This is a genomic window from Vibrio sp. Vb0937 (assembly GCF_033338855.1).
Genome location: NZ_JAWOTK010000002.1, coordinates 576,716 through 692,058, shown reverse-complemented (window position 1 = coordinate 692,058; position 115,343 = coordinate 576,716). Strand labels below are relative to the sequence as shown.

The window sequence follows — 115,343 nt, the reverse complement described above, 5'->3', positions numbered from 1 at the left end:
TCGAGTGGCTCGGTTGGTTGAACCTGTTGTAGTTCGCTTATACCGCCAACACTATTTACTGCCTCGATGACAGAGTAGCCGCCAAGTAGCGCAATGGCAGGAACGGCAATTGCTGACAACACCATCAGTGCAGAGATGCCAAAGTAAACGGTCGCGGTCATGAGCAAACCGGAGACGAGGATCAAAGTATTGGTATCGATGCCCGTTGCTTTGTGCACCGGAATCGCAAACATCGCGACACCAACTCCAAACCACCCAACTTGAGTACCGCCAAGAAGAGCAGAAGGAAGCCAAGAGCCTTTAGAACCAAAAGAGAAACGAGCAAGAAGGTGAGTAGAGAGACCAGTAGAAGCGCCGATGTAACCGAGGAAAGAAGTGTAAATACCGAGGATTAGGTTACCGATGAGAACAGCGAGGAAAAAATCATTAAAGGAGAGCCCAGTACCGAGAGAACCCCCAGTCCACATACTTGCGGAGAAAAAAGTGAGTCCTAACATCACCATTGTAAGTGACGCCACGCCTTTTCTGGCCGTGTTAGGAACTGGTCCAAGACTGTAGTTATTGTCTCCAGCCATTATTACCTCCGCACATTGAAATATTAAATTATAGCACCTGATTTTCAGGCAAACGGCGCGTATTATCGTGATGTAAATTTAATAGTCAATGATAAAATTGCAATTTAAACGTTTGCTTTGTTTTTGATGTGTATTTTTTCTTTTAATAACAATGGTTTGATTTTTAAATTCTAAAGGTGGAAATTTTGATTTTACGTATTTTCTATGATTTATAGACAGGTTTTCTATGTGAAATGAATGTTTTGAATTGCTATTTGTTTTTATGGATTAAATTTATCTATAACTCTGGATTGTTCAGTCGATTTCTATGAAAAGAAAACGATTTCATGATGAGGTTTTTGGTTTGGACGTTATTTGTTCTTTTCTTGGGTGTGTTTTCTTGGTTTTATTTTATGTAGGTGATTTATTTTTGTTGAAGCTGGCATTTCTAATGGTTTAGTGGGCGAATATTTGAATTTTATAAACAGTAAACAATCTGTTGTGGGTAAGAAAAGTACAACCGAGCTCGGTCAGAGGATAAGAGGGCAATAGCCACATAAAAAAATAGCCAACCGCAAAGAGTGCGATTGGCTTATATACATGTGAACAAAATCAAGTTCACTAACAACGTCAGTTGGCTAGGTGACCCTCGGCTTAAGAAGGGTCGATTTATATAATGCAGTTACTGTGCCAACTTTAATATGCCCTAAAATACGTAGTTTCTGTGACATGCGTTGCTTAAAGTTTGAGTGTGTTTGCAATTTGCAACTGCGTTATGCAATTTGACTCTATTATGCTAATGATTGATTAATAAACAATGAACCTTTTAAAGCATGACTAAACTCGCCGTTCCTAAAAAGGCGAAAAAACCAACTACATCTGTCACTGTTGTTAGAATCACCGAGCCAGCCAAAGCGGGGTCCAATTTAAACTTATCCAGAATGATGGGAATCAGCACACCAAATAAAGCTGCGGTAATAATATTGACGATAATGGCCAGCGCGATGGTCCCACCTAGAACCGGAGATTGAAACCACAATCCGGCGAGCCCGCCGATGATTAACGCCCAAGCAATGCCGTTCAGAGAGCCAATACCCAACTCATTTTTCAATAGCTTGAAACGGTTACCTGGGGTGATCTGATTAAGCGCCATCGCACGAATCATTAGAGTGAGCGTTTGGCTGCCAGCAATGCCCCCCATGGATGCAACAATTGGCATGAGCACCGCCAAAGCCACCACCTGCGCAATTACATCTTCAAATAGTCCGATAGTGACAGACGCCAAAATCGCAGTAAGCAAATTGATGCCTAACCAAACACCGCGCTTTTGCGAGCTTTTTAATACTGGCGCAAACAAGTCATCGCCTTCATCCATACCTGTACCGGCCATCAAACGTGCTTCGTAGATTTCACGCTGTGTACTCAATGCAAACTGCCAATCGACTTCACCGATCAGTGTTTGGTCTGCATCAGTTACAGGGAGAGCGGGCAGTGTGCTGTGTTCTAATGCCTCTACCGCTTCAGGAAGCATCATTTTACTGTCTAGAACCGTCACAGCCTCAATAACGAGTGTTTTTAAGCGAGTATCGGGGTCACCACGTAAGATATCGAAGTAGTTGACCGTTCCACGATACTGTTTATTACGATTAATCAGATACACCTGTTGAGGCGTGTCGTAGCTATAGCGCTCCATTAACTGCTTAGCTGTCCCAATCGTAATGTTGAAGGGCAGGGTGATGATCTTACGTTCAGCCCAGTGGCCGAGTTCTTCATCAGCATACTCGTTTGCTTGATCGTAAAGTTCCAACTCATCTTTTTCTATCAACGAGAGCGCTTCGTTGATGATCGACTCTGGCAACGAATCGGCCCATTCGATGAGCGACAAGTTGTCGAGTTTAGCGAGAGTGAGCTTTAGCTCGACTTCAGATAACGCATTGATGATAGAGAAACGTACGTCCGCACGCATTTCCGTTAACACGTCGATATGTAGCTCTAGTGGTAAAGCTCGCCATAAGCGAACACGATCGTCGATTGGAAATGCTTCTAGAATCAGGGCAACCGCGCCGGGCTCGAGGCCCGCTTCAATAGATTCATTGAGCGTTGCGACTTGATCCGCTTCTTCGGCTTGGCCAATTTGCTGGATTAGAGTGGAGAGATCTTGAAACTTGCTCACCGAGTACCCCGATAGTTAATTCGTTTTATGGAAGTATGGCATGTTATTGAGATGCACAACTATGCATCTTAACCTTGCTCAAGGTACTTGAAAGTAACAGAAAAACAATAGGCTATTTGCTGTTGATGGTGAGATATGGCTGTACCAATTGGCGAATGTTCACTTTTGCGCCAATACGGGCTGCCAGCAAGTACATTCCGCCTATTTTTCTGTGCAAAAATAGGGCATCTGCTGGTGGAGTATGCCAGTATTCTTGTTCCATGCTTAAAATAGTGCCAGCTTCGCGAAGCTTTTGTGCTAAGCCACTGGCTTTAAAGTCATAAGGCTCATCAACTAACATCGGTTCACATGCCATTTTCACTAGATCGAGAATCGCTTGGCGCTGGTCTGGAAGGATGGTTTGGCTGAAGAAGCCTATTTGTTCAAGCGCATCATTTAAGCCTTGTTCGTCATTATTCACGACAGACGCAAAAGCTTGGCGATAGCCGGTACTGAACCGTTCGCTGTATTCGCGGGTCGCCCCGAAATCTAGCAAGCCGATTTGACGAGTGTTTTCGATATATAAGTAGTTGGCGAAGTTTGGGTCGGTTTGTACCATCTTAAATTCGAACAGCTCTCGAAACAGTAATTCGAGTAGGCTGTGCATGACAAAATCCCGTGTACTCTGATCATAATGTTCGATTTGCTCAATCGGGCTACCATCAATGAATTCCATCGCGAGAACGGAGTCTGAGCAACTTTCAGTATGAATCTTCGGTACGACAAAATGAGGGTGCTCCTTCAAAGCGTCATGATAACGAATGGCAAATTGTGCCTCTCGTGCGTAATCGGCCTCGTCATGTAGCTGCTTTTTCGCTTCTTCGAGCAATCCTTTGTAGTCGACAGACTCGGGAATCAACCCAACGACCTTGAGCAGTGTACCGACATTATCGACGTCGCTATCGATACTTTTCCGTATGCCCGGATATTGCACTTTGACGGCTAGGTTATCGCCCGCATCGCTGTAAGCTTGGTGCACTTGTCCTATTGATGCACTGGCGATTGGTTTGAAGTTAAATGACAGAAACTCAGCTTTCCAATTCGTTCCTAGCGAACTTTCCATTACTGCGTTGAGTTGTTTTGCAGGCATTGGGTCTGCGTTGGAACGAAGACGGGAAAGAATATCGGCAAGTTCAGGTTCTAAAACATCACCAGCATCCATTGACAGCATTTGACCAAGCTTCATTGCAGCGCCACGTAGGTGAGCAAGTTGGTCAGTTAAACGCGCGATGTTCTGTGGCGTCAGCAAGAGGTCTTTCGCTTTTGGTTTGTTGCCTTTGGCTATCTGCTTCGTGCCTTCTGTAATCACATTGCCTGCGACACGGGTAGCAAGTGAAGCGAACTTGCTGAATCTTGAGATGCGATGGGTAGGTAGGCTTCTTTCCTTTGCCGACATGAATCTTCTCCGCTATTTACTAACTAATTGTTATACGGGAAAAGGATATGTTTGGATACAAATGAAAAGAAAACCGCCAGCGTAACTGGCGGTTTGCGAGTTTAGATAGAGTAGAAGAAGTGCAGTTGAGACTTCATTCGGATGATGATCCCGCGAATCACATCTAAGAAGGCCATGAAGCCTATCGGTTTTTCACCGCTGACCCATGCCAGGCCAACAGAGCCAACTGGGATATCGTAGCCTTCTGGCTCATCAATCTTAAGACGAACAAAGTGGTGTTTGTTCTGTAAGTTCTTTCCAGTGGTGACACGTACGGAATCATCGAAACCCAGTAGATTACCTTGTGACTCACCTGTTGCTTCAACAATGCCTTCGACGGTCGCTGAGAAGATCTTACCTGGGTAAACGGACGAAGAGAATTCCGCTGGCTGACCCGGTTTGATGTTACGAATCGCCTGGTGGTTGACTCGCATCAGCACGTACTTCTCGTTAGTGTACATGTTGATACGCGGCATCATCGATACACGCTGACCTTCACGCAGGATAAAGTTGGTGACAAAGCCATCTGTTGGGGCATGAACTTTTGTGCTATTCAAATCCCATTGCGCTTTTGCAATTTGCTCTTCAGCTTGGCGCAGTTCGGCTTGTTTAGTTTCAACTGCAAGTTCCGCTTTATGAATCGCCAGTTTTGCACGGGAAATATCGACTTGTTTCTTCTTGATTTGAGACTCAAGAGTTAACACGTTGTGACGTGCCATATCAACCGCACTCGATTGTTTGTCGATATCGCTTTCCGTGATGGTGTTGTGCACCACTCGGTTTTGCTCAACATAACGATCTAGCATTTTTTTCTGCAATTTGTAGTCAACTTTCGCCGCTTCCAACTGGCTCTTGGATGTTTCTAGATCTTGCACTAGCGCCTCGTGGTTAGCTTCTTCAATCTCGATGTCGCCTTTTGCCGTAGCTAATGCAACGCGAGCAGAATCAGCGGATACGTTCGCTTGATTTAATGCGATTTTGTATTGCGTTGGGTCAAGTTCATAAATGAGCTGACCTTCTTTAACTTTCTGATTCGGCTCAATGTAAATGTGGTCAACTTTACCTTTTACATTGGTTGAATCTGGACGCAATTGGATGTGTGGTGACTGCACGACAGAACCGCCGGATAAATCCATCGGGGTGAAGTTAATCAAACCTACCCAGACGAACATTAGCCAACCCAAGCCGCCAAGATAAGCGAACGATTTGGTTGCTTTGTTCCAAGGCATGCCAACCAAACGCAGCAGATAGATGAAGAGAGCCCATACCGCTAAACCTTCTAACATTATGCTTCCTCTTTTGGCTGTGTTTCTGTTTGCGGTTTACTTTTCCATGTATCACGCAGATTGATGATGGCTTTTTCCATATCAACAAATGCAAAGATCACGGCTAGCACCCAAACCCAGTGCCAGACAAACCCTATCCAGGTCAGCGCAGTGATGAGCCCTATCTGATGATGGTCTTTGCTGTGTGCTTTATTGATAGGCAATTCATGGATTTTCCAAAAGCCGTAACACGCGCCCGCGACACTCGCAATTAAAACGACAGCAGCGACAACATGTAACGCCGTATCTGCGCCTGTACCGACAAACGGGACACTCAGTAAACTCATTAAACACTCCTCTATCAAACTGTTGGCGTATTGTGATCTGAATTTGATTTGCGGCTTTCTTTGTGACAGATTCAATCACTACAGGATTAAATTTGATGTGATTGGTTATGAAAACGGTTCGGTTTATTCGCGCGATGGGCATTCTAAACATGCATAACCTCGCGTTATCTAAATACAATTTGGACTCGGATGAGTTAGGGATCCCAGCATCGGTGTTTCGTAACCCAATGACACTGATCCCGCTAAAAGCCGTTGCGGAATGGTACCGTTGTGTTGAACAAGCCAGTGGTGACCCGGATGTGGTGTTGAGTCTCAGCCGAGGTATTGAACTGCAAAAGCTAGGGCCAGTGGGACGCTGGTTATTCTCCGGCAATGATTTAGCCAGTACCATTCGGCGAGTGAATTATGGTGTGAGCAACCTACAATCAGGGGCGTTTTTTGCTGGCGAACAGTCGGGTAAAATCATCAAATGGACTTACCACAACCCGTTTATAGAAACGTCAGTAAAGGTGCACGATAGTATCCGCTGTGCGGTATTTATGATTAAGGTGTTACGCGAATTTCTTGGCAAAGATTACCAGCCTTTACGTGTCAAGGTTTCAGGCTCGAGAAAAAATACTGAGCGATACCGGGAATATTTCGGCTGCGAGGTGGAATGGAGTCAGCCAAAAACAGAGATATGGATCCCGGGAGATGACCGACTAGCTTCTCGCCAAGTGAGCCATCGAGAAGACAGCCGTCTAGCGATGAGTTTTTCCGATTTGGATGATTTGCTTAATATGCCCGACCCAGAAGATGAGTTGAAAGTGATTTATGAAGTGGTGAATTACAGCAGCCATTATGGATTGCCAACGTTAGAGCGCGTGTCTTCTCTGCTTGATTTATCTGAACAGCAGTTTCAACGTCGTTTGCATAAATTAGGGCTCAATTTTTCGACGGTTTCTGGCTATGTATTGAGTAATATTGCAGCTGGTTTGTTGAGTAAGCGCGTGAGTATTGATGACATTGCCACGCGCCTTGGTTACACCAATGTGGCGAGCTTCAATCGTATGTTTAAGAAACATCGTGGATTAACGCCCAAGCAGTATACGGGAAGATTAGAGAAGTAGTGCTCCACTTATCTCTATGAGTACAAGCAATAAAAGCCCTCAAAAAAGTAGAGGGCTTTGTTTTTTTGTGTCGTTTTATGTGGTGGCTATTTCTTAGGACGCCAACTTAGTGCACTTGCAACAGCGCCGATGGCAATTACATCCTTTTTTTGTTCGCTAAGTTCAGGGAGCATCTGTACCGCAATGGTACCGTTCGTCTGCACTGCGGCAATTTCTTGTGTGCCCTCCTTAAAGCTATAACCCAATGGAATGTCTACCGCCATCATGGCGTCAGGACTAGTATGTACAGTTTCTACATTAAAGTGGGTGCTACCAATACGCACTACGCCTGTCTCTTTTTTCTCAAAGCTGATGTCGATGAGAGCCGATTTTGGCTCCATCGCAAACTCACCGACTTTTTTACCATCTTGAGTAATGTCACAGGTGTAAGGATCATTCCCACCAAAATCGACGCCCATGTAGTTAACCGACATACCGCCTCCGGTGCAGTTCAAAAGCCAAGTTTCCCCGCTGTCGATACGAGTCACTTCTGCGCCCATTGAACCTTCTTTGAAAGAGATACGGTTAAACCAACTTGAGTTAGAAGCACTGCGTGAATACTTGCCTTTGTACTTACCAGCAAAATCAAAATGGCCATCTGCACCGAATCCCCAAAAATCACCGTCGGTTTTGATCAGCATTTCTGGTTGTGCTTTTACGGCATCAGTACGATCCATGACGGCTAGGCCACCACAACCAACAAGGAGCAAGGGAGCGAATAGAATAAGTTTCTTCATGTTTTTCATTGTTTATAGCTTGGTTACATCTAGGGTTTGGTCGGTGAATTGGATGTTCTGAATGTCGTACAACTCGTCAGTGCCTGTACTCGGGCACTCAACAGAAACGCTCTTTGCTTTGATAACAGTACATTCCGCCAGTTTGTGTGGCACGATATAGGTGTTGATACCGCCTTCACCATAAATGCTGTTGTCTTTGCTGTTGCCTTCAAAAGTATTGTTTTGATCATTACCGATCACATTCATCGCGTCGTCGCCAATGATCTTCACTTTTGTTAGCCATTGAGATTTGTAGGTGTACGCTTCTATCAAACCATCTTTGTTGGGAGCCATACGGAAGGTAGGTACTGTGCCTGGACTTGTCTTTTCTGTGTAGAGCTTGACGCCCGCAGAGTCGATATTCGCGGTATATTGCAAGTATCCGTGGAATAAGCCACTAATCCAATCAACGGCTTGTGGATCTTGGGTTTGCATTTCTTCACGCGTTAACGCTTGGTAGCCATCTAAACCATGTCCGTTTGCTTTTGCTACACCCATGTAAGCTTCAAAAGCGGCAGCAAAATATTCGTGAGAATATGAAGGGCCCGTTTGTTTCACACTTTCAGGATCGAAGTCGTCCGATTTCCAATCGTCCCAGTCATACTGAGTAGGGCGCCACACCGTCGGTTTGCCCGATTGAATATCGTTATAGATGCTTAACGCATGAGCTTGAATGTCATTTTGCAGTGCCGCAGTCGCCGTGTTAGGTGCAATACCTTGCGCTTGGACCAAGTGTAAAATTTCTTCAAAAGCGGCGTCTCGTTCGGCTTTTTTACCAAGATTGGCGCAGTAATCGGCAAAATTACTCATGTAATGGCAATCGCCTTCAACTGTCAGTTCTCGATACATTAAAGATTGGCTATTCCTTAGCCAGTTTGGTGTTTCTTTACTAGTTACTAATGTTGACGCGATAGATGTGACAAGTGTATCCATATCATCTTCGTTAAGTACCATCATGCTTACAACAAACTTTTCTAGAGAACTCGTATCAAAAGAGTGTGCTAAGCCCGAGTTTGTAACTGCATCGTTCAATTTGTCTTGGCGAATCAGTTCGTTGATAAAGATTTTGGTTAACATCTCATCATTCTGTTCGTCGTTTTCGGTCAGCATTAGTGTGGCATCACGCTTGGCTAATGTCTTAGCGATACGAGACTTGTCAGCACCGTACTTAGAGTCTGGTTGGTTTGTGAGAAGGTGTTGGATGATTTTGGCTGCACGAAAGATTTTTTCATTATTCGCACCGTCATCAACAGCCACAATGTGAAATGTATCGTTGTTGTTTGCTTCGGAAAGGGAGATTTTCACATAGTGGGTGAAGCCAGCATCAGCAGCCACTTTTAACTTGGCTGGAAACTCTGTAGAAACGACAGTTGGGATTGTAACAGTGCTCAATGTTGGCATTGGTGGTGTTGGAGGTGTCGTTGTCGATGGTTTCGAATTAGATTCACTGCCGCCACAAGCAGTTAGACTTATCGCGCAAAATATGGCTAAAGGTGTTAATTTGGAATATCTCATTTCATGTTACTCGTAGACTTTATTAGAGCAGGAAACTTAGAAGCAACATAAAGTCCTGTCTATATAAGCAAACTAAGTCATATATGTTGATATTGTTTTTTGGTAAGACCTATTATTCGATATATTTAAAAATATAGTGGATTTTTATTCCGAATTTTATTTTCTATGTGAAGCTATATTCTGATAATGAATAAAACCTCAGGTTATTGCATGGTTTTAGGGGTGTAGAATGATTAGGATTATCGTATATGTATGGTTTGTAAGCGTATGTAAGCCTGCGTTTTATTAAAATTATCATTTAAGTAGGTTGCGCAGTATAGGACGAGCGATATACTCCCTCCATCATATTGGTGGAGTAAATGATTCATGGTGGGTAATACAATCTTACTGGTAGAAGACGACTCAGAGATTGCTCGATTAACCAAAATGTACCTCGAAGCCGAAGGATATACGGTAACTGTCATCGGTAACGGTCAAAATGCATTAGAAACGATTAAGGGGCTCAAGCCGGACCTAGTGCTGTTAGATTTGATGTTACCAGGAAAAAATGGCGCAGAAATATGCCAAGAGGCGCGTAAGTTTTATCATGGTATTATCATTGTTTTGACTGCGACCGATGATGAAATGAGCGAGGTGAGCTTATTTAAGTTCGGTGCTGATGATTACCTTACCAAACCGATAAAAGGCAATATCCTTCTCGCCCGTATTGAAGCAGCGTTGCGTCGCTATTGTCGTCAAGTTGATATCGTTGAAGAAGAAAAGCTGAGCCGATATGGCATTAGTCTTTGTCTTCGTCGCTCCCAAGCATTTTATTTGCAAAAAGATATTGGTTTAACGAGCTCTGAGTTTGAAATTCTAGAGCTCCTGATGCTGAATGTCGATAAACCAGTATCTCGTGAATCATGTTGCCGTCTTGCCAGAGGCATTGAATACTGCATTACTGATCGTTCGATTGATATGCGTATATCCTCACTAAGGAAGAAATTCTCTAAGGCTCATATCCATACTGCTACCATTAAGACCATACGTCACCACGGCTATATGCTGACAGGTAAATGACGCATGTTTTCCCTGTTTACTCGTCTATATGTGGGGTTAGTTACTGGCCTTGCGCTGACTGTTGCTTTGTTTCTCTTTATGGGGGAAGAGTACATGCGCAAAACAGAAGTCGGTGTTTTTTTGAGTGACGGTGCTTATTTTGTCGATCAATACATTGAGCAACGAGGCACTCCGGATTCTCTCTACAAGAAGTTAACCGAAAACGGCAAGCAAGATTTCTTTATCTTTGATTTAACATTGGTTGAAAACTGGGACGGATCACCGCCTTGTCGAGATTGTAATCTGCTGTACCGTATGCAAGGGATACCTGTTTATCTTATTGATGGCAGTACCTATGCTGCGGTATTCCCTTTGCCTAACACTTCGAAGAGTTTAGTTTTCAAAGAAAAAACGGATTTCTTTAGCCCACACGTTGATTGGAATGAAGATTCTGAGATTGTATTTATACTTACTCTACTTTTGGTTGTTGTATGCAGTTTAGGCATTATGGTTTACATACCTGTACGACGTCTTGACCGCCAAATTCGGCAACTAACGGCTGCGCAACAACAATTTGGTTCTGGTGAGTTGAATACGCGAGTCGAGCTAAAGCAATTTTCGCAACCCGTGAAAGAGCTCGCCCAAGGCTTCAACTGCATGTCTGAAGAGATTGAGAGACGAGTGCGCCAAACACACATCTTTACTCAAGCTATTCCTCATGAAGTGCGCACTCCGCTGAGTCGTATTCAGCTAGCGACGGATTTAGCTCGACGCACGAGTGGTGAAATGCAGGCAGAGTTACATGACGATATTGAACGATACGTTGATGTCGTGACGGATTTAACGTCCGACATTGTCATGCTGTCTCGCTTGAGTGTGAAAAACCACTCATGGATCGATTCTGTTGAAACCATGGAACTGCCACTTTGGTGTAAAAGCCGCATGAATTACCTAGGCTTAGAGTCCGCCATGTTGAGAGCAGAAAATAAACTCGCGAACCAATTGATTCACTTTCAGCCTACTTTGGGTAACCTTGTCCTCGATAATTTACTGCAAAACGCCAAGCGTTATGGTGAGTCCTGCGTTGAGGTGACGATTCGAACGGTAGCGGATTGCTGGAGCATCGATATTGAGGACGATGGTCCGGGCATCCCTGAGGCGATGCGAGAAGAAGTATTTATGCCATTTTCGCGCTTAGACAAAAGCCGCAACGCCGACATGAAAGGCTTTGGTTTAGGGCTTGCCATCGCTACCAGTGCAGCGCGGCAACTGGGGTGGGAGCTTTCTGTCGGCGAGAGTTACTTAGGCGGCGCACGTTTTACGGTGCTTATTCCTGCCAACGGTTAGAGTAGGCACTGCGGTAGTCTGGCTCTGCGATACCTTCATACAAATCGTCACAAGCTTGCAGTGGACCTACGACGGTTCGGTAGGGTAGGACACCTGCCCAAACAGGGATGTCCATGTCTTCCGCATCGTCGTTGACGCCAAAATTGCTGATTTTCACTGATGCCTCCGTGAGCGGGATACGCAGTAGCATGGTGGCTTTGAGTTCTTTTTCATTACTCAAACGGACTTGTTCTGTTCTCCCCGGAGCTATCTGTTCAATAAAGTGATTCAGCAACCTGTCTTTCTCTTGGTTATCTTCCACCACCTCAAACTGGCCAAAGACCACAGCACTGCGATAATGCGCACTGTGGTGAAACGCACTTCGAGCCAATACCCAACCATCAAACAAAGTAAAGGTTAAGCACGTTTGCACTCCTTGTTTGAGTGAGCGTAACAGTCGACTGTTGTTGGCACCATGGATATACACGTAATCATCGACGCGCCATGCCAGCATAGGGATGACCACAGGGCCTGACTCGTTGGTTATCGCAATATGAGCGATTAGGCTTTCATCTATGATGGCGTGCAGTTTGCTAACATCAGAGACGGCTTTATGTGCGCCTTTTTTAATTTCCGTTCTATTGGTGTTGGATAGCATTTTCTCTCCTTGCTTGCTCACGATTACGAGCGATTTATTCTCATTCTTTGATTGCAATGTAGCGTTTAACTGGTAGCTTAAAGAGAGCCAGTTTTAACTAATGGATGGATCCAGTTTGTCTTTGATTGATATCGGTGACCTACATTTAAAAGACAGTGAAGGAACGCGCCAGCAAGCGTTGTTTTTTGCTATTCGCAAGAAAATTGTTCAAGGACTGTGGATGAAGAATGGGAAGCTGCCTTCTACGCGGAAGCTTTCACAAGAGCTTAATCTAAGTAGGAATACCGTGATTTCTGCCTACGAACAGTTAGTGGCGGAAGGGTACTTGAACAGCCAAAAAGGTTCTGGTTTTTATGTTGCCGTAGAACTGCCAGAGCAGTACTTGCCTGAACCTAGTTCAGTTCAGAGAGACTCATCACCGAAAGCTCACTTTGATATCAACCGCGCATTTGCACCGGGTGTACCGGATTTGGACGCATTTCCGATGGCGCAATGGCAAAAGTTACTCACTCGCCATATGTCTCGTACTTGCTTGTTGGGGAACCAAGATATTCAGGGCAGTTGGACATTACGCTGTGCTTTAGCTGACTACCTTGCATCTAGCCGTTCAGTGAATTGTTCTCCAGAGCGCATCATTATTACCTCTGGGGCGCAGCAAGCGTTGTCGATTGCGACGATGGTAGTGCTCAAACAAGGTGATAAGGTTCTGATGGAGCAACCAGGTTACGCGCAAATGCGGAAGTTGATTCAGTTCCAAAACTATCAATTTGAGCCTTTGTTCGTAACAGAGAAATTAGGTTTTGATGTGGAAGCGGTGACCTCAAGCGATGCCGATGCGCTGTATATTACACCAAGTAATCAATATCCGATGGGTACCACACTCAATACCGAGCAAAGAGGAAAGATCATCAACTGGGCGGTCGAACAATCAAGTTGGATCATCGAGGATGATTATGACAGCGAATTTCAGTTTGCTCATCGTCCCTATACCAGCTTACAGGGGCTAGCAGCTCAAATGGGTCGAGATGATCGTGTGTTGTATGTGGGTTCCTTCAGTAAAGTGATGTTTAACGGATTGCGGCTTGGCTACCTTGTAGTTCCTGAACGTTTAGTAGAGCAATGCTTAGTGGTTAAGGATGCGTTAAGTGGTGATTCGCCGACGCATACACAAGAAGCATTGGCAGACTTTATTACTGAAGGTGGGTTATTACGTCATATTCGAAAAATGCGTCGACTGTACAAAACTAAGCATGAACAGATGCATGTATCCATTCAACAGCATTTTGGCGACCGTGTTTGCGTCGTTAGCCAAGCGGCGGGGCTTCATGTTACGTTGAAATGGCAAGACGGTATGGATGAGCAGCGTTTTATAAAACTAGCAGAGCATGAAGGGATCATCTTGCGACCTTTGAGCTATTATGAACACCCAGATTTTCAAGCACGTCACTGGCATGGTGCCGTGCTTGGTTACGGCAATATCGCGTTAGAGAACATAGACGCTGGTATCCAACGTTTAGCTCACATATTTCGAAATGGGAAGCGATGACTATTCAACTACACGTGTTTGTCGCTTATGTCGCCACTGTTTCCAAGGCAGTAAAAGTAGAGTAAAAATGCCAAGTGCATAAAACATTGACCAGCCTAAACATATAAAAACACCGGTACAAAGCAGTAGGGACAGTCCCGCAAGTGTTTTACCAAATCCTCGAAGCAATTTAAAAGCGGCTAACATCGCCAACATGTAAACCAGAACGAATACACTGTTTGCGAGTTTTAGGAAAAACTCCAGATCGAGCTGTGATAGGGTTCCTATCACACAAGATATCAATAATATACCGCCAACTAATATGGTGGCTGAGAAAGGGACACCACGACGCGAAATCTTGGCTAGTGGACTAGAAGGACGATGTTCACGAGCTTGAGCCCAGACCATTCGCGCTAGGCTCTGTGTGTATAAGTTAACGCTCGCGAAACAAGCGGAGAAACCTATCAAGCTGATTATCCATTTGGCTCCATCGCCTAGTAGTTGGGCACTAAGCCAGGGGATGGATGCGTTATCAAATTGAGCGTTACCATACGCGCCAAATTTTAAAATAACGACAGAGCATGCCCAATAGGTAGCCCCTGCTACAAAACAACCGACCACAATGGCAATAGGGAAATCTCTTTGAGGGTTTTTGAACTCTTCCCCCATGTGGGCAAAAGCCTCTATGCCAACAAAACACCAGAACATCACGCCTAACGCTGCGGTAATAGGCCAAATTGACTCTTGTGTGATGGCGGGCATCACAAGATCGGCACTGTTAACGTCGCCTTTCCATAAAAATGCGCCAACAAGTGCGAAGACACTTAAAGCAATAAGAGTTTGTAAATGACCTGATGATTTTGTGCCCATCAAGTTGACGAACACAAGAAGTACTACCGTGAGAACTTGTGCAAACAGATTGTTGCTAATAGGCTCTGGCAATATTTGTTGTAGGAAGCCTGCGGCGAGTGCAATCGCGGCCGGAACCCCTACCGGAATGACACTAACAAATAGCCAAGCGACACTACTTTCCAGTTTGGCGTTAAAGGCTTTGCGTACAAAAAAGGCTGTTCCGCCCGCGTTGGGGTATCGTTTACCCAGTTGAGCAAAAGTCAGCGCAATAGGACAAATCGCGATGAACAATAAAATCCAAGCCCATAGTGAAAAATGGCCAGCTATACCTGCTGCGATAGCCGGGATCATAAACAGCCCAGTTCCCATTAATGTGGTGGATAACTGTGCGATACCTGATGTGAGTGAAATGTCTTTTTTGAGCTCTTCCATGCGAATTGATTCATCCAATGTTATGAGGCTTATTACGAAAAAGCTTGTGGCTTCTGGTTATTTCGTTTTATGTGTTTAAGCGATGCTATTTATGTGCTGAGTACTTAAGTTGGGAATTTGATTTCAATGTGTTATCTATTTTCTGTTGAAATGGATAACAGCACTCATCTCATGCCCGCCAAATAGCATATCCAAAATGTTAATAACAAAATGATTTACTAAACCGTCAATATGACGGTTGTTTTAAATAATTCCAACAAAATGTTGGTTTCTTATGCAGTTAGAATCGGTATAGAATGAGAAAAATAAGGAAAGCTTGGTAACGGTATGGACAAGTTTGATCATAAGATTGTGGATCTACTCAGGCACAACGCTCGGCTGTCGGTGACTGAAATTGCGGATAAAGTAAACCTTTCTCGTTCTGCGGTAACGGCCCGTATTCGTAAGCTAGAGCATGACAAAGTGATTCTAGGGTATCACGCTGAAATTGCGCCTTCGGGTGGGGATTCGATTTGCGCCTATTTTGCCTTAAAGTTCGATAAATCAACCTCTACGTATTATTGCGAATCATACGCGGACGAGTTATACAAAATTGATGGCGTAAAATGGTGTCATGCGATCAGCGGTGAGACGGACATGATGGTTTTTGTCGAAGTGCCTACGATGGCTCGCTTGAACGAAATCAGAGATCAAATTCAACGATATCCAGAGCTTCGAAACCTGATGACTCATACCGTCTTAGCTGAATTCTTTAACACGACTGGGAACCTGTTTGTGAAGTGACCATGAATGGATGCCATGTTGAAAACCCTTCTGAGCGAATATGTTAAACAACATTAATTTGAATCTACTTAGATCCTTGCATGTACTTTTAGAGGAGTGTCATGTCAGCCGGACCGCAGACCGTTTGCACATTACGCAGTCAGCTGTCAGTCGACAGCTTGCACAATTGCGCGATCTGTGTGGTGACCCACTGCTTATTCGTCAAGGTAATCAACTGATACCAACGCCACGAGCAATAGCGTTAAAATCAAAGCTTGATGCATTACTGGCTGAGTTTGACCATTTACTCGATGACCAACCTTTTGAGCCGCGGCAGTGGCAAGGTGAGCTTGTTATTGCTTCTAGTGACTACGTGGCGCAATACGTATTGCCCGATATTGCCTCTCACTTGGGTGAACAAGCGCCACAGTTAGATATGGCGTACCGACTGTGGCAACCCAACTTTCTTGATAAACTTCATGAGACGGGCATCCATATCGCGTCTTCTATGTATCCAGAAAAACCACAGAGTGTGTCGAGCGTTAAAATTGGTGAGGATTCATCAGTTTGTTTGATGAAATCTTCTCATCCGTTAGCAAAGCAGGACCAGATCAGTATTGAAGACTTGATTTCATATTCACACATCAAAGTGACTGGCGGCGGAGACAAAGATTCCTACACTGATTTAGCATTGAAAGAGCTAGGGCACACCCGCCACGTTACCTTTAAGGTTCCATTCTTCTCTGCTGCGATCAATCGCTTAGTTGCAAGTGAGCACCTGATGGTGGCTCCTGAACATATTGCCGTTAACCTCGCTAAGCATTGGGACTTAACCCATAAAGCATTACCACTCGAAACACCTATTCATCAATATTGGTTAATGTGGCACCCCAAATACGACACGGATCCTGCGCATAAATGGGTGCGAGAAGAGATTCGCTCAGTAATGCAAATCTCTGAATATTCCATTCGCTAATACGTACACCGTTTAGCTATGACTTGAAGTCATGATTAGTATGAATAACTTTGATTTCTAATTATACCTCTTCCGTTGATAGAGTGAGCTTCAAAGAGGGGAGATTCTTATGACACTAACAGTTTGGTTATCACTTTTTACCGTGTGTTTATTAGGGGCTATGTCACCAGGTCCCAGCTTAGCTATTGTCGCTAAGCACTCGTTGGCTGGTGGACGTATCAATGGATTAGCTACGGCTTGGGCTCATGCGTTTGGCATTGGTATATATGCGTTTATTACTTTGATTGGGCTCGCTGTTGTTTTGCAGCAAAGCCCGATGTTGTTCAAGACGATTAGCCTTGTGGGTGCGGCATATCTTGCGTATTTAGGGTTTAATGCTTTGCGTTCAAAAGGTGGTGTGGCTGCGAAGTTGGAGTCAGGTGAGGAAACAACGGTAATCCAGTCTGCGCGAGAAGGCTTTTTTATCTCGATTTTAAGTCCCAAAATTGCTTTGTTTTTTATCGCATTATTCAGTCAGTTTGTCGCGCTCGGTAATGATTTGAGTAATCAGATGATCATTGTTGCCACGCCGTTTGTTGTAGATGGGCTTTGGTACACCTTTATTACCCTAGTGCTATCGAGCTCTAAAGTCGTTGACAGAATTCGCTCTAAGGCAGTGTTGATTGATCGTTTGTCAGGAGTAGTACTCATGCTGCTGGCTCTTAGAGTGGTCGTAACGGTATAGACAAGCTCGCAAGACAGACATACTAAAAGCAGCCCGTGTGGCTGCTTTTTTGTCTACTCTCAGTAACCCTTACACAATTTACGTAATTCTGACGCTAAACGTTGCTAAAATTAATATTATCAATAGTGTTACTTTGGTTCATATTCTCATTTGCTGTGAAAGCTACTTTCCAACGCATTGTTATAATGAGAACGATAGCCACTTAACGTTAATACTAACAGTGTCGCATATTAAGTCGAGAGTGCTTTATTGGATAAAAACGGACTTTCCTCTTACTTACCCTATGAAAGGGGTAGAGACTCCATGACCGTTTAGAAGGTGAGAGCAATATGCAAAGAATAGTAGATTTAGCTCCAGTAGTAATTTTGACCAGTGTTTGCAGCGTTGCTTGGATATTCTTTTCAACAAAGAGCATTTGGGTGTTTTTTGAACTGTTTGTATTTACGATGCTTGGCTTTGGCCTTTTGTACGGGTTACTACAAAAGGCTGATCCTAAACACTTTGACTTTGTTTTAAACCACATCGATGAAATTAAGAAGGAAGGCAAAGATGCTTGCCTAAGCGGCGCTCCGAAAGAATCCAACCCATACTCTGGTGTCGATGGTGATTTATGGGAGGCTGGTTACACAGCCTCCTACAACAAAAAGATAAAGCAATAAACCGCTAGGTGCTTATTCAATATTGTGCTTTTCAAAAAAGCACCCTGCCATTTTAAGGACAGGGTGAAAGCAAGAAGTTTCTCAGGAGCGGTTGGGGGAGAGAAACTCATCTAAATCTTATTTACTTACCGGCGAACCTCTTCAAATTCACCTTCAATCGCATCTGCTTTACCTGTATTAAACTCATACTCTTCGTGCATTTCTCTCTGCATTTTCTTGACGCGCTTTTCAATACGTTTACCGGTAATTAATGCTGCGATGGTCAACGGAATCGCAATGATTAAGCTAAATACTAACGTAAAAAAGCCGGTAATCAGTGCTAGTGCAGTTACAATAATCCGATTCATAATCATGACCTCTCTGTAATTTATGTGCTCAGATTAATGCTGTGAACATGAACAAAACATGAATGCTGACGTTCACTTTGTCCGGAGAGTGTCAAATGAATGAAACGAAAAAACGCCTGAGGGTGATCAGGCGTATAAACGGGGAAAAATATTAGTAATGCGCATGGCGCTTATTATTTAGAACAAATATGAGATATTGTCCGCTACGCTATGTGGTTAACGTTGTGGAGCAAAGTTCACCTATCGAGGGAATGTTTGGTAACGAACACCCATCATTTGTTCCATACAGTGCACAACTTGGCAGCTGTAACCGAATTCGTTGTCGTACCAGATGTAAAGTACACAACGCTTGTCTTGTGCGATAGTCGCTTGACCATCTACGACGCCTGCATGACGAGAACCAACTAAGTCAGTTGATACAATTTCTGTTGAATCGGTGTAGTCAATCTGTGCCGAAAGCTCAGAGTTCAACGCCATTTCACGCAAGTAATCGTTCAGTGAATCACGGTCTACGTCTTCACCTAAGTTTAGATTAGCGACTGCCATAGATACGTTTGGTGTCGGTACGCGAATCGCGTTGCCTGTTAGCTTGCCTGCAAGCTCTGGCAATGCTTTAGCAACTGCTTTTGCCGCGCCTGTTGAAGTCAGAACCATGTTTAGTGAAGCACTACGTCCGCGACGGTCACCAGAGTGGAAGTTGTCGATCAAATTTTGGTCGTTTGTGTATGAGTGCACGGTTTCAATATGGCCAGAAAGAACACCATATTTATCGTTCAGAGCCTTAAGGACTGGCGTGATTGCATTTGTTGTACAGCTTGCCGCAGAGATGATGGTGTCATCTTCTTGAATTACTGACTCATTTACACCGAATACAACGTTTTTGATGTCACCTTTACCTGGTGCTGTTAGCAGTACTTTCTCTGCGCCTTGACACGCTAAGTGCTGGCTCAGACCCTCAGAATCACGCCAAACACCTGTGTTATCAACAACTAGCGCGTTATTGATACCGAAAGCTGAGTAATCCACTTCGCTTGGGTTATTTGCGTAGATGATTTGGATGTAGTTGCCGTTAACGATCAGTGCTTTACGCTCTTCATCGATAACAATACTACCGTTGAACTGACCGTGAACTGAGTCACGACGCAGCAAGCTAGCACGCTTCTCCAAATCGCCTTTTTTACCGCCACGAACCACAATCGCACGTAGTCTTAGTGGGTAACCTGGACCACTTTTCTCAATGAGAAGGCGAGTAAGTAGTCGACCAATGCGACCGAACCCGTAAAGAACCACATCACGCGCTTTCAATGAAGAATCTGCGTCGCGAGCACCATCAAGTGCAGTGATAAGGAAATCGTTTAGAGAGCTTGTATCGTCATGTTCATTCCAGTACATAGTTGCCAATTGGCCAACATCGACACGGCATGAAGAAATGCTCATTTCACAAAGCGCTTGAATAATAGGCATCGTGTGCTCAAGCGAAAGTGGGTTACCGGTATAACGTCTTGCAACGCGATGAGTTTTGAGAATGTCTATAGTAGTAGCATTAATAAGCGTTTTACCAAACAGAACCACTTCGATTCCTTTTTGACGATATAGCTTACCAATTAGAGGGGAAATAGATTCAGCAATCGTTTGGCTAGTTTGCCAGTCTTGGAGATATTTCTCTGGACTCATTGTTGTATTAGACCTTTCACGTTTTGGGGGCTAACCATACTCTCTGCTGTTGCCTCTTCGGCAGCGTGCAAGAGTGTGGTGGGTTATGTAATCGGGTTGTAATAGTTATGTGTGCGGATTCTAAGGTCGGAGTCCTTATTCTGCTAGGAAAATTAAATCCAGTGTAAAACACTACTTAAGGGAACGTTAGTGGTGGATTAATGTGACTAAAGCAGTGGTTTTCACGTATTGACATTTAGAAAGTAACTTACTTTTTTTGCGATGATAACGTTTGCTTTCAAATTATTTTTGTTGACAAAAATGAATATTTTGCATTTTTGTGTGATTTAACTCGACAAGGCAACTCAATAGGTAAACATACAATAGATGATTTCCTGAAAAGTGATGCGACTCTTAGTTGTGAGTGAAACTTTATTGTTTGCATCCAACTTTAAGATCAAAAAATATGACTTAAATCACAATTTTTACTGCATTAGCCGATGATAAAACACTCACAATAACCATAGTCTAGGTAGGTGAATGTTGTTTGAAAGTAACAATGTCGTATATGCCTTTCAATGCAAGAAACTAGTCTAATATTAAATAAACGGATGAAATCAACCATTAGGCTGATGGATGTTGAGATTATCAATAAAAACACGCTTAGCACTCCTCGCACTATTACCCGCTGTGGTAATAGTGGTATTTGCAGTTCAGCAGTTTTCTGATAATGCGTTGCGCGTGAGCCGTCTCAATCAAACGGTTAGCAATATTCAAGGTTTCCAATTGATATCCAAGGCCTCCCACTTTATTTACTCCATAGAGAAAGTACGCCGACAGCCTGATCTTCAAGTCTCTGCAGCCATTAATATTGAAGAACAAGGTGAAGTTATTTCTTCTTTGCATCAAAAGTTTGTGAGTAACCCTAATACTGCTGAGTATGCTGATGAACTGAAAGAAGCCATGCTGGGGGTATTGTCAGGTAGATTGAGTGAGATGGACGACCTGGGTGATTGGGCATTTCAACAGCTCCAAAATATGTCGCGCTCTTTGTTGCAAAATCATCAATGGTATGGCAGTGACGACGGCATTCGCATGCAAAATTTTATTGCCTACCTTGCTCAGCTCTCTTTTTGGACACAGAAAGAAGCTTGGCTGACGAACCGTTTAGTCCAAGACCCTGAGAGTCGGCTAAGTCAAAGTATGTTTTATCAGGCGATTGACCGACAGCAGCAAAATTTGGATGCGTTTTTAAACTTAGGTGGGTCATACGAGCAAGTGGATAAATTGCTTGGCTTGTTTACTTCGCCGAGATATCAGAGAAACTTGGCGTCTCGCGGACAATTAATGTCAGGAGACATGTCTCAAAGTGACTACGCCGCGTATTTAAAAGAACTCGATTTTCGTGTGCAGCGCTTACAAGTGCTCATTGATGGGTTCACCAAACAAACTGAGCAGTCGCTTCTCACGCAGGTTCATGAACAAAAGGCCAATATAGCGATGATCAGTTTTGGCGTTGCCTTAGTGGTTATCCTGCTTTGTTGGCTCGGATTTAGTACTTGGTTCCGAGTTAACAGCAAACTCGATGCGATCATTCACACTTTAAACGCGTTGATCAACTCCGAAGAGAAGCAAACAAAAGTCAAAGTTGATGGAAGTGATGAACTGACCATTTTTGCTCAGCAAGTGAATCGAGTGGTTGAAGAAATGCAGAGACAAACTGAAGAAATACTGCATGCAAAAGAGTCAGCAGTATCGGCTAATCGTGCAAAATCTGTGTTTCTTGCCAACATGTCACATGAAATACGCACGCCCCTTAACGGGATCATGGGCATGACAGAAATACTCTCTCAAAGTGAGTTGTCTTCGCATCAACAAGAAGTTGTTGATGACATTGACTCCTCATCTCAAACACTGCTCACTTTACTTAACGATATATTGGATCTCTCTAAAATCGAGTCTGGACGATTGGAGCTGTCACTAGTAGAAGCGGATATCCGAGAAGTCGTGTATCAGTCGATGATTTTATTCCAATCCAAAGCAACATCTAAACAGCTAAAGTTAGGTATTAATTTAGCTGAAAATATCCCCATTCGCGTGATGGTCGATGATCATCGTGTCAAACAGGTAGTTACGAATCTGGTATCGAATGCGGTTAAGTTTACCGAAAGTGGGCATGTATGCGTTGATGTTAGTTATGAGGAGTTACTTGAGAAAGAACGTGGAGTGCTGACGTTTAAAGTAGAAGATACCGGAATAGGCATTGATCAAGATAAGTTAACCACGATTTTTGAACCCTTTACTCAGGAAGATGAAGGAGTGTCGAGGCAATTTGGCGGCACAGGGTTGGGTTTGGCAATTTGTTGTCAGCTTGTGTCGATGATGGGGGGCAAGCTCGTAGCAACATCTACAAAAGGAGTGGGCACATGCTTTGAATTCTCGATTGAGGTTGAAGCAATTCCGGTGTTTGGCTGGCGTTCGGAGGTGATTAATAAAGGGCTTTTGATCTGCTCAAATTACGACTACGCCGACCAAGTATTAAAAGAGTGTCGCTTAGCGAAAATCAATCTCTTTGGTGTTAATAATGTGAATGAAGTGCAAGCGATAAATGATGACTTTGATGTCATATTTCTGTGCCACAGTAACGATGCTAATACCGATGAAATCTTGGATAATCTATCATTTAATTACGATCTTCGCCGTGTGATTATTTGCCAGCATCATTTATCCACTCCCTACGAAAATGCAGAAAAAGTACATGCCGTACTCACATTACCTTTCCTTGGCAATCGATTTAAGCATGTCATTGATGATTTAGCTAAGGTTGAAAAGACTATATCAAGTGACAATGTCACCAATAATGTTGTCAGCTCTGAATATCGAGCGTCGCGCTCTCATCGGAGGATCTTAATTGCGGAGGATAATTTGATGAACCAGAAAATAGCGAGTTTTTTTCTGGATAAAGCAGGTTATGACTATTTGATAACAAGCAACGGTCAAGAAGCGTTAGAAGCCATCACAAAGGGAGAAGAATTCGATGCAATTTTAATGGACTGCATGATGCCCGTGATGGATGGACTGACCGCGACGAAAGAAATTCGTCGTTGGGAAAAGAAAGCAGGACGCGAAAAAACGATGATTATCGCACTCACTGCGAGTGTTTTGGAAGAAGACATCCACAACTGTTTTGCGGCAGGCATGGATGCTTATTTACCTAAGCCGTATAAATCGAACCAGTTATTTGAGCTCTTTAGTGAATTAAAACTCGCCTAGCTAACATTTCAACTTAGACAAGGTGTCAAAACGATAAAGCCCCACTTCAGGGGCTTAGTTCTGATTATTCATTGTTGTGCGCTGGCTTGAGCGCCTGCGAGTTTGCGTATGGTTTGGCGATAGGTTAGGTATGCGGAAACACCAGCTAACAGGTTGCCGATACAAGCGCCTAAGAGTAAACCTCGGATTCCATCCATTTGAGCGCCAACCCACAAGCACGGTAGGAAAAAGACAAACAAGCGCAGCGCTGAAATAGTGAGCGCGGTGTAAGATTTGCCTAATGCATTACAAAGAGAAACCATTAGCATACAAACCCCTAATGAACCCAAACTGATCGGCACTATCAGTAAATGCATTTCCAAGACTTGCTCCACTTGCACATCACTTGTCATCAATAGTGCGAGTGGGTTTGCGACGGCAAATGTAATGGCAGCAATCAAAAGTTGGAAACCTAGAATGAATTTTACGGCAATACTGACGAGCCTTTGGATATCTTCATAGTTCTTTGCTCCAAGTAAGCGTCCAACCATTGGAGGCATAGACATTGTCAGCGCCAAGACCGAAACGATAGCAAAGAACTCATAGCGTGAACCAAGCGCCCAAGCGGCGACTGCTGCGGTTCCAAAGCTTGCCAATAATTTTGTTGCTAGCATGGAAGACAACGGTGGCAGCAGTTGGCTAATCATCGCAGGGCCCATAATGTTACCGATAGATGCAACACTTTTGGCTACGTTAAGATCTTGCCATTGTGTCGTTGCCCAGTGATTCTTCTTCACGCGAGGAGCTACGACTAAAATACCAAATCCAAAAGCGACGATGGTTGCTATTGCCGCTCCGTTAATACCCAAGTCAAACGTGAAAATAAATAGCGGATCGAGTACAAGGTTCACGCCGCTGGTTATCATCATCATTGTGCCAGGTAACATTGTATTGCCATTAGCTCGGCAGATACTGTAGTAAAAATACAAAACCGCACCAGTCCATGAGCTTAATAACCACCAAGGCCAGTAACTGTCGATTATCGGCATAACAGATTCTGGAGCGCTTAATAGAGCTAAAATGGGGTAGCGCAAAAGCCAAATTAGCCCGCCAAAAATAGCGACACCAATTGAGCCGATCATCAATACCAATCCGCCAAGTTGTTTGGCATACCGACTTTCATTCGCCCCAAGAGCTTTAGAAATGACCGCTGTCGTTGCGATCCCTAGACCGACTTGAATGCCGATAATGACCATTTGCAAAGGCAGAGTGAAACCTTGAGCGGCTAACGGTAAAACGCCGAGCTGACCGATAAACGCGCTATCCACAAGCTGAAAGCTCATTAAAGACAGAACGCCAAAAAGCATTGGCCAGGTCATCGTAAATAATTGTTTTGCAAGCGTTGGTTGTGTACTTGTCGAAGTTGAAGACATAGAAAGCTGAATGCGTTAGGAATAAGAGTTAGATTGATTGTACACGGCGGTTAGTTTAGAGACAAAAATAAACCCCGAGGAAGATATTCTTGCTCGGGGTTCGAAAATCTAGCTCACGCGTTTATTTTTTGCCGCTAGTTTGCTTGTCTTCTTCAGTCAGCTCACGAATGCGACGGCTGATGTCACGACGTGCTTTAGAGATCTCAGCGCTTTTAATGATGTGGTCATCAACACGATCTTCATAGTCTGCTTTCATATTTTTGATGATTGCGACGATTTCATCGTGAGTCATTTCTGGTTTGATGTAGTCTAGAAGGTTTTCTAGAAGATCAACACGTTTACGGTTATCACGAACTTTCTTCTCGTTATCAAGAAGCTCACGTTTTAGTTTGTTTTTACGACGAGCTTGGTTAACGATTTCAAATACGCTACTCATAGTTCTCTTTCCTAATTTTATGAATATCTTCCTCGATTAAAGCACAACATCCAGTGGCATAACAGTCTTTAGATCAATAGCAATGCAGAGTTGAACATTTCTCAACCAATTGCGTTGTGTCCATATAATCGTGCTGCTTTCTTCGAGTTTTGGCCAACATTGTAGAATCCATCGATTCATTGTCATAACGTGGCCTTCACTATATTATCAACACCATTGAATGCAAAATGATGAACTTGATATGGACTCTGGTAACACTGCGGAGCAAGTAAATAGTCAAGATAATGAGCAAGTCACTCGCTCTGTGGCTGAAAAGTTAAAAACGGCGTATATCAACGCTCGCGAGCAACTCGAAATCATCGAAGTTGAGCTTAATCGTTCAAAAATAATGATGGTCGACCAAGATGGCAATTTGACGAGAGTGCCGATTCTCTCGGAGCATTGATACCTGACCCTATTCGTAAGGGGTGTCAGGTCTTACGCTATGCTTTAGCCTGACACCAACACCTGAACCGCTAACGCTTCTTGCACTGCTGTGTGAATTTATGGCGTATGATTTCGAAGCGATTTAGGTACAAAGTCAAATGCAAAAATAATAAGGAAATGCATTATGAAAGTTGAGCTAACGGCAATTGAAGCACGAGTTATTGGTTGCTTGATCGAAAAAGAAGTCACTACCCCAGATCTTTACCCCCTCAGCCTAAACGCATTAACCAACGCGTGTAATCAAAAAAGCAACCGTGATCCCGTGATGTCACTCTCTGAGTCAGACGTTCTCGATGCCGTTGATGCTCTTATTGAGCGCAGGCTCGTCAGTGACGAAAGTGCGTTCAACAGCCGCGTCAGCAAGTATCAACACCGTTTCTGTAATACGGAATTTGGTGATTTAAAGCTGACAGAGCAGGAGAAGGGCATTGTATGCTGTATGCTTTTGCGCGGTGCTCAAACACCTGGGGAAATTCGTACTCGTACTAATCGTCTCGCGACATTTCATGATGTAAAAGAAGTGGAAACGGTCCTTGAGCATTTAGCAAGCGAAGAGAAAGGACCATTAGTGGTCAAATTACCACGTGAGGCTGGTAAGCGGGAGTCGCGTTATATGCATTTGTTCTGTGGTGATGTTGATGCGTCCGAACTTGCAGCGCCTGTGTCTGCTGCAAGCTCGAGCTCCGATCGAGTAAGTCAGCTAGAGCTCGAAGTCGCTCAGCTGAAAGAAGAGCTGGATGAATTAAAAGCTAAGGTTGAGTCACTGCTTTCATGATGGAAAATACAACGCAGCGTTGGAGTGTCTACCTGATACGAAATAACCGCAACGCGTTGTATTGTGGTGTTACCAATGATGTTGAACGAAGATTCAATCAGCACCAAACCGGAAAAGGAGCGAAAGCTTTGAAGGGAAAAGGCCCTTTGGTATTGGAATGGTCATCGGATTTTGACTCAAAGACGCTTGCCATGCGAGCAGAGTACTATATTAAGCAACTAACTAAAGCGAAAAAAGAGCTGCTCGTTATGTCAAAAGCAAATATTGTCGTCGACGAACATCAACAAATGATGTTAGAGATAGTGGCACTCTGATAAGCCCTTGCTAAGCCCTTGCTACGCAAAGATACACGGAAACCGCCTATGTCACATTGGCGGTTTCTTTTTGTTTTTGGAGTACCATGTAGGAATAAACTGACGCATAATGGGCTGGTGTTCTGTTTACAGGTCCTGAGTATGAAAAGCGCGAAATGTCTCTACGTCATCGAGACAAAGGAAGCGACTCAATGTACTTTATTTGCATCCACTCAGACCAAGAACCAATTTACTATTGAAACAGGCACTAAGAGGAAGGTAGATTACAAGAGTATAGGATGACTCGGCTAGGTAATGAATAGAGCTGAATTAGGCTCATAAAAAAGCTAAAAGAGCAGTAGATGAAAAAAGCGTTAGTATTCTCCCTGATTTCAATGGCCGCTTTTGCGCCGAATGTGCAGGCCACCCAAGTTCTTAATGGGTATTGGGCATATCAAGAGTTTTTAGACCAGTTTCCACAACAGAAGCAGCTAACTAGTGCGTTGGCTGAAGTGGTAAGAGAAACCCCTGTACCCGTAGCAAAAGACAAGAAGCGTCCACTGAAAATTTCTGTTGTTTATCCAGGGCAGCAGATCTCTGATTATTGGATTCGAAACATCGATGCGTTTGAAAAACGCCTAGATAAGCTTGATATCGACTATCAACTAAATCAGGTGTTTACTCGTCCTAATGCAGATATAAAGCAGCAAAGTTTGTCTTTAATGGAGGCGCTGAAAAGCAACTCCGATTACTTGATCTTTACTCTAGATACCACAAGACATCGTAAGTTTGTTGAGCATGTCTTAGATTCAAAGAAAACCAAGTTAATTTTACAAAATATCACCACACCTGTTAGGGATTGGGAACATCATCAGCCGTTTCTTTATGTTGGTTTCGACCACGCAGAAGGAAGTCGTGAATTGGCCGTTGAGTTTGGCAAGCGTTTCCCTAAACATAGCCACTATAGTGTTCTCTACTTCTCAGAGGGCTACATTAGTGACATCAGAGGCAACACTTTTATCAACCAAGTGAACCGCGATAATCAATTTAAACTACAATCTGCTTACTACACCAAAGCAACAAAGCAATCTGGGTATGAAGCTGCAAAAGCCAGTTTGGAGAAGTATCCGGACGTTGATTTCATTTACGCGTGTTCTACCGATGTAGCATTAGGTGCTGTTGACGCTCTTAAAGAGTTAGGTCGTGACGATGTCATGATCAATGGTTGGGGCGGCGGTTCAGCAGAGTTAGAGGCGCTTTCTAAAGGGGAGTTAGACGTTACCGTTATGCGTATGAACGATGATACAGGTATTGCAATGGCTGAGGCCATTAAGTGGGATTTAGAAGGAAAGCCAGTTCCCACCGTTTACTCTGGTGATTTTGAAGTCGTTACCAAATCGGACTCTCCAGAAAGAATTGAAGCATTAAGAAAACGTGCATTTAGATACTCAGATAATTGATGACAACTACATCAAAAACAAGAAAGCGTCGCTCACTGTCGACGCTTATTACCAAAATAATTATTCTCGTACTAGCTCCGATCATTCTAGGCATCTTTGTTCAGAGTTATTACTTCTCGAAGCAGATTATTTGGCAGGAAGTCGACCGAACCAAGCAGCAGACCTCTGCCCTGATCCTGAACATTTTTGATAGCCATTTTGCAGCGATTCAGATTCATCACAACAGCAATTCGAAAAGTGATGTTGTATTGGATTTTTATACAGAACGTGATGAAGAGGCACTCAATTACTTTTTCATGAGTATTGACCAGAGTGATCCTTCCCATACACCAGAGTTTCGTTTCCTAACCGATCATCAAGGTATTATTTGGGACGATGGCAACGCGCATTTCTATGGCATCAACAATCTGATACTTAGCCGACTTGCCAGTCAGGTGACCTTTAGCAACAACTGGTATTATCTACCCTCACAGACCCCGATGGGAACTCGCCATCTGTTACTTCGTCGCGTACCCGTTTTACAACCTAAAACCGGTGAAGTGATGGGGTACTCTTACAATGTTGTTGTTTTAGATAATAACTTTGGGTTGATGGAAAGGTTAAAAAATGAAGGCAACGTCGACAATGTTGTGTTGGTCGCTAACAACACACCATTGGCAAGCTCATTAGTAGGAGATGAGGCTTATCAAATATTTGACGTACTCAAACGACGAGAGTCCCAGCACAAGCTTGACCAATTATTGATCATCAAAACCCCTATTGAGGTAAATGCCGCCGAGACTGACTTGTGCTTGCTTACTGTGCAAGACAATCAGAGCGTGGTGACATTGCAAATCCAACACCTGCTAGCAATGCTAGCCTCAGTTATCGGTATGGTCATGATTGCGCTAATGACTAAAGAATGGATCGAGAATCGAGTAGTTGAAGAGTTAGGATCCCTGATGGCATATACCCGCTCGGCTCGTGAAGAAAAAGGATTTGAGCGTTTTGAGGGGTCAGATATTGAGGAATTCGATCATATTGGTTCGACACTAGAAAACACTTTTGAAGAGCTTGAAGCACAAAAGCGCTCTTTCCGCGACCTGTTTAACTTTGCGTTATCTCCTATTATGGTGTGGTCTGAATCGGGTGTGCTTGTCCAAATCAATCCGGCAGCACGCAAAGAGTTAGTCATGGAAAACGATATTGAAACCATGCACCCAGTGTTCAAAGGTTTCAAAGAAAAGTTGATGCCACACCTTCGCATGGCGGCTCAGGGAGCTACGTTGACAGGCGTTAATGTGCCAATTGGAGACAAAGTATATCGCTGGAACTTATCGCCGATTCGAGTTGATGGAGATATTAGCGGTATTATTGTTCAAGGTCAGGATATAACCACGCTAATTGAGGCGGAAAAACAGAGTAACTTGGCGCGCAAAGAAGCAGAGAAATCTGCTCAAGCCCGTGCCGACTTTCTGGCTAAAATGAGCCATGAGATCCGAACGCCAATCAATGGAATTTTAGGGGTTGCTCAATTGCTAAAAGACTCTGTGGAAACAGAAGAGCAGAATAACCAAATTGACGTACTTCGACATAGTGGTGAGCACTTACTTGCTGTTTTGAATGATATTTTGGACTTTTCGAAGATTGAGCAGGGTAAGTTTAATATCCAAAAGCACCCGTTTTCTTTCACTGATACAATTCGAACGTTAGAAAACATTTATCGTCCTATTTGTGAAAGTAAAGGCGTCAACCTTGTCATTGAAAACAAAATAGATCCCAATGTTGAAATCTTTACTGACCAAGTTCGTCTGAACCAAATTTTATTCAACCTAGTCAGTAACTCAGTAAAGTTTACGCCCTCGGGTAGCGTGCGCTTGCATGCTGAACTGGAGCAGTTCTATGGTGCTGACAATAGCGTGCTGGTCGTGGAAATTACGGATACAGGTATCGGCATCGAGTCTGACAAACTCGACCAAATGTTCGAACCTTTTGTTCAAGAAGAAGCAACAACGACTCGAGAATACGGTGGCAGTGGCTTAGGGCTGACCATTGTGAAGAGCCTTGTCGACATGCTGGAAGGTGATGTTCAAGTCCGCAGTCAGAAAGGCTTAGGAACGACTTTTGTCATTACAATGCCAGTGAAAGATCGTGAGCGAGTACTCACCCCTCTTGATTCGAGTTTGCGAGTTAAGCCAGGTGAACTATTTACAGAGAGTCTCAAAGTGTTGTTGGTAGAGGATAACCATACTAACGCATTCATTCTAAAAGCGTTTTGTAACAAGTACAAAATGCAGGTTGATTGGGCGAAAGATGGGTTAGAAGCAATGGAATTCTTAAAAGATCATACTTACGATTTGATACTGATGGACAACCAACTTCCGCATCTTGGTGGAATTGAAACGACCAAAGAGATCCGACAAAAGCTGAAACTAGGCACGCCAATTTATGCGTGTACTGCTGACACCGCGAAAGAAACCAGTGACGCCTTTATGGAATCGGGTGCGAACTACGTGCTTCTCAAGCCGATTAAAGAAAATGCGCTCCATGAAGCATTTGTGGATTTTAAACAGCGGTTCTTAGTTGAGCGAACATAAGGAATTGGCTCACTACGGGATAATCCAATTATTCATTATCTGAAAAGCACAACACCATGACTGTGGGTTGTGCTTTTTTGTATCTGACCCTTTTACTCTTATACAAATCAGACTTTATTGGTCTCGACGTTTGTTGTGTACATCGCTGCATTTCAAATTCAAACATCGTGTTGTGTTACTTAGATTTCTGCCCCTTCACTGACGCACCCAACGTGATTTCAATCACAAAAAGATATTTACTTAGCGTGCTAACTATTTTATATTACTTAGCACGCTAAGTAATTGAGTAGATCTTATGATTCAAGACATCAACAGTTTGCGAGACCTTTCTCTGGCTGAAAAATTATCTCGTGTTGCTCGTTTATGGAAAATGGTTGCAGATCGCGAGTTAGAGCCTTTAAACCTAACGTATCCGCGTTGGACTGCGTTATGGAAGCTTTATCGAATGGGTGACAACATCAGTCAGAAGCATTTGGCTGAAGCGCTTGAGATCGAGTTAGCGTCGTTGATGCGAACATTAAAATTATTAGAAGAGCAATCTCTGATCACTCGCCATTGCTGTGAACATGATAAGCGAGCACGTATTGTTAGCCTCACAGAAGAGGGGAAAACCCTACTAAAGCAAATGGAGGCTCGGATTCTTCAAGTTCGAAGCAAGCTCCTAACGGACATCAACGACCAGGAACTTCAGCAGCTTTCATTGATTCTTGATCAGATTGCTCACAATGCGCTTGATTCACTTAGCGAATAAGTCAGAAAACCGAATAAAAAGAGAAGTAAACGCCTATGACTCCAGATCAAAAATTCGCACGTTGGATCAAATATTCTTGCGTCGCGTTTGTCCTTGTCTTTGCCTATTTTCTAGTTGCAGATCTCGCCATGCCGTTGACGCCTCAGGCAATGGCAACGCGTGTGGTAACTAAAGTGGCCCCCCGTGTGAGTGGGCAGATTACACATCTTTATGTTGCCAACAACCAAGAAATAAGCCAAGGCGATCTACTATTTCAGATTGATCCCCAGCCTTATCAGCTCGCCGTAGAAAAGGCTCAACTTAACCTTGAGCGTGTGATTCAAAACAACGAACAACTTGATGCTTCTATTGCGGCGGCAAAAGCAGACGTTGAAGCGAGCAAAATCGTGGCGGAACAAAAAGTTCGCGAAGCGAAACGTCTTAATACCCTGTTTCACCGTAATGGTACTTCGCAACAGCAGCGTGATGACGCACAGAGTAGTGCAACGGCAGCTAAAGCGAACTTACTGGCCGCACGTGCTCGTTTAAAAGAGTTGGAAGTAAACCGCGGTGATTTAGGCGCGACGAATGTGAATATCCGCGTGGCGCAAAACCAGCTAAAACAAGCGGAACTGAATCTGTCTTACACTCAAGTCTCGGCGGAACATGATGGTGTTGTCGCTAACTTGCAGCTGGAGACGGGGGCCTATGCGGCAGCTGGTACACCTCTTGTCGCTTTAGTCTCCGATGACGTGGATATCATTGCCGACTTTCGTGAAAAGAGTTTACGACACTTTAATCAGAACAGCCGTGCGTTAGTGGCTTTTGATAGCTTGCCTGGTGATGTATTTGAAGCTCGTATTACGAGTGTGGATGCCGGGGTCAGCTCGGGTCAATTCGATGCGGATGGTCGCTTAGCAACACCAACTGACTCAAACCGTTGGGTGAGAGACGCGCAGCGCTTACGTTTACATCTAGCTATCGATGAACCTCAGCAGCGCGCATTTCCAGCAGGGGCACGAGCAACCGTGCAGTTGTTGCCAGAAAACGCATTATCTGGCTGGTTAGCGAGATGCCAGATCCAATTCTTGAGTCTTCTTCATTATATTTATTAACGAGGAGGCGATATGAAGTTATGGGACCACCCCATGTCGGAAAACGACTTCCGGCAGTGTTTGCGCATTGCAACTGGTGCGACCATTGGTTTCACTTTATGTAAAATATTTGGTTGGAACTATGGCGTATTCTTTACTGTAACTCCGATGCTGTTACTTGGAATGGTGCCAGTCATGAGTCTACATGCCGCACGACAACTGATTTTTTCAGCGGTTGTGTGTGGATTAGAAGTTGGCATTCTTGGTGGGTTATTTAGTGGGCACCCAGGCATGATGACAATCATTGCATTCGGGTTGTTCCTATATAAATTCGCCTGTATGTCAAAAGGGAGCTTGTTCTTATTTGGAGCGAACAGCGTACTGAGCTTAAGCATCATGCTGCACTTTGCGAGTTATCCAACCACTGACTTAAATGATCTAATCTTTAGCAACCTGCAAGCGAATGTTATTTCAGTGATCGTTGCTTATGTGGTGACATTTTTGATTCCCGATGCGGAACCTCGTCAGCCACCAGCGAAACCGTCGCAGCCTAAACAGAGTCATCGAATGCGTCATGAAGCCCTTATGGGGGCGAGTATCGCTACAATGTCTTTCCTTGTATTCCAGCTATTTGACCTCAGTGACTCTATGTCTGCTCAGGCGACAACCTTACTTTTATTGTTTCCTATGCATTGGAACGGTGCTTTAGGGTATGCGCGAAAAAGAGCAATGGGGACCTTGATGGGGGTGACCTTTGGTATTGTCGGACAACTTGTATTATACGATTGGTCGGATACCTTATTGTTTATCGTCCCATTGCTTTGGATTGGGGCTATGATGTTCAGCTATATGCACGTGAAAGAGTCTAGCGGTTCGGGAGCCGGATTTGGCGGCTTAACCACATTAGGCATTTTGTTCGGCCAATATCTTACTCCGGATGGTGACTTAATGTTCAGTGCGCTGTATCGCGTGAGCAGTATTTTGTTTGCTATTGTTGCGACGCTGCTTGTGACCTATACGGTTCACAGAATACTCAACAGCTTTGAGGCGACGCGCTTTAGCGAGCAGTAAGCTCAGACGTTACTGGTTAGAAAGGATTGCTCCAGTAACTCTGTTTTTAGTTCGTGAGTCATCTCAATGGAACTAGCAAACTTAATTCCAACTACCCATCCCTTCGCCAATTTCTTAATGTTGGCAATGACACATCGATTTTCTTCTCCGATATAGTGGCTTAACGGGCATTCGATGGTAACACTCTCACCCACGTTGAATTCGGGCTCAATCAAGGTTGATATACCAACACCTGCTAGAGAGAAATCGATAAGGCTACCGTAGTAGACATTCCCTGCATGAATAACGTTACAGTCCATTTGCAACTTGTAACGCTCATGTTCCCGAACTGGTTTGGTTGCAAATGTTCCTGGAATGCGGATAAACAAAAGGGGAGATGGTCGAACGGTCGTCGTCAGCACGCTGGACTTAAACGCAATGACATGGCCTAACTCCGTATCTGATACTCCACGCACGATGATATCGGCGTTGGGGAGTTTTCTCATCACTTGCTCTTCAAGCAAACGCATTGGTATATCAAGAATCAAATAAGCATTTTCTTTCATCCCAAGATAAGTGGTGGAATACGTATATTGATCCTTAGGCCCAAATTCGAAATTAGTAGAAAGTTTCATTCCCGGTTTGAGAAACCTATGCAGTTCATCTTTAGTATGAGTGGCTGGCATCACATTGGCGTTTTAATTTTTAGTTAAGCTGAGGCTATCAAAACGCCATTTTGTTATTCAAGATAGTAAGGCATAAGTTTTTGTAAAATCATCGCTATCTGTGAAGTGGTGGGCGATAAGTTTGGCTCATTCCACCTTTCATAAAGATTTGGCTTGCCACAATACTGCCGCATGTGACCAACATCAGCGCTAACCAAGTGAGAGAATCTGGTTGTTCACCAAAAATTGGAACGGCAAGAAGTGTCGCGACGACTGGAGTTAATGAACCAAAAGCAGCGCTGGCTTCGGCACCGATGATCCTAATTGCATAAATGAAAGTGAAAGAAGCGATTAAACCTGCGCCAACACCTTGTAGCATCGCGTGGCCAAATAACTCCTCCCATGGCCACTGGCTGAACGGTGTTACCACCAAATAACTGTCTACCCACCCGAAACCAACGGCGATGATGAGTAGAGCCAAAGACGCGATTGCAACGAATCCTGCACAGACGTGTGCATTAAGATTAGCGACACGAGCGCTGATGGTGAAAGCAGCCCACATGATGCTGCCAGTTAGAAACAGGATATGCCCTTGCAACTGAGACCAGTTGTACTCTGCGCCGCTATTAGAAAGAAGGAATACGAAAATCCCTAACAACACCGTAGAAAGCCCGATTAAGCGGTGAGCACTCAGCGACTGTTGATAACAAAGTACCGCGATAGCAGAAACAAACAATGGCAAAGTGCCAGGTACTAATGCACTGCCGTGCGCCACGGGAGCGAAATGCATAGCCGTTCCGACGACCAGAAGATAGGGAAGGCCGCTTCCAACCACAACACCAACCAGGTAGCGTTTAGGCACTACGCGCAGCGACTGTTTATGCTTAATCACAAATGGTAATAAAATTATACTTGGGATTAGAAAGCGAACTAACGCGATATCGGCTGGCTGCAAGGCAGAAATTGCGCCCCCTTTTAAAGAAATAAAGAAACCAGACCAAAGCAGTAAGGTCGTTAATATAGCTGCGTATCCCAAGATCATTATCGACATGTCCATTTGTAAATGATGTGTTAATTGTTGAATAAAACTCTTGCAAAAGGGAGGCAAAGTTTGACGTAATTAGGCTTGATGTTGGTGATAAATTGCGTATAAGTGTTAATTGTTGGTGATTAAAGGCATGGAAGAATAAATGGATAAAATTGACAGGCAACTTATCAACCTAATGCAGAAGGATGCCACTCTGACAACGGCAGAACTTGCTGACCAAGTAGGGCTATCGGCATCACCTTGTGCAAGACGCATTAAGCGTTTGGAGCAGGAAGGTGTAATAAGTGGTTATCGAGCTATTGTGTCCAGAGACACTGTAGGCATCGCGATGACTGTATTTGTTGAAGTGAGTTTAAATAACCACCAAGCTTCTTCGATTGATGAGTTTGAACATGCCGTTGTTGAGATGGATGAAGTGATCTCATGCCATGTCGTATCAGGGGCCTATGATTACCTGTTAGAGGTGGTCAGTAAAGATCTCGCTGGTTATGAAACATTTACTAGAAAGTTACAGCGATTAGAAAATGTGAAAGATATTCATACCCACCTGGCGATTAGACAAGTGAAAGGAAATGGCAGTTTGCCGATTTATGCATAAGAAAGATGAAATTTTTCGATAGACTTAAGATTGCCCACTATCATCGAAAGCGATATAGACAGTTTGGTAAAGACAGAGCCCGAACTCTGGGATGGGCAGATAAGTATAGTCAGATCAGCCGTTTTGAGGCGTTGTGCCGAGGGTTAACGTTAGACGGTTCAAGTATTTTAGATATTGGGTGCGGCTACGGAGACTTGTTAGCGTTTATCGAACTTACGGGGGGGCTTCCTCAAAGCTATATTGGCATTGATCAGCAAAAACAGTTTATCTCTGAAGCCAGAAAACGAGATTTTCGTACGCAAAGTAAGTTTATATGTGGCGACTTCTCAACGTTGGTATTGCCTCGTTGCGACTTTGTTTTTGCTTCCGGATCATTGAACTATCAATCCACCAACCCAAATCATACCATTGAAATGATTGATAAAATGTACCGAGCGACAGAGAAAGGTTGTGTGTTTAACTTGTTGGATGAATCCAAACTACCCAGCATGAAAATGTTAGCGTCGCACAATAAAGAAGGTGTCTTTCGCTATTGTCGGTTGCTGTGTCCGAATACACGATTGATTGAGGGATACTCCGAGCACGACTTTACGATTGCCATGATCAAAAAAGCGGAGTCCGTTTCCTGACTCCGCTTAATAAATTCTTAAGCCTTATTGGTTTTTGTATTGTGAGATTTCACAGTTACCTGTGTATCTATCAACCTTGAATGAGAACGCGGCTGAATGGTATTCCCTCCCATCACTCCATATTGTTTCTCCGAAGATTTTACAAAGATCCAAATCACTGATTGAACCGAACTCTTTTACGTGCCTAACTACTGACAAAAACTTGGCTTTGGTAGCATTAGGACATTCCCTGTTACTTAATCGATTGATAACCATGTTTGTAGCATCATCTCCAGCCAAATGTGACTTTTTATTAAATTTTATTAATGGCTAAACTAACCAAAAAATGTCCATAAGTAAAGCATTAATGTGACGTATGTCTCTATAAATTGATTGTCTTGGTCATGGTTTAGTCAAGTTTGTCAAAGGGAACAATCCCATTATTTACATTTGATATCGTTCACGACTAAGGAAAGATAAAAAGCACGAATAACGTCCAATATTGGAGTGAAAAACCAACATCGTCTATTCAAAACTGGCTCTGTTTTTACTTCGAAACATTTTGAGCGTATTGAAGCGCTCGGGCTTCTTTATCATAGACTTGTGACAGAGTTTGATATTGTGAAGAGAGGCGCTTGTAATCTTCAGCAAGTTCCAAAGCGTTGGTGTTATACCATTCCGCAGTTATTTGATTGGCTGTTTTGTTTGACTCGCGGCACTTCTGGGCCAGTATCTCCCACCCATTTGCTGACCATTGGGATTGTGTGCTCAATTTAAGCAGCTGATTCGCTTTAGTTGTGAGCTCTTCTTTGTATTGAATCGATGCTTTTAATTGCGCTTTGAACACATTTTGGTTCGACTTGGCACGCCAAAGTAGCACGAGCTCATGCAGTGAAAAGGTTTCGGACAATAACTGACGCTGTTTATGTTCGGTCAAAAGTGTATTGAATACCTCAACATGCTGATTGTAATTGGACTCTAAACGATTGAATTTGGTAAGATTGTCATTCCACGACGATGGGTTACATTGAATATTGGCGTGCCCCGTTATCGGGAACAGAAGAAATAGTAGTATCCAATTGAGTCTGTTGATCATTATTGCTCGCGTTAGTTGACTTGCTCTTTTGAGTATATACCCAAATTTCTACGACATGCGTGCTGCTGGTGGGATAAGAATAAAGAATGAAAAGGAAAAGGGCATGAAGAAAATTCTCGTCGCATTGATTGTCATGCTGTTGCTCGGCGGAGCGGGGGCTGGATACTATTTCTTCTTTATGCAGAAAGATGAACCTGAAGCACCAAAGGCTACACAAGTCGAGCAATCGTCACTGCAAAAAGAAACATCCAAACCGATTCTGGATTTAGAAGCCGTTCCCCCGGAAGTTACCGAGTACTACGTTATTGAGCGTCGTGTCAATGTTTACAACAAGCCTAACCCTAATGCTTTAGTTGTCGATACGCTCTATAAGGGAGAAAAAGTATCGGTGTTAGAAAAAGTAGATGGGTGGTACCGAATCTCCGGCTATCTTGTCTATGAAGAGGGTGGAGAAGAAAAAGCCGAATGGTTGAATGCTGAAGGGTTATCGGATGCAGAGCCAGTTATTAAAGAGCAAGAGCGCTTAGAGATATTGGATGAATACCTACAGAAGTCGGATGATTTAAAAGTTCACTTGGATATTTTCCGTAAGAAAACACAGCAATTGTTAGACGATGAAACCTGTGATCCGAGTGATTTTGAGGAGCTCGGAGGCTGGGTTCGTTCTGTGACGTTCAAAAAGCGCAACGTTTACTTCATCTATTGTGGCGGTTTGGAGCAAGAGAACAAGATCTACTTAGATGTTGATAAGGGCGATATTTTTTATCGATAACTCACCACCAATTACACTAGTTTTCTAAAGACGTTTTGATAAATGCAATAACGATGCAAACCTGAAATCAGAGATTTATAACTTTTTAGTTGTGAACCATAATCAATAGGAATACTATCAACGAGTCAAGTGACCTAACTTGGCTCTTTGTGTTTTTAGTGAGTTCCTATGCCTTGGATTTACCTTAGAAAGTTGATTTTGCTGCTATTTGCAATGGTATTGCTACCAGTGCATGTATCTGCTGCGCAAATCGGCCACAAGGCTCACGTACCGCACTTTTCTAAGCTACAACCTTTTGTAGCCGTAAGTGTATCGCCAAACTCTTCCGTCGATTTTTCTGAAGTTTCAGAAGAAAGCTCTCAATCTCCAGTATCTGAAGGCCATGCAAGTCTCGATTCCGTTGCTTTGTTTAACTCTCAGCGCTGGACGTCTTACTTACGGGAAGGGCTTGATGACGAGCACGTAGATTTTGTCGGCGATCTCACTACTCCGTTTTACGCTGATGCGGGTTACGCATACAGCTTGATGGACATTAACTGGCGTCACAACCAGTCCACATTTTATCATTTCACAAGCGATCATCGCATTTCTGGTTGGAAAGAGACCAATGCCATGTACGTCGCACTCAATAGTCAGTTTTCTGCCTAAACACCATTTATTTGCACCATTGTGCACTCTTAACACGACGATTGTATTCGACAGGACGTGAGCGTTCTGAGCATTTCATACCCTGAATTTATTCTGGGAGCATCTGTCGTGTGTTAAGCCTTGTTATTAAAAGCTTCACTTCATTGTGAAGGGATGATGTTTACATGAAAAAAACACCAAAGCAGCAAAAGAACAGAAAGCTGATGAATCACTACTCAGCTTGGAAATATGTCGTATTAATCACGACGGTCATTATTTTAACCCTAAGTGCTATACCAACTTGGTTTGGCGAACAGCCTTCTATCCAGTTGACGTTTGCGGATCAAAACAACAGTGAAATGTCGGTTGTTCATCTGAATCAACTGCTAAAAACCAACCATATTTCAGCCGACAAAATCATCGAAAAAGACGGCAAAACAACCATTGTATTCGATGGTGAAGATGCGCAAAGTAAAGCTCGTGCGTTGTTAAACAAAGAGCTAAATAAAGACGACAGCATCACTTTCTCATACGTATCGGTTGCGCCAGAATGGTTGAATGAGATGGGCTTTAGCCCAATTAAACTCGGTCTTGATCTTCGTGGTGGCGTTCAGTTCTTGTTGAATGTTGATGTGAATAAAGCGTTTGAAGAGCAACGTGATGCGTTGATTGATGAAATCAAAGCGAATCTGCGTGATCAACGTGTTCGTGGTGTGCAAGTTCGAGCAGAAAGCGGCAACCGAATTACGGTAAACAGTGACAGCGAGCAAGCATTGTCGGAAGTAAACAAGTTCTTGCGTCAAAACTACCCGGGCTGGATTTCAAAAAGTTCATCTCGTGGCTTTGTGCTTGAACCGAGTGAACAAAATATCCAAGAATTTCAATCGTCGACTCTTCAACAAAACCTGAAGATCATGCGTGGTCGTATTGAAGAACTTGGTATCACAGAGGCACTAGTGCAACGCCAAGGTAAAGAGAGCATTCGAATTGAGCTCCCTGGTGTACAAGATCCTGCTCAAGCGAAAAACGTTATTGGTGCAACAGCAAGCTTGGCGTTTTATGAAGTGAAAGATGCGAGCCAAGCACACAGCAGCCAAGATCTTGTTCTTCAAGATAATGACGGTCGTACTGTGATTTTGGCAAAACGACCAGTTCTAACGGGCGAGCACATCGTGAACGCTCGTGCTGGTGTCGACAAAATGGGCATGTCAGAGGTAAATATTTCTCTTGACCACGCTGGTGGTAAGAAAATGAGTGACTTCTCAGCAACTCACATCGGCAAGCCAATGGCGACCGTTTACCGAGAGTACAAAACAAACGATCGCGGTGTAACTGAGCGTAGTGAGCGCGTTATCAGCGTCGCAACTATTCAATCTCAACTTGGTAGCCAGTTCCGTATTACTGGGGCAGGTAGCATGGACGATGCACAGCAGTTAGCGCTATTACTTCGAGCGGGTTCACTAACTGCGCCGGTTACTATTGTGGAAGAGCGAACAATCGGTGCTTCTCTGGGTGCAGAAAACATTGAAAACGGTTTTGCAGCACTGGCTTTAGGTATGGGTTTAACACTGACCTTTATGGCACTTTGGTACCGCCGCTTAGGTTGGGTAGCAAACGTGGCGCTTTGTGCCAACATGCTTTGTTTGCTTGGCTTAATCGCCTTGTTACCAGGAGCGGTTCTAACGCTTCCGGGTATTGCCGGTTTAGTGTTAACCGTCGGTATGGCAGTGGACACCAACGTTATTATTTTCGAACGTATTAAGGACAAAATGCGTGAAGGCCGCAGCTTCGCTCAAGCGATTGATCTTGGCTTTGACAGCGCATTCTCGACCATCCTTGATGCCAACATTACTACCATGATCACCGCCGTGATTTTGTACGCCATCGGTAATGGCCCAATCCAAGGCTTTGCCTTAACACTCGGATTAGGTTTGTTAACCAGTATGTTTACAGGCGTATTTGCCTCTCGAGCAATGATCAATTTAATTTGGGGCCGCGATGCCCGTCGTGATGTGAGGGTTTAATCATGGTCGAAATGCTAAAACAAAATATTCGTAAAATTCGCTACTTTACTACGCTAGTTTCCATCATTTTAACGGTGATCGCCATCGTCGCTCTAGGCTTTAAAGGGTTGAACCTAGGTTTGGATTTCACTGGCGGTATGGTGACAGAAGTAAAGGTAGATAAGCAGCTAACTAACCATGATCTGCTTGACGTTCTGCAACCAAAGCTTGGTGAATCTGCGTCAGTGACACGCTCTGGTGAAGATGGCCGTTGGGTGATTCGTTACTCTGCGCCGGAAGATGGGCAAACGTTGCCAAGTGTAGAAGAGGTGTTGAAGCCAATCTCTCACCAAGTTGATGTTGCCAGCAACAGTATAGTTGGCGCTCAAGTTGGCCAAGACTTGTTTGAGCAAGGTGGCTTAGCATTGTTGATTTGTGTGTTGAGTATTCTCGGTTACTTGTGTTTCCGTTTTGAGTGGCGTTTAGCGAGTGGTTCACTGTTTGCTTTGGCCCATGATGTGATCTTAGTGCTTGGCTTCTTTGCAATTACTCAAATGGAGTTCAACTTAACCGTTTTTGCTGCTGTGCTGGCGATTTTAGGTTACTCATTGAATGACTCGATCATCATTGCAGACCGAATCCGTGAGCTGTTGATTGCGAAGCAGAGTTGGAAAACAGAAGACATCAATGACCAAGCTGTTATCGCGACGTTTTCACGCACTATGGTGACATCTGGTACGACATTGATCACTGTTGGTGCATTATGGATTATGGGAGGAGCGCCTTTGGCTGGTTTCTCAACCGCCATGTTTATTGGCGTTCTGTCGGGTACATGGTCTTCGATTTCGATTGGTACTGTGCTGCCTGAGTGGTTGAAACTGGAGCCGAAACATTATCTTCCAGTTGAGATCGACGCTGCGCCGTAGCATTATTTTTAAGGTAAAAGTGCTTGCGCCACTCATCTTGAGTGGCGCTTTTTTGTGCTTATTTCACGCGCATCAAGCGATGTTTCACAAGTCCCAAATCGAACTCTAAGACTTGTGAGCGCTTCATTGCTTCGACTTTATTCAACATTGACTCTTGGTAGCCTTTCTTCTTCATCCACTGAAGAGGTACAGAGAAAGCATCTTCATTAACGACATAAGACTCGCCTTTATGCTCACCGGTATAGACGTTCACAACCCAAACTCGGGCTTGAAAGTCCAATACTTCACCCATGACTTTAGCGATTTTATTCAGAATATTTTTCATTGTTTCCAGTTTGCCTTAGCTTAGTAGCAACCAGACACCAACTCCCATCATTAAAGTGCCTGCGATACGGTTCATTAGACGTACATTCTTAGACTGACCTAATACGTGTTTCAATCCTTTACCACCAGTAGCGTACAGAGACATGCAAATGAACTCAAACAGTAAAATAATGGAGACAAGTATGATCAGTTGCGGTGCAAGCGCTGCGTTTTGGTCTATAAAAGGCGGTAAAAGAGAAATCATAAATGCCCAGCCTTTTGGGTTTGCGATTGCGGTAACGAAGCCTTGCATGATCAGTGCGATATTGTCACTCTTTGGTGTTTCTAAGTTGTCGACATTAATCGCAAGTTTCCCTCGCGATCGCCACATTTCAACACCAAGATAGAGTAAATAACCGCCACCAATGAACTTTAACGCGATAAACATCCAAGGATAATTGAGCATAATCGCAGCGATGCCTAACACCGCAGAGACTGACACCAGCGCAACACCGAGAAGCTCTCCTATCATCATCCATAACGTGCGACGATAACCGATACTCATACCTAACGTTAGGGCGAGAGTCATGCACATACCAGGCGTGATTGAGACAAAAAAGAAAGTAGGGATGAACATACTGAGCAATGCAAGATTCATATCTGTTGATGATTTAGTGATTAAAGAGAAGCCACAAAGATAGTGCAAAGTGGAAAAGGATGCTACTACAAAGCGAACGATTACTTTCACTAGTAGCTAGTTGATGTTCTTCGAATATATAAATTTAAAATGAAATTATATTTTAATCTATGCGTCATAATAGTGCGTATTGCACCAGTATGAGACAAGCTCTTATATCATTTTTAGATTAAATATATTTAATTTATTATATTTTATCGGTATTAATCATCACTGTATTAAAATAATCGAATTGATAACTAAATTATCATTAAATGCAGTAATTAAATGATATGTTTGATAATTATTTTTACTGATAATTGAATTATTATTCTAATCTCAAGTTTGTTGTAATCATATAGGCTTAAAATTCAGATCTTAAATCATGACATAATGTAACGTCTACCATTCTGTATGTAAGTGCATGATATTTAATAATTATGCTTCTATTTCTGTTGGTGTGGCTTTTGTGGAAGTGTGATTTAAAACAATGACTTATGTAAAATTAACCATTTTATAACATTTCACGGGTAATGAGATCTAAATCAATCTTATGCAATTGGGTGAGTTTTTTATTTGAAATGTAATATTTCTAGGTTAACTTAAAATAAAGGCAGCACGGGATTGGTTGTCAAAAGAATAAATAAACACGTCAGTTGGTGAACTATTTCATCAGTGTATTAAGTTTGCTTTTTAAATGCCGTTAAGAATGGAGTCTTCAATGAAGAAAGTCGCTTTGATCACTGGATCAAAAGGCGGAATTGGTTCTGCTATTTCCTCTCAATTAGTTAATGACGGTTACCGTGTAATTGCTACATATTTCACAGGTAACTACGAATGTGCGCTGGAGTGGTTCAACAGCAAAGGGTTTACCAAAGATCAGGTTCGCCTTTTTGAGTTGGATGTAACAAACACGACAGAGTGTGCAGAGAAATTGGCGCAATTGCTTGGGGAGGAAGGAACCATTGATGTTGTTGTCAACAACGCAGGAATCACACGTGATGGCGTGTTTAAAAAGATGACTGCGCAAGCTTGGAATGATGTCATCAATACCAACCTCAATAGTTTATTCAACGTTACGCAACCCCTCTTTGCTGCAATGTGCGAAAAAGGCGGTGGTCGTGTCATCAATATCTCTTCAGTCAATGGTCTTAAAGGGCAGTTTGGTCAAGCAAACTACTCGGCGGCGAAAGCTGGGATGATCGGTTTCTCTAAAGCCTTAGCATACGAAGGTGCTCGCTCGGGTGTGACAGTTAATGTTATCGCTCCGGGTTACACGGGTACGCCAATGGTTGAGCAAATGAAGCCAGAAGTGCTGGAATCCATCACGAACCAAATTCCAATGAAACGTCTTGCGACACCAGAAGAAATTGCAGCATCAGTGAGCTTCTTGGTCAGCGATGCGGGCGCCTACATCACCGGAGAGACTTTGTCGGTGAACGGCGGCCTATACATGCACTAAGGAGAGAAGATGATGGAAAAAGTATTTATCGTAGCGGCGAAGCGTACTCCAATTGGTGCTTTTGGTGGCAGCCTGAAAAATACTTCTGCTGGCGATCTGGCAGCAGTAGCGATTAAAGGCGCGTTGGAAGCGGCAAAGTTGCCTGGCGACAAGGTTGACGAAGTGATTGTTGGCAACGTTGTTGGTGCAGGTCAAGGAATGGGTGTTGGCCGCCAAGCGGCACTGTTTGCGGGGATTCCTGAATCTGTTCCTGCATATGGCGTAAACATGGTTTGCGGTAGTGGCATGAAAACGGTCATGGATGCCGTGTCCCATATCCGTAGTGGCGATGCTGAGATCGTTGTTGCAGCGGGTGTTGAAGTCATGTCTCAGATTCCGTTTGCCGCACCAAGCAGCATTCGTGATGGCAACAAAATGGGCAATCTGGAGCTAAAAGATCTGCTCGTAGCGGACGGTTTAACCGATGTTTACAACCAATATCACATGGGTGTGACGGCAGAAAACGTAGCAAAACAAATCGGCTTAACTCGCCAGCAGCAAGACGAATACGCGCTGTCTAGCCAACAGAAAGCGGTAGCCGCTATCGAAGCTGGCAAATTTCAAGACGAAATTGTGCCAGTGGAAGTAAAGCAACGCCGTGAAACCGTGATGTTTGATACGGATGAATACCCAAAAGCGAACGCGACAATGGAAGCCTTAAGCAAGCTACGTCCTGCTTTTGACCGCGAAGGCACTGTGACTGCGGGTAATGCATCAGGCATTAACGATGGCGCGAGTGCGATTATCGTGGCGTCTGAAAGCGCAGTTAAAGCGCATGGATTAACGCCGCTTGCTGAGATCGTAAGCTATGCGCAATCGGGTCTTGATCCGAAGATCATGGGCCTAGGTCCTGTAGAGTCGGTCAATAAAGCACTCGAAAAAGCGGAACTCACAGTAAATGACATTGACGTTTACGAGTTAAACGAAGCATTTGCAGCGCAAGCACTTGGCGTGATTCATCAGTTGGCGGAAACAAACCAAGTTCCAGTTAACGCGATTCAAGATAAAGCGAACTTTAACGGTGGTGCTATCGCGCTAGGACACCCGCTTGGTGCATCTGGCAACCGAATCTTAGTCACGCTGGTTCACGAGCTTCATAAGCAAAATGGTCAATATGGCGTTGCTTCACTTTGTGTGGGCGGCGGCATGGGCACGGCTGTGGTTGTAAAGACAGTTAAGTAATTATTTAAACGGACATTTTTTAATTCTTTCTCTAGGAGACAAACCATGTACACAGATTTCTTCAAAACATTTAGCGATCAAACTGAAAAAAATCTAGAACCTTACTTGAAGTTCAACAAGCTAGTGACAAAAAACGTAGAAGTGTTGACCGAGCTTCAATTGAACGCCATTCGCACATACAGTGAAGTGGGTCTAAACCAGATGAAAGCAGCGACAGAAATCAAAGACGTAACGTCATTGACTGCTTTCAACAGTCAGCAACTAAGCGTACTTACTAAACTTTCTCAACAAATGATGGATGACAGCAACAAGCTTCAAGCGATTGCAAAAGAGTTCAAAGAAGACGTTGAGAAAATGACTTCGGAAAATCTAAAGACTGTTACTCCAGCGTAATTTGTCCGATTCTCGCCGCCCCTAGATTTGGGCGGCGTTGTTTTTTCCGAATATAGGAGTAAGACTATGTTTCAACACTTCTTTTCGGACTATCTTGTGAAGCTTCAGGAAACCAATCATCAGTGGTGGCATGATTTCGAAGTGAACAAGGCAGTCGTGAACTCTCCTTTAAACAAGGCCATGCAAGAAGTGAACTTTGAGGATACTGCCAAACTGTTCGAACAAGCTGCGAATCAGCCTGCTGCGATTTTAAAGCTGCAAGCACAGTGGTGGGAACAGCAGCTGCAAATTTGGCAGAATGTTGCATTGGCAGGGAACCAAGCACAAATCGTCGAAGCTGAAAAAGGGGATAAGCGTTTCTCAAACGAAGCGTGGCAAAATGAAGCCATGTATAGCTTCATCAAACAATCCTACCTTTTATTTAGTAAGACCTATCTGGACACCATCGAGTCTTTGGAAGGCTTAGATGAAAAGACGAAAGAACGTATTATTTTTTTCTCTCGCCAAGCCATTAACGCCCTTTCTCCTTCCAACTTCATCGCCACTAACCCAGAGCTTTTGAAGCTGACACTTGAGCAAAACGGTCAAAACTTACTGGCAGGCTTAGAGCAGTTGAAAGAAGACGTTGAGTCGAGCGCAGACATTTTAAAAATTCGTATGACGAATAACAATGCATTCCGCGTGGGCGATGACGTTGCGACGACACAGGGTAATGTGGTTTTTCAAAACGAATTGTTTGAGTTGATTCAATATCGACCTCTAACAGAGAAAGTGAATGCGACGCCGCTGCTCATCGTCCCACCTTTCATCAACAAATACTACATCCTTGATTTAACGGCAAAGAACTCAATGGTTCGATGGTTGTTAGAGCAGGGGCACAGTGTATTTATGATGTCTTGGCGCAATCCAGGCAAGGCACAAGCGCACATAGAGTTTGGTGACTACGTGACAGAAGGCGCAGTGAAAGCCGTCGCTGCAATTGAAGATATAACAGGACAAGAGCAAATCAATGCTGCTGGTTATTGTATTGGTGGTACTGTTTTAGCAAGCACGGTTGCGTACTACGCTGCAAAACGTATGAAGAAGCGCATTAAGTCTGCTACTTTCTTCACCACGTTGCTCGACTTCTCTCAACCAGGTGAAGTCGGCGCGTATATCAATGACACCATTGTTAGTGCAATTGAAGCGCAAAATAACGCAAAAGGGTATATGGACGGCCGTTCCTTAAGCGTGACGTTTAGTTTACTGCGTGAAAACAGCTTGTACTGGAACTACTACGTCGACAATTACTTGAAGGGTAACAGTCCGGTTGATTTCGACTTGTTGTACTGGAATAGCGATAGCACCAACGTCAGCGCTGCATCTCACAATTTCTTGCTTCGCGAGCTCTATTTAGAGAACAAGCTGGTGCAAGATAAAGGCGTCAAAATTGGTGGAGTATGGATTGATCTAAATAAGATCAAAATTCCTAGCTATTTTGTGTCAACGAAAGAAGACCACATTGCGTTATGGCAGGGAACTTACCGTGGTGCGCTGAACACGGGTGGTAACAAAACGTTTGTCCTCGGTGAGTCTGGTCATATTGCGGGCATCGTGAACCCTCCAGCTAAAAATAAGTATGGTTATTGGTTGAACGATAATTTGGATGACTCTGCTGATGAGTGGTTGAATAACGCGGAACACAAAGAGGGATCGTGGTGGACACACTGGAACGAGTGGTTACTCCAATTCAACCCTAAAGAGCAAGTTGAGCCTTTCCCTATTGGCTCAGAAAACCATCCGGTTATTGATGAAGCGCCAGGACAATACGTCAAACAGGTTCTGCCAGTAAAAGAATCTTAAACAACTCCCTATAGCAGTAAATCTTAGCGGCCTTTATGGTCGCTTTTTTTATGTATGATTGCTTGTTTATTTATTGTTGGCAGTACCATTGAGCAATAAATAAAAAGCGCCGAGCATTTGCTCGGCGCTCAGTGTCAACAAATAGGCTAGTTGACGAGTAGAGATGCGTTACGTTACACCTCTTTATCCTTACCAAATGACAGCAGCCAGAGAGAGATTGCTGCTACCGCCACAAAGCCGGAAAGAATAATCACTGGCATAGCACTGTAGCCAAGGATATGCCAAATTACAGATTCTAATGTACTCATGGTAAGTCTCCTTAGTGCCAGCCTTCAACGCCGCTCATGTCTGGTAGTTTGTGCGCAATACCTTTGTGACAGTCTACACATGTTTTCTCGCCTGAAGCTAGAGCGGTGGAGTGTTGTTCTGCCGCACGTGATCCTTGCTGAGAGTAATCCATGAAATCAAACTCATGACAGTTACGACATTCAAGAGAGTCATTCTTCTTCATACGTGCCCACTCTCGCTCTGCGAGGTGTCCACGACGCTCTTGGAACTTCTCTGGCGTATCGATCGTCTTCGTTACGAAGTGTGCAAATAGCTCTTTAGATGCCTGTACTTTACGAACGATCTTATCCGTCCATTCATGAGGAACGTGACAGTCTGAACAAATCGCACGAACACCAGAGCGGTTGGAGTAGTGAATTGTTTCTTGAATTTCAGCAACGATCGGCGCGTGACAGCCAGAACAGAATTCTTCTGTGTTGGTTGCTTCCATACCTGTGTTGAATGCGCCCCAAAATAGAAGGCCACCAGCGAAGCCTAGAAATAAAACCACACCAGCGGCAGCTTTACTCGGGCTCGACAGTCTCTTCCAAAACGCTTTAAGTATTTTCATAAGTAACCTCTTAGTACTCGCGTTTCAATTACTGAAGCGAATCGACTGCCTTAAACTCGTTTTCCACTAGTGGTTTTGCATCCGTTTGTGGAACGTGACATTGCAAACAGAAGTAACGACGAGGAGACATATCTGCCAGTACCGCATCTTCTCTGTTTACATAGTGCGTTACGCTAATTTTAGTCGCACCTGACTCTTTTGCATTTTTCCAACTATGGCATGCAAGACACTTGTTAGCATTTAACGAAATTTCGTAGTGACGAATGCTGTGTGGGATCAACGGTGGTTGATAAACATAGCTGTCTTCAACAATTTGATCTTTAGGGAAGTCTTTGAACTCGTCTGCTGGACGCGTATCTTCCAATTGAGACATTCCACGTAAAGATTCTAGACCACCAATACCACCTGGATTATCCAACTCAGCTTGCGCAATGCCTGTCACTAACGCACCTACAGATAAAACTGCGACAAGTAATTTTTTCATCATTTCATCTCCGCCTTTATGGCTTAAATTCTTTATTAGGCCGCCATAATGACGGCCGTAGCATTCAGTATCTGAAGGTTAAGCAATCTTAGTGATTTTGACTGGGCACTTCTTAAAGTCTGTCTGTTTAGACAGTGGATCAGTCGCATCTAGGATAAGCTTGTTAATCAAAATACGTGCATCAAAGAACGGTACGAATACCAAGCCTTTTGGCGGACGGTTACGACCGCGAGTTTCAACACGAACGCGTACTTCACCGCGTTTGTTTGCCATGAGTACTTCTTCACCACGACGAACATTGCGTGCTTTTGCGTCTTCTGGGTGCATGTAACACACTGCGTCTGGTACTGCTTTGTATAATTCAGGTACACGACGAGTCATGGTGCCTGTGTGCCAATGCTCAAGAACACGACCAGTACATAACCACATATCAAATTCATCGTTCGGTACTTCTGGTGGCGCTTCGTATGGCGCGGAAATGATCTTCGCTTTGCCATCAGCATTGCCGTAGAAGTCCCAACCAGAACCTTCTTTCGCGTATGGGTCTGAACCTTCTTTAAAGCGCCACTGTGTTTCCTTACCATCAACAACAGGCCAACGTAGACCACGTACTTGGTGGTAGCGGTCGTATGGAGCCAAATCATGACCGTGACCACGGCCAAATGTTGCGTATTCCTCAAACAGACCTTTTTGAACATAGAAACCGAAGTGGTGAGCATCGTCATTCAGTTCACGAGCTTCTTCGATAGGGAATTTGTCGACGTTACCATTGCGGTAAAGTACGTCGTACATTGTTTTACCACGGTATTGAGGCGCTTTCGCTAGAAGCTCTTCAGGCCACACTTCTTCCATTTTGAAGCGTTTCGAGAACTCCATTAGCTGCCACAGGTCGGATTTTGCTTGACCGACTGTGCCCACTTGTTGGTACCAAGCTTGGGTACGACGCTCTGCGTTACCGTAAGCACCTTCTTTTTCAATCCACATTGCGGTAGGAAGAATAAGGTCTGCTGCTTGTGCTGTTGCTGTCGGGTATGGGTCAGACACAACGATGAAGTTTTCTGGGTTGCGGTAACCTGGAAGACGCTCTGTGTTGATGTTTGGACCGGCTTGCATGTTGTTGTTACATTGAACCCAGTAACAGTTCAAAACGCCGTCATTCAGCATACGGTCTTGCAATACGGCGTGGAAGCCAGGTTTTGGTGGAATCGTACCTTCTGGCAGTTTCCAGATGTCTTCTGCAATCTTACGGTGTTTAGGGTTAGCAACCACCATGTCCGCTGGTAGGCGGTGAGCAAACGTACCAACCTCACGAGCGGTACCACATGCTGATGGTTGGCCCGTTAGTGAGAATGGGCTGTTCCCCGGAGTCGAGATCTTACCGGTTAGTAGGTGGATGTTGTAAACCAAGTTATTCATCCATACACCACGAGTATGCTGGTTCATACCCATCGTCCATAGAGACATCACTTTCGTGTTTGGATCCGCGTATTGCTTCGCAAGCTCGATAAGCTTCTCTTTCTCAACACCAGAGATTTCAGATGCTTTCTCTACTGTGTATGGCGCTACTGATTTCTTGTACTCTTCGAATGAGATAGAAGTGAGTTTGCCAGAGTTCGGGTTCTTCGCTGCTTTTTGTAGCGGATCATCGTCACGTAGACCGTAGCCGATGTCAGTGTCTGCTTGAGTGAAGTTCGTGTGTTTGTTCACGAAGTCCCAGTTTACTGCATCGTTTTCGATGATGTAGTTTGCGATGAAGTTAGCAATTGCAAGGTCAGACTGAGGATTGAAAATGTAGCCGTGGTCTGCCAACTCAAATGAACGATGGTAGTAAGTAGAAAGCACGTTCACTTTAACGTGAGGGTGGCTTAGGCGGCGGTCAGTAATGCGAGTCCATAGAACCGGGTGCATCTCTGCCATGTTTGAGCCCCAAAGAACGAAAGCGTCAGCGTTCTCGAAGTCATCGTAACAACCCATTGGCTCATCGATACCGAATGCGCGCATGAAACCTACAACGGCAGAAGCCATACAGTGACGAGCGTTTGGATCAATGTTGTTTGATCGGAAGCCTGCTTTCATTAACTTTGATGCAGCGTAGCCTTCCATTACTGTCCATTGGCCTGAGCCAAACATACCTACGCTTGTTGGGCCTTTTTTCTCGAGGGAAGCTTTCCATTTCTCAGCCATGATGTCGAAAGCGTCATCCCAAGAGATAGGTGTAAATTCACCATCTTTGTGGAATTTGCCATCTTTCATTCGTAGCATCGGTTGAGTTAGACGGTCTTGACCGTACATGATCTTAGAAAGGAAGTAACCTTTGATGCAGTTCAGACCTTTGTTTACTGGTGCTTCTGGGTCACCCTGTGTTGCTACCACTTTGCCGTTTTGAGTGCCAACAAGAACAGAACAGCCTGTACCACAGAAACGACAAGGTGCTTTGTCCCATGTGATTTTGGTTTGATCAGAGCTTGCAATCAGGTTGGCTGCAGATGCTGGTAGTGTCACACCTGCGACAGCAGCAGCTGATGCAGCCGCGTTTGCTTTCACAAACGCACGTCTTGTCATTTTCATACTTCACCCTCGATTTGGGAATGTTGTGTTCCAGTGTCTTCTTCATCCGTTTCTTCAAGCCCAGTTTCGATTTGGTGATAAACCAATACCGTGCTTAAGACGTTCGGTAAATTGTTAATGGCATCGATAGTGTCTGTGATGAAACCTTGGTTCTCAGTTTCAAGTACGACGATAATCTTGCCTTCAGGACTGTCACCATAGATTTCCGCATTTTCGTGTGCTTCTATCTTTTGTTTGATTTCGTCCAAATGTTCCGGCAGCACATGTACTACCAAACTTGAAATATGCACTTCATTTAGTGACATATAGCTCTCTCATTTATTTTTATTGCCTTTGGCCGACGACATTCGGCTTAGGCTGTTGTATTGCTCACATTGATGGATGAAGTCGGGCACACTGAAACACAGGCGCCGCAGCCGTTACACTCATCAAGGTCTAAATTGGGTTGTGCTACTTTCCCCAGTTCTAATTTGAACTGAATTGCCATCGGGTCGCACATATCCCCACAGCTTCGGCATTCGACATTTTGTTTTGCTAAGCAGTTATCGTTGATACTTGCTTTTGCTTGCCAAGGTTGTTCTGTTTCTGGCAAGAAAAGGGGCTCAGGACAGGCGTTTGCACATTGATAGCAAAATGTGCATTCATCGATGGAAAAATCGACCGAGGGGAATCCGCCATCACTTTTGGTTATAATCTTTGTTTCACAGGCCTCAATGCATTTACCGCAGCGAGTGCAATCGTCCGTAAACTGTTGCGGTTTAGTTAACCAAGGCAAACGTACGGCGTTGTCGGGGTGCGCTTTTCTTGCAAAGAGTCTTCTTCTGGAAAGGTCTACCACTTAGTCACCTCGAAACTTGGAACCCAAACTAAGCATAGTCCACAATTTTCATTAATAAACTGTCATTTAAGCTAACGAAATTGTAGTTTTTGACATATTTGTATAAATACCTCTTAGGGGGTAAATGGTATGCAATATTGTTTTGGATCAATAAATTCCGTCGCAGGTGATCACATATTGATAAAGTTGAAAGGTAATGGGTTCATTGCACGTACAAATAGGATTGTTAATGGGCGAGGAACTCAGATTGTTTAAAAATGTGAAAAAGTCAGTGACGCGCACGATTGCGTCCGCGATGCTTCTTATTTTGCTGCTCTCAGTCGCTACGACTGGTTTTGCGATTTTTACGTTAGCGTCCAGTTTGAACGATGCTGAAGCCGTCAATGTTGCTGGCTCGATGCGAATGCAAAGCTACCGTCTGGCGAATGATATTCAGGTTAAATCTGTTGACTATTCTTCACATATTGACGCATTTGAACATTCGATATATTCACCTTCAATGAAAGCGCTTCAGCATTGGTCTGTGCCAGAAGACATCACTCACGATTACTACCGTCTTATTATCAGATGGCATGAACTCAAGGCGGTGCTGAGAGGAGACAACCCGGCAGAATATCAACTCCTAGTGGCCGGTTTTGTTGAACAAATCGATGAGTTTGTATTTAAGCTGCAGAGCTTTTCGGAGCAAAAACTGATTAACTTAGCCTGGATTGGTGGGTTAGGGTTGGGTGGCATTCTTTGTGTCAGTATGTTTGTCGTTCATTTTGTGCGCCTCGAAGTTGTTCGGCCTCTGCGTGCTTTAGTTTTTGCTAGCGAGCAAATTAAAAATCGCTCATTCAATATATCGCTCAATGTATCCAGCGATAATGAAATGGGAATACTGACTCGAACCTTTAACCGGATGGCGACAGACCTTGGTAAGTTGTACCGAGGATTAGAGCAAGCGGTTGATGAGAAAACACGTAAATTGCAGCATGCCAACCAGTCTTTAGAGGTGCTGTATGACTCGTCAAAAGAACTCACGGCGTCGCGTATTAATCAAGATAATTTCCAGGCGATTTTGCAGCATATCGTCAGTCTTGAGGGCATTAAAGCGGTCAAACTTGAAATCGAGCAGCTGGGAGAACCGAGCTGGATATTGATGGAAGGAGAAGAATGCTGCCAAGATTGTGATGAAGATTGCCACGGTAAAGCCCTGATGCTAGATGGTGAGCACTTGGGTTATTTATATTGGAAAGCAGGGTTACCTTGTCCGAACGAGGCTCTTATTGACAACTTCGTGCAGATTTTATCACGCGCCGTGTATTACAATCGGGCGCAGCGCCAAGCAGAACAAATTCTGCTGATGGAAGAGCGAGCCACTATTGCTCGGGAGTTGCATGATTCATTGGCTCAAGCACTCTCTTACTTAAAAATTCAGGTCGCTTTGTTAAAGAGAAGCGTAAAGAACTTGCCTGACGAAAAGGCGATCGCGCAGGCTAATCAAGTTATTGCTGAGCTAGATACGGGCTTATCTGCGGCTTATACGCAGTTACGCGAGTTACTGACGACGTTTCGTCTTACGATTAAAGAGGGCAGTTTTGGCCAAGCATTGCAAGACATGGTTGAAACGCTCAGTGAACAAACTGCTGCGGACATTACGCTAAAAAATAGACTTTCATCAACTGAACTGGATGCACATCAGCAGGTTCATTTACTACAGTTGATAAGAGAAGCGGCAATTAATGCTATCAAACATGCGCAAGCAGATAATATTCACATTCAATGTCTCGATAATGATGGAAAAGTCACAGTAACCGTTAGCGACGATGGAATAGGCTTTGAACATCAAGACGAAAAATTAAATCATTACGGTATGAGTATCATGCAAGAGCGGGCCGCTAGACTGCATGCCGATCTTCACATCGAAGCATCGATAAACAAAGGTTGTACCGTAAAATTAGAATTCCAACATAGTAAGGAAGTAAACAGTGACAGTGTGTAAAGTAATGCTGGTGGATGATCATCCACTCATGCGAAGAGGTATCCACCAGCTTTTAAGCTTTGAGCCTGAGTTTGAGGTTATTGCAGAAGCAAGTAATGGCGCGGATGCAGTAGCGAAAGCGCATGAGCTGGAACTGGATCTTGTACTTCTTGATCTTAATATGAAAGGCATGTCTGGCCTTGATACTTTGCAAGCACTGCGTGCAGATGGCTGTGAAGCCAGAATTGTCATTCTAACCGTTTCAGATAGCCCAGCAGATATCGAAGCAATAGTTCGAAGTGGTGCCGATGGCTATTTATTGAAAGACACTGAGCCCGATGAGTTGGTTGAGTTGCTAAAACAAGCGCACCAAGGGGACAAGGCATACAGCCAAGAAGTTTCTAAGTATTTGAGTGAACGTTCAGAGCAAGAGGACGTGTTTGATACACTGACCGATCGTGAATCGCAGATCTTAAGAGAGGTGGCAAGAGGTTTCCGCAACAAGCAAATTGCCGATCGTCTTTTTATCTCTGAGTCTACGGTTAAAGTACATATGAAGAGTTTACTTAAAAAGCTTCAAGTTCCTTCTCGTACTGCAGCAACCGTCCTTTATCTTGAGCGCTTTGGAGACATCAAATAACATTGTTGGATTTGAATCTGTAATAATAAATAAAATCAAACAGTTATATTGATTCTGACGAATAAAAAAACCGCCTGTTAGGCGGTTTTTTTACTTGTCTGGGCGAATAGAGTACAAGTCACTGTTGTGCTTACCACACTCCAAATAGTACTGATAAGCCACTTTTTTGCTTTCAGCAATGACTCTCATGCAGTGCATTTTCCCCTGTTCAAAATATCGAATCTCATATTCTACACTGGTATCAAGTTGCTCAGCGGCTGCCATACTTCGCCTCCATAAACCATCCAAAAAACATCCATGCAAATTATATGCCGTTATAGGGAGCGTCGTTCGGTACGTTTTTTAGCCGATAATTGCGCTCTAACTCACTTTTTTGCGGATAGCTGTGATCAAAAAGTTAATTTCAAACTCTATATATTATTAAGGTGGCAATCAATATTTGTCACACTGGTGTAAGTTTGCCGCAATACTAAGTGATACAGGTTGAGTATAGAACTTAATCAACAGAAAAGGGAATACGAATAAGTGACTAAATTAAAGGATGTATCTAATAAGGCGCTTCGTTATGGCCTTCTATTTTGTTTCGTATTTCTGCTTGCCGGTTGTGCGAAAAAGTTTTTATACAGCAATATCGATTGGTTCGTGCTCGATTACTTAGAGGACTATGTCTCGTTGCAAGGGGAACAAGAAGTCCTAGTGGAAGAGCGTTTATTATTGTTGGCAGACTGGCACAAGAAAGAGGAGTTACCAATATATATCGAACATTTAAAAGACCTTGAGAGATTAAAAGCGAGCGATATCACCTTAAATTACTTACAAAAAAATCGAGATAGAATGCGAGCGCATTACGATAGAGTGGTCAGCAAAGCAGCACCAGATCTTTTTGCGTTAAGTTTGCAATTAACGAAAGAGCAAGAACGCGAGTTTTTGAGTAATGTACAAGAACATTATCAAGAGCGAAACGCAAAATATGCCGATAAGACAGAAGACGAAGTGCGTGAAATTATTCTGGATAACACTGAAGAGTGGATGGAAGAATGGCTGGGGAATCTATCAGGAAATCAGCGTCAATTAGCTCAAAGATTTTCTCAGCAAGTTATTTTAAACAGCCCTTTATGGAGAGATTATCGAGCCACGGTATATCAAGAGCTCGAATACTTGTTCGACAACAAATCTAATGTTGTGACTTATCAAGATATATTTATGCGACTCTTGTTCGAGCCAGAGAGTTATTATAGTGAGCAGCTTTCTCTGAATATTGACTCTAACTTTGCATTGGTTGATCAACTGACATTAGATGTTTCTCGTTCGATGACCGATAAGCAATGGCGTCATTTTCGTGAAAAGGTTAAAGAGTGGCGAGTACTGGCAGAGGAACTTTTAGATTAAATTCATGCTTCAATGAGCGGAAGCAAAGCGCAAAAGCCTTTCTTATCAAAAAATGATTCAAAGCAAATTCTTATTGAACTAAGAGCGTAACATAGCGTGAGGTTTGATGAGGCAACGTCAGCTTATAATGCGTGATAAGGCCTCATCGTACAAAACAATGAGAATAAATATGAAACATTTAGTTGAAAGATTTCTTCGATACGTCACGTTTGATACCCAATCCAATCCACATGTGACGCTTTGCCCAAGTTCACCTGGTCAGCTTGTGTTTGCTGAGTTACTTAAAAAAGAGATGATCGAGCTTGGTTTAAGTGACGTGACTTTGGATAAAAATGGCTATTTGATGGCTAAACTGCCAGCCAATATTGATTATGAGGTTCCTCCTATCGGCTTCATTGCCCATATGGATACCGCGCCGGATGCATCTGGCAAAAACGTAAAGCCGCAATTCATCGAAGATTACCAAGGTGGCGATATTGCATTAGGGTTGGGGGATGAAGTGTTATCTCCCGTGCAATACCCCGATTTACATCACCTACATGGCCACAATCTTATTACTACCGATGGCACTACATTACTTGGCGCGGATAACAAAGCCGGTATCGCAGAGATTCTTTCCGCGGTAGCTCTGCTACTGGAAAACCCAGACATTCCACACGGCGACATTTGTATCGGCTTTACTCCGGATGAAGAAATCGGTCGTGGTGCAGATTTGTTTGATGTTAAGAAATTTGGCGCGAAATGGGCATACACTATAGATGGTGGCCCGCAAGGTGAATTGGAATACGAAAACTTTAATGCAGCAAACGCTGATGTAATTTTTCATGGTGTTAGCGTTCATCCAGGTACTGCAAAAGGCAAAATGGTCAATGCGATGAACTTGGCTGCGAAATTTCAAGTTCAAATGCCCCAAGAGCAAACTCCGGAAACAACCGAAGGTTACGAAGGGTTCTTCCATCTAAAATCGGCAGAAATGGGCGTTGCACGAAGCGAGCTCGGTTACATTATTAGAGACTTTGACCGTCAAAGGCTTGAGGAGCGAAAAGCCTTTATGCAGAAACTCGTCGATGAAATGAACACGGGTTTACGCCATGGTTCTGTAGAGCTAAAAATAAAAGACAGCTATTACAATATGAGAGAAATGGTTGAGCCTTACCCTCATATCATTGAGTTGGCGAAGCAAGCGATGGAAGCGTGTGATGTGGAACCGATTATAAAACCTATTCGTGGTGGTACAGATGGCGCTCGTTTATCTTTTATGGGTTTGCCGTGCCCGAATATCTTCACCGGTGGTTTTAACTTCCACGGAATTCATGAGTTTATTTCTGTTGAAATGATGGAAAAATCAGTACTCGTTATTGTCAAAATTGCTGAGCTCACAGCGAAAAAACACAGTTAAAAGACTACGTCGAGACCTCTTGCAGATTTAATAACAAAATAGCCCAGATCTCTCTGGGCTATTTAAATATTAAGATGGAATACTAGCGCACGTCTTTGTCTTCAATTTCAATGTCTTCTAGCGGTAACCAGTCGACTTTCACACCCGCTTGGTCGAACATATCTTGACTGACTTGGATTTTATCTCCCCAGCGAGATAAAAAGTCTTCAGACTGCTCGGGGCAGTGTACGTGTGAGATCCCTGTTTGAATGATCTTTGCCGCGCAGTTAGGGCAAGGAAAATGCGTTACCCAAATATCACATCCGTCTAAGTCACGTTTTGAGAACAAAATTGCGTTCTCTTCCGCGTGCAGTGTTTTAAGGTATTTCAACTCGCGCTCATCGGTGTCGACACTGTCAGAAACACCATGCGGATAGCCATTAAATCCAACAGATACAATGCGATTCTGTTTAGTAATAACGGCACCGACTTGTGTTGATGGGTCCTTACTCCAAGACGCCACTAGTTCTGCCATCTGGTAAAAGCGTTTCGCCCATTTAGAAATCATAGTCATCCTCTCTGTCGAAGGCGTTGAATTAATTGAATGATAACCCATTTATATTAAAAAAATAGTCAAAATCGGGGTCTTGAGTATGAAGGCGTCACTTTTTACCTTTTTAGCCACAAAACGTTCTTATCTTGAGCACTGAATCTCACTTTACGCCCGAATACAATACTCCCGTTAGTGTTTCCAAGCACACGCTAAAATTCGCGATCTCCTAAGGCGTATATTAAATAGTTATGATTGAGTTGTATGTATATTGCTCATTGAATACCACTGTTAACTAAATTACTTTATTTTCCTTTTGTTTCTCATGTTTACATTTAGAAACACCTTGGGCGCTTTTCAGTGAAGTTTTCAGTGGCAGCAAGGAGTAAGGTTGATAGGAATTCAACAATATCCTGTTCTATAAAGACGGTAAATACATGCAAAAGAAACCACTTGTCGCACTAATGGCGGCTACAGCAATCCTCGCTGGATGCGGGGAAGCTAATAATGCCCAAACGAAAGGTCAAGCGCCTCTCGTAGTGACTCAGGATGTCACGGTTATCGACTACCAACCGAGCAAGTCTTATATCGGTCGCATTGAAGCAGTAGAAGATACCAATATTACCGCGCAGATTTCTGGCTACTTAAAAGCTCGTCACTTTGAAGAGGGGCAAATGGTAGAAAAAGGGCAGCTCCTTTACTCTATCGAGCCATCTTCTTTTGAAGCCCAAGTCGCGAGTGCTAAAGCCGCACTTGCACAAGCTAAAGCGGCGCTAAAAAAAGCCGAATTAGATCATACTCGAGGTAAAAACTTGTTGCCTCGCGGTAGTATCTCTCAATCTGAGTTTGATGCTTTAACTGCGGCACTTCTTGGTGCGAGAGCAGAGCTAGAAGCGGCAAATGCTCAACTTAAACTTGCTGAAGTTAACCTTTCCTATACTCAAATCCGAGCACCTTTTAGCGGACGTATTAGTGATACCAAAGTGAGTACGGGTGATCTGGTTTCTCCATCATCTGGCGTGCTGACAACTCTGGTGAGTTTAGATCCAGTTCATACCTCATTTAGTGTGAGTGAGCGTGAGCGTTTAGCTATGGGTATGGATCAAGTAAAAGGTGATGGCTCGGCTGAATCAAACCGCGTTGAAGTTCAGCTTGAACTGGAAAATGGACAGTTTTTTGAGCATCTTGGTAAGCTTGATTTCTTAGGTAATCGTATTGACACCAAAACGGGTACGATTGCTATGCGCGCGCTAGTGCCAAACCCAGAGCAGAAGTTACTTCCGGGTCAACACATCAAAGTGAACTTGAGAGATAAGAACACGAAAGACGTTATTGTTATCCCACGACGTGCCGTACAGACTGACTTAGAAGGTGACTTTGTGATGGTGATGGCTGAGGGAAGTGTGGCAGAGCGTCGTAACGTCGAGCTTGGCCCTCAGGTTGAACAAGGCATTATCATTCGAGAAGGGCTCGATCAGGAAGATACGGTTATTACACAAGGCCTACAACGTGTGCGTAATGGTGTAGAAGTGCGCCTTCAAGCACCTGCTGAAGATAAGCAGTAGGGGGCACTATGTTAAGTCGTTTCTTTATTCAGAGACCTAAATTCGCGCTGGTTATTTCGATCATATTAACGCTAGCCGGCGCGATCTCACTGGCGATTTTGCCAGTGGCTGAGTACCCACAGATAAGCCCGCCATCAGTAAGCGTTTCGGCTTACTACACTGGCGCGAGTGCGGAAGTTGTCGAGCAGGCCATTGCGGACCCCATAGAGACCTCAGTCAACGGCGTTGAGGATATGATATACATGTCTTCAAAGAGCGCGAACGATGGCTCTTACAGCCTAAACGTCACGTTCGATGTTGGCACCGATCCAGATATGGCGCAAGTTAACGTGCAAAACCGCGTGTCACAGATTGAGTCAAAACTTCCTCAAGAAGTTCGCATGGTTGGTGTGACGGTGAAAAAGCGTTCACCTGACTTGCTGATGGTACTTAACTTCTATTCACCTGATGGCAAATACGATGATCAGTTCTTGATTAACTACATTAACTTGAATGTAAAAGATCAGTTGGCTCGTGCGAAAGGTATCAGTGAAGTTAACGTGATTGGTGGTGGCGAATACGCAATGCGTGTTTGGTTAGATCCTGAAAAAATGGCCAACCTTAAGCTAACCACGTCAGACGTATACGCCGCTTTGGCTGAACAGAACGTTCAAGTTGCGGCAGGGCGTGTAGGTGCAGCACCATACAACAATCCGCAAGAAGTTCAGTTTAACCTTGTGACCAAAGGTCGCTTGGAAAGCGTGAGTGAGTTTGAGAACGTAGTCCTTCGAGCTAATCCCAATGGCTCTACGGTTTATCTGAAAGATGTTGCTCGCGTTGAACTAGGCAAAAAGTTCTACGATGGTAACGGTAAGTTCCGTGGCCAGGACGCGTCAATCGTTGCGTTGTCTCTTCAATCGGATGCGAATGCGTTAGAAAGTGGTCAGGCCGTCATGGAGCTCCTTGAGGGCTTGAGCAAAAACTTCCCAGAGGGAATGGAATACGAGACCAGCTACGATACAACCGTGTTCGTATCTGAATCGATCAAAGGGGTAGTAAAAACACTGATTGAAGCGATTCTATTGGTGATCGCTGTAACTTACTTGTTCTTGGGTAGTGCGCGTGCAACGTTGATTCCTGTTGTCGCGATCCCCGTTTCTCTGATTGGTACGTTTGCCATCATGCAGGCAACGGGCTTCACCATTAATACGGTTACTTTGTTTGGCTTGATCCTTGCGATTGGTATCGTGGTGGACGATGCGATTCTGGTTATCGAAAACGTCGATACTACCATGGCGAAAGACCCAACTATTTCACCGCGTAAAGCGACGTTGCTAGCGATGAAAGAAGTAACGGGACCAATCATCACGTCGACCTTGGTTCTACTTGCGGTATTCATACCCGTCGCCATGCTGCCAGGTATCACCGGTATCATGTATCGCCAGTTCGCTTTGACCATCTGTATTTCGGTTGTGATTTCATCCATCAATGCATTGACGCTGTCTCCAGCACTTTGTTCTCTGGTATTGAAGCAGGGTGGGGGCAATACCGCTAACTGGTTCCAGGCTTTCAACCGAGGCTTAGAGCGCATCACTACGCGTTATGGCCAGATCGCTGGTTTCTTGGTGAAGAAGTCTTTACTGCTCGTGACGTTCTTTATAGTTGCTATCGCAGCGGTCACTTTCTTTGCGAAAACCACCTCTACAGCGTTTGTTCCTCAAGAAGATAAAGGCATTTTGCTGGTTAACGTACAGCTACCAGATTCAGCCTCTTTATCACGTACTGAAGAAGTCACCAATGATTTAATGAAAATGATCGGTGAAGAACCTGGTGTGGATGGTGTGACGGTTGCGAATGGTTACTCGTTTATGACAGGCGCAGCAGCATCAAACGGTGCTTCTGTATTTATCAAATTGCATGACTGGGATACTCGTAACTCGCTGCAGGGAGAGCACTCTGCTAATGCTATCGCGGCACGTATTAACGGGCGAGCGGCGACAGAGTTACCTCAAGCGGTTGTTTTTGCGATGGGACCACCGGCGGTTCCTGGTATGGGCGCTGCGTCTGGTTTTGAGTTTGTGCTTGAAGACACGCTAGGGCGAAGTCGTACCGATTTGTCGATGGTCATGGGAGAAATGATCCAAGCGGCTAACCAGGCGCCTGAAATTGCCTACACGTTTAGCACGTTCCGCGCGAATGTTCCGCACTACTACGTTGATATCGATCGTGAGAAAGCGCAGCAATTAGGTATTTCGCTGTCGTCTATTTTCCAAACCTTGCAAGGCAACTTAGGTTCGCTTTATGTGAATGACTTCACCATGTTTGGTAAGAACTTCCGCGTAACCATGCAAGCTGATAGCCAGCACCGTAGCAGCATGGAAGATCTAGAGCGTTTCCATGTTCGTTCTTCGAACGGTGATATGGTTCCGTTAAGTACGCTAGTGAGCTACGAGCAAGTGTTTGAGCCTGATGTGGCATGGCGTTACAACATGTACCGCAGTGCTATCATTCAAGGCCAACCAGCTCCGGGTTACTCTAGTGGTGATGCGATTGCCGCAATGGAACGCGTTGCTGCTGAAGTTCTTCCGCAAGGGTACACGTATGAATGGACAGGTATGGCTTATCAGGAAGTGCTTGCGGGCAACCAAGCCATTTATGCGTTTGCGCTGGCTTTGATCTTCATTTACTTGTTTATGGTGGCTCAGTATGAAAGTTGGAGTATTCCACTGGCTATTATTTTGGTGGTCCCAGTAGCCACGTTAGGTTCCTTCCTTGCGTTAAATCTAACTGGCACGCCGCTTAACTTGTATGCCCAAATTGGTCTTGTCTTGCTCATAGCCTTGGCGGCGAAAAACGCAATTTTGATTGTGGAGTTCGCCAAGCAAGAGCGTGAAGAAAAAGATGCTGATATCGATAGTGCAGCGGTTAAAGGAGGCACGTTACGTTTCCGCGCTGTGAATATGACATCTTGGTCATTTATCCTGGGTATCTTCCCGCTTATCTTTGCCGCTGGTGCGGGGCACGTGAGTCAAAACTCACTCGGCGTGTCGCTGATTGGTGGTCTATTGTGTGTGCTTCTAGCAGGTACATTCTTGATCCCAGGCTTCTACGCCCTGGTGCAAAGACAGCGTGAGAAAGTTCATGGCGGCAACACCAAGCTGGTTCCTCTTGATGATGAATAATCACATCCGAAGTGCGCAGTAAGCACGAAGTGACAATTGAAAAAAAGCCCGAAGCAATGATTGCCTCGGGCTTTCTATTTTGAAAAGGGTTATTTTAGCGCAGTTTTGAATTGTGCAACGGCTTCATCCATATCATGAGCTTGAGCAGAGACAGAGTTCACTTCGTGCAAGCATTCCTGAGCGGATTGCATGTTATTCTCAGATATTGCGTTTAGCTCGGTGATTGAACCGCTAACTTGGTTCATAACGATACCTTGTTCTTCAATTGCTGAAGCTATGCGCTCCGAATTACCTTGAATTGAATGCATGTCAGTGATGATCTGCTGCAGGCTAGAATCCAGTTTTTCAGAAGCATTAAGTGTTTGTTGCCCTTGATCGTTACATTGATCAATATCAGCAACAACTGTAGACATTTGAGTTTGAATATCTGCAACTACCCGCGTGATTTCCTCTGTGGATTGATGAGTTCGGCTAGCTAGGGCGCGTACTTCATCGGCAACAACTGCAAACCCGCGGCCTTGTTCGCCTGCTCGCGCGGCTTCAATTGCTGCGTTGAGAGCTAGTAGGTTGGTTTGCTCTGCAATCTCTTGGATGATGTTCACGGCACCACCAATTTTATCTACATGCTGATTCAGCGAGCCAATCGACTGCTGGCTGTTTGATAAAATCGTGGTTAGTTGACCGATGTTGGTTACCGTCGCCTCAACAACTCCTCGACCTTGTTCGGCATTATTCGCTGCCTGATGTACGCCTTCTACCGCAACTGATGTGCTTTCAGAGATTTCACCTATTGTGGCAACCATTTGCTGAACTGCCGTCGCCATTGATGCAGTGTGGTCAGTTTGAGTGTGGAATTGCTCCATAACGCCTTCTAACTCACGATGCATATTATCGGTACTTGCAGTGAGTTGCGCCGATTTTTCTTGGGTACTACTAATTAGATGCTCAAGCTTATCCAATAGGTCATTGAGGTGATGACTGATATCAAATAGCTCGTCTTGACCTTTCAAATCAGATCGAAGTCCCATGTTGTTCGTTTCGCTGATACTTCGAATGGTGCCAAGTAAGCTATTCACTCGCGTATTGATTGAACGTGAAATTTGCCAAATCAATGCGAAAATAACGACTAAGATCAGAGCTGTAATGACCTGCTTGATGGTCGACATTTGTTCATCACGTTGTGCGGCAGCAGAGCTAAGGGCTGTGGAAAAGGTTTCAAATTGCTCTTCTACGGCATGGGATAATGCGCGAGTTTCACCGAGTAGGCCTTTGTCATAAGCAACCCCAACAACTTGCTTTTGGGCCGCCAATTGCTTACCTGTTTTGATAAGCTCCGGAGCATATTGCCCCTCAAGCAAGTCACTATTGAATAGTCCTGCTTTTACCGCAGAGTCAAAACGGACTAATGCCAATAACTGCTGGTGGTCTGAACGTTGTTTTGCTTCTAATAGTGCTTGTTCGTAACCAGCGAGAAGCCCACTCTTTGAATCAAGCCCGTATCGTTGGTAAGCGCTGACCAGATTCTGAAAGCCCCTTTGGTATGCGAGCAAGTCTTGCTTAAATTGTTGACTGGAAGGTAATTCATTACTCTTGAGTATGTTCGCAAGCTCTTTTTCTGTGTCTATAAACTTGTCAACATTGGCGTCAAACTTATTTAGATATTTGTCATTACTACGTAGTAGGAAATCTTTTTCATTTCTGCGTAAGTTGAGTAAGCGTATTTCTAGATCACCAACGAGTTTGATGGCGTGATTAAGGTCATTGCTCTTATTTTCAAAATGGGATGACGTACCCAAAAGGGCCACGATGCCTAAAATGGCGATAACTCCGAGGAAGTAGAGTTTTTGCCTAATAGTCATATTGTTGTTTCCTGAATAAGTAACTAAAAAGAGAAATCCAATGAGATTTCCAAGGGCTAGCAAACGTTGTTCAACTAACATGTCGAGAAAACGACATGCACTAATACAGCACTTTTTTACGTTGCTGTTTTTTCGCTCCGTGCTTGTTTTTTGTATCAAGTCGTCGGCGTTGAGAAGCGCGGGTTGGTTTCGTTTTAATACGCTTCTTCTCCTGTAAAGCGGCAGCTTTTATCAATGCTTGAAGCCGATTTAGGGCGTCTTCCTTATTTTGTTCTTGTGTCCGAAATTGTTGCGCTTTGATGATGATCACGCCATCTTTACTTATACGACTATCAGAAAGTGCAAGTAATCGCTCTTTGTAAAAGTCAGGTAAGCTTGAATGCCGGATATCAAAGCGCAGGTGTATAGCGGACGCTACCTTGTTAACGTTCTGGCCACCATTTCCTTGAGCTCTAATTGGGGATAATTGAATTTCCCACTCTTGAATTGTGACGGAGTTCGAAATTTTGAGCATGATAAGTAAATGCCGGTAAGGACGATTGAAAGAGCTGATAAATTAACATTACAGATGCACAAATAGAAGAAAAGACATGAGCACGATTGATTTTAGACCCTATGAGGGATTCATATTTGATATGGATGGTACTCTAATCGATACCATGCCAGCCCACTTGGCAGCTTGGCAAGCAACTGCTGAGCGTTTTGATTTTCCGTTTTGCCAAGAATGGTTTCACAGTTTGGGAGGGATGCCGAGCTTTAAAATTGTTGAGGAACTAAATCGTGTGCATGAGCTTTCGTTAGATCCTAAAACTGTCGCGACATTTAAAATGGAAACATTCGCTGCTATGGAGCTTCATGGTGACGTTATTCCTTGCACGAACATCGTGTTAGAGGAATATTTAGGCCATAAGAAAATTGCAGTCGGGACTGGCAGCCAACGAGAAAGTGCCATGCGCTTATTAAGCCATGCAGGTTTATTAGACAAGTTGGATGTTGTAGTAACCGCGAGTGATGTAGAGAGCCATAAACCCTTTCCAGATACCTTTTTGGTGGCCGCGGAACAACTCGACTTGGAGGCGTCACAGTGTCTTGTGTTCGAGGATACTGAGTTGGGGAAGCGAGCGGCGCATGCAGCTGGTATGGATTGCGTGATGGTGCAAGATAATGAGTTGATCTTTTTCCCAAAACCATAGTGGCAATATCCCTTAATATGAGATCAAAATGGGGTGCAAATGCACCCCATTAATTTTTACCACATCATCGATCATGAATCATAGATGCTTATTCTGGTTGAACTAGCTCTTGGTATTCAAATGAAGGTACCACAACTTCTACGCGACGGTTTTTCTCACGACCTTCGCGAGTGCTGTTGTCAGCAACTGGGTTTTCTTCACCCATACCTTTAACTGTCAAACGATCTGAACCAATGCCAGCTGCGGTTAGGTAATCAGCAACAGATTGAGCACGACGCTCAGACAGTTTTTGGTTGTATGCCGCAGGGCCTGAGCTATCCGTGTAACCAGTAATCTCTACTTGAGCTTGAGGATATTCGTTCAAGAATGAAACAAAGTTGTCCAGACGTTCAGAAACGGACTCTGTTAACTTAGCACTATCGAATTCAAACGTACCTGTACCGTACTCTTCTTTGTGCACCTTGCTCATCATCACTGGTTCTGGATCTGGCTCGATCACTTCTTCCGTTACAACTGCTGCAACAACTGGAGCTGCTGCGAATTTGTAGTTAACACCGATACCAAAGAAGTTAGCATCCATGTCGTCCCACACGTCGTCAGACATGTCTTGGTAACGTTGGTATTCAGCGCGAACACTCCAGTTTCTATCGATCGAGTATTCAGCACCCAAAGAACCTGTTGGGACAAAGTCTGTTTCGTCATCAGACATCATGTAAGCACCACCGATCTTAGCAAACAGATTCCAAGAGTCGTTTAAGTGCCAGTTGAATTTAGGTGCAAGTGTTAAAGCCGTTAGATTGCCGTCAATCGTATTAATCGTATTAGCCCCTGACCTAGAGTTTCCTTCATAGTCGCCTAAGAAGTCTACGCCGTACTCTAGCCCGATGATATCGGTAAAGTCATAACCGATATGTAGTCCTGCACCGAACGCTTCATCATCACAAGGGCTATTTAGATAGCAAGCGTCGTCAAGTGTAGTCATGCCCACTTTGCCCCCGATGTACATTTCAGCTTGAGCAGAGTTTAAAAGCGCGCTACTACCAGCTACCACTGCTGCTACTGCAATTGCTACTTTGTTCATAATGTTTCCTTGTATTGATTGCATATTAACTTCTACTTCGTTTTATCAAAAAATTAGAAAAAACCAGCGTTTATAAGAAATTAGTTTAATATTCTAATCATTTCATATCAAGCAACAATATATTTGAACTTGATCAACATTTACTACCCAAAAATACCTCACAAACTTCTGATATTTCTTACATTGTAGTAAAGATTTTTTGGTGCATAAGAAAATTGATGATTATTTTGAACTTTTTTTCGTAAACTTTACTTTACATTGTGCGCGGTGGTTAACAGGTGGTTTTTATTTGCATTTATTTGCAAAAACTGATTGCAAGTCTACGCCTAAGCCGATAAGTTACTTAAACGCTAGACAGAAAATGACCACAGCCCTTGATGCTGCTCGCTTTGTGAACAATGTTGCAATGAGTTCAGTTGGTAAAAATGGGGTCGGAAATAAAACCAGGAAGTAGAAGTAATGTTTCAAACTGATGATGTAAGAATAAATAGAGTAAAAGAGTTATTGCCACCTGTTGCAGTATTAGAGAAGTTCCCAGCGACTGAAACCGCTTCTTCGACCACTTTTGATTGCCGTAACGCCATTCACAATATTCTTGAAGGAAAAGACGATCGATTACTCGTGATCGTTGGCCCGTGTTCTATTCACGATCCGGCTGCCGCGGTTGAGTACGGTAAAAAGCTAAAAGTATTACGTGATGAACTGGGCGAGCAGCTTGAGGTTGTTATGCGAGTTTATTTTGAAAAGCCGCGTACGACCGTTGGTTGGAAAGGCCTTATCAATGACCCTTACTTAAATGACACCTATAAGCTAAATGATGGTCTACGTATCGGACGTAAACTTCTTCTTGATCTAACCGATATGGGCTTGCCGACGGCAAGTGAATTCTTAGATATGATTACACCTCAGTACGTGGCGGATTTGATCAGTTGGGGAGCTATCGGTGCTCGTACGACAGAATCTCAGGTTCACCGCGAGCTTGCTTCTGGTCTTTCTTGTCCTGTAGGTTTCAAAAACGGTACAGATGGGAATATTAAAATAGCGAGCGACGCGATTCGTTCTGCAAGCGCTTCCCATCACTTCCTTTCAGTAACAAAATACGGTCATTCCGCGATCGTAGAAACCGCTGGTAATCCAGACTGCCATATTATTCTACGTGGCGGTAAAGAACCAAACTACAGTGCAGCACATGTAGCTCAAATTAAAGATGAGCTGGACACCGCAGGTCTGCCGAAAAAAGTGATGATTGATTTTAGCCATGCTAACAGCTCGAAGCAGTTCAAGCGTCAAATGCTGGTGTCTGATGATGTATCCGAGCAAATCTCTGGTGGCGAAGAAGCCATTTTTGGAGTGATGATCGAGTCTCATTTAGTTGAAGGTCGCCAAGACTTAGTGGATGGCAAAGCAGCCACTTATGGTCAGTCGATCACTGATGCATGTATTGGTTGGGAAGATACGGAAACGGTACTTCGTCAGCTTTCTGATGCAGTAAAAGCGCGCCGCAACAAGTAAGCTCAACAGAAAAACTTTTTAAAAGCGAAAAGTGAATAGTGAAGAGCCAGAGGTACTATGCCTCTGGCTCTTTTTGTTGAGAATTACTCTCATATCTTTCTATTGTTTCTGCTTTCCTATATGTTATCTGTATACGTTGTAACCAAAAGGAATTTGGAATTGAATCGTAATGTATGGCTTCTATCCCTCTGCCAAGCCTTATTAATGACAGGGAATATTTTACTCATATCTGTTATTGCCCTTATTGGCAAAACACTTGCGCCGTCATCAAGTTTTATCACATTACCAGTTGCACTGCAGTTTTTGGGACTGATGGCCGCGACAATTCCTGCGTCGCTAATTATGGGCAAGTTAGGGCGTCGCCTTGGTTTTAGCCTTGGTAATGTCATTGGCATTTTGGGTGCTAGTCTAGCGACGTATGCATTAAGTCAACAAAACTTCTATCTGTTCTGCATGTCTACGTTTTTGCTTGGTGTTGGTATAGGTTTCGGTACTCTATACAGGTTTGCTGCCATTGAAGTGTGTGAAGAGTCGGCAAGGCATAGGGCGATTTCGATATCTATGGCGGGTGGGGTGTTAGCGGCGATCCTTGGGCCTAATCTGGCCGTGTACTCGCAGCAGTGGTCAGATGATGGCTTATACATTAGTGCATTTGCTGTGCTTGTCGTGCTTTATATAACCGCGTTGGTTGTGCTACAAACCATTCGTTTTCCACCTGCACACACGCAGGCGCTACACGCTAAGGCGGATAAGCTGAGACTGATTATTCGTCGACCTAATTTCATGCTGGCAGTTATCGCGGCAATGGTTGCGTACGCGGTGATGAACATTTTAATGACAGCAACTCCTTTAGCGATGATTGGTTGTGGCTTTGATTTTGATAAAGCGGCGGGAGTGATCGAATGGCACGTGTTGGGTATGTTTGCACCTGCGTTTGTCACGGGCCGTCTGATAGAGCGGTTTGGCGCTAAGAATATGATTTTGGCGGGTGGATTGCTATTTGTTGCTTGTATTGGAATTAATATACATGGAGTGTCTATCTGGCATTTTAGTCTTGCTTTAATCCTGTTAGGAATAGGGTGGAACTTTATGTTTATCGCAGCAACCGGGCTGTTTAGTCAAAGTTATGAAGCGAAAAACAGAAGCAAGGCTCAAGCGTTTAATGAATTCTTCGTGTTCAGTTGTGTCACCATCACCGCATTACTATCTGGTTGGCTTGAGTCTACCGTAGGTTGGCAGAATCTTAATTTGTATGTTCTTCCATTTGTGTTACTCGTTATCGCGATGTTTGCGTTAAAAACGAATAAAAAGCCAGAATCACAAACCGCTTAATTGAGGCTTAATATATAACCCGGCCGATCGTGTCGGGTTTGTTTATTAGCTCAAATCAACAATCTCTTCTTTATGTTTTTATCGATAATGTGAATTCCCACAATAAAAATGTCGATTTGATAAGACTTTTTATCTAACTTTTTGTAATAAAAATAAAAATCCTGTATATATCTTGCCGAAAATCAATAAAAACTAAAGAAGTTTCGTCTATGTCAGCCAATATTTCTCATAAAGCTCAAGAAACTCTCGTGAGGGAGTCTGAGGAACTCGTCTCAACAACGAACTTACAAGGTGTTATTACATATTGTAATGAAGCCTTTTGCCGCGTTGCTGAATACACTCACGAAGAACTTGTCGGTCAGAACCATAATATAGTTCGTCATAAAGATATGCCTAAAGCCGCTTTCGGTGATATGTGGGCACGCCTTAAACAAGGTAAAGCCTGGCGTGGAATGGTTAAGAACGCCACTAAGTCTGGCGGTTACTATTGGGTTGATGCTTATGTCACCCCTATCTACGAAGACAACCATGTTGTTGGGTATCAATCAGTGCGCGTGAAACCAAAGCGAGAGTGGGTTGATATTGCGACAAAAGCCTACAAAAGCATGCGTGCTGCAGAAAAGTCTGGCCGAACTTGGTCGTTGAAAATCAATGAAACCATTCGCTATGCGATTCTACTTGGTGCACTAACCGCACCTGCAACCGCATATGCGTTGTCTGTTGAAGGGCCGTTGGCTTGGCTTGCAAGTGCGTTACCTGCAAGTGTTCTAGCTCTGTTATTCCGCCAAGAGTTAATTGATACACCTCAGCAACTTAAAAAGTTACAAAAGCAATATGACAGCGTAAGTCGCTTGATCTATTCTGGTAACACGGCATTTTCGATTGCCGATTTCCATATCAAAATGCTATCCGCAAGAATTCGAACCGTGTTAGGAAGGATGACTGACTCCGCATTGCCTTTGCAGCATTGCGCCGAAGAGCTTAGTCAAACAACGGCAGAAGTCTCGGCTGCATTAAATCAGCAAAATACCGATATTCATCGTGTGCGAGATGCTACCCAAGAGGTGGAGTCGTCGGCAAATTCGGTTTCTTCGAGTACCAATGATGCCCATATGTTGATTGATGATACATTGAAGTCATGCTTGATGGCGAAGGAGACCATTGATCAAACGCACACCAATCTAGCGCAATTAAGCCTTCAAGCTGAAAAAGCGACGGAAACGACGTATCAACTGAGTGATCAGGCGCAGAAGGTGAACCATTTGATGGAAGAGATTGGTGGGATCGCAGAGCAAACCAATTTACTGGCACTTAACGCGGCGATTGAAGCAGCAAGGGCAGGGGAGCAAGGTCGTGGTTTTGCTGTTGTAGCTGATGAGGTCCGCGCGCTTTCTGGGCGAACATCCAATGCAACTGAACAAATCCAAGCCTCTATCTCCACTATGTTGGCAACGATTCAAAGTTGGCAGAAAGATATTCTGGCAAACAAAGAGCAAACCGATGCCTGTTCTCAAGTAGCAGAACAAAGCGCGTTGCGTTTGTCTGAAGTTGAACAGATGATGCAAACCATGAGTGGGCTGATGGTTGATGTAGCAGAAGCGGCGAATAACCAGTTAAAGCTATCTAGTGATGTAAACCAGCACATTCATTCTATCGCTTCGACCGCAGAACAAAACTTGGCAGCAACACATTCAGTTGAGCAAAATAGCCGACAGTTGAAAGACCAAGTACAAGATTTCTATCAGCTCGCACTTCGATTTGAAGACAAATAGTCGTAACGAAAGTTGTGATGTTTATGTCCTGGCTGCGTTTATGCGAATAGGAGCCAGATAAAAGAAAGCCCCGCCATTGCTGGTGGGGCTTTTCAGTTTTCACATTCGCAATAGAGAAAACTGACTATCTTTTTACTGCAATTACGCGAGTAGCTCTTTTGCTGTGTTCACTACGTTTTCAGTCGTGAAACCAAACATTTTGAATAGTTCGCCGGCTGGTGCAGATTCACCGAATGAAGTCATACCAATGATGCGACCGTCGAAACCTACGTACTTGTACCAGAAGTCAGCAATACCTGCTTCAATTGCGATACGTGCTGTTACGTCTGATGGCAGTACAGCTTCACGGTAAGCGGCGTCTTGTTTGTCAAACGCATCTGTTGATGGCATTGAAACAACGCGTACTTTCTTACCTTCAGTAGTTAGCTGTGCTGCTGCTTCTACTGCTAGTTCAACTTCAGAACCTGTTGCGATAAGGATTAGCTCAGGCTTGCCTTCGCAATCTTTCAGAATGTAAGCACCTTTTGCGATGTCTGCTACTTGTTCTGCTGTGCGCTCTTGTTGCGCAAGGTTTTGACGAGAGAAGATAAGTGCTGTCGGTGCATCCTTACGTTCAATCGCCAACTTCCAAGCTACAGCGGACTCAACTTGGTCACATGGACGCCATGTGCTCATGTTTGGTGTTAGGCGTAGCGATGCCATTTGCTCAACTGGTTGGTGAGTTGGACCATCTTCGCCAAGACCGATAGAGTCATGCGTGTACACTTGGATGTTCTGAATTTTCATCAGCGCAGCCATACGCATTGCGTTACGTGCGTACTCCATGAACATTAGGAATGTTGCGCCGTAAGGAACGAAACCACCGTGTAGCGCGATACCGTTCATGATCGCTGTCATACCGAATTCACGTACGCCGTAGTGGATGTAGTTACCAGAGAAGTCGCTTGCTTCTAGAGACTTAGAACCAGACCACATGGTTAGGTTAGAAGGTGCTAGGTCAGCAGAGCCACCCATGAACTCTGGTAGTAGAGCACCAAATGCTTCTAGAGCATTTTGAGACGCTTTACGTGATGCAATGTTTGCTGGGTTAGCTTGAAGATCAGCAATGATTTGGCTTGCTTTCTCTTCCCACTGTGCAGGAAGCTCACCGTTTACGCGGCGTTTAAATTCAGCTGCCAGCTCAGGGTACGCTGCTTCATAAGCTGCAAATTTCTCGTTCCACGCTGCTTCCTTAGCTGCGCCTGTTTCTTTCGCTGACCATTCTGCGTAGACTTCTTGCGGAATTTCAAAAGGACCGTGCTCCCAACCTAGTTCTTTGCGTGTTGCTGCGATTTCTTCTGCACCTAGTGGCGCACCGTGACAATCGTGTGAACCAGATTTGTTTGGTGAACCAAAACCGATGATAGTCTTAGTACAGATAAGTGTAGGACGTGGATCCGCTTTCGCTGCTTCAATTGCTGCGTTGATTGCGTCAGCATCGTGACCATCGACTGCAGGGATTACGTGCCAACCGTAAGCTTCGAAACGCTTAGGTGTGTCGTCAGAGAACCAACCTTCAACGTGACCGTCGATAGAGATGCCGTTGTCATCCCAGAACGCGATCAGCTTGCCTAGACCTAGAGTACCTGCAAGAGAACATGCCTCGTGCGAAATACCTTCCATCAGACAGCCGTCGCCCATGAACACGTAAGTGAAGTGGTCAACGATGTCGTGGCCTTCTTTGTTGAATTGCGCTGCTAGCGCTTTTTCAGCTAGAGCCATACCAACCGCGTTAGTGATGCCTTGACCTAGCGGACCCGTTGTGGTCTCGATACCTGGCGCGTAACCGTACTCTGGGTGACCAGGAGTTTTAGAGTGAAGCTGACGGAAGTTTTTCAGATCGTCGATAGACAACTCGTAACCTGCAAGGTGCAGTAGAGAGTAAATCAGCATTGAGCCGTGGCCGTTAGACAGCACGAAACGGTCGCGGTCTGCCCACTCAGGGTTTGATGGGTTGTGGTTTAGATGAGAGCGCCAAAGAACTTCAGCGATGTCAGCCATACCCATAGGTGCACCTGGGTGACCAGAGTTAGCTTGTTGAACACCATCCATGCTTAGCGCACGGATTGCATTTGCTAGATGTTTACGATCCATAGTGATTACTTCTCGATATTTGATTTAAATAGAGGGAACTCGCCGAAACAAGTTCAAATAGAATTTTTTGAAAATAGTGCTGATGGTAAAAGCGAGTAGACGGGCTACTCGCTTTTGGTAAGCAATTATAGCTTAGCTTCGATCATCGCTTCTAGTTTGCCTTGGTCAACGGCGAAGTTGCGGATACCTTCAGCCAGCTTCTCAACAGCCATTGGGTCTTGGTTATGTTCCCATAGGAATTCAGCGTGAGTCATTGGTGCTGGACGCTCAGCTGCGCCTTTAGAATCAACTAGTTTCTCAACTACTTCACCTTCAGCTGCTTCTAGTTCTGCAAGTAGAGCAGGAGCGATAGTTAGACGGTCACAACCAGCTAGTTCTAAGATCTCACCGATGTTACGGAAGCTTGCGCCCATAACTACAGTTTTGTAGCCGTATTCTTTGTAGTAGTTGTAGATCTTAGTTACAGATAGTACGCCTGGATCTTCTTGAGCTTCGAAGTCACGGCCTTCTTTCGCTTTGTACCAGTCCATGATACGACCAACGAATGGCGAGATTAGGAATACGCCCGCTTCTGCACAAGCACGTGCTTGAGCGAACGAGAATAGAAGCGTTAGGTTACAGTTGATGCCTTCTTTTTCTAGGATCTCAGCTGCGCGAATGCCTTCCCAAGTTGAAGCCAGTTTGATAAGGATACGGTCGTTAGTGATGCCAGCATCGTTGTACATTTTCACTAGTTGACGAGCTTTCGCTACGCTGCCTTCCATATCGTAAGATAGACGAGCGTCTACTTCTGTAGAGATACGACCTGGGATAGTTTTTAGGATTTCTTTACCGATGTTTACTGCAAGCATGTCACAAGTATCTTGAACTTGTTGAGCTTTGTCGTTGCTCTGTGCTTTAGCGTATTCGATTGAAGCATCGATTAGAGGTGCGTACTCTGCGATTTGAGCGGCTTTAAGGATAAGAGAAGGGTTAGTTGTTGCGTCTTCTGGCTGATACTTTTTAATTGCATCAATCTCGCCAGTGTCTGCTACTACAGTCGTTAGTTTACGAAGTTGCTCTAACTTGTTGCTCATAATCGATCATCCTATTTAAATGGGCTTAAGCGTGATTTTTGTTATCACAGCTTGTGCATTTGCAAGCGAGTTAGCTAACCGTCTCATCGCATTTAATGAGACATCTGCTCAGCCAACTACGGAAAATTTCGTTACCGAACAAATGCTATGAACATTTGATCGATAGCTGAGTAAATGATGTGTCCATATTTATCCTATCTATGCTGAAAGTCAATCGCTGAAATGGACTTATAGTGAACTTCATCAACGTTTTTTTACTGTGTGTTTAGTGGTTAACCCAAATAAACGTTTGCCCTTATTGTTCAAAGCTTGAGCGTTGTCCAAGAGGGTAAAAAATTGTAGTGAGAAAATGTTATTGCGATGAGCAAATGTAGCGTTTAAATTGATAAAGAACATATGCTAAGTCAATGAGCATATGTTCACTTATTGCATACAATATCGATCCTCTTAAAGGGCGAGAGAAACCATGAGCAGTTCTAATCAAGATATTTCCATTGAAAACACGGATTTGTTGACAGAGATTTCCGTCGCGTATTATCAAGACGGTGCGACTCAGGAAGAGATATCGAGAAAATTTGCCATATCACGCGCAAAGGTCGGGCGAATGCTCAAGCAGGCACGTGATGAAGGCATTGTTGAAATTACCGTTAAATACCATCCGGTGTTCAGCGCCAAGATTGAACAACGTTTGATCGAGCGATTCGGCGTTAAGCGCGCGCTTGTTGCTCTTGATCAACCGAATGAAGAAGCGCAACGACTACAGGTATCGGGATTGGTGTCCAATTATCTCACTAGCACGCTCAAAAACGGCATGGTGGTGACGGTCGGACAAGGGCGCAACGTGTCGTCTGTCGCTCACCATATTGGTGTTATTACGCCGCGTGACTGTAAATTTGTGTGTGGCATTGGTGGTATTCACCCGCGTGGCGGTATGTATAACGCCGACCATATTTGTCGTCAGTTGGCGAAGAAATATGGGGGAACCTCTGAAACCCTTTATGCGCCGGCATACGCAGAAAATAGAGAACAGAAGTTGGCCTTCATGCAAAATGCAACCGTGAAACAAACGCTCGACCTAGCACGTAAAGCCGATGTTGCTTTGGTTGGTATTGGTGACATGAGCGAAAACAGTTACATGGTCGACTTAGGTTGGTTTACGCCTGATGAAGTGGTTCAGTCGAGACTTCAACAAGGTGTGGTAGGGGATTTTGCAGGTTATGACTTCTTTGATATTCACGGTAATGTAGCGAACACGGTAATGAGTGACCGAGTAATTGGACTTGGTATTGAAGAGTTTCGGCCGATCTCGGAAGTCATTGCGATCGCAGCTGAGAACAGCAAGCCACTCGCTCTACTCGGAGCATTAAGAACTGGAGCGATAGACGTGATCGCCACGAGCGTTAGCAACGCATTAACCGTGCTCAACTTAGATGAGCAAATGCACGGCAACGCGACATCTGAACGCTAACGGAAATAGTCGGCTTTTGATGTAGTCAGGCTATGAGGGGTGACAAATCACTCATAGCCAGTTTCTATTTCGAAATGACAAGTTTGGTTTAGAAGCTGCGTTTAGTTTATTGGAACACATCATCTTTAGATAAACGTAAGATACTTTGTTAAACAGACACTTGTCTTAACACTCGATAGGTAGAGAGTGGTCTGCACCCCATTCGGTCCAAGAACCGTCGTACACCGACAGGTTGTCCAGACCAATTTGATACGCCGCGAGTAATAAAATGCATGCGGTTACACCGGAACCGCAACTAAAAATAATCGAATTGTCACTATCTATCGTTAGTGCGCTAAATATCTGTTGCAACTCTGAATTTGGTTTAATGTGACCGTTGGCCAAGAGTTCTTGAAACGGTAAGCAAACCGAATTTGGAATGTGCCCACTACGTAGACCTTCTCGTGGCTCAGGCACTTCACCAAGGAAGCGAGCTTTGGCTCTGGCATCGATGATATTGGCACTTTTATTGGTTGAATGAGCAAGAACATCTTGTGCATTCAAAAAGGCATTTTGGTTGAGCTTGCCCGCAAAGTTGCCTTCTTCGCTTGGTTGCGATAGGGCACTTTCGGCAGGGAGTCCTGCTTCAATCCAAGCTGGAAGACCGCCATTTAAGACTCGGACATTGTCATGCCCCATGGCTTTGAACATCCACCAAGCTCTTGGTGCCGCTAAAGTGCCTGAGTTGTCATAAACCACAATCAAGTCTTCGTTGTTCAAACCGAGTTGTTGCGCACTTTGGTTGAAGCCTTCTTCTGTTGGCATCATATGCGGTAGGGAGGAGCCGGGTAAGCAAAAGTCATTGTCGTAATCAAAGCGTAAAGTATTTGGAATCCACTTATCTTGAATCTTTTTGCCTTCAGAAGGGATTTGAAACGCAATACTAGCGTCGAGGAGCTTGACGTTAGGTTGGCCGAGAAGGCTATTGAGTTCATCAGTACTAATCAGTGCGTGCATTGTCTTTAGTTTGCTAGGTGGATAATCTTACTGTTTTACAACAAAAAAATCGCATGTTCAAAAGAACGATGCGATTTTTAAGTTAAAGATTGAAGATTTGTTCTGAAAGACAGCTTTCGATTTACCCAGTTACATGGTCCAAGTGTTGTCTCCAGAAGTAATCACTTTCTGAATTGGGTCACTACCGTCATAGAACCAAATTTCAACAAGTAGGCTACCTTGGCTATCAGAAACATTAAAGTCGACATTTGCTGTACCATTGTTGAGTGGAACCGATGCGACTTTGCTTGGGTATTTTGCATCGTAGTTACCTGAACTGTTCTCGACAAACTCTTTGTACACGCTTAGGTGTGCTCGTTGTGAAGAGAAACCACTGATGTCTACATTGAGCGTACCTTCCGTCACTGGGTTGTAGCTAAAGCCATCTGGTACTACTAGATCCTGCATGGTTGCATCTTCCACTGTTACCGTTGTCTCTTCTTCAGTAGTTTCTTCCTGCTGGGTAGTATCTTCCTCTGGCACCGTGGTTTGGGTTGGTGGAGGTGGTGTACTGTTACCACCTCCGCCGCCACCGCCTCCGCCACAAGCTGTTAGTGCTAATCCCATGATGATTGTGATAAGTGCTTTCATAATGTTATCTCCCTATGGAATGTAGCATTTGTTAGGTGTTGGAGCGGTGTGCCAATCTGTGCTTAGTTCGCCACCAGACTCAGCCCAAGCTTGGAATTGAGGGTATGCATCGACCATGTCTACACGCTCTAGCGGCCAATCCCAATCTTCTACTATCAACAGTGCCCAAGGTAAGTTGTTTGCTGTTTTGAAGTACACACCTTGTGCAGGGTCACTTGCATCGACGCCGACACCGAAGAGGTTTTGGTCATCAAACTGTTCTGTTGGTGCTTGGTCTGCTAAGTGAACTTCCCATTTACGACCTGGTTGGAAGGTAATCCCGTCGCCATGGTAAGTGCCCGGTGTTGCAAAGATGAACGGGTCGTATGGCATGGCTTGAATCGCTGAACGGTCAGAGCCTTCAGTGAAGTAAACATTCAAGGTAAAGGTGAGTGAAACGTTATCATCACAGCCAGGCTCTGTGCGGAAGTAGCTACAGCTGCTCGCCGCGTGTGTGCTTAAGTCTTCACTGATGATGAAAATTGCTTCATCAGAAATACTTTCCAAGCCATTAGATGCTTGCTCTACACCATTGAAGGATAGCGTCGTTAATCCATTTTCAATCGAGCTTCTCAATACACCCGGTAGTCGGATTGCGAAGCCATTTTTGTAGCTTGCGCCGTAAGCCGCTAGGTCACCTGTAATCTGAATATTCTCAACATGACCAGCAAGACTGGTTTCAGTGATGCGGAATTTCACGACCACATCGTTCATGTCGTAGTCTGCGGTGTATGGCCAATTATCTTCATAAGCCACGGTGGCGTAATCTTCTGCACTCGGGAAATATTCCACTGAGTAGCCATTACCAGTGATGGTAATTGGGTAATCTTCCACCTCACCAGATGTCGAACCACCATCGTAGTTTAATCCGGTTTGTTGGCTAAAGCGGAATCGACTCCAGCTTGAACCTTCCGTTGCAGCGGTTGAAACGACAAACGGTAGGGGATTATTACCCGCAGACAGTAATTGGTCAGTAAAGACCTGTTCGCCTTCATCATCAAAGTCACCATCGCGGTTCCAGTCAAACCATGCTGATAGGTAGCCAGAAGTAGAAGCTGTCACATTCACAATTGAGCTTAAGCCTGGATCAAGTGCGGATACAAAACCAACACCATCTTCATCGGCTGTGCCCACAGAGTTGTCGTTTGCTTGACCGTCGGCATCACCATCTGGAGCGACGGAACCAAGCCAAGTTACACCGTCCACTTCGTGACGAGGACCGTTTGACGCAAGTGTTGTGTGGTAGCTGTCTGGAGCATCACCGAAATCAATTGGCTCGTCTTCGTTAATCACCGGAGCATTTGCACAACGTGCACCGTCATTTTGGCTTGAGCTTGGACCGTTGGATACAAACTCAACCGCAGGAACGATACCTGCTGCGATATTGGCTGCGTTACCTTCCGAAAGGTCAACGCGATAGATTTTGCCATCTTGGTTACGTGACACGTAGTAGTTGCCGTTAACATCGAAGTAGCCAGCACCAAATGTGCCTTTCTCACCTGTGTCACCTATCGCAGTTGCGCTACCATTTGATGGGTTGAACTGATATAGCAAACCAGAGTTGTTGTCGATGCCGTAAAGGGAGCCATCACCTGGATGGAATGCAAAGTCGGTTAGGTTCACAGTCGCTGTTGAGCTGATTTTCACGATGCTCAATGTCGCATTTGGATCAGAATCGAGCGGAGAAAGGTCAATGGAGAAAAGTCCTTTGCCTTTGCGGTACAAGTAGTAGACGTGGTTGTAAACGTCGCCAACGTAAAACGTGTGGTCGGTAGGAAGGCCCGAAACATTAAGTGTCTCTGCTTGGAAGTCTTTACCAAGACGAACAATCTTTTTGTTTGTGGTGTCGTAGCCGTAGATATAACGGTCAGTGAAGTTAAAGCCTACACCGTTGATGCCCGAAGCCAAACCTGTGTCGTCCTCTAAAAGAGTCGTAGAGCCTGTAACCAAATTGACGCCATAGATTTGAACCGGGGTTGATTGGAATAGGTATGCTTGGCTTGGGCACGTATCAAATGGCGCCGCTTGTGCATAAGCGCTCACTATTAGAGACCCAAGTAGTAGTGATGTCCTTTTCATAATTCGCCCTCTCATTGGTTCGTGATATATGCAATGAAAGGAATGTGCCAACTTTTAAATTGTTGAATTTTATGAAGTTAAAATTTGTAAGAAGAAGGGTTTTAAATCTGATTGTCAAAATGAGAAAAAAGCCCAACATCGAGTTGGGCTTTTTGGGAATGATTAGAGGTTTAGAACTAACTACAAACCGGACAGGTTGGCATTTTCATCAGATTCATTTCTCGCCAAGACATGCTGAGCGCGTCCAAAATCAGAATTTTGCCTTTCTTTGGTTGGCCGTAATCAGCAATCACTTTAATCGTCTCCATCGCTTGTACTGCGCCAACAATACCCACAACAGGAGCCATGACTCCGGCTTCGACACAACTTAACGCACCGCTGCCGAAGAGGGCACTTAAGCACTGGTAACATGGTTGAGTTGGGTCGTCGTAAGTAAACACACTCACTTGGCCTTCCATACGAATAGCCGCGCCTGAAATTAGCGGTGTTTTAGTCGCAAAACATAGGCGGTTAAGTTGATTGCGCGTATCGACGTTATCTGATGCATCGACAACAATAGTGTGTTGCTTAATCAGGCTCTCTAACGCGGTATCATCAAGACGTTTTGCGATGGTATCTACAATGATGTGCGGGTTAAGTTCGCGTAGCGCATTGGCCGCCGAGTCTACCTTCTTACGACCAATATCCGCATCGTGGTGCAGCACTTGGCGCTGAAGGTTAGACAACTCGACGATATCATCATCAATCAGCGTGATTTTACCGACACCAGCAGTCGCCAAATATTGGCTTGATGCGCAGCCTAAACCGCCAGCACCAAGCATCAATACCGATGCTTGTTTGAGTGCTTCTTGTCCTTCAAAGTCAAACTGACGAAGAATGATTTGGCGGTTGTAACGCAACATTTCCTGATCGGAAAGAATATCCACAACGTCTTCCTAGTAAAGGGTTGAGTTTAATAGTTGAATCTGAACCGTTTCGCCCACTTCAACTCGGCCGCGTTCACGTTCCAATACAACAAAACAGTTCGCTAGGCTCATTGAGCGGAATGCACCAGAGCTTTGGTTACCGGTTGTTTCAACGACAAACTTGCCATCTTCCAATGTATAGATACCACGTTGGTAATCGGTACGACCTGGCGCTTTCTTAAAGGCGGTTTTGGTTGTTGCTGGAATAGATTCGGGTGCTTTCCATTCTGTATGGCCTGCAAGTTTTGCCAGCATTGGTTGAACAAGCACGTACATAGTAAGAACTGCAGAAACAGGGTTACCCGGCAGCCCACAGAACCAAGCTGTACTTAGCTTACCAAATGCGAAAGGTTTACCCGGCTTGATTGCTAACTTCCAGAAACCGATTTCACCAAGCTCTTCAAGAATGTCTTTGGTGTAATCCGCTTCGCCGACGCTAACTCCACCAGATGTAACAACCACATCAGCCAATGTTTGCGCTTGTTCAAAGGTCGCTTTCAGAGTCTCTGGGCAATCTGGAATAATGCCAAGATCAACGGCTTCACAACCGAAGTTTTCAATAAGCGGTTTAATACCGTAACGGTTGCTGTCGTAGATCTGACCTTCGTCTAATGATTCGCCCAGTGGTTTAAGCTCATCGCCAGTAGAGAAGAAAGCAACTTTTGGCTTACGTACTACTGTCACATGGCTCACACCAAGAGACGCAATCATCGGAATATCACGAGGTGTTAAACGTGCACCTTTTGCCAATACGATGTCGCCTTGCTTGATGTCGTCACCTGTTGGGCGGATGTTGTTTTGCGGCTTCACGTCAGTTTGATTGAACTGAATGCCAGCATCCGTCACTTCTGTGTTTTCTTGCATGATAACGGTATCACAACCCTGTGGGATTTTTGCGCCAGTCATGATGCGAACACAGGTACCTTGAGGCCATTCACCTTCAAAAGGTTGTCCTGCAAATGATTTACCTGCCAGAGGCAATACAGAAGATGACTCAAGATCTTGAATGCGAATAGCGTAGCCATCCATTGCTGAGTTATCGAATGGCGGTACGTGGATAGGAGACAAGATATCTTCTGCCAGTACAAAACCGAGTGCTTCAGCAAGTGGAAGAGAAAGCGTTGTTTGGATAGGTTTGATTCGCGATAACATTTTGTCCATCGCTTCTTCAATTGGCATCAAGCCAGGTGCGTCGCAGCAGCCCATTGAGAAAATCCTGTGTTCTTTTGTTTTGTGGCAACTTTACCATAAAAGGGGACTGAGTAAGAATGTCCACCTATAAAATATGGGTGTAATTATTCAAAAATCCGAGTATCCTTGTCAGCCATCCAAAAGGGGTAAAAAACCTGCGGAGCTCAAGAAAATCAGCTCAGTACCTTCATCTGATGTGACTTGGTGTAAAGACACGAACTGAGCAACTCAAAGCGAAAAGTATGAATGCAATTTTGATTGGGTTTGTACGAAGGCTGAAGTAAAACAAAAGAGGAAGTGGAATGTCAGGTCTTAGCGAGTCAGCGAAGTTAGTAAAAGAAGCGCTAGAGCAACGCGGTTTGGAAACGCCAATGCGTCCAAACAACGTAAGTCGTGAAGAGAAGAAAGAGAAGATCGAACACCACATGCGTGAGATCTTAGGTCTACTTCAACTTGACCTCACTGACGATAGCCTAGAAGAAACCCCTCACCGCATTGCTAAGATGTACGTTGACGAAATCTTCTCTGGTCTGGATTACTCCAACTTTCCTAAAATCACGGTGATTGAGAACAAGATGAACGTGAGCGAGATGGTTCGCGTGAAGGACATCACGGTGACCAGCACTTGTGAACACCACCTTGTGACCATCGATGGCAAGGCTGCTGTGGCTTACATTCCACGTGGCAAGATCATTGGCCTGTCAAAGATCAACCGTATCGTTCGCTTCTTTGCGCAGCGTCCACAAGTTCAAGAACGTATGACTCAGCAAATTCTTGTTGCACTTCAAACGCTGCTTGAGTCCGATGATGTGGCAGTGACGATTGACGCAACACACTACTGCGTGAAATCTCGCGGTGTGATGGATGCAACCAGCGAAACGACAACAACTGCATTGGGTGGCATCTTCAAGAGCAACCCAGCAACGCGTGCCGAATTTCTGCACGGTTTACGCTAGGTAACCAAGTACTATTCTAAGAGGATGGCAAACGCCATCCTTTTTTTATGCTTGTTTAGAAAATGACTTCATGATTTCTGGCCAATACATTTTGACGTAACCTGCCGATACCCAAACAACCAATACAGTCGCGATACTGAGCTCTAGAAAACCAAAGTCGTGTAGCCAGTGCCAGTGAGGGTGCGATTCGGCAAAAAAAGAGGTTAAGCGATGCATTGCGATAGCGCTGATCACGGAAGGAAAGGTTACTGCCGCGATAGAAGGTTGAAACTTCAAGCGAAGTAAGCGGAAGTAACATAAGTAGATCAATAAAGTCATAGTGATGGCGATCCCGGCCAATGCGCCTGTCAGTATCGGATCAGGTAAGGGAAAGTTCACCAAGTATGCTGCTAATGACAAGTTTACCGGCGCGGCCATAATCGCGAGGGTCGGTCTTGCTCGCCTTGGTAGAGAGCCGAAAAACACCAAACGATACAACACGAGTGGCAGCATGAAGAAATAAATGCCGATGCACATCATCGCTAACGTTTCGGAAAATAAGTTGTGACCTAGTTGAGAACCGGCTAGTGAACTACTGATCAGCCCCACCGGATAAAGAAACCAACTCGGTACGATATTGGACATTTTGAAGTTCATTAGCTGAAAGCTAAAAAACAGCACCATCATAGTAAAATGCAGCAAAAGCGCCATAAACCAAAGTGGATAAGCGATGATAGGCGCTACAGCGGCAAGGTAATCTGCAAGGATCAGTAACGCCATACTCATTGGTGCCATTAAACTACCACTCAGCGGGTGACGAATGTCGACCATGAATAATCGTGGATTAGCGGCATATTTTATGAGTACAGGGGCGAGTAAAAGTGCGCCGAGTGACGCCAAAAATGGACGTATCGGTTCACCAATCTCAGGAACATAGAGTGCCCAAGCTTGCCCTAAACCTATCATACCTAGTGCCAACGCGGCTTGAGACGGCGGGACACTATAAAACTGCACAAGTCTTCTCCAGTTCAAATCTACTCCATTTGATTTTTGCCTGAATGAAACGAAACATGACGATTTGGATGAAATGCTCTATTTAAGTAGCGAATACTAACAAGTATGGAGAGGGGTTTCTCATGAAAGGTGGTGAGCAAATATCAGAGAATGATAATTTTGTGAGTTTGGTATCGAATATTTGGGAAAAGATGTAAAAATGCAGAGTTTATCGCTCCAAACCCTTCGATAGTCTGGAGCGAAGTGATAACAAAGAGAATGTTATGTTGATTGATTCTCCGGTAGATCCTGCTGGCGTAACTTTTCGTTTTTGATTGTACGATGCAGCAGCTGGCTGTAAATAGGTTGTCCACCCAACAATTGAGCAATAATCACAGCGCCCAAACAAGTAATGATCAATGGCAGGATTAAGTAGTAGTTATTCGTCATTTCAATCACTAACAGAATACCAGTAATCGGTGCACGTACCGTTGCAGCAAACAGGGCACCCATGCCCGCAATCGCAAATACACCAGGCTCGATATCAAGCGCAGGGAGCAAGACATCAGCACTTGCTCCGAACGCATAGCCAAATAAGGTTCCCAGAGCAAGCATAGGTGCAAAGATGCCTCCCGGCGCACCAGAACCAAAACAGAGCAGGGTTGTAATTACGCGACCAAAGAAAAGCAAAACTAAAATAGATACCGAGTAGTTACCGTTAGTAATGTCAGGAATAAGGCCGATACCACCACCAGTTAGTTGGGGTACGTACAAAAGAAGCAAGCCAAACACGCCTCCCAGTAACGAACCTACAATCAAGTAGCGCTTACGATCGTTTTTGTGAATTGCGACAAAACTGTCTTGTGCCACGGTAATTAGTTTATTGAAGATCACGCCAAACACGCCAAACAATGCGCCAAGCAATAAAAACAGCCATAGGGTTTGAAGCTCTGGCGACTGGTATTGCGGCATAGTGATAACGGCGTCTTGCCCGTTAATGGCGCGAAACACTATGTTCGCCATAATGGCAGAAATGATCACTGCGCGAATTGAGATCAAAGAGTAGCGAAACTGAGGTCGCATTTCCTCCACAACGAACATAATGCCTGCGAGAGGGGCATTAAAAGCCGCAGCCAAACCGCCAGCAGCACCAGAAGCGAGCAGGGAGTGGCGGGTATCGTCATCCTTTACGCGGAATATATCGGTCACCATTCGACCAACAGCGCCCCCCATTTGAACGGTTGGGCCTTCACGACCCAGCACCATACCTGAGCCAAGTGCGCCCATGCCGCCGAAGAATTTTACTGGTAGAACTCGCCACCAGCGCACTGGACGAATATTATCCATTGCCCCTTCGATTTCAGGAATACCAGAGCCTGCCGCTTCTGGCGCAAAGCGGTGCACAAGAAAATAGCCAATAAAAGCTAAAAGTGCGCTAATGAGAACCGCTGCCAGCCACAATGGTAGAACATTACCAATTTCGCTTCTTAACCATTCTGTTCGTGTTTCAGAAACGAAATGAACGGCAAGCTCGAAATACGTACCGACAAAACCAGCCAACGTACCCACAATGGCGGCCATAATGAGAACAGAAAATGGTGTTGACCCTCGAGAGACAAACTGGTTAATCGCATCTTTCGGTACGTGCGCCAACACAGATTTCACAATTCTCTCGCGTTTGGTCATTAAAAAGCTCTCCTGTTGCTGGGGGGAAGGGACGAAAGAAAGTATACGCTTCGCAGAGTCTAGACCTAATCAATAAAGATGCAATTTAGCTTTTCACTATTGAGTGTTCGAAGTGTCGCGATATTATTCATTCACTCAGATTGTGCTATTGCTCTCATAATTTAGGATAAAAAACTTGTTTTTTGAGAAAAATGAACCATGCTTTAAATGTAAAGCAACATGACTGCTTCAGAAGGAGGGATGTGAGGTTTTACACACAATTTGGATGGATTCAAACCCTACGGTAAGTCCTCGTTTTATGTTCGGGATGCATCAATAGACATCGCCGATTCGCACACTCACGATTGAGTAACGAGGTAGAGGCGCACGCACATGTGCGCCTTCTTAATTTCTGCGTTATAACTTTCATCACCACCTGCCACTATTTTTCTCTTGAACATTTTCTTGCAGTTAGTAATGTCTTGGTTCGATGTCAACCAACTAGAGCAGTGCATGCGCTTTTATCTCCGACTCTTACTTTCTTTATGTTGTTGTTCGGTAACGTTTCCGGCACTTTCAACGCCGAGCTGGTGGCAAGACACGTTGTCAGCAATGCCATATTCCAATCTAAAAGAACGTATAGAAAAAAGTGGAAGCTGGTATGGTTGCGAAGTGCAGTTGCGAGACAACTCAACGTTTATCAGCGCATTTTGTTTGGATGATTTTTCGTACTACCAGCAGCACTTGTATGGTGAAGTGGTTTTGAGAAGAGAAAGTGCTCAGTTCTCGTTTCTCACTGAATACGAGTGGCAGCGTCTGAATGACTTACTTCTCAACTTAAGAAAGGATGGGTTAGTTTTACGCAGAGTTACTATCGGACAAGAACACTATGATGTCGTTGAAGCTCTGGAAAAGAAATCTTCCGAGCTTGTCGATAAAGAAGTTATTTTGTTGATGAACCGCTATCCACAAGAAACGATTCGAAGTTTGCTTTGGGTAAAACCGGACGAGTTTCTGACGCCATCACCGTCCTTAAATGTGCAATTGCGCAGTGATGGCGAAATTATCGAGGTCAAAGTGACTCGTTTTTAGATTCTTTATGGAGAGATAGGAAGGTCGCCATTGCTGATTCATCCAAAAAACCATCCGATTTTTTGTGAGCGCGCAGGTATTGATAGCCTGCGATTAGCTTGCGGTGTAGCTCTTCTGCATCGTCTGACAACGGCTGATTCATAACGTGTTGAAAGGCAAGTTTGTACGCATCCATATCCACGACTTCAGCACGGCGATATAAATAACCACATCCCGTTGCTAACCATTCGAGAGAGCAATTGGCGCGCATTGCAATTTGATTTGCTTTGGTTAGGCTAGGTTCACTGCCTTTAAGGTATTTGCGTATTAAAGCTTCAGACACATCGACGCGTCGAGCGAACCCGCTGATGCTTTCTTCTCCGATCAGGGTGGCTAGGCGTTGGGCAAAAGACATATTTCGTACTCCAGTTCGAATTGCGAAAGTTTACCCGTTGAGCCGGTACGAAAACAAGACTACGATGAATGCAGATCAATTGAAGGAGAAAACCCATGGTTGCAAAAGTAGTAACTGCACCAAAAGGCCCAGAGTTCTCAGAGCTGGTTCAAGGATATTGGCGTGCAGTTGAGTGGGGAATGACGGCTCAAGAGCGTTTGTCATTTCTTAAGCAACACATTGAGTTAGGCATTACGACGGTCGATCACGCCGACATCTACGGCAATTACGAGTGTGAGGCGTTGTTTGGTGAAGCGCTAGCTTTAGACAAGAGTGTTCGTGAGCAAATTCAGATCGTGACGAAATGCGACATCAATTTGTGTGGCGATAAAACGCCAGAGCGTAAGATCAATCACTACGACACGAGCTCAGCACATATCTACCAATCGGTGAATAACTCGCTAGAACGTTTGAATGTGGATGAAATCGACGTACTTTTAATTCATCGTCCTGACGTGTTAATGGATGCAGACGAGGTTGCAGAAGCATTTTCTGAGCTTCATAAAGTCGGCAAAGTGAAGCACTTTGGCGTGTCTAACTTCACTCCACGCCAGTTTGAACTGCTGCAATCTCGCTTAGGTAAGCCGTTGGTTACTAACCAAGTGGAAATCAACCCACTTAACTTTGAGGTTGCTCACGATGGAACGCTTGATCAAATGCAAATGTTGCGCACGCGACCAATGGCTTGGTCTTGCCTCGGTGGTGGTTCAATTTTTAGTGGTGACAGTGAGCAAGCTGTTCGTGTCCGTAACGAATTAGAAGCAATTCGTGAAGAAGTGGGCGCAGCGAGTATTGATCAAGTAATTTATGCCTGGGTACGTCGTTTGCCATCTAACCCTATTCCAATCATTGGCTCTGGTAAAATCGAGCGTGTGCAAACTGCAGTTAATGCATTGAACATCGAACTTACTCGAGAGCAATGGTATCGCGTATGGGTGGCTTCTAAAGGCCATGGTGTGCCATAGAATTGATATCTTATCGATGAAATTATTATTAAAGGCATCCTCTAGCAGGGTGCCTTTTTAGTTTTAGCGCGTTACTGTTTACCCATTATGGAAATGGAAAGAATGAAATTCGAGCAAAAATGGGCTTTGGATGTTAGCTGCAACTTTTTGCTTACTTTTGGTGGAGGAGTTTTACCCATGTTTGTTTTATGTCACTAAACAGCGAATGTGATGCTTGCTTTTTAGTCATTTTGTTCACTCATTCATTCATATTGCGTATGCTTATTGAATAATAAAGAAATAAAAAACTCGTCAGTTTTCTCGTATTACATGCTGTAACAATCTGTTAGACTCCGGCGCAGATTGTGGAATATAAAAAGGTGATTGAATGTCTTTTCCCGTACTCATCTGTGATGATTCAGCGTTAGCACGCAAACAGATGGCGAGATCACTACCAGCCACATTGAATGCCGATATTACGTTTGCTATCCACGGAAAAAACGCGCTAGAAGAACTCGAAAAAAACGAGTTTAAATTGATGTTTCTTGATTTGACCATGCCAGAAATGGATGGCTTTGAAACACTAGAGCACATGCAACGGTTGGGGGATAAAACTCCGGTGGTTGTGGTGTCGGGGGATATCCAACCTAAAGCGAAAGAGCGCGTGTTCGCACTGGGTGCAAAAGCGTTTATTCAAAAACCGATCGCCAAAGATGAACTCAAGAAGGCGCTTAAAGAGTTGGTCGAGCCAGAACCTAGTCCTCAAATTATCACGCCTGTCTCTATTGAGTTACCGATTTTACGTCGTCGCGATATTTACATGGAAGTGGCTAACGTTTCAATTGGTCGAGCAGCCGATGCGTTGGCGCGTCACTTTGACGTGTTTGTGCAACTACCTCTGCCGAACGTCAATATCTTTGAAGTGAGCGAACTTCACATGGCGCTACGCGACTTGGCGTCGCATGACAACGTATCGGGCGTTTGTCAGGGATTTTGTGGCGAAGGTATTGCTGGCGAAGCGCTAGTGATCTTGAGTGACTCAAGCGTATCTGATCTCAAAAAGTTGATGAAAGTACCAGCAGACAGCGAAGAGCTAGAAGAGCTTGAGCTGCTAATGGATATTTCTAATATTTTGGTGGGGTCGTTCTTAAATGGTTTAGGCGAGCAGTCTGAAGTCCGATTCTTCCAAAGTCCACCAGTACTCCTTGGTCAGCATATCTCAATTGACTCGATCATTGAATCTACAACTGGAGCATTCAGCCGCACGATGACATTCGAAGTGAGCTACAACATTGAAGGAACGTCGATTCGTTGTGACTTGTTGTTTATGTTTGTGGATGAATCCTTGCCGCTGCTTGATAACAAACTGTCTTATCTAATGGAGGAGTTCTAATGTTGAATATGCCAGCAGAGTTTGAACAATTCCATTGGATGGTGGATATGGTACAAAACGTTGACATGGGCTTAGTGGTCATTGATCGAGATTACAATGTACAGGTCTGGAATGGCTTTATGACTCATCACAGTGGTTTGCAGTCTCATGATGCGATTGGTCGTTCTATATTTGATATCTTCCCTGAAATCCCACAGGAGTGGTTTAAATTAAAAACAAAACCAGTGTATGACCTAGGCTGCCGCAGCTTCATCACATGGCGACAACGACCTTACTTATTCTGCTGTCGCAATGTTCGACCAGTTACGCAGCAAGCGGAGTTTATGTACCAGAATGTTACGTTGAACCCAATGCGCACACCGACTGGAAAAATCAACTCGTTGTTTTTGTCTATACAAGACGCGACGGCTGAAGCTCTGATGTCTCAGAATCAATAGCGATAAAAAACTTTCTCAAAAGCCAAGGTCCGCCTTGGCTTTTTTGTATACTTATAATTGTGTTTCCCAATGCGTAGAACGTGAATATGGACTTTAATCTCGCCCTAAAACTCTACACCGCAGAGCAAGTAAAAAACGGTGAAACGCTGGCTGCGCAAATGGCTGGTGTTTCTATGTATAGCTTAATGCAACGCGCTGGTATGGCCGTGTATGAGCGCTTTTTACATCTGTATCCTAAATCAAAAAATATCTTAGTGATTTGCGGTAAAGGGAATAACGGTGGCGATGGTTACGTATTTGCATCTCTTGCGAAACAAGCTCAACTCAATGTACATGTTTTCCAAATTGGTGATGTATCTGCGCTAAAAGGTGATGCTTTGCGCGCATACCAAGATTGGCAGTCAATCGACGGTGTTAACAATGATTGGGATGAATGGAATACCGCATTGCTAGAAGCAGATGTGATCATTGATGCCATGTTAGGTACTGGTTTAAGCGGTGAGGTTCGTTCGGAGTATCGTCGCTATATTGACCAAATTAATCAAATTCATACCCCTGTGATTGCAGTCGACGTTCCTTCTGGTCTGTGTGCTAATACAGGTGCAGTTTTAGGTGATGCTATTCGTGCCGAGCATACTGTAACCTTCATTGGGGTTAAACAAGGCTTATGCACTGGACAAGCGAGAGATCGAGTTGGCGAGCTCTACTTTTGTGGTTTAGGCGTCAATACTAAGTTTGATACTATCGAAGTAGAAAGTGCATTAGGTATTGATCATCAGGTTGTTTCAAGATTAATGCCCAAGCCAAATCCAACGGTCCATAAAGGTGACAACGGGAAGTTGCTTTGTGTTGGTGGCAATCAAGGGATGTCTGGAGCGATTCGTTTATGTTCCTCCGCTGCGATTAGAGCCGGAGCGGGTTTAACTGCCGCAATTACTCACACGAGTAGCCTTATTCCACTGCAGGTTGGTTGCCCAGAAGTAATGAGCCAGAGCATCACCGCTGACTTACTCAGGGATACTGAGAACGACTTAACTAAACGCATTCGCTGGGCTGACGTATTAGTGTTTGGTCCTGGCTTTGGAGATGATGAGTGGGCTTATCAAGCCTATCAATATCTGGCTCAAGAGCAGAAACCTAAAGTTGTTGATGCTGATGGCCTCAATATTCTAGCGATGCTGAGCCAGCGATGCGATGGCACTCTGGTGTGCGACAACCATCGAGTGATCACGCCGCATCCTGGAGAGGCAGCTCGACTACTAAATGTAACCATTCAACAAATAGAAAGTGACCGATACTCTGCTGCAAGACAACTGCAAGAGCGTTATGGCGGTGTAGTGGTTTTAAAAGGCGCGGGGACGCTTATTTACGATGGAACGAGAATGTACGTCTGTCTAGCGGGTAACGCCGGAATGGCGACGGGGGGAATGGGAGATGTGTTATCTGGAGTCATTGGTGCATTACTAGCCAAAGGTTTACCAATTTCTGTTGCCGCACGTTTAGGTGTGGTACTTCACAGTCATGCTGCTGATATAAACGTGAGTCAGAATGGTCAAATTGGTCTTTTGGCAAGTGATGTCGTTAGCACTCTTCGTACCGCTATCACCCAAGAGCTCTATCGAGTTTAATTAGATTTCATGCATTTTTGAGAAAATTGGTCGATTTTTTTGAGTACTTTTTTACGAATTAGCAGGGCATCTTAGTATTAGGTGATTGAGTTTTAGGCAGATTTGAGAGGTGATGCGTTTTAATTTTTAAGATATGACGCAAAGGTTTGCGCAATGGGTTAACTTAAGTGCTTTCTCAAGTTGTTGATAGTTATAAATAATAAGAGGTTTTGGTGACTTGGGGAGCGTTTTTGATATGCGATTTTCAAGATGGTATCACAAAAAAAATTCAAATATCAGACTTGTAGGAAATAAATCACAGCCTATAATGCTGAAAACCGGAGCGTCTGCCAACGCTCCGGTTTTTTTGTGTCCGAAGAACAGTGAACTCGTCTGCCAACGAAATCACTACGCACTCTGAAATGACACATATACATATGAATCAAGGAATTACACAATGCGTATCGAACAAGAACTTAAGTTAGGTTTTAAAGATGTACTGTTTCGCCCGAAACGTTCTACCCTTAAGAGCCGTTCTCAAGTAAATTTAACCCGCGATTTTACATTCAAGCATAGTGGTCGTCAATGGTCTGGTGTGCCAGTAATCGCAGCAAACATGGATTCGGTTGGTAGCTTTGCAATGGCTAAAGCGCTGGCTGAGCATGGTGTAATGACCGCTGTTCACAAACATTACACGGTAGAAGATTGGGCTGAGTTTTCTAAATCAGCAGATAAAGTAACCATGAATAACGTTATGGTGTCTACGGGAACATCTGACGCAGACTTCCAAAAAACCAAAGACATCATGGCACTTTCAGATGAATTTATTTTCATTTGTATCGACATTGCAAATGGTTACTCAGAGCATTTGGTCGAGTATGTTGAACGCGTGCGAGCAGAGTTCCCAGACAAGGTCATTTCTGCAGGCAACGTGGTTACTGGTGATATGTGTGAAGAGCTAATCCTAGCTGGTGCAGACATCGTTAAAGTGGGTATCGGCCCAGGCTCAGTTTGTACAACTCGTGTAAAAACGGGTGTTGGTTACCCGCAGCTTTCTGCAATCATCGAGTGTGGCGATGCAGCGCACGGCCTTGGTGGCATGATCGTCGGTGACGGTGGTTGTTCTTGTGCGGGTGACGTAGCGAAAGCATTCGGTGGTGGAGCGGATTTCGTAATGCTAGGCGGGATGCTAGCGGGTCACGAAGAGTCAGGCGGCGAAGTGATCGAGAAAGACGGCGAGAAGTTCATGAAATTCTATGGCATGTCGTCGAAGAGCGCGATGGATAAGCACTCAGGTGGTGTCGCTGGCTACCGTGCGGCCGAAGGTAAAACCGTATTATTGCCATACCGTGGTAGCGTTCACGGTACTATTCAAGACATCCTTGGAGGCGTTCGCTCAACTTGTACATACGTGGGTGCAGCAAAGCTTAAAGAGCTAACCAAGCGTACTACATTCATCCGCGTTCAAGAACAAGAGAACAACGTGTTCGGTAAAGAGTAAGTCGACTGAATGTAACAAGTGTAAAAGCAACCATACGTTATATCTATAGCAGATAAAACTATACTATATGCAGCTATGAGCCAGAGTGAGATTGATTTCTTACTCTGGCTTTTTGCTTCTCATTTGTTTGCGCTTCAAAATTAACTCTAAGCGATTTTAATAGTTGGTCGAGATTCGACTTGTTCAAACGGTAATGATGTTGTAACTGGCATGAGCTGTAAAACGCTTGAAATCTGACAGTCTCTATTTAACCCAATATAGTCTTTGACATTAGCGACTCGCCAAGTCATGTCTCCGTAAGTACGCAGATAGAACGCGGGTGATTGATGACTGTTATGTCTAATAACGCTCCATTGGGTAATATCACTAAAAAAGACTTCAGGGTTATCGGATGTCTCAAACTCATTCGCCATGATGCCCAAAGGTATATCAACGCGATTAAGTAGCTTTTGTCCGAGTGAGAAGGCTTCGTCGAAGTTAGTTGGTTGTTCGCTTAACTGCTTAATTGCATAGGTTTGTACAAATCGAGACGGCGGTGTTGGGTCGGCGGGTAGACCCATCAAGCCAGCGCCATTGATTGATTGAAGTGGGCCAGGCACTTGGATATGACGTTGCATGGTTGCTTCATTGTTCGGTTCTGGGTTGTAGTTGCGCAAATTAGAAAAATAAGAGAGGTGATTGACATGCCAATGGTAATTTGGGCAGTTAGTCATTACTCCAACGTAGGAGTGGTCCACAACCACTTTATAATCATCAAAGTCGTATTCGGTACATTGATAGCGTGCTTGCTGATTTTCCTCTTTGCTGAACATATCGCTTTCTTTGAATGCTCGATAGATATGCATATTACCGTTAAGAAACTCAATGACGGCACTGTCATTATTTGCATCGTGAATCACGAAATGCTGGTCCAAAGCCATGTTGTCACTCTCTGTTTCACCAGTTGAAATAGTCGAGTTAAACACGTAAACGGGGTGGGTGGTGAAGTAGGTCACCATCTCGTCCACAGTATTAAACGTAGACAAGATAAAAGTACCAAACAGGCCGCTGCCTAATGCAAAGGCATCATCAGGGATGTGAGAGGTCGATACATTTTGATTGAGAATGGGCAAGTACAGTGACCCAACAGAAAGGCCAGATTCATTAATGCCATCAGCTGTTAAAAGAGGGTTATTATACCGGGTAATGGCATTGCAGTGTATGAAGCTCAACTCTCCCTGCCAATTTGCTCGAAACTCACATTCTTTACTGTGACGTTTTGGCGGCTGACCATTGAAAACACGGTCGGCTTTTCCGTCGGAAGTAAAGGTCGTAATTTGGTAAGTTTGTTGGGCTCTAAACCAAATCTCGGTCTGAAGGTTAACTGCAAACTCCATGGTTCTAGCGGATAAGGTTTGGTTGTTGCAACCATAATTGATATTAACATCTGTACACATAGCCATGCTTTCCGTTGTTTATCTTGAATGATGAATATCCAAGAAACCCTCTGAATCAAATGCTTAGAGATTACGTGGATATAGATGAATTGCGCTTTAGTAATGGTTTTAGCCATTGAGATAAGCACATGCTATTAAGTTAAGCATTCAATCAAAAAACGTCAGTAGCAGTTTAGTATCAGTTGATAGAGTTAAAATAAAAAGTGATGTATTAAGTAAAACTCTTTGATCTTAGAAATTAATAATATATTTATTTTTTCAATCTTGGTTACTCTAGATTTAAAGTTTATTTTAAAAGTGATTTGTATTTATTCGATTATCTTGCAGTGGTGATATAAAGTGAGAACATAAAGTTAACAATTTCAGATTGTGATTGAAAATGGGGAGAGTCTTCAATCCAAATACCGAGAAATGAAACTGCCCGAGAAGTTGTGCAACTGTCTCGGGCGAAGTGATGAATCAGGTGAGCAGCTATAAAGTTTTCTCACAAGAACCGCTAAGTGGTGGAGATATTTTTAAATTATCATTAAAGATTTCTACAACGACGGGGCCTTTATTTTCATCTTTTGCATAGTATGCACAGGACTTGTCCCCAGTATAGGTTTTACCTGCCTTTTTGAAACTGTAATACCAGGAGTCATGGGTAGCGGCACCGGATTCAAAACTAGCAGATTCAGATTGTTCGCCAATATTCAAGTCGAAATGAACCTCCATTTCCGGAGAGTCTTTAAATCTCACATATCCGGTGATTTTATCGTTGGAGTTATTTTTAACGTAAAATGAACCCTTAGTTGTCATAATTTTTCCTCTTTTTTAATTTCTATACGTGATAGAACGGCCAAATGACGTTCTGTTAATATATGCTTTTTAAGATGCATATTGATGTTAAATGATGGTCTTATTAGTTCTAAGGTGATTAAACTTATCCTTAGCGTATTTTTCTTTTATACCGATTAAGTCGCGGTAGCTTCGATCAAAATAAACGCTTGTCGGAATTGCCGGATCTTTAAAGCTGATGAAGGCACCATAGGTTCCCGGTATATCAGCTTCTCTGGCTTTATCAATCCAGTCCATGGCTCTGTTTACATCAACAAGTACTGGGTTATTTTGTAGTTCTAGTTTTTGCTTTATCTCTTCATTCCACCAGGTTTGGTATTGGACTGTATATTGACACTGGCGGTAGGGGAAAGATATGTCTTCAAGGTCGTCTGAGTGATGATAAAAACTGCCAGTGATCGCCCCTAAGGTTACGTAACTAAATAGCCCTTGATCGCGGTTTTCTGGCTTTATCAAAGGTGAAGTTAAGCTTTGCAAAAGTGCAGTGTAGCCCTCTGGTTTAAGACCTCGCTCTGACACCAATCGCGAAGTGATTTTGTGAGGTGCTGGGGCGTCATAATCTGGAGGGAAAGGAGAACCGCTTTGACACAAAGAATCGCGCCCCCATGTGCTCATCAGGGAGTGATCGTATTTCTTCCCGTCAAAGTCAGTGCCATGTGCTTCATAGACTTGAACTAAATCAGGGAAGCAAGCGCCAAATTGAACGGCTATAAATTGGTGAAGATCTTGTTCTGTTCCTTCCCAGTAGCCATACATGGTGCAGTGATGGCTGATGGTTTCGAGATCACAGTGGTTAGATGATTCAGGCAGAGCATCAATTTGCAAGTTGGTGCCGAGAAGTTTAGTCGTATCGAGACTTTTTATAGCCTGCTCCCAATTTTTTAGCACATCTATGGTAGGGTGAGTTGGTATTGGCTGAAGCGTGCCGTTGATTTTTTGATAAAGGTTCCACTGAAGCTCGAAGCGGTGGATCTCTTTGGGTAAAGGGAATGTTTTTACGCGTAGCTCGGTAACAATGCCATAGCTCATGCCTCCGCCGCCTCTTAGTGCCCAAAATAGGTGAGGGTTGGACTCTGCTGAGACTTCTGTGATCGTACCATCACCCAGTACCACGGTTGCACTCACTAGGTGCTCACAACACATGCCGTATTTTCGCGTCCAAGGGCCCCATCCTCCGCCTTGGATATAGCCAGTCAACCCAACTGTGGCACAGGTTCCATGTGCAATCATTCGATCATGCTCTGCAAGTTTTGGTGTCAGTTGATAGAAGCGATAGCCAGCACCAATGGTGGCAATATTGTCACACAATTGGAAGGTCTTAATTCTGCTCACGTCAATCAAAATGACGTTGTCACCACTGCATTCACCTGCGTGATCATGCCCTCCTGAGCGAACACGAATCGGGAGATTGAATTGAGTTGCTGTTAGATAGGCTTGCTGAACTTCTTGCGTACTTTCGCACATGACAATGACAAAGGGTTGGTGTTGATAGCGAGTATTGAAGATGAGTGACTCGACTTGATATTGGTTCAAACCGGGAACCGGTGAAACCGTGTTTTCAAGAGGTGTCAGTAATCGTTCTTTAGGAAAACCGCACTTATCCATTTTCTGAATAAACAGTTTGGCATTATTGACTGAGATTGAGTACGCGCTAAGTACAGCGAGGCGTTGTATTTGAGGGTTAGGGTACTGTTCTACCACTTGGTTTTCTTTCGTTCCCTGCATCCATTCATGTTCCATTATTTTTTCCATTTGGCTTATGTATTGAATAGTTGTTTAAATATTAAACCGAATGCATATTTTCACCATATCAGTTTGGTATCAGTTGTTCTGTACAAATCGCCAAAAGCATCAGCGAGAGAGCAACAATATCTGGTTGATGAAAAGAACGATCGGCATCTGCGTGACCGTGGATAATTTATGTAGTCAAGTAGATCTGAGCCTAAATTGATACTGAACCAGAATGACGTGTTATCTACATTGAATGGGTCACTAACGACAATAAATTCAGTTGGAGAACACAATGAAAATGGACTCAAAAGAATCACAAGCAATTTTTACTGCTCATTATCAAATTGGTAACGGCTTACCTGGAGGAGTGAGCTTCGATGTTAATCTACTCGTGGCCAGCGAAGACAAATCAATAGTGGGTAAAGGACATATCTTTCAGGCCGTTAACCCACCGTTAAATGTGGTGTCTGATCTCAATGGTAGTTTCAACTATCAATGCACGATGCGTGATTGTCATATCATGGTGACGTTGCAGGGCTACCAGCCTTATCTAGGCATTGCTCCTTTAGGAGCTGATCTTCATAACGTAACGCTCAACCTCCTACTTAATGATGATTGGAAGTCAGGCGTGGCATTCTATCGATATAAAAATAGTTCAGGTAAATGGATTGAAGCAGCAAATCAACGCGTTACTCTACTTTTGCCTGAGCATGTTCCTAGCATCGAGAACTTTAAGGTGGAGCAAAATGATCTTGCGCCAGCATAAATCTCATCAGCGATGACACTGTGCCAAAACACAGATATTCGATGGTTTCGAATATCTGTGTTTGACGAGGTAAATCGAGTAAACACGATGACTTGACGGTGCAATTAATCGACTTTCTTCGTTTATTGAATATTTCATGGTTGAGTAGATGTGGAGAGCCAATGGTCGAGCTCATCAACACTAATTTGAGCCTGATTCAGTTGATGCTTACGCGCGGCCTGATTGAAGTTTAACAACTCAGAGACGGAGCTGGACTGGTCGAGTAAGGCAAGCATCAGATTCGCTTGTTCAATATAAAAATCACCCCATGGATGCGGATCTTCTTGGGTGAAGTTAGACAGCTTATCGCGATATTTTCGAAGTAGCGTAGGCTGCTTATACTGCCACGCTACTTGGATTCCTTGTTGGTAAAAGCGTAAATAGTTATGACCAACACAGGTAGATTCTAGCCAAGCCTCACCAGTGCGCAAAGCGGAGAGGGCCGTTGATTCATCGCCACAAATAAGTGCCTTGGTAGATACGAGCCAAGGACCAATAAAATTGTGTAGCTTATTGATATGAACAAGATCTAGAGCCGTGTCGATGTCCGAAAGGGCTTTCTCCTCTTTTCCCTGATACCAGTGCAATCTTGCACTGGACTCCAAAAGAAAAGCGACAAATCGATGAGCATTAAGCTGTTTTGAAAGTTGTAGAGCGGTCGAGATTTCGTTTTCAGCTTGCACCAAGACATTACGGTCGAGAAAGATCCATGCAGCCGTAAGCCTAGAAACAATTTCTGCTCGGCGGTTTGCCGTGAGATAGGCAAGATTCGAGGCATGCTGAGCCTGTTTTAGTGCTTCGTCAGATTGCAGTTGATAGATCATCACTGTTGCCAGCATGTAGCGATTGGCAGTTTCAATCGAAAGCAACTGATGCTCTTCACACAGTTGCAAACACTCGGTTAAGTGCTCGTATGAGCGAGCCATTTTTCCTTGTGCGTAGGCACAATCACCGAGGCCGCCAAGCGATTTTGCTTTCGCGCGAAAACAGTTTGCTCGCTGACTGTAATCTAATGCAAGTAAATGTTCTTTCTCACATTCGTCTAGCCGCCCAGTAGGGAACAGCATATTACCTCTCATCGAATGGATTTCACACAAAGATTTATTTAACGTCAGCTTTTCGCACAGGGCTTGGGCTTGGTCTAAAATCGACATCGCTTGTACAAAGTTGTCGGTTAAGCGGTAGGGGTTAATGAGGTCTAAATAGTATTGAACACGTTCAGGATCATTTTCTGTGTGATGAACCGCTTGCTCAAGAACCTCAATACTCTCTTTGATGCGTCCCATCGAATACAGGCAGTTTCCTTTCATATTTAGTGCATACGCCATCTGTTCTTTAGGTGACTCTTTAATAGCGTACTCAATAAGAGTCAGTGCTTTTTCAAACTGATAATTACTCAGGTAATGTTTGGCGGTCTGTTCAAGAACAGTAAATACACCTTCGACCTTGGCATGATTAATATGGACGGCATATAAGAATCGATCTCGGTTCTCATACCATTTTGCGCAGGCCATGTGTATTTTTGAACACTGTGACTTGTCTATTTGACGGAAAACAGCATTACAAATCAAATCATGATGGAAAAGGTATTGATCGCCATTGAGTTTTACTAAGCCAGCGTCGACTAACTTATCTGGTACGTAGCCGGGAATTCGAGTGATTTCACGCAGTTGCTCCAGTTGAAAGTACTGCCCCAACACAGATGCAGTACAGAGTGCTTGGCGATCTTGGGCTGGAAGTTGAGCTAATTGTATCGAAACTAAATGTTCCAATGACTCCGGAACGTCTTTATCAAACTGAGAACAAAGTAGTGTTTGGCGTAAGTATAGAGGATGGCCTTTCGCAAGCTTTATACAGTCATTGATATGTTTATTCTGTTGGCATGTGATTGAGCAAGCTAACTCGTAAGACTCTTCAGATGATAACTCCCTAAGTTCGATTAGATTCACGTTGGCAAACCAAGATTGTTTGGAACTAAGTCGTTTTTGCTGCCTAAACGTCAGAAAGAGTAAAATATTGGTGTTTGTAATATAAGGTAGCAGTGTCTCAAGAAATGCCAACATTACCTCGTCGGCCCAATGGACATCTTCAACAATAATCAAATGCGGTTTGCTGGTCTGCCGTTGTTGAATTAAGAAAGGGATAGATTGCTCTATCGTTTGTTTCAGCGTTTGGAACTCCATTAAGTTCAGCAGCTGTTTTTCTGATTCGTTGAGTGTTACCCCCATTAACCAATAAAGGCAGAGGTGGAAAGAGGAGGGAATTGATGACTCGACAGTCTGCTGACGAATAGAATCATCGGTATCTTCACGAGTAAATGAACAAATTGCCCGAGTGAATATATTTTGAGGGGACAAGAGATCAGCACTGCCATGATTCAGGATTTGAATCTCAGTGGTTAAACACGAAGAACGACTCAAAGACGAAATGACCTGGTTGAGTAGGCTGGTCTTTCCTATCCCTGCGGTACCAGTAATACAATACGTTTGGCCTGCTTCTTGTTTTTGCCATCGCTTGATTCCGCTATTCAATGTTTCTAGTTCAAGTTTACGCCCTACGAAACAGTCAGTATGGTTTTGGTGTAAGGATACAAAATGCCAGTTGTTGAAGTCTGGCTCTCCTGTTAGAAAAGGTTTTATTGGTCTGGCACAATTGGACGAGATAAAGCAAGGACAAGCAGCTATTTCTCCCCAAGGGATTTTAACTAGGATTTCATTGATTGGGGTTATCGCATTCGGATGTTCCGATAGCTCAGTGATTCGATGCATGTATTTCACATTGATAAAAGACCGAATCGAAGCCGAAAGAGCAACCTTTAATTGAAGGGCTAGTTGTCGAATTCGCTCAAAAATATATTCGTCCGATTCCTGTAAAGACCAAGTAAGAACAAACGTTCGGTTTTGTATTATGGGTGTAGTGTTTTGGCTGAGAAGTAAGGTTTGCAGAGCCTTTGCGGTCAAATCACACTTTGCTTCGATTGCAAAAATAAAAAAATATGGTGGTGATGAAGATACATTTGTAAATAATGGTTCTGAGGCCCGATCTATTAAAAGGTCCTCTACGGGGACAGAAAAGTATTCTGCGAGATTGGATGCGGTACGATACAGCACATTCGCCCCAGACTCTGCTCGCTTTATAGAAGCAATAGATACGACAAAACCCTGTTGAAAGCATTCTTCCGCCAGTCTTTCTTGGCTCAGTCCTAATTTCTTTCTCAGTTCTTTGAGTCGTAATACGTTGAGTGGAATTCTTCCATCCCTATTTGCCATATTTCACTCCGTTGTAACGTATAGCTTTTCCCAGTAAACCTGAATCGATTGGATATGTTGATTGAATAAATTTATCTTATTTCACCACATATAATACTAGTAGTTAAAATGTTATATACGAAAATGAAATGGGCATTTTAATCTTCAAACCACCTTAATTCATTGTTATATTAGTGGTGTTTTTTTATTAATAATTTTGATATTTATTTTTGTGAGTTCATGTTTTTCTTAATAAGTTTTTTGAAATATCTTTAAACTTATATCTTTTAAAAGATTGCACACCTTAAACTTATATTGGACTTCATTAAACTTTAAAAATTAAATTCTTTAATTTTAGAGATATAAATTGACAATCTTATTTTTAGTGTTTTTTTTGATCTCTATTCTGGCTAACTGATTTTTTCTAGTCTATAAATCAAATATCGGCAATTTCAAAATAACTGCCGAAAAAATTATTTTAATTTCAATATTATAAATAGTTGGCTTTATACTATGGATATTGGCTTTTTCTGCCTGTTAAAAGGCTTTCATATTACACCACACTTGAGTGCCGCGCTTACCTCTATTAAGGAGACTGCGTGGCTGCCATATGTCAAACGATCTTGCCATCGAGGGGATTGGCAAGCGCTTGCTTTAGAAGAATCCTATCGAAAGGCCTATTACCCTAACTATTTACTACTCTCTGAATTTACAGGATTAGAACTGTTTTTATCTCAATTTTTCTGCCCAATTTTGTCAGTACGGTTTATGAAGTTAGAGCCGGGAGCTGAGATATTGTAACGCGGACCTCTGGCATATGTTTTTCTCAAGTACAGGTGTGTTACATCATTAACTACTGCTACAGCGGCAAGTGAGGTTCATGAATTATGCAAAAAGGCTCATCTATAGAATTCTACCAGCAACGTCCTCAATCTCGTGAGACGGTCGGTGTTGAAGAAGTGCAGCAACAAACTCAACAGTTTGGTTTTGCTGAACCCGAAATGGATGAGCTGCTTAAGTACTCATTACGGACTCAACTTGAGGCTATGCTCCAAAACCAACTCAGCACGGCTGAACGCCGACGACAACTGAAAGAGAGTTTCGCTGCGGCAGTTGAGCTCGTATTGAAGGAGACGAAAGTTGAGCACCGAACACTGGTGCAAGCCTTTCAGACCATGTATGGCAACGCTTGCCAATCTCTTTCTCTGGCTAAACTCACTCAAGAGGAACTGACCCGACAGTACATTTCCACGTCTGGGCTGGTGATGTCCCCACTTAACTGTAAACACACCATCAAAGATGTGTACCGAATTAAAGGCTTTGCGTGTGGTATAAACAAAGCTATCCAACATATGCTTGCCAACAAGTCACAGGTTAAAGTGCTTTATCCAGCTTGCGGCCCCTTTGCACCATTGCTGCTGCCTTTACTTGCTCACTACAAACAAAGTGATCGAATTAGCGCAGAGCAGCTTCAGGTGACACTAGTAGATATTCACCCCGGAGCCATTAAAGCACTCAATCAATTGATCGCGGATCTCGATATCGCAGACTACATTGAAGCCTTAGTGGAAGAAGATGCTACCCAATTTTCGCCAACTCAAACGTTTGATCTCCTGATACTTGAAGCGATGCAGCATGGCTTTAGTCGGGAAGGGTTCCTCAGCATCGCGAAACATTTGGTTCAATATTTACATATTCAAGGCGAAATGATCCCCAATCAGGTATCTGTGCGCGCCATGATGGTCATCGGGGAGACGGAATTTAATCAACAATGGGAAAAAGCAGAGTATGCACATTCCAACCATTGCCAGCCGGAAGCGATCGATGATCGAATTGATCTGGGAGAAATTCTTAACGTCAATAAAGCCATGTTGCTCAGAAGCGAGATTTTTGAGCTAGATGGTGGAATAAAAATGCTGCAAGGCAACACCATTGAGCTGCCGAAAGATGTGCCAGATATGGCAAAACGTATCCTCGCCATTTACAGCCATATCGATACTTACGGAGATGCGATGGTCGGACAATACGACTCTGGTATTACCCATCCTAAACCCGACATGACTTTTTATGTGGATGCCAAGCCCAAAGCTGTTGAACACCATTACTTCGAAGCGAGGGGAGGGGATAAGGTCAGTTTCTATTATCAGTTAACCGGATTGCCAGGTTTTGTCGCCACCCATGGATGATTTCGATATGCAGCAAAAATACGTCGTTTTTACAGGAAGTTGTTACGCCTTGCCCATCATTCAGTTGTTGGCACAACAGCATAGATTGGCGGGCGTGGTAGTACCTGAAGGAGAACTAAATCCTGACTTACAGCAGCTACAGAGCTATCTGAGCGCTCAATCGATTCATATTGCTCAGTATACCGCCAATGACAGCAGTGCTTTGATAGCGCAACTCGATGCTTGGCGAGTCACGGATGGCGTCATCTATTTGTTCAGGCACATAGTTCATTCCTCGCTGTGTCAGTTTTTCAACGGAAACTTGTACAACATTCATCCGGGAAAGCTGCCCGAGTATCGAGGCCCGATGCCTCTCTATTGGCAATTAAGAGACGGTTTAGACACCTTTAGCCTCACCCTGCATCGTCTTGAGGCATCGGCTGATTCCGGCGCTATAGGAATGGAGTTAGAGGTACCATTTCACCCGTTTGAGACCTTAACCAGTGCTCAGCAAAAAGCGTCACAAATGACGGCTAAGCTGATGTATGACTTCCTCATCGCGCAACAAAAGCAAGGGCTGGTTTGGCGTGAGCAAGTATCAAACCCCAACGAAGTGGCACGAGCAGTAAACCAACATGATCTGCACATTCGTTGGAACGTGCAAACGAGTCGCGAAATCGTCAACTTAGTGCGAGCAGGCAATCATGACTTCGGAGGTGCGATGTTGAGCTTGCCAAATGGTGTCGCCAATGTTTTGCAAGCAAGCGCAGTGGAGACTTCTTTAGTTGGTGTTGAGGCGGGGAGCATTCTCGAGATCAGCCCACAACATGGGTTACAAGTGAAAACGTTAGATAGCGCCATATCAATAGATGTTATTGCTACACAGCAAGGCGTGTTTTCGGGTTATCGCTACGCGCAAATGGCTGGGCTGGACGCTGGGATGTCATTGCTTCAGCGCTCTTCGGCCTGCGAGTAAAGAAATATCTCAATACGGCTCTTTGCGGCATTAATGAAGCCCTTAACGGTATTTAGTAATGCGAGATTGGAAAGTTTTAACCAACCACACCAATTACGTTATGGGTTGGTTTTAACTTAAGTGTATACGTTAAAAGGAAGAACAGTATGGCTACAGAACCGTATCTTGGGACACTAACCGCATTTGGCGGCAATTTTGTAATTAGAAATTGGGCAATGTGCTCGGGGCAAATGCAGGCAATTGAAGATAATCCAGCGCTCTTCTCTCTAGTTAGCACTCTATACGGAGGTGACGCCCGAACTACCTTTGGTTTACCTGATTTGCGTGGCCGCAGTCCAGTTGGTGTAGGCACACGACCTGGGGGGATGGATTATCATCAGGGAGAAAGATTGGGTACTGAACTGGTAACTATTGATATAACTCAAATGCCAGCACACTTACATACGGCAATTTTTACCCCTCTTGGCACTTCTGCACCTGTAACAGGCAGGATGAAGGTTGCTACCAATGCTGCAAATACACAGGTACCTGATAGTAATTCGTATATAGCGCAAAACTCTACCCCCGGGTTCTATAAACCGACGTTTCAGCAACCAGATTTGACCGAGATCGAAGGCTTAAGTGTTTCTGGTGGTGGCTCGGGCGGAGGTACTGTAACTGTGACTAAAACAGGCGGTTCAATGCCACTTAATATTTTGAGCCCGGTATTGCCGATTAATTGGTTAATTGCCACTGCGGGAGTATACCCACCGCACAGCTAATCAACCAAGAAAGAATTGGCTGAATCTTTCGCTAATCCTTTCCTATAAAAAATTAAATATTTAAGTTGATTATGATAACCCGGCCATGTTGATAAGGCCGTCATCTTCAGGAGAGGAAAATGAGATTACATCGTCAGGTTGCGATCGCAATTACAACAGCATGGGTGTTCTCAGCGTTTTTTTCCGGTGGAGTCTGGGCTGCACAGCAAACGATTAACTACTCTAATGGTTCAGGTTCCAATTTTAGTGAGGTGGAGACCGGCGTCACAGGGGGTATGCCCTCAGTCACTCTTACCAATGCAGGTGCTGTATCTATGGTATTAGATGCGGGCACTAGCTCGGATGGCACTCCGTTTACTGGCCTAAATGACCTCGGGTTTGTAGCTGGTGTTCTTTACTCAAATACCATGATTAATGAGTTCAACAATCGTGGCTTCCGCTTTTTTGAGAAATCAAGTACTAACTTCAGTTTCGACGAAATTACCTTTATGCAGGGGTCGGCCCGAGACTCAGATAAAACGTATCAACTTGTGTTAACTGGCTTCTCTAATGATACTCAAACAGTGACCGAAACTGTCACCTTGCCAAAAGGTGGTGAAGCAAACTCAGGGTTACAGGACTTGTTTACCCTGACCCGTGGTACAGACTTTAATGATTCGGCATGGCAGGACGTTGATACAGTGACTATGGCGTTTACCCGAAGTCCGGGTGCTGACTCTCGTTATCTTATCAGAAGTATCAAGATTGATGACGCTGCGGTTTCAGACTCTACCGCGCCTACTTTTGTCAGTGCGAGCTCAACCCCCACTGATGATGCAACCAATGTTTCTGTTAGCAACAACATCGAGATTGCCTTCGATGAAAATATTGAGCTGAAGAGCGGCAATATTACCATTCGTAATGTTACCGACAGTCGCGACTTTGAAGTATTTAATGTTGCCACCGAAAGCGATGGCACAACAACATCACCAGGCGCTGGTCGCATCAGTGTTACCAACAATAAAGTTTACTTAAACCCAACCAGTGATCTGGCAGGGAACCGGACCTACGCCATTCATATTGAATCCAGTGCCGTGGCTGACAGCGCAAATAATAGCTTCGCTGGGATCAGCGATGATGCCACATTTAACTTTACGACAGTCGATACCACGCCAAATGCGCCATCTACACCCGATTTAGATGCTAGTTCGGATACCGGGCCATTAAATACTGATAATATTACCAGTGACACTACACCAACGTTTAGTGGGATTTCTGAGAGTGGATCGATCGTTACTTTATACAGTGATCAAGTCGGTGGAGGTGCAACGGTTATTGGCACAGGCACTGCTACTGGAGGGAACTGGCAGATAACAACCAATGAGTTGGCGTCTGGTATTACACATGCAATAAGCGCTAAAGCGTCTGATAGCGATGATAATGTTAGCTCGGCATCCAACGCGTTAAGTGTCACCATTGATACAATAGCCCCATCAGCAGTGAGCATTACCACACCGATTGAGGCTGACAGTATCGTCAACGCTGCAGAAGACAACGATGTGTTGATCGCTGGCTCCGACGCGGAAGCAGGCAACAGCGTGACCGTGACTATCACAGACAATAACAGCTCTGTCAGTCGTACGGTGACGGCCGACAACTCAGGCAACTGGACGCTGAGCGGCAGCGAGCTGGATGTCAGTGGCCTGAACAATGGCACCCTGACGGTGTCTGCAACCCAAGCAGATATAGCAGGTAATATCTCCACCGCAGCTAGCCAGAGTGTTACCCTAGACAATGCAGCCCCATCAGCAGTGACCATCACCACGCCGATTGAAACCGATGGTATTGTCAATGCGGCAGAAGACAACGACGTACTGATTGCTGGCTCCGGCGCGGAAGTAGGCAACAGCGTGACCGTGACTATCACGGACAATAACAGTTCTGTCAGTCGTACGGTGACGGCCGATAACTCAGGCAACTGGACGTTGAGCGGCAGTGAGCTTGATGTAAGTGCGTTTAACAACGGCACCCTGACTGTGTCTGCAACCCAAGCAGATATAGCAGGTAATACTTCTACCGCAGCCACCCAGAGTATTACTCTGGACAATGCAGACCCATCTGCTGTAATCATCAATACGCCGATTGAAACTGATGGGGTCGTCAATGCGGCAGAAGACAACGACGTACTGATCGCTGGCTTCAGTGCGGAAGCAGGCAATAGCGTGACCGTGACTATCACGGACAATAACAGCTCTGTCAGCCGTACGGTGACGGCCGACAACTCAGGCAGCTGGACGTTGAGCGGCAGTGAGCTTGATGTCAGTGGCCTGAACAACGGCACACTCATAGTTGCTGTGACGCAATCGGATACGGCGGGTAATACCTCCAGAGTGACCACCCAGAGCATTACCTTAGATAACGCCGCACCATCAGCTGTGACCATCACTACACCGATTGAAACCGATGGTATTGTTAATGCAGTGGAAGATAACGATGTGTTGATTGCTGGCTCCGGCGCGGAAGCAGGCAACAGCGTGACCGTGACTATCACGGATAACAACAGCTCTGTCAGTCGTACGGTGACGACCGACAACTCAGGCAACTGGACGTTGAGCGGCAGCGAGCTGGATATCAGTGGCTTGAGCAATGGCACCCTGACTGTGTCTGCAACCCAAGCTGATATAGCAGGTAATATCTCCACCGTAGCCACCCAGAGCGTAACCCTAGATAACGCAGCGCCATCCGCTGTTACCATTTCCACGCCGATTGCAATCGACGGTATCGTCAATGCGGCAGAAGACAATGATGTGCTGATTGCTGGCTCCGGCGCGGAGGCTGGCAATAGTGTGACCGTGACCATCACGGACAATAACAACTCAGTCAGTCGTACGGTGACGGCCGACAATACCGGGGCTTGGACGACTATTGGCAGTGAGTTTGATGTAAGTGCGTTTAACAACGGCACCCTGACGGTCGCGGCGAGCCAGAGCGATGCGGCGGGCAACACCTCCAGTATAGATAGCACAACAATTACGTTAGATAACGTGAGGCCAACTGTTTCTTTGAGCAGCTCAGACCTTGATTTGATCTCTGGCGAAACGGCGAGTATCACGTTCACCTTAAGTGAGTCCTCAAGTGACTTTACTGAGTCAGATGTCACCGTCACTGGCGGCAGTTTGTCTAACTTTGCGGGCAGCGGTGACAATTACACGGCCACCTTTACGCCGGATAGAGACAGTACAAGTACAGCGACGATTAACGTGGCGGCAGATTTCTTTACCGATGCTGCCGGGAATAGCAACACTGCTGCGCCTCAACTGTCTATAACCGTTGATAGTTTAGTGCCGAGTGTGACTATCTCCAGTGATAAATTGGCGCTGAAAGCGGACGAAACGGCGACCATTACCTTTACCTTAAGTGAAGCGTCGAGCGATTTTACCGAGGCGGATATCACGGTTAGTGGCGGTACTTTGTCTGGTTTTGCTGGCAGTGGTAGCAGCTACACTGCGACCTTTACACCAACGGAAGAGAGTGCGACGAGCGGTACTATTGAAGTTGCCACAGGCACATTTACCGATGCCTCTGGTAACACCAATAGTGCAGCTACACCACTTTCCATCAGCGTCGATACTGTGCTTCCAACCGTTAGTATCACTAGCTCCAGCGCTGCGTTGAAAGCGGGTGAAACGGCAACACTCACGTTTACCTTGAGTGAAGCCGCAACTGATTTTTCCGAAGCCGATGTGACCGTGGCTGGAGGAACTCTTTCTAACTTTGCGGGCAGTAGCGCCAGTTACACGGCTACCTTTACACCTGCAGAAGAAAGCACTGAGGATGCAACTATTGATGTTGCAGCCGAGAAATTTAGCGACGCAGCTGGCAACCTCAATACAGCAGCGACTCAGTTGTTGATCTCAGTGGATACGGGGATCCCGACTGGACATAGCATCAGTATTGATCAGGAGAGCATTAACAAAACCAACGAACAGGCGATGAGCTTTACCTTCGCAGCAGCTGAAGTGAACGCGATGTTCACTTATAGCGTGACCGACGGTACCACGACCATTGACGGCGCTAGTCAAACAATTTCTTCGGAGACCATGCAAGTAACGGGCATTGACGTCACTGTTTTGCAAGAGGGGACGTTGACAGTAAGCGTGGTGGTAACCGATGTCGCAGGCAACGCATCTGATGCAGTGACGGATACTGTGACCAAACGCTACGATGTCGCGCCAACGGTAGTTGATGATAGCTTCTCGACTGAGGAAGATACGGCGAAACAATTTAATCTGTTAGCCAACGATTCCGATGTTAATGATGACATGGTCGCTTCTTCTACAACGATTAAAACGCAACCAATTAAAGGTCAGGTGTCGATCAGCAACGGCGTTGTTACCTATACGCCAAATAATAATGAGACAGGCACAGATAGCTTTACCTATACCGTGAAAGATGCCCTGCTGCAGGAGTCGCAAGAGGCGACAGTGACCGTCACTATCATGGCTATAAATGATGCGCCAGTCGCTAAAGCGCTGACCATCAACACCGACGAAGATACCGCAAGCGCAGCAGTCAGCGCGCGTAGTCAAGCGGAGGATGTTGAAGATGGCATCCCAACGGGTGATTTATCGTTAGTTAGTTTGCCTCAAAAAGGACAAGTAGCCATTGATCAAACTGTAGGCACTTTTGTATATACGCCGAATCCGAATGAAAATGGTAGCGATAGCTTTACTTACACGATCGCAGACAGTGAAGGCGGCGTTTCTCTTGCGGCCACGGTCAGCGTCAATATCGGTTCCGTCAATGACTCACCAGTAGCGGAGGAAGACAGTTTTACTTTTGATGAAGATATCACATCGACACTCGATATTTTAAGTAACGACAGTGATATTGAAGATGGGTCATTCACCCCGAGTAGTATTACCCTGCAAGATCTTGGTCAAGGAGAGGGGGTATACAGTTTTGCCACGGTCAGTGTCAATGTCGATGGGACCTTAAAGATTGTGCCAACAGCGAACGTTAATGGTCAACATAGCTTTACCTACATGCTAACCGATAGTGGTCAAGCAGTCTCAGTGCCTGCAACCGTCACGCTCAATATTACGCCAGTGAATGATGCCCCCGTTGCTGTTGATAACAGTGCACAACTACTAGAGGGAGGCTCCTTCGAGGTCAATGTATTAGGCAATGATAGTGATGCCGATGTTGGAGACAGTTTTGAACTCACTAGTGTCACAGTCGTCGATACGCCAGCACATGGCAGTGTGAACGTGACGGCGTCAGGAGCGATTGTTTACAACCCCAATGAGAACTACTTCGGTGAAGATAGCTTCACCTATACGGTGGCAGACTTAGCAGGTGCTGTATCTAACGCCGCAACAGTGACCATGACAGTAACACCAGTCAACGACGCACCAATGGCGCAAGCACAGTCACAAACGCTTGATGAAGACAATAGTTTGGTGATCACGCTGGTTGGTTCAGATATTGATAACGATGATGACACTCTGCAGTATCTTATCACTGAGCAAGTCAGTCATGGCGTGCTAGAGCAGTTGACCAATAATAGTTGGCGCTATACACCAGAAGCGGACTTCAATGGCTCCGACTTCTTCTTGTTCAAGGTCAACGACGGTGATCTCGACTCGACAGAGGTTCGTGTCGATTTGACGGTTAATGCAGTCAACGATACACCAACCGCGACCGATATCAGTGCTACGGGAGAGGAAGAAATACCGCTGACCATTACTTTAAATGGTAACGATGCAGAAGGCTCATCTTTGAGCTATCAAATTGTAAAATCGCCAGTCAACGGTAATGTTACCGTCACAGGCAATCACGCGGTTTATACGGGTAACAGTAACTTCTTTGGTCAGGACAGTTTCACTTACAGCGTAAGTGACGGAGAACTTACCTCTGGAGTGGCGTTAGTGACCATCACGGTGAATAACGTTAATGACGCGCCAGTGATTACGGGTACCCCATCGGCGCAAGTTGATGAAGATAGTGTGTATCAGTTTGTGCCCGCGGCATTGGACAATGACCCAGCGGATACTCTGACCTACTTGATAGCTAACAAGCCACCTTGGGCTACATTTGACAAGACAACAGGAGCGCTTTCTGGCACGCCAAGTAACCGTTATGTGGGGACTTATCCAGGTATCGTGATTAGCGTATCCGATGGCACTATTTCTTCCTCATTGTCAGCTTTTTCGATTACTGTGAATAACGTTAACGATGCACCCGTTATCTCTGGTTCACCAGCAACACAAGTGAATGAAGACAGCACCTATCTGTTCACGCCACAAGTGTCAGATGTTGACAGCCAAGCCTTCACCTTCAGTATCGTGAACAAGCCATCTTGGGCTAGCTTTGATGCATCAACAGGCACGCTTAGTGGTACACCAGATAATGGTGATGTTGGCAAATATCAGGGCATTGTTATCTCGGTTTCTGATGGTCTCACGACCACAATGCTCAATAGATTCAGTATTGTGGTTAACAATGTCAATGACGCGCCAGTGATCAGTGGCACTCCTGCTCTTACCGTCAACGAAGGCAGTACGTACCGCTTTGCGCTGCAGGCATCGGATGTTGATAGTAGTAGCTTGAGCTTTTCAATCCGCAATAAACCATCATGGGCAACCTTTGATAGAGCAACTGGGTTGCTAAGTGGTACGCCGGAAAATGAGCATGTTGGCAGCACCAATAATATTGTTATTAGTGTCTCAGACGGTGAGCTAAGCACATCTTTAGCAGCGTTTAGCATCACGGTAATCAACGTTAATGATGAGCCAGTGGCGGTTAATGATACCTATGTCTTTACCGAGAGTAACAATGGTAGCTACTTATTGGATGTACTCAGCAACGACAGCGATGTTGATCTAGATACATTACAACTGGAATGGGTTAAACCTACATCTGGAACGGCAACGATTGTGGGCAGTCAAATCCAATTGGTAACGACCTCAATTGGTACAGTGGCAGTGCAATACAGTGTGAAAGATGGTAACGGTGGAAAGGCCACCGCGAAAGCAATCGTGACAATTAAAAGTGCGAAATTGGACGCACCAACAATAGCCGCACCTTCAGATATCGAAGTGAACGCAACTTCGCTCTTTACTAAAGTTGCATTAGGCTCTGCTGTGGCACGAGATAGTACAGGCAAGCTATTACCTGTTTCATTGGTCGACAGCACGACCTTTTTCCGACCTGGAACTAATACGGTCTATTGGCGCACTCAAGACTCTGATGGAAACGTCGCTGAAGCTAGTCAAACGGTAACAGTGTATCCACTGATAAGTATCTCCAAAGATGCGCAAACCACGGAAGGCACCAATCATAGCGTATCGATACACCTTAACGGTCCTTCGCCGAGCTACCCAGTAATCATACCTTATACGGTTTCAGGAAGCACGGACAGTGATGACCACACGCTCACCTCTGGTGAAGTGGTGATACCTAGTGGTACCGAAGGCAAACTTTCGTTCGAACTACTTAATGATGGACAAAATGAGGGCGTTGAAACCTTAGTGATTGATCTGGACAGCACCCTTAATCTAGGTAGTAAGCGTCGTTACACCTTGACAATCTTTGAAGAGAATGTGGCTCCGAAGGTCACGGTAAGTGTATCTCAGGCGGGGGAGCAGCGGAGCCAAATTGAAAATGGTGTTGAACCGGTCGCAATCACGAGCAGTGTTAGTGATGCCAATATGTCCGATATACACAGTTTCAGATGGAGTAGTGATAGCGATGTACTTAACCAAGCGATTGCGGGGCAGATGTACAGCGAAACATTGACTTTCTCTCCGCAATTACTGAGTTCAGCGATTTACAATTTGCAATTGACAGTTACTGACAATGGCACTCCACAATTATCAGTGACACGGAATGTCTATTTAGAAGTGGTACAAACATTGGCGGAGCTCGGGAGTGAAGACAGTGATGGCGACTTAATCCCGGATGATCAAGAAGGTCATAATGATAGTGATGGTGATGGTATCCCTGATTATCTTGATGCAATTTCTGACTGTAACGTAATTCAACAGGTTGTGTCAGAAAAAGATCGCTTCCTCATTGAGGGGCAGCCAGGTGTCTGTTTACGCAAAGGAATAACCATTCTGACTAACGCAACAGGAGGAGCTTTATTGCTGGATGAGGAGCTTCCTAAAGATATCAACATGAAGAGCATAGGGGGAATCTTTGATTTTGTAGTAACTAATTTGCCGCTGCCCGGCCAAAGCTATCAATTAGTTTTGCCTCAGCGTTTACCTGTTCCAGCAAATGCAGTGTACCGAAAGTATAACGCTGAACAGGGGTGGATAGACTTTATTGAGGATGCTCAAAACACGGTTTCTTCTAGTGCTGGCGAGGCTGGTTATTGTCCGCCACCAGGGCACAGTTCATGGTCACAGGGTCTGACTGAAGGTGACTGGTGTGTACAACTTACCATTGAAGACGGTGGTCCGAACGATGATGACGGATTGGCTAATGGCAGTGTCGTTGACCCTGGCGTCGTTGCCGCTCGTGTAAGCAATAATACACTCCCTCAAGCGATTGACGACAATGCGTTTGTTAGTCTCAATGGTACGGTGACGATCGATGTATTGAGCAATGATGCTGATGCTGATGGTGATGGGCTGAAGGTAAGTCGCGCTTCTGTAGATATTGGTAGTGTTAGTGTGGTTGATAACAAACTAAGTTATGTCACTCAACCACAGTACTACGGGGAGGCTTTGATCACTTATAGCGTAACGGATGGTAATGGTGGAACGGGATCGGCGAAGGTGACGGTAAATGTGGTAAACAGTCAGAATCCGAATGCGGTGGACGATAATATTACCACCGATGATCGTACCCCTGTCACGGTTTATGTCCTTGCTAACGATACCGATCCGGATAACGACACATTGAAGTTGGTTTCAGTCCAAGCGCAGTATGGGCAGGCGGTCATGAATGCAGATCAGAGCGTGACCTATACCCCTACCTCAGGGTTTGAAGGCAATGATGTGTTGACATATATCATTCAGGATAGCCAAGGCCTGCAAGACGCGGGGAAAGTTATAGTGACCGTTAAGTTGGTAAGAGATGTAAAGGTTGAAAATACTTCAGCAGGATCATTGGGTGGCATGGTGTTGATGCTTTTGATTTTGTTAGGAGCCATGCAACGTTATGGAAGAAACAGTGCTCTAGCACTAATTGCTGTGTTTAGTTTTAGTAGTCAAGCGGGCTGGTATGTTGATGTTCAAATGGGGTCAAGCCATGCAGATGAGCGTGATGCTGTTAAAGGTGATAACGTAATCTCTACTGACAACACCGGGTTCTATCGCTCTGTCGGGTTGGGATATACTTTTTCTGATCAATGGTCTGGAACTATTCGTTATATTGATATGGGTGAAGGTAGTGCTACATTGCGTAGTGCTACTACTTCACCAGAAGACTATCACGCCAATGTCGCATCTATAGCCCCACTCCTTGTTAAGGGCATGGGCTTCGACATCGGTTATAAGTTCTGGCAATACAATTCATGGTCCGCAAAACTGAGTTTGGGGGGCTTGTTCTGGGATACCGATATTGAAAGTACGTATCAAGGCAGCAAGATAACGACGGAAGTGGA

93 protein-coding genes (2 of these 93 running past the window's edge) are annotated in these 115,343 nt (G+C 44.4%); 50 read left to right on the top strand and 43 right to left on the bottom strand.

The window, feature by feature from the left end:
• The 5 genes from codB to R7P67_RS06410 all read right to left on the bottom strand — a co-directional run.
• On the bottom strand, positions 1-575 hold the 5' end (the start) of the coding sequence (gene codB, locus R7P67_RS06430) for a cytosine permease (protein ID WP_064354865.1). Its footprint begins 664 nt before the window's first position; the window shows 575 of its 1,239 coding nt (coding positions 1-575); its start codon is at positions 573-575; its stop codon lies off the left edge, out of view.
• Between the two features lie 805 nt (positions 576-1,380).
• Entirely contained in the window at positions 1,381-2,727 is a 1,347-nt protein-coding gene (locus tag R7P67_RS06425; RefSeq protein WP_005373641.1) for a magnesium transporter, read from the bottom strand.
• Between the two features lie 112 nt (positions 2,728-2,839).
• Positions 2,840-4,162 carry an ABC1 kinase family protein gene (locus tag R7P67_RS06420; protein WP_005373639.1) on the bottom strand — a complete coding sequence of 441 codons (1,323 nt, stop codon included), beginning with the start codon at positions 4,160-4,162 and terminating at the stop codon, positions 2,840-2,842.
• 101 nt (positions 4,163-4,263) lie between these two features.
• Complete coding sequence (locus R7P67_RS06415; RefSeq protein ID WP_318085915.1) at positions 4,264-5,487, bottom strand: HlyD family secretion protein; 1,224 nt, start codon at positions 5,485-5,487, stop codon at positions 4,264-4,266.
• The gene (locus R7P67_RS06410) at positions 5,487-5,813 is read right to left on the bottom strand and encodes an MFS transporter (RefSeq protein ID WP_017635162.1); all 327 of its coding nucleotides are present in this window, start codon (positions 5,811-5,813) and stop codon (positions 5,487-5,489) included. The genes R7P67_RS06415 and R7P67_RS06410 overlap by 1 nt, the downstream gene beginning before the upstream one ends.
• Positions 5,814-5,920: 107 nt before the next feature.
• Between R7P67_RS06410 and R7P67_RS06405 the strand changes: the two genes are divergently transcribed.
• The gene (locus tag R7P67_RS06405; protein ID WP_053304538.1) at positions 5,921-6,922 is read left to right on the top strand and encodes an AraC family transcriptional regulator; all 1,002 of its coding nucleotides are present in this window, start codon (positions 5,921-5,923) and stop codon (positions 6,920-6,922) included.
• Between the two features lie 86 nt (positions 6,923-7,008).
• Here the strand turns inward: R7P67_RS06405 and R7P67_RS06400 are convergent, their stop codons facing one another.
• Positions 7,009-7,698 (bottom strand): hypothetical protein, encoded by a 690-nt coding sequence (locus R7P67_RS06400; RefSeq protein WP_080276951.1) that lies wholly within the window; start codon positions 7,696-7,698, stop codon positions 7,009-7,011.
• A 12-nt stretch (positions 7,699-7,710) separates the two neighbouring features.
• Positions 7,711-9,252, bottom strand: coding sequence for a hypothetical protein (locus R7P67_RS06395; protein ID WP_262652692.1), 1,542 nt, complete (start codon positions 9,250-9,252; stop codon positions 7,711-7,713).
• A gap of 366 nt (positions 9,253-9,618) precedes the next feature.
• On the opposite strand from R7P67_RS06395, the gene R7P67_RS06390 reads away from it, so the two are divergent.
• Together R7P67_RS06390 and R7P67_RS06385 are read left to right on the top strand one after the other, a co-directional pair.
• Positions 9,619-10,311 (top strand): response regulator transcription factor, encoded by a 693-nt coding sequence (locus tag R7P67_RS06390; protein ID WP_053349274.1) that lies wholly within the window; start codon positions 9,619-9,621, stop codon positions 10,309-10,311.
• 3 nt (positions 10,312-10,314) lie between these two features.
• Positions 10,315-11,637 (top strand): ATP-binding protein, encoded by a 1,323-nt coding sequence (locus R7P67_RS06385; RefSeq protein WP_047101179.1) that lies wholly within the window; start codon positions 10,315-10,317, stop codon positions 11,635-11,637.
• Here R7P67_RS06385 and R7P67_RS06380 read toward each other — a convergent pair.
• Positions 11,618-12,274 (bottom strand): pyridoxamine 5'-phosphate oxidase family protein, encoded by a 657-nt coding sequence (locus tag R7P67_RS06380; RefSeq protein WP_005385609.1) that lies wholly within the window; start codon positions 12,272-12,274, stop codon positions 11,618-11,620. The two genes, R7P67_RS06385 and R7P67_RS06380, sit on opposite strands and share 20 nt — an antisense overlap.
• Before the next feature lie 100 nt (positions 12,275-12,374).
• Here R7P67_RS06380 and R7P67_RS06375 point away from each other — a divergent pair, with 100 nt between their 5' ends.
• Positions 12,375-13,820 carry a PLP-dependent aminotransferase family protein gene (locus R7P67_RS06375; protein WP_262652693.1) on the top strand — a complete coding sequence of 482 codons (1,446 nt, stop codon included), beginning with the start codon at positions 12,375-12,377 and terminating at the stop codon, positions 13,818-13,820.
• Here R7P67_RS06375 and yjeH read toward each other — a convergent pair whose 3' ends face one another.
• Positions 13,821-15,083, bottom strand: a complete 1,263-nt coding sequence (gene yjeH, locus R7P67_RS06370) for an L-methionine/branched-chain amino acid transporter (RefSeq protein ID WP_017635168.1) — start codon at positions 15,081-15,083, stop codon at positions 13,821-13,823. It lies immediately after the preceding gene.
• Between the two features lie 327 nt (positions 15,084-15,410).
• Here yjeH and R7P67_RS06365 point away from each other — a divergent pair, with 327 nt between their 5' ends.
• The 4 genes from R7P67_RS06365 (at position 15,411) to R7P67_RS06350 (ending at position 18,204) form a co-directional block, all read left to right on the top strand.
• Positions 15,411-15,866, top strand: a complete 456-nt coding sequence (locus R7P67_RS06365; protein WP_005373615.1) for an Lrp/AsnC family transcriptional regulator — start codon at positions 15,411-15,413, stop codon at positions 15,864-15,866.
• A 40-nt stretch (positions 15,867-15,906) separates the two neighbouring features.
• Entirely contained in the window at positions 15,907-16,821 is a 915-nt protein-coding gene (locus R7P67_RS06360) for a LysR family transcriptional regulator (RefSeq protein ID WP_017819875.1), read from the top strand.
• 109 nt (positions 16,822-16,930) lie between these two features.
• Positions 16,931-17,545: a LysE family translocator gene (locus tag R7P67_RS06355; protein WP_005373611.1), complete on the top strand. Its 615-nt coding sequence runs from the start codon at positions 16,931-16,933 to the stop codon at positions 17,543-17,545.
• A 329-nt stretch (positions 17,546-17,874) separates the two neighbouring features.
• A complete protein-coding gene (locus R7P67_RS06350) occupies positions 17,875-18,204 on the top strand; it encodes a hypothetical protein (RefSeq protein ID WP_005373609.1) in 330 nt (109 codons plus the stop codon).
• Between the two features lie 125 nt (positions 18,205-18,329).
• Here the strand turns inward: R7P67_RS06350 and R7P67_RS06345 are convergent, their stop codons facing one another.
• Both R7P67_RS06345 and R7P67_RS06340 read right to left on the bottom strand, forming a co-directional pair.
• Positions 18,330-18,551 carry a hypothetical protein gene (locus R7P67_RS06345; protein ID WP_005373607.1) on the bottom strand — a complete coding sequence of 74 codons (222 nt, stop codon included), beginning with the start codon at positions 18,549-18,551 and terminating at the stop codon, positions 18,330-18,332.
• Positions 18,552-18,791: 240 nt separating this feature from the next.
• Complete coding sequence (locus R7P67_RS06340) at positions 18,792-20,225, bottom strand: glyceraldehyde-3-phosphate dehydrogenase (protein ID WP_017635170.1); 1,434 nt, start codon at positions 20,223-20,225, stop codon at positions 18,792-18,794.
• Positions 20,226-20,840: 615 nt separating this feature from the next.
• Between R7P67_RS06340 and R7P67_RS06335 the strand changes: the two genes are divergently transcribed.
• The gene (locus R7P67_RS06335; RefSeq protein WP_053349268.1) at positions 20,841-23,477 is read left to right on the top strand and encodes an ATP-binding protein; all 2,637 of its coding nucleotides are present in this window, start codon (positions 20,841-20,843) and stop codon (positions 23,475-23,477) included.
• A gap of 68 nt (positions 23,478-23,545) precedes the next feature.
• Here the strand turns inward: R7P67_RS06335 and R7P67_RS06330 are convergent, their stop codons facing one another.
• Together R7P67_RS06330 and R7P67_RS06325 are read right to left on the bottom strand one after the other, a co-directional pair.
• Complete coding sequence (locus R7P67_RS06330; RefSeq protein ID WP_262652694.1) at positions 23,546-24,889, bottom strand: MATE family efflux transporter; 1,344 nt, start codon at positions 24,887-24,889, stop codon at positions 23,546-23,548.
• 121 nt (positions 24,890-25,010) lie between these two features.
• Entirely contained in the window at positions 25,011-25,325 is a 315-nt protein-coding gene (locus R7P67_RS06325; protein ID WP_005373603.1) for a DUF496 family protein, read from the bottom strand.
• A gap of 220 nt (positions 25,326-25,545) precedes the next feature.
• Between R7P67_RS06325 and R7P67_RS06320 the strand changes: the two genes are divergently transcribed.
• The 8 genes from R7P67_RS06320 (at position 25,546) to R7P67_RS06285 (ending at position 33,810) form a co-directional block, all read left to right on the top strand.
• On the top strand, positions 25,546-25,770 hold the full coding sequence (locus R7P67_RS06320) for a hypothetical protein (protein WP_005385630.1): 225 nt from the start codon (positions 25,546-25,548) through the stop codon (positions 25,768-25,770).
• 165 nt (positions 25,771-25,935) lie between these two features.
• Positions 25,936-26,586, top strand: coding sequence for a YceH family protein (locus R7P67_RS06315; RefSeq protein ID WP_005373594.1), 651 nt, complete (start codon positions 25,936-25,938; stop codon positions 26,584-26,586).
• Positions 26,583-26,900 carry a GIY-YIG nuclease family protein gene (locus R7P67_RS06310; RefSeq protein WP_005373593.1) on the top strand — a complete coding sequence of 106 codons (318 nt, stop codon included), beginning with the start codon at positions 26,583-26,585 and terminating at the stop codon, positions 26,898-26,900. The genes R7P67_RS06315 and R7P67_RS06310 overlap by 4 nt, the downstream gene beginning before the upstream one ends.
• A 341-nt stretch (positions 26,901-27,241) precedes the next feature.
• The gene (locus R7P67_RS06305; RefSeq protein ID WP_104976231.1) at positions 27,242-28,339 is read left to right on the top strand and encodes an autoinducer 2-binding periplasmic protein LuxP; all 1,098 of its coding nucleotides are present in this window, start codon (positions 27,242-27,244) and stop codon (positions 28,337-28,339) included.
• Entirely contained in the window at positions 28,339-30,915 is a 2,577-nt protein-coding gene (luxQ, locus tag R7P67_RS06300) for a quorum-sensing autoinducer 2 sensor kinase/phosphatase LuxQ (RefSeq protein ID WP_167416149.1), read from the top strand. The genes R7P67_RS06305 and luxQ overlap by 1 nt, the downstream gene beginning before the upstream one ends.
• 295 nt (positions 30,916-31,210) lie before the next feature.
• Positions 31,211-31,666 carry a transcriptional regulator SlyA gene (slyA, locus tag R7P67_RS06295; RefSeq protein ID WP_005373589.1) on the top strand — a complete coding sequence of 152 codons (456 nt, stop codon included), beginning with the start codon at positions 31,211-31,213 and terminating at the stop codon, positions 31,664-31,666.
• A gap of 35 nt (positions 31,667-31,701) precedes the next feature.
• Positions 31,702-32,760: an HlyD family secretion protein gene (locus R7P67_RS06290; RefSeq protein ID WP_005373588.1), complete on the top strand. Its 1,059-nt coding sequence runs from the start codon at positions 31,702-31,704 to the stop codon at positions 32,758-32,760.
• 12 nt (positions 32,761-32,772) lie between these two features.
• Positions 32,773-33,810, top strand: coding sequence for a DUF2955 domain-containing protein (locus R7P67_RS06285; protein ID WP_171344205.1), 1,038 nt, complete (start codon positions 32,773-32,775; stop codon positions 33,808-33,810).
• A gap of 2 nt (positions 33,811-33,812) precedes the next feature.
• On the opposite strand, the gene R7P67_RS06280 is transcribed toward R7P67_RS06285, so the two are convergent.
• The gene (locus tag R7P67_RS06280; protein WP_005385643.1) at positions 33,813-34,475 is read right to left on the bottom strand and encodes a flagellar brake protein; all 663 of its coding nucleotides are present in this window, start codon (positions 34,473-34,475) and stop codon (positions 33,813-33,815) included.
• Between the two features lie 94 nt (positions 34,476-34,569).
• Complete coding sequence (locus R7P67_RS06275; RefSeq protein WP_017635181.1) at positions 34,570-35,496, bottom strand: DMT family transporter; 927 nt, start codon at positions 35,494-35,496, stop codon at positions 34,570-34,572.
• Positions 35,497-35,644: 148 nt separating this feature from the next.
• Between R7P67_RS06275 and R7P67_RS06270 the strand changes: the two genes are divergently transcribed.
• The gene (locus tag R7P67_RS06270) at positions 35,645-36,100 is read left to right on the top strand and encodes an Lrp/AsnC family transcriptional regulator (protein WP_005373581.1); all 456 of its coding nucleotides are present in this window, start codon (positions 35,645-35,647) and stop codon (positions 36,098-36,100) included.
• Between the two features lie 5 nt (positions 36,101-36,105).
• Entirely contained in the window at positions 36,106-36,729 is a 624-nt protein-coding gene (locus R7P67_RS06265) for a class I SAM-dependent methyltransferase (RefSeq protein WP_005373579.1), read from the top strand.
• A 526-nt stretch (positions 36,730-37,255) separates the two neighbouring features.
• Here R7P67_RS06265 and R7P67_RS06255 read toward each other — a convergent pair.
• Positions 37,256-37,804: an ATPase gene (locus R7P67_RS06255; RefSeq protein WP_318085914.1), complete on the bottom strand. Its 549-nt coding sequence runs from the start codon at positions 37,802-37,804 to the stop codon at positions 37,256-37,258.
• Positions 37,805-37,907: 103 nt separating this feature from the next.
• Here R7P67_RS06255 and R7P67_RS06250 point away from each other — a divergent pair, with 103 nt between their 5' ends.
• The 4 genes from R7P67_RS06250 to secF all read left to right on the top strand — a co-directional run bounded on the left by R7P67_RS06250 (position 37,908) and on the right by secF (position 42,132).
• Positions 37,908-38,576 carry an SH3 domain-containing protein gene (locus R7P67_RS06250; protein ID WP_005385650.1) on the top strand — a complete coding sequence of 223 codons (669 nt, stop codon included), beginning with the start codon at positions 37,908-37,910 and terminating at the stop codon, positions 38,574-38,576.
• Between the two features lie 168 nt (positions 38,577-38,744).
• The gene (locus tag R7P67_RS06245) at positions 38,745-39,224 is read left to right on the top strand and encodes a hypothetical protein (RefSeq protein ID WP_262652697.1); all 480 of its coding nucleotides are present in this window, start codon (positions 38,745-38,747) and stop codon (positions 39,222-39,224) included.
• 164 nt (positions 39,225-39,388) lie between these two features.
• Positions 39,389-41,227 (top strand): protein translocase subunit SecD, encoded by a 1,839-nt coding sequence (gene secD, locus R7P67_RS06240; protein ID WP_005373570.1) that lies wholly within the window; start codon positions 39,389-39,391, stop codon positions 41,225-41,227.
• A gap of 2 nt (positions 41,228-41,229) precedes the next feature.
• The gene (gene secF, locus R7P67_RS06235) at positions 41,230-42,132 is read left to right on the top strand and encodes a protein translocase subunit SecF (RefSeq protein ID WP_262652698.1); all 903 of its coding nucleotides are present in this window, start codon (positions 41,230-41,232) and stop codon (positions 42,130-42,132) included.
• A gap of 58 nt (positions 42,133-42,190) precedes the next feature.
• Here the strand turns inward: secF and R7P67_RS06230 are convergent, their stop codons facing one another.
• Together R7P67_RS06230 and R7P67_RS06225 are read right to left on the bottom strand one after the other, a co-directional pair.
• Positions 42,191-42,457, bottom strand: a complete 267-nt coding sequence (locus tag R7P67_RS06230; protein WP_005389279.1) for a hypothetical protein — start codon at positions 42,455-42,457, stop codon at positions 42,191-42,193.
• 15 nt (positions 42,458-42,472) lie between these two features.
• Positions 42,473-43,093: a LysE family translocator gene (locus tag R7P67_RS06225; protein WP_021035942.1), complete on the bottom strand. Its 621-nt coding sequence runs from the start codon at positions 43,091-43,093 to the stop codon at positions 42,473-42,475.
• 739 nt (positions 43,094-43,832) lie between these two features.
• Between R7P67_RS06225 and R7P67_RS06220 the strand changes: the two genes are divergently transcribed.
• The 4 genes from R7P67_RS06220 to phaC all read left to right on the top strand — a co-directional run bounded on the left by R7P67_RS06220 (position 43,833) and on the right by phaC (position 48,029).
• Positions 43,833-44,573, top strand: coding sequence for an SDR family oxidoreductase (locus R7P67_RS06220; protein ID WP_005373555.1), 741 nt, complete (start codon positions 43,833-43,835; stop codon positions 44,571-44,573).
• A gap of 12 nt (positions 44,574-44,585) precedes the next feature.
• A complete protein-coding gene (locus R7P67_RS06215; RefSeq protein ID WP_031777157.1) occupies positions 44,586-45,794 on the top strand; it encodes an acetyl-CoA C-acetyltransferase in 1,209 nt (402 codons plus the stop codon).
• Between the two features lie 45 nt (positions 45,795-45,839).
• Positions 45,840-46,187, top strand: coding sequence for a phasin family protein (locus R7P67_RS06210; protein ID WP_005373550.1), 348 nt, complete (start codon positions 45,840-45,842; stop codon positions 46,185-46,187).
• Between the two features lie 66 nt (positions 46,188-46,253).
• On the top strand, positions 46,254-48,029 hold the full coding sequence (gene phaC / locus R7P67_RS06205; RefSeq protein WP_064354855.1) for a class I poly(R)-hydroxyalkanoic acid synthase: 1,776 nt from the start codon (positions 46,254-46,256) through the stop codon (positions 48,027-48,029).
• Between the two features lie 173 nt (positions 48,030-48,202).
• On the opposite strand, the gene R7P67_RS06200 is transcribed toward phaC, so the two are convergent.
• The 6 genes from R7P67_RS06200 to napF all read right to left on the bottom strand — a co-directional run bounded on the left by R7P67_RS06200 (position 48,203) and on the right by napF (position 52,817).
• A complete protein-coding gene (locus R7P67_RS06200) occupies positions 48,203-48,337 on the bottom strand; it encodes a TIGR02808 family protein (RefSeq protein WP_005373546.1) in 135 nt (44 codons plus the stop codon).
• Between the two features lie 11 nt (positions 48,338-48,348).
• On the bottom strand, positions 48,349-48,927 hold the full coding sequence (locus R7P67_RS06195) for a NapC/NirT family cytochrome c (protein WP_005373542.1): 579 nt from the start codon (positions 48,925-48,927) through the stop codon (positions 48,349-48,351).
• Positions 48,928-48,955: 28 nt separating this feature from the next.
• Positions 48,956-49,411, bottom strand: a complete 456-nt coding sequence (locus R7P67_RS06190; protein WP_005389061.1) for a nitrate reductase cytochrome c-type subunit — start codon at positions 49,409-49,411, stop codon at positions 48,956-48,958.
• Positions 49,412-49,489: 78 nt separating this feature from the next.
• On the bottom strand, positions 49,490-51,979 hold the full coding sequence (napA, locus tag R7P67_RS06185) for a periplasmic nitrate reductase subunit alpha (protein ID WP_005389060.1): 2,490 nt from the start codon (positions 51,977-51,979) through the stop codon (positions 49,490-49,492).
• Positions 51,976-52,284, bottom strand: coding sequence for a chaperone NapD (locus tag R7P67_RS06180; RefSeq protein WP_005373535.1), 309 nt, complete (start codon positions 52,282-52,284; stop codon positions 51,976-51,978). Before R7P67_RS06180 ends, napA begins: the two co-directional genes overlap by 4 nt.
• Positions 52,285-52,331: 47 nt before the next feature.
• Positions 52,332-52,817: a ferredoxin-type protein NapF gene (gene napF / locus R7P67_RS06175; protein WP_005373529.1), complete on the bottom strand. Its 486-nt coding sequence runs from the start codon at positions 52,815-52,817 to the stop codon at positions 52,332-52,334.
• Between the two features lie 247 nt (positions 52,818-53,064).
• On the opposite strand from napF, the gene narQ reads away from it, so the two are divergent.
• Positions 53,065-54,801, top strand: coding sequence for a nitrate/nitrite two-component system sensor histidine kinase NarQ (gene narQ / locus R7P67_RS06170; RefSeq protein ID WP_025767926.1), 1,737 nt, complete (start codon positions 53,065-53,067; stop codon positions 54,799-54,801).
• A 4-nt stretch (positions 54,802-54,805) separates the two neighbouring features.
• On the top strand, positions 54,806-55,420 hold the full coding sequence (locus R7P67_RS06165; RefSeq protein WP_031777156.1) for a response regulator: 615 nt from the start codon (positions 54,806-54,808) through the stop codon (positions 55,418-55,420).
• 90 nt (positions 55,421-55,510) lie between these two features.
• Here the strand turns inward: R7P67_RS06165 and R7P67_RS06160 are convergent, their stop codons facing one another.
• Positions 55,511-55,684, bottom strand: coding sequence for a hypothetical protein (locus R7P67_RS06160; RefSeq protein WP_005373524.1), 174 nt, complete (start codon positions 55,682-55,684; stop codon positions 55,511-55,513).
• Between the two features lie 261 nt (positions 55,685-55,945).
• On the opposite strand from R7P67_RS06160, the gene R7P67_RS06155 reads away from it, so the two are divergent.
• Both R7P67_RS06155 and pepT read left to right on the top strand, forming a co-directional pair.
• Positions 55,946-56,809 (top strand): DUF6279 family lipoprotein, encoded by an 864-nt coding sequence (locus tag R7P67_RS06155; protein ID WP_171342612.1) that lies wholly within the window; start codon positions 55,946-55,948, stop codon positions 56,807-56,809.
• Positions 56,810-56,978: 169 nt separating this feature from the next.
• Positions 56,979-58,208, top strand: a complete 1,230-nt coding sequence (gene pepT, locus R7P67_RS06150) for a peptidase T (protein ID WP_318085913.1) — start codon at positions 56,979-56,981, stop codon at positions 58,206-58,208.
• 82 nt (positions 58,209-58,290) lie between these two features.
• On the opposite strand, the gene R7P67_RS06145 is transcribed toward pepT, so the two are convergent.
• Positions 58,291-58,755, bottom strand: a complete 465-nt coding sequence (locus R7P67_RS06145) for a dCMP deaminase family protein (protein ID WP_005373515.1) — start codon at positions 58,753-58,755, stop codon at positions 58,291-58,293.
• 419 nt (positions 58,756-59,174) lie between these two features.
• On the opposite strand from R7P67_RS06145, the gene vmeY reads away from it, so the two are divergent.
• Together vmeY and vmeZ are read left to right on the top strand one after the other, a co-directional pair.
• Complete coding sequence (vmeY, locus tag R7P67_RS06140) at positions 59,175-60,302, top strand: multidrug efflux RND transporter periplasmic adaptor subunit VmeY (RefSeq protein ID WP_017635193.1); 1,128 nt, start codon at positions 59,175-59,177, stop codon at positions 60,300-60,302.
• An 8-nt stretch (positions 60,303-60,310) separates the two neighbouring features.
• A complete protein-coding gene (gene vmeZ / locus R7P67_RS06135; protein WP_017635194.1) occupies positions 60,311-63,463 on the top strand; it encodes a multidrug efflux RND transporter permease subunit VmeZ in 3,153 nt (1,050 codons plus the stop codon).
• 89 nt (positions 63,464-63,552) lie between these two features.
• Here vmeZ and R7P67_RS06130 read toward each other — a convergent pair whose 3' ends face one another.
• Both R7P67_RS06130 and arfB read right to left on the bottom strand, forming a co-directional pair.
• The gene (locus tag R7P67_RS06130; RefSeq protein WP_025767924.1) at positions 63,553-65,322 is read right to left on the bottom strand and encodes a methyl-accepting chemotaxis protein; all 1,770 of its coding nucleotides are present in this window, start codon (positions 65,320-65,322) and stop codon (positions 63,553-63,555) included.
• A 100-nt stretch (positions 65,323-65,422) separates the two neighbouring features.
• The gene (gene arfB, locus R7P67_RS06125; protein WP_017635196.1) at positions 65,423-65,836 is read right to left on the bottom strand and encodes an alternative ribosome rescue aminoacyl-tRNA hydrolase ArfB; all 414 of its coding nucleotides are present in this window, start codon (positions 65,834-65,836) and stop codon (positions 65,423-65,425) included.
• Between the two features lie 76 nt (positions 65,837-65,912).
• Between arfB and R7P67_RS06120 the strand changes: the two genes are divergently transcribed.
• Positions 65,913-66,515: a beta-phosphoglucomutase family hydrolase gene (locus R7P67_RS06120; protein ID WP_167416146.1), complete on the top strand. Its 603-nt coding sequence runs from the start codon at positions 65,913-65,915 to the stop codon at positions 66,513-66,515.
• Positions 66,516-66,603: 88 nt separating this feature from the next.
• Here the strand turns inward: R7P67_RS06120 and R7P67_RS06115 are convergent, their stop codons facing one another.
• The gene (locus R7P67_RS06115) at positions 66,604-67,596 is read right to left on the bottom strand and encodes an OmpA family protein (protein ID WP_005373499.1); all 993 of its coding nucleotides are present in this window, start codon (positions 67,594-67,596) and stop codon (positions 66,604-66,606) included.
• 459 nt (positions 67,597-68,055) lie between these two features.
• On the opposite strand from R7P67_RS06115, the gene aroG reads away from it, so the two are divergent.
• The 3 genes from aroG (at position 68,056) to R7P67_RS06100 (ending at position 72,212) form a co-directional block, all read left to right on the top strand.
• Positions 68,056-69,108 carry a 3-deoxy-7-phosphoheptulonate synthase AroG gene (aroG, locus tag R7P67_RS06110; protein WP_005389030.1) on the top strand — a complete coding sequence of 351 codons (1,053 nt, stop codon included), beginning with the start codon at positions 68,056-68,058 and terminating at the stop codon, positions 69,106-69,108.
• Between the two features lie 159 nt (positions 69,109-69,267).
• On the top strand, positions 69,268-70,440 hold the full coding sequence (locus tag R7P67_RS06105) for an MFS transporter (RefSeq protein WP_021035943.1): 1,173 nt from the start codon (positions 69,268-69,270) through the stop codon (positions 70,438-70,440).
• A 209-nt stretch (positions 70,441-70,649) separates the two neighbouring features.
• Complete coding sequence (locus R7P67_RS06100; protein WP_176311460.1) at positions 70,650-72,212, top strand: methyl-accepting chemotaxis protein; 1,563 nt, start codon at positions 70,650-70,652, stop codon at positions 72,210-72,212.
• A 141-nt stretch (positions 72,213-72,353) separates the two neighbouring features.
• Here the strand turns inward: R7P67_RS06100 and tkt are convergent, their stop codons facing one another.
• Together tkt and tal are read right to left on the bottom strand one after the other, a co-directional pair.
• Positions 72,354-74,345 (bottom strand): transketolase, encoded by a 1,992-nt coding sequence (gene tkt / locus R7P67_RS06095; RefSeq protein ID WP_158173414.1) that lies wholly within the window; start codon positions 74,343-74,345, stop codon positions 72,354-72,356.
• A 125-nt stretch (positions 74,346-74,470) separates the two neighbouring features.
• Positions 74,471-75,421 carry a transaldolase gene (gene tal, locus R7P67_RS06090; RefSeq protein ID WP_005373488.1) on the bottom strand — a complete coding sequence of 317 codons (951 nt, stop codon included), beginning with the start codon at positions 75,419-75,421 and terminating at the stop codon, positions 74,471-74,473.
• A 466-nt stretch (positions 75,422-75,887) separates the two neighbouring features.
• Between tal and R7P67_RS06085 the strand changes: the two genes are divergently transcribed.
• Positions 75,888-76,889 carry a sugar-binding transcriptional regulator gene (locus R7P67_RS06085; protein ID WP_005387670.1) on the top strand — a complete coding sequence of 334 codons (1,002 nt, stop codon included), beginning with the start codon at positions 75,888-75,890 and terminating at the stop codon, positions 76,887-76,889.
• Positions 76,890-77,054: 165 nt separating this feature from the next.
• Here R7P67_RS06085 and R7P67_RS06080 read toward each other — a convergent pair whose 3' ends face one another.
• The 5 genes from R7P67_RS06080 to moeA form a co-directional block, all read right to left on the bottom strand.
• The gene (locus R7P67_RS06080; RefSeq protein WP_262628465.1) at positions 77,055-77,885 is read right to left on the bottom strand and encodes a sulfurtransferase; all 831 of its coding nucleotides are present in this window, start codon (positions 77,883-77,885) and stop codon (positions 77,055-77,057) included.
• Positions 77,886-78,014: 129 nt separating this feature from the next.
• Positions 78,015-78,515 (bottom strand): hypothetical protein, encoded by a 501-nt coding sequence (locus R7P67_RS06075; RefSeq protein ID WP_137282758.1) that lies wholly within the window; start codon positions 78,513-78,515, stop codon positions 78,015-78,017.
• Positions 78,516-78,527: 12 nt separating this feature from the next.
• On the bottom strand, positions 78,528-80,633 hold the full coding sequence (locus R7P67_RS06070; protein WP_248486459.1) for an LruC domain-containing protein: 2,106 nt from the start codon (positions 80,631-80,633) through the stop codon (positions 78,528-78,530).
• Between the two features lie 176 nt (positions 80,634-80,809).
• A complete protein-coding gene (gene moeB / locus R7P67_RS06065) occupies positions 80,810-81,559 on the bottom strand; it encodes a molybdopterin-synthase adenylyltransferase MoeB (protein ID WP_318085912.1) in 750 nt (249 codons plus the stop codon).
• A gap of 9 nt (positions 81,560-81,568) precedes the next feature.
• On the bottom strand, positions 81,569-82,804 hold the full coding sequence (gene moeA, locus R7P67_RS06060) for a molybdopterin molybdotransferase MoeA (protein ID WP_318085911.1): 1,236 nt from the start codon (positions 82,802-82,804) through the stop codon (positions 81,569-81,571).
• Positions 82,805-83,091: 287 nt separating this feature from the next.
• Between moeA and folE the strand changes: the two genes are divergently transcribed.
• Entirely contained in the window at positions 83,092-83,745 is a 654-nt protein-coding gene (gene folE / locus R7P67_RS06055; RefSeq protein ID WP_005373478.1) for a GTP cyclohydrolase I FolE, read from the top strand.
• Between the two features lie 45 nt (positions 83,746-83,790).
• Here folE and R7P67_RS06050 read toward each other — a convergent pair whose 3' ends face one another.
• Both R7P67_RS06050 and clcA read right to left on the bottom strand, forming a co-directional pair.
• Entirely contained in the window at positions 83,791-84,738 is a 948-nt protein-coding gene (locus R7P67_RS06050; RefSeq protein ID WP_005373475.1) for a TDT family transporter, read from the bottom strand.
• A 261-nt stretch (positions 84,739-84,999) separates the two neighbouring features.
• Positions 85,000-86,403 (bottom strand): H(+)/Cl(-) exchange transporter ClcA, encoded by a 1,404-nt coding sequence (clcA, locus tag R7P67_RS06045; RefSeq protein WP_005373473.1) that lies wholly within the window; start codon positions 86,401-86,403, stop codon positions 85,000-85,002.
• Between the two features lie 456 nt (positions 86,404-86,859).
• On the opposite strand from clcA, the gene R7P67_RS06040 reads away from it, so the two are divergent.
• Positions 86,860-87,474, top strand: a complete 615-nt coding sequence (locus R7P67_RS06040; RefSeq protein ID WP_080659228.1) for a hypothetical protein — start codon at positions 86,860-86,862, stop codon at positions 87,472-87,474.
• On the opposite strand, the gene R7P67_RS06035 is transcribed toward R7P67_RS06040, so the two are convergent.
• Positions 87,455-87,868, bottom strand: a complete 414-nt coding sequence (locus tag R7P67_RS06035) for a helix-turn-helix domain-containing protein (RefSeq protein ID WP_005387686.1) — start codon at positions 87,866-87,868, stop codon at positions 87,455-87,457. The genes R7P67_RS06040 and R7P67_RS06035 overlap by 20 nt on opposite strands.
• A gap of 95 nt (positions 87,869-87,963) precedes the next feature.
• Here R7P67_RS06035 and R7P67_RS06030 point away from each other — a divergent pair, with 95 nt between their 5' ends.
• From R7P67_RS06030 to R7P67_RS06010, 5 genes are all read left to right on the top strand, one after another.
• Positions 87,964-88,872 carry an aldo/keto reductase family oxidoreductase gene (locus R7P67_RS06030; RefSeq protein ID WP_005387688.1) on the top strand — a complete coding sequence of 303 codons (909 nt, stop codon included), beginning with the start codon at positions 87,964-87,966 and terminating at the stop codon, positions 88,870-88,872.
• A 367-nt stretch (positions 88,873-89,239) separates the two neighbouring features.
• Positions 89,240-90,244, top strand: coding sequence for a response regulator (locus tag R7P67_RS06025; RefSeq protein WP_262627225.1), 1,005 nt, complete (start codon positions 89,240-89,242; stop codon positions 90,242-90,244).
• Positions 90,244-90,681, top strand: coding sequence for a PAS domain-containing protein (locus R7P67_RS06020; RefSeq protein ID WP_005373463.1), 438 nt, complete (start codon positions 90,244-90,246; stop codon positions 90,679-90,681). The genes R7P67_RS06025 and R7P67_RS06020 overlap by 1 nt, the downstream gene beginning before the upstream one ends.
• Positions 90,682-90,767: 86 nt before the next feature.
• Positions 90,768-92,309, top strand: a complete 1,542-nt coding sequence (locus R7P67_RS06015) for an NAD(P)H-hydrate dehydratase (RefSeq protein WP_137282753.1) — start codon at positions 90,768-90,770, stop codon at positions 92,307-92,309.
• Between the two features lie 436 nt (positions 92,310-92,745).
• The gene (locus R7P67_RS06010; protein ID WP_053304513.1) at positions 92,746-93,789 is read left to right on the top strand and encodes a GMP reductase; all 1,044 of its coding nucleotides are present in this window, start codon (positions 92,746-92,748) and stop codon (positions 93,787-93,789) included.
• A 146-nt stretch (positions 93,790-93,935) separates the two neighbouring features.
• Here R7P67_RS06010 and R7P67_RS06005 read toward each other — a convergent pair whose 3' ends face one another.
• The 3 genes from R7P67_RS06005 to R7P67_RS05995 form a co-directional block, all read right to left on the bottom strand.
• On the bottom strand, positions 93,936-95,225 hold the full coding sequence (locus R7P67_RS06005) for a linear amide C-N hydrolase (RefSeq protein ID WP_258479505.1): 1,290 nt from the start codon (positions 95,223-95,225) through the stop codon (positions 93,936-93,938).
• Positions 95,226-95,696: 471 nt separating this feature from the next.
• Positions 95,697-96,023, bottom strand: coding sequence for a hypothetical protein (locus R7P67_RS06000; RefSeq protein ID WP_005373454.1), 327 nt, complete (start codon positions 96,021-96,023; stop codon positions 95,697-95,699).
• A gap of 87 nt (positions 96,024-96,110) precedes the next feature.
• Positions 96,111-97,802 carry an FAD-binding oxidoreductase gene (locus tag R7P67_RS05995; RefSeq protein ID WP_262627223.1) on the bottom strand — a complete coding sequence of 564 codons (1,692 nt, stop codon included), beginning with the start codon at positions 97,800-97,802 and terminating at the stop codon, positions 96,111-96,113.
• A 283-nt stretch (positions 97,803-98,085) separates the two neighbouring features.
• Here R7P67_RS05995 and R7P67_RS05990 point away from each other — a divergent pair, with 283 nt between their 5' ends.
• Complete coding sequence (locus R7P67_RS05990; protein WP_005373450.1) at positions 98,086-98,559, top strand: DUF1842 domain-containing protein; 474 nt, start codon at positions 98,086-98,088, stop codon at positions 98,557-98,559.
• A 134-nt stretch (positions 98,560-98,693) separates the two neighbouring features.
• Here R7P67_RS05990 and R7P67_RS05985 read toward each other — a convergent pair whose 3' ends face one another.
• On the bottom strand, positions 98,694-101,366 hold the full coding sequence (locus R7P67_RS05985; RefSeq protein ID WP_318085910.1) for an ATP-binding protein: 2,673 nt from the start codon (positions 101,364-101,366) through the stop codon (positions 98,694-98,696).
• Between the two features lie 1,367 nt (positions 101,367-102,733).
• Here R7P67_RS05985 and R7P67_RS05980 point away from each other — a divergent pair.
• The 4 genes from R7P67_RS05980 to R7P67_RS05965 all read left to right on the top strand — a co-directional run.
• Entirely contained in the window at positions 102,734-104,032 is a 1,299-nt protein-coding gene (locus tag R7P67_RS05980; protein WP_318085909.1) for a hypothetical protein, read from the top strand.
• Entirely contained in the window at positions 104,025-104,987 is a 963-nt protein-coding gene (locus tag R7P67_RS05975; RefSeq protein ID WP_213866797.1) for a formyltransferase family protein, read from the top strand. The genes R7P67_RS05980 and R7P67_RS05975 overlap by 8 nt, the downstream gene beginning before the upstream one ends.
• 146 nt (positions 104,988-105,133) lie before the next feature.
• Positions 105,134-105,748, top strand: a complete 615-nt coding sequence (locus tag R7P67_RS05970) for a phage tail protein (RefSeq protein ID WP_318085908.1) — start codon at positions 105,134-105,136, stop codon at positions 105,746-105,748.
• A 119-nt stretch (positions 105,749-105,867) separates the two neighbouring features.
• Positions 105,868-115,343: the 5' portion of an Ig-like domain-containing protein gene (locus tag R7P67_RS05965; RefSeq protein ID WP_318085907.1), read on the top strand. Its footprint extends 139 nt past the window's final position; 9,476 of the gene's 9,615 nt are visible here — the first part of the coding sequence; the start codon lies at positions 105,868-105,870; the stop codon falls past the right edge of the window.

What these genes read in the sequence shown, in the direction of transcription:
- R7P67_RS06420 (WP_005373639.1), bottom strand. Translation starts at nt 4,162, where the DNA reads ATGTCGGCAAAGGAAAGAAGCCTACCTACCCATCGCATCTCAAGATTC.
- R7P67_RS06415 (WP_318085915.1), bottom strand. Translation starts at nt 5,487, where the DNA reads ATGTTAGAAGGTTTAGCGGTATGGGCTCTCTTCATCTATCTGCTGCGT.
- R7P67_RS06410 (WP_017635162.1), bottom strand. Translation starts at nt 5,813, where the DNA reads ATGAGTTTACTGAGTGTCCCGTTTGTCGGTACAGGCGCAGATACGGCG.
- R7P67_RS06405 (WP_053304538.1), top strand. Translation starts at nt 5,921, where the DNA reads ATGAAAACGGTTCGGTTTATTCGCGCGATGGGCATTCTAAACATGCAT.
- R7P67_RS06400 (WP_080276951.1), bottom strand. Translation starts at nt 7,698, where the DNA reads ATGAAGAAACTTATTCTATTCGCTCCCTTGCTCCTTGTTGGTTGTGGT.
- R7P67_RS06395 (WP_262652692.1), bottom strand. Translation starts at nt 9,252, where the DNA reads ATGAGATATTCCAAATTAACACCTTTAGCCATATTTTGCGCGATAAGT.
- R7P67_RS06390 (WP_053349274.1), top strand. Translation starts at nt 9,619, where the DNA reads ATGGTGGGTAATACAATCTTACTGGTAGAAGACGACTCAGAGATTGCT.
- R7P67_RS06385 (WP_047101179.1), top strand. Translation starts at nt 10,315, where the DNA reads ATGTTTTCCCTGTTTACTCGTCTATATGTGGGGTTAGTTACTGGCCTT.
- R7P67_RS06380 (WP_005385609.1), bottom strand. Translation starts at nt 12,274, where the DNA reads ATGCTATCCAACACCAATAGAACGGAAATTAAAAAAGGCGCACATAAA.
- R7P67_RS06375 (WP_262652693.1), top strand. Translation starts at nt 12,375, where the DNA reads ATGGATGGATCCAGTTTGTCTTTGATTGATATCGGTGACCTACATTTA.
- yjeH (WP_017635168.1), bottom strand. Translation starts at nt 15,083, where the DNA reads ATGGAAGAGCTCAAAAAAGACATTTCACTCACATCAGGTATCGCACAG.
- R7P67_RS06365 (WP_005373615.1), top strand. Translation starts at nt 15,411, where the DNA reads ATGGACAAGTTTGATCATAAGATTGTGGATCTACTCAGGCACAACGCT.
- R7P67_RS06360 (WP_017819875.1), top strand. Translation starts at nt 15,907, where the DNA reads ATGTTAAACAACATTAATTTGAATCTACTTAGATCCTTGCATGTACTT.
- R7P67_RS06355 (WP_005373611.1), top strand. Translation starts at nt 16,931, where the DNA reads ATGACACTAACAGTTTGGTTATCACTTTTTACCGTGTGTTTATTAGGG.
- R7P67_RS06350 (WP_005373609.1), top strand. Translation starts at nt 17,875, where the DNA reads ATGCAAAGAATAGTAGATTTAGCTCCAGTAGTAATTTTGACCAGTGTT.
- R7P67_RS06345 (WP_005373607.1), bottom strand. Translation starts at nt 18,551, where the DNA reads ATGAATCGGATTATTGTAACTGCACTAGCACTGATTACCGGCTTTTTT.
- R7P67_RS06340 (WP_017635170.1), bottom strand. Translation starts at nt 20,225, where the DNA reads ATGAGTCCAGAGAAATATCTCCAAGACTGGCAAACTAGCCAAACGATT.
- R7P67_RS06335 (WP_053349268.1), top strand. Translation starts at nt 20,841, where the DNA reads ATGTTGAGATTATCAATAAAAACACGCTTAGCACTCCTCGCACTATTA.
- R7P67_RS06330 (WP_262652694.1), bottom strand. Translation starts at nt 24,889, where the DNA reads ATGTCTTCAACTTCGACAAGTACACAACCAACGCTTGCAAAACAATTA.
- R7P67_RS06325 (WP_005373603.1), bottom strand. Translation starts at nt 25,325, where the DNA reads ATGAGTAGCGTATTTGAAATCGTTAACCAAGCTCGTCGTAAAAACAAA.
- R7P67_RS06320 (WP_005385630.1), top strand. Translation starts at nt 25,546, where the DNA reads ATGCAAAATGATGAACTTGATATGGACTCTGGTAACACTGCGGAGCAA.
- R7P67_RS06315 (WP_005373594.1), top strand. Translation starts at nt 25,936, where the DNA reads ATGAAAGTTGAGCTAACGGCAATTGAAGCACGAGTTATTGGTTGCTTG.
- R7P67_RS06310 (WP_005373593.1), top strand. Translation starts at nt 26,583, where the DNA reads ATGATGGAAAATACAACGCAGCGTTGGAGTGTCTACCTGATACGAAAT.
- R7P67_RS06305 (WP_104976231.1), top strand. Translation starts at nt 27,242, where the DNA reads ATGAAAAAAGCGTTAGTATTCTCCCTGATTTCAATGGCCGCTTTTGCG.
- luxQ (WP_167416149.1), top strand. Translation starts at nt 28,339, where the DNA reads ATGACAACTACATCAAAAACAAGAAAGCGTCGCTCACTGTCGACGCTT.
- slyA (WP_005373589.1), top strand. Translation starts at nt 31,211, where the DNA reads ATGATTCAAGACATCAACAGTTTGCGAGACCTTTCTCTGGCTGAAAAA.
- R7P67_RS06290 (WP_005373588.1), top strand. Translation starts at nt 31,702, where the DNA reads ATGACTCCAGATCAAAAATTCGCACGTTGGATCAAATATTCTTGCGTC.
- R7P67_RS06285 (WP_171344205.1), top strand. Translation starts at nt 32,773, where the DNA reads ATGAAGTTATGGGACCACCCCATGTCGGAAAACGACTTCCGGCAGTGT.
- R7P67_RS06280 (WP_005385643.1), bottom strand. Translation starts at nt 34,475, where the DNA reads ATGCCAGCCACTCATACTAAAGATGAACTGCATAGGTTTCTCAAACCG.
- R7P67_RS06275 (WP_017635181.1), bottom strand. Translation starts at nt 35,496, where the DNA reads ATGATCTTGGGATACGCAGCTATATTAACGACCTTACTGCTTTGGTCT.
- R7P67_RS06270 (WP_005373581.1), top strand. Translation starts at nt 35,645, where the DNA reads ATGGATAAAATTGACAGGCAACTTATCAACCTAATGCAGAAGGATGCC.
- R7P67_RS06265 (WP_005373579.1), top strand. Translation starts at nt 36,106, where the DNA reads ATGAAATTTTTCGATAGACTTAAGATTGCCCACTATCATCGAAAGCGA.
- R7P67_RS06255 (WP_318085914.1), bottom strand. Translation starts at nt 37,804, where the DNA reads ATGATCAACAGACTCAATTGGATACTACTATTTCTTCTGTTCCCGATA.
- R7P67_RS06250 (WP_005385650.1), top strand. Translation starts at nt 37,908, where the DNA reads ATGAAGAAAATTCTCGTCGCATTGATTGTCATGCTGTTGCTCGGCGGA.
- R7P67_RS06245 (WP_262652697.1), top strand. Translation starts at nt 38,745, where the DNA reads ATGCCTTGGATTTACCTTAGAAAGTTGATTTTGCTGCTATTTGCAATG.
- secD (WP_005373570.1), top strand. Translation starts at nt 39,389, where the DNA reads ATGAAAAAAACACCAAAGCAGCAAAAGAACAGAAAGCTGATGAATCAC.
- secF (WP_262652698.1), top strand. Translation starts at nt 41,230, where the DNA reads ATGGTCGAAATGCTAAAACAAAATATTCGTAAAATTCGCTACTTTACT.
- R7P67_RS06230 (WP_005389279.1), bottom strand. Translation starts at nt 42,457, where the DNA reads ATGAAAAATATTCTGAATAAAATCGCTAAAGTCATGGGTGAAGTATTG.
- R7P67_RS06225 (WP_021035942.1), bottom strand. Translation starts at nt 43,093, where the DNA reads ATGAATCTTGCATTGCTCAGTATGTTCATCCCTACTTTCTTTTTTGTC.
- R7P67_RS06220 (WP_005373555.1), top strand. Translation starts at nt 43,833, where the DNA reads ATGAAGAAAGTCGCTTTGATCACTGGATCAAAAGGCGGAATTGGTTCT.
- R7P67_RS06215 (WP_031777157.1), top strand. Translation starts at nt 44,586, where the DNA reads ATGGAAAAAGTATTTATCGTAGCGGCGAAGCGTACTCCAATTGGTGCT.
- R7P67_RS06210 (WP_005373550.1), top strand. Translation starts at nt 45,840, where the DNA reads ATGTACACAGATTTCTTCAAAACATTTAGCGATCAAACTGAAAAAAAT.
- phaC (WP_064354855.1), top strand. Translation starts at nt 46,254, where the DNA reads ATGTTTCAACACTTCTTTTCGGACTATCTTGTGAAGCTTCAGGAAACC.
- R7P67_RS06200 (WP_005373546.1), bottom strand. Translation starts at nt 48,337, where the DNA reads ATGAGTACATTAGAATCTGTAATTTGGCATATCCTTGGCTACAGTGCT.
- R7P67_RS06195 (WP_005373542.1), bottom strand. Translation starts at nt 48,927, where the DNA reads ATGAAAATACTTAAAGCGTTTTGGAAGAGACTGTCGAGCCCGAGTAAA.
- R7P67_RS06190 (WP_005389061.1), bottom strand. Translation starts at nt 49,411, where the DNA reads ATGAAAAAATTACTTGTCGCAGTTTTATCTGTAGGTGCGTTAGTGACA.
- napA (WP_005389060.1), bottom strand. Translation starts at nt 51,979, where the DNA reads ATGAAAATGACAAGACGTGCGTTTGTGAAAGCAAACGCGGCTGCATCA.
- R7P67_RS06180 (WP_005373535.1), bottom strand. Translation starts at nt 52,284, where the DNA reads ATGTCACTAAATGAAGTGCATATTTCAAGTTTGGTAGTACATGTGCTG.
- R7P67_RS06165 (WP_031777156.1), top strand. Translation starts at nt 54,806, where the DNA reads ATGCTGGTGGATGATCATCCACTCATGCGAAGAGGTATCCACCAGCTT.
- R7P67_RS06160 (WP_005373524.1), bottom strand. Translation starts at nt 55,684, where the DNA reads ATGGCAGCCGCTGAGCAACTTGATACCAGTGTAGAATATGAGATTCGA.
- pepT (WP_318085913.1), top strand. Translation starts at nt 56,979, where the DNA reads ATGAAACATTTAGTTGAAAGATTTCTTCGATACGTCACGTTTGATACC.
- R7P67_RS06145 (WP_005373515.1), bottom strand. Translation starts at nt 58,755, where the DNA reads ATGATTTCTAAATGGGCGAAACGCTTTTACCAGATGGCAGAACTAGTG.
- vmeY (WP_017635193.1), top strand. Translation starts at nt 59,175, where the DNA reads ATGCAAAAGAAACCACTTGTCGCACTAATGGCGGCTACAGCAATCCTC.
- vmeZ (WP_017635194.1), top strand. Translation starts at nt 60,311, where the DNA reads ATGTTAAGTCGTTTCTTTATTCAGAGACCTAAATTCGCGCTGGTTATT.
- R7P67_RS06130 (WP_025767924.1), bottom strand. Translation starts at nt 65,322, where the DNA reads ATGACTATTAGGCAAAAACTCTACTTCCTCGGAGTTATCGCCATTTTA.
- arfB (WP_017635196.1), bottom strand. Translation starts at nt 65,836, where the DNA reads ATGCTCAAAATTTCGAACTCCGTCACAATTCAAGAGTGGGAAATTCAA.
- R7P67_RS06120 (WP_167416146.1), top strand. Translation starts at nt 65,913, where the DNA reads ATGAGCACGATTGATTTTAGACCCTATGAGGGATTCATATTTGATATG.
- R7P67_RS06115 (WP_005373499.1), bottom strand. Translation starts at nt 67,596, where the DNA reads ATGAACAAAGTAGCAATTGCAGTAGCAGCAGTGGTAGCTGGTAGTAGC.
- aroG (WP_005389030.1), top strand. Translation starts at nt 68,056, where the DNA reads ATGTTTCAAACTGATGATGTAAGAATAAATAGAGTAAAAGAGTTATTG.
- R7P67_RS06100 (WP_176311460.1), top strand. Translation starts at nt 70,650, where the DNA reads ATGTCAGCCAATATTTCTCATAAAGCTCAAGAAACTCTCGTGAGGGAG.
- tkt (WP_158173414.1), bottom strand. Translation starts at nt 74,345, where the DNA reads ATGGATCGTAAACATCTAGCAAATGCAATCCGTGCGCTAAGCATGGAT.
- tal (WP_005373488.1), bottom strand. Translation starts at nt 75,421, where the DNA reads ATGAGCAACAAGTTAGAGCAACTTCGTAAACTAACGACTGTAGTAGCA.
- R7P67_RS06085 (WP_005387670.1), top strand. Translation starts at nt 75,888, where the DNA reads ATGAGCAGTTCTAATCAAGATATTTCCATTGAAAACACGGATTTGTTG.
- R7P67_RS06080 (WP_262628465.1), bottom strand. Translation starts at nt 77,885, where the DNA reads ATGCACGCACTGATTAGTACTGATGAACTCAATAGCCTTCTCGGCCAA.
- R7P67_RS06075 (WP_137282758.1), bottom strand. Translation starts at nt 78,515, where the DNA reads ATGAAAGCACTTATCACAATCATCATGGGATTAGCACTAACAGCTTGT.
- R7P67_RS06070 (WP_248486459.1), bottom strand. Translation starts at nt 80,633, where the DNA reads ATGAAAAGGACATCACTACTACTTGGGTCTCTAATAGTGAGCGCTTAT.
- moeA (WP_318085911.1), bottom strand. Translation starts at nt 82,804, where the DNA reads ATGGGCTGCTGCGACGCACCTGGCTTGATGCCAATTGAAGAAGCGATG.
- folE (WP_005373478.1), top strand. Translation starts at nt 83,092, where the DNA reads ATGTCAGGTCTTAGCGAGTCAGCGAAGTTAGTAAAAGAAGCGCTAGAG.
- clcA (WP_005373473.1), bottom strand. Translation starts at nt 86,403, where the DNA reads ATGACCAAACGCGAGAGAATTGTGAAATCTGTGTTGGCGCACGTACCG.
- R7P67_RS06040 (WP_080659228.1), top strand. Translation starts at nt 86,860, where the DNA reads ATGTCTTGGTTCGATGTCAACCAACTAGAGCAGTGCATGCGCTTTTAT.
- R7P67_RS06035 (WP_005387686.1), bottom strand. Translation starts at nt 87,868, where the DNA reads ATGTCTTTTGCCCAACGCCTAGCCACCCTGATCGGAGAAGAAAGCATC.
- R7P67_RS06030 (WP_005387688.1), top strand. Translation starts at nt 87,964, where the DNA reads ATGGTTGCAAAAGTAGTAACTGCACCAAAAGGCCCAGAGTTCTCAGAG.
- R7P67_RS06025 (WP_262627225.1), top strand. Translation starts at nt 89,240, where the DNA reads ATGTCTTTTCCCGTACTCATCTGTGATGATTCAGCGTTAGCACGCAAA.
- R7P67_RS06020 (WP_005373463.1), top strand. Translation starts at nt 90,244, where the DNA reads ATGTTGAATATGCCAGCAGAGTTTGAACAATTCCATTGGATGGTGGAT.
- R7P67_RS06015 (WP_137282753.1), top strand. Translation starts at nt 90,768, where the DNA reads ATGGACTTTAATCTCGCCCTAAAACTCTACACCGCAGAGCAAGTAAAA.
- R7P67_RS06010 (WP_053304513.1), top strand. Translation starts at nt 92,746, where the DNA reads ATGCGTATCGAACAAGAACTTAAGTTAGGTTTTAAAGATGTACTGTTT.
- R7P67_RS06005 (WP_258479505.1), bottom strand. Translation starts at nt 95,225, where the DNA reads ATGTGTACAGATGTTAATATCAATTATGGTTGCAACAACCAAACCTTA.
- R7P67_RS06000 (WP_005373454.1), bottom strand. Translation starts at nt 96,023, where the DNA reads ATGACAACTAAGGGTTCATTTTACGTTAAAAATAACTCCAACGATAAA.
- R7P67_RS05995 (WP_262627223.1), bottom strand. Translation starts at nt 97,802, where the DNA reads ATGGAACATGAATGGATGCAGGGAACGAAAGAAAACCAAGTGGTAGAA.
- R7P67_RS05990 (WP_005373450.1), top strand. Translation starts at nt 98,086, where the DNA reads ATGAAAATGGACTCAAAAGAATCACAAGCAATTTTTACTGCTCATTAT.
- R7P67_RS05985 (WP_318085910.1), bottom strand. Translation starts at nt 101,366, where the DNA reads ATGCATCGAATCACTGAGCTATCGGAACATCCGAATGCGATAACCCCA.
- R7P67_RS05980 (WP_318085909.1), top strand. Translation starts at nt 102,734, where the DNA reads ATGCAAAAAGGCTCATCTATAGAATTCTACCAGCAACGTCCTCAATCT.
- R7P67_RS05975 (WP_213866797.1), top strand. Translation starts at nt 104,025, where the DNA reads ATGGATGATTTCGATATGCAGCAAAAATACGTCGTTTTTACAGGAAGT.
- R7P67_RS05970 (WP_318085908.1), top strand. Translation starts at nt 105,134, where the DNA reads ATGGCTACAGAACCGTATCTTGGGACACTAACCGCATTTGGCGGCAAT.